This is a genomic window from Streptomyces sp. Ru72 (genome assembly GCF_002920635.1).
In the GTDB taxonomy this organism is placed as follows: Bacteria; Actinomycetota; Actinomycetes; order Streptomycetales; family Streptomycetaceae; genus Streptomyces.
Genome location: NZ_PQSR01000006.1, coordinates 1 through 115,343, shown reverse-complemented (window position 1 = coordinate 115,343; position 115,343 = coordinate 1). Strand labels below are relative to the sequence as shown.

Annotated in this window: 91 protein-coding genes, 4 pseudogenes and 1 riboswitch (1 of these 96 running past the window's edge); of the genes and pseudogenes, 32 read left to right on the top strand and 63 right to left on the bottom strand. The window is 71.1% G+C overall.

What is annotated here, in order from left to right; translation table 11 throughout:
- On the bottom strand, positions 1 to 78 hold the 5' portion of the coding sequence (locus tag C3488_RS04900) for an acyl-CoA carboxylase subunit beta (protein ID WP_103838055.1). Its footprint begins 1,515 nt before the window's first position; 78 of the gene's 1,593 nt are visible here — the first part of the coding sequence; it begins with the start codon at positions 76 to 78; its stop codon lies off the left edge, out of view.
- Between the two features lie 425 nt (positions 79 to 503).
- Here C3488_RS04900 and C3488_RS04895 point away from each other — a divergent pair, with 425 nt between their 5' ends.
- On the top strand, positions 504 to 1,106 hold the full coding sequence (locus tag C3488_RS04895; RefSeq protein ID WP_103838054.1) for a YceI family protein: 603 nt from the start codon (positions 504 to 506) through the stop codon (positions 1,104 to 1,106).
- A 106-nt stretch (positions 1,107 to 1,212) separates the two neighbouring features.
- Here C3488_RS04895 and C3488_RS04890 read toward each other — a convergent pair whose 3' ends face one another.
- Together C3488_RS04890 and C3488_RS04885 are read right to left on the bottom strand one after the other, a co-directional pair.
- Positions 1,213 to 2,580, bottom strand: a complete 1,368-nt coding sequence (locus C3488_RS04890; RefSeq protein ID WP_103838053.1) for a hypothetical protein — start codon at positions 2,578 to 2,580, stop codon at positions 1,213 to 1,215.
- Positions 2,581 to 2,663: 83 nt separating this feature from the next.
- A pseudogene (locus C3488_RS04885) lies at positions 2,664 to 5,677 on the bottom strand (glycoside hydrolase family 3 N-terminal domain-containing protein).
- Between the two features lie 449 nt (positions 5,678 to 6,126).
- On the opposite strand from C3488_RS04885, the pseudogene C3488_RS04880 reads away from it, so the two are divergent.
- Positions 6,127 to 6,441, top strand: a pseudogene (locus tag C3488_RS04880) (ricin-type beta-trefoil lectin domain protein); the annotation flags it as partial.
- 61 nt (positions 6,442 to 6,502) lie between these two features.
- Here the strand turns inward: C3488_RS04880 and cimA are convergent.
- The 9 genes from cimA to C3488_RS04830 all read right to left on the bottom strand — a co-directional run bounded on the left by cimA (position 6,503) and on the right by C3488_RS04830 (position 17,288).
- A complete protein-coding gene (cimA, locus tag C3488_RS04875) occupies positions 6,503 to 8,113 on the bottom strand; it encodes a citramalate synthase (RefSeq protein ID WP_103838052.1) in 1,611 nt (536 codons plus the stop codon).
- A gap of 282 nt (positions 8,114 to 8,395) precedes the next feature.
- Positions 8,396 to 9,703 carry an MFS transporter gene (locus tag C3488_RS04865; RefSeq protein ID WP_103838050.1) on the bottom strand — a complete coding sequence of 436 codons (1,308 nt, stop codon included), beginning with the start codon at positions 9,701 to 9,703 and terminating at the stop codon, positions 8,396 to 8,398.
- A gap of 166 nt (positions 9,704 to 9,869) precedes the next feature.
- Complete coding sequence (locus tag C3488_RS04860) at positions 9,870 to 10,958, bottom strand: branched-chain amino acid aminotransferase (protein ID WP_103838049.1); 1,089 nt, start codon at positions 10,956 to 10,958, stop codon at positions 9,870 to 9,872.
- A gap of 300 nt (positions 10,959 to 11,258) precedes the next feature.
- Positions 11,259 to 12,302: a 3-isopropylmalate dehydrogenase gene (locus C3488_RS04855; RefSeq protein WP_103838048.1), complete on the bottom strand. Its 1,044-nt coding sequence runs from the start codon at positions 12,300 to 12,302 to the stop codon at positions 11,259 to 11,261.
- Positions 12,303 to 12,528: 226 nt separating this feature from the next.
- A complete protein-coding gene (locus tag C3488_RS41325; protein ID WP_103838047.1) occupies positions 12,529 to 12,660 on the bottom strand; it encodes a hypothetical protein in 132 nt (43 codons plus the stop codon).
- Positions 12,661 to 12,917: 257 nt separating this feature from the next.
- The gene (locus C3488_RS04845) at positions 12,918 to 13,457 is read right to left on the bottom strand and encodes a GNAT family N-acetyltransferase (protein ID WP_103838046.1); all 540 of its coding nucleotides are present in this window, start codon (positions 13,455 to 13,457) and stop codon (positions 12,918 to 12,920) included.
- A 103-nt stretch (positions 13,458 to 13,560) separates the two neighbouring features.
- Positions 13,561 to 14,415 (bottom strand): alpha/beta fold hydrolase, encoded by an 855-nt coding sequence (locus C3488_RS04840; RefSeq protein WP_103838045.1) that lies wholly within the window; start codon positions 14,413 to 14,415, stop codon positions 13,561 to 13,563.
- A gap of 78 nt (positions 14,416 to 14,493) precedes the next feature.
- Positions 14,494 to 16,125: an L-glutamate gamma-semialdehyde dehydrogenase gene (gene pruA, locus C3488_RS04835; protein ID WP_103838044.1), complete on the bottom strand. Its 1,632-nt coding sequence runs from the start codon at positions 16,123 to 16,125 to the stop codon at positions 14,494 to 14,496.
- Between the two features lie 182 nt (positions 16,126 to 16,307).
- The gene (locus C3488_RS04830; RefSeq protein ID WP_103838043.1) at positions 16,308 to 17,288 is read right to left on the bottom strand and encodes a proline dehydrogenase family protein; all 981 of its coding nucleotides are present in this window, start codon (positions 17,286 to 17,288) and stop codon (positions 16,308 to 16,310) included.
- Positions 17,289 to 17,449: 161 nt separating this feature from the next.
- On the opposite strand from C3488_RS04830, the gene C3488_RS04825 reads away from it, so the two are divergent.
- Positions 17,450 to 18,655, top strand: coding sequence for a CdaR family transcriptional regulator (locus C3488_RS04825; RefSeq protein WP_258053291.1), 1,206 nt, complete (start codon positions 17,450 to 17,452; stop codon positions 18,653 to 18,655).
- A gap of 94 nt (positions 18,656 to 18,749) precedes the next feature.
- The gene (locus tag C3488_RS04820) at positions 18,750 to 19,775 is read left to right on the top strand and encodes an alcohol dehydrogenase (protein WP_103838041.1); all 1,026 of its coding nucleotides are present in this window, start codon (positions 18,750 to 18,752) and stop codon (positions 19,773 to 19,775) included.
- 8 nt (positions 19,776 to 19,783) lie between these two features.
- Here C3488_RS04820 and C3488_RS04815 read toward each other — a convergent pair whose 3' ends face one another.
- The gene (locus C3488_RS04815; protein ID WP_103838040.1) at positions 19,784 to 20,374 is read right to left on the bottom strand and encodes a TetR/AcrR family transcriptional regulator; all 591 of its coding nucleotides are present in this window, start codon (positions 20,372 to 20,374) and stop codon (positions 19,784 to 19,786) included.
- A 97-nt stretch (positions 20,375 to 20,471) separates the two neighbouring features.
- Between C3488_RS04815 and C3488_RS04810 the strand changes: the two genes are divergently transcribed.
- Complete coding sequence (locus C3488_RS04810; protein ID WP_103838039.1) at positions 20,472 to 22,016, top strand: MFS transporter; 1,545 nt, start codon at positions 20,472 to 20,474, stop codon at positions 22,014 to 22,016.
- Between the two features lie 70 nt (positions 22,017 to 22,086).
- Here the strand turns inward: C3488_RS04810 and serA are convergent, their stop codons facing one another.
- The 6 genes from serA to C3488_RS04780 all read right to left on the bottom strand — a co-directional run bounded on the left by serA (position 22,087) and on the right by C3488_RS04780 (position 32,318).
- On the bottom strand, positions 22,087 to 23,676 hold the full coding sequence (gene serA / locus C3488_RS04805; protein ID WP_103838038.1) for a phosphoglycerate dehydrogenase: 1,590 nt from the start codon (positions 23,674 to 23,676) through the stop codon (positions 22,087 to 22,089).
- Positions 23,677 to 23,917: 241 nt separating this feature from the next.
- Positions 23,918 to 24,916, bottom strand: a complete 999-nt coding sequence (ilvC, locus tag C3488_RS04800) for a ketol-acid reductoisomerase (RefSeq protein WP_103838037.1) — start codon at positions 24,914 to 24,916, stop codon at positions 23,918 to 23,920.
- Between the two features lie 118 nt (positions 24,917 to 25,034).
- Positions 25,035 to 25,562: an acetolactate synthase small subunit gene (gene ilvN, locus C3488_RS04795; RefSeq protein ID WP_103838036.1), complete on the bottom strand. Its 528-nt coding sequence runs from the start codon at positions 25,560 to 25,562 to the stop codon at positions 25,035 to 25,037.
- Between the two features lie 21 nt (positions 25,563 to 25,583).
- Entirely contained in the window at positions 25,584 to 27,431 is a 1,848-nt protein-coding gene (locus C3488_RS04790; protein ID WP_181138884.1) for an acetolactate synthase large subunit, read from the bottom strand.
- 341 nt (positions 27,432 to 27,772) lie between these two features.
- The gene (locus C3488_RS04785) at positions 27,773 to 30,829 is read right to left on the bottom strand and encodes an EAL domain-containing protein (RefSeq protein WP_181138883.1); all 3,057 of its coding nucleotides are present in this window, start codon (positions 30,827 to 30,829) and stop codon (positions 27,773 to 27,775) included.
- A gap of 547 nt (positions 30,830 to 31,376) precedes the next feature.
- Positions 31,377 to 32,318 carry a 2-hydroxyacid dehydrogenase gene (locus C3488_RS04780; RefSeq protein WP_103838033.1) on the bottom strand — a complete coding sequence of 314 codons (942 nt, stop codon included), beginning with the start codon at positions 32,316 to 32,318 and terminating at the stop codon, positions 31,377 to 31,379.
- Positions 32,319 to 32,392: 74 nt separating this feature from the next.
- Here C3488_RS04780 and C3488_RS04775 point away from each other — a divergent pair, with 74 nt between their 5' ends.
- Together C3488_RS04775 and C3488_RS04770 are read left to right on the top strand one after the other, a co-directional pair.
- Positions 32,393 to 33,391, top strand: a complete 999-nt coding sequence (locus C3488_RS04775) for an aldo/keto reductase (RefSeq protein ID WP_103838032.1) — start codon at positions 32,393 to 32,395, stop codon at positions 33,389 to 33,391.
- A 119-nt stretch (positions 33,392 to 33,510) separates the two neighbouring features.
- Complete coding sequence (locus C3488_RS04770) at positions 33,511 to 34,668, top strand: sorbosone dehydrogenase family protein (protein ID WP_103838031.1); 1,158 nt, start codon at positions 33,511 to 33,513, stop codon at positions 34,666 to 34,668.
- A 14-nt stretch (positions 34,669 to 34,682) separates the two neighbouring features.
- On the opposite strand, the gene C3488_RS04765 is transcribed toward C3488_RS04770, so the two are convergent.
- The 17 genes and pseudogenes from C3488_RS04765 to C3488_RS04695 form a co-directional block, all read right to left on the bottom strand.
- Positions 34,683 to 34,889, bottom strand: coding sequence for a DUF6191 domain-containing protein (locus C3488_RS04765; RefSeq protein ID WP_103838030.1), 207 nt, complete (start codon positions 34,887 to 34,889; stop codon positions 34,683 to 34,685).
- A 38-nt stretch (positions 34,890 to 34,927) separates the two neighbouring features.
- On the bottom strand, positions 34,928 to 37,972 hold the full coding sequence (locus C3488_RS04760; protein ID WP_103838029.1) for a helix-turn-helix transcriptional regulator: 3,045 nt from the start codon (positions 37,970 to 37,972) through the stop codon (positions 34,928 to 34,930).
- Between the two features lie 158 nt (positions 37,973 to 38,130).
- Positions 38,131 to 38,304, bottom strand: a complete 174-nt coding sequence (locus C3488_RS40390; RefSeq protein WP_181138882.1) for a hypothetical protein — start codon at positions 38,302 to 38,304, stop codon at positions 38,131 to 38,133.
- 190 nt (positions 38,305 to 38,494) lie between these two features.
- The gene (locus C3488_RS04755) at positions 38,495 to 39,052 is read right to left on the bottom strand and encodes a hypothetical protein (protein ID WP_103838028.1); all 558 of its coding nucleotides are present in this window, start codon (positions 39,050 to 39,052) and stop codon (positions 38,495 to 38,497) included.
- Positions 39,053 to 39,128: 76 nt separating this feature from the next.
- Positions 39,129 to 39,704 (bottom strand): GNAT family N-acetyltransferase, encoded by a 576-nt coding sequence (locus C3488_RS04750; protein WP_103838027.1) that lies wholly within the window; start codon positions 39,702 to 39,704, stop codon positions 39,129 to 39,131.
- A complete protein-coding gene (locus C3488_RS04745; protein WP_103838026.1) occupies positions 39,682 to 41,922 on the bottom strand; it encodes an MMPL family transporter in 2,241 nt (746 codons plus the stop codon). The genes C3488_RS04750 and C3488_RS04745 overlap by 23 nt, the downstream gene beginning before the upstream one ends.
- 272 nt (positions 41,923 to 42,194) lie before the next feature.
- On the bottom strand, positions 42,195 to 43,709 hold the full coding sequence (gatB, locus tag C3488_RS04740) for an Asp-tRNA(Asn)/Glu-tRNA(Gln) amidotransferase subunit GatB (protein ID WP_103838025.1): 1,515 nt from the start codon (positions 43,707 to 43,709) through the stop codon (positions 42,195 to 42,197).
- 16 nt (positions 43,710 to 43,725) lie between these two features.
- The gene (locus tag C3488_RS04735) at positions 43,726 to 43,968 is read right to left on the bottom strand and encodes a hypothetical protein (protein ID WP_103838024.1); all 243 of its coding nucleotides are present in this window, start codon (positions 43,966 to 43,968) and stop codon (positions 43,726 to 43,728) included.
- Positions 43,965 to 45,467, bottom strand: coding sequence for an Asp-tRNA(Asn)/Glu-tRNA(Gln) amidotransferase subunit GatA (gatA, locus tag C3488_RS04730; RefSeq protein WP_103838023.1), 1,503 nt, complete (start codon positions 45,465 to 45,467; stop codon positions 43,965 to 43,967). The genes C3488_RS04735 and gatA overlap by 4 nt, the downstream gene beginning before the upstream one ends.
- A gap of 6 nt (positions 45,468 to 45,473) precedes the next feature.
- Positions 45,474 to 45,770 carry an Asp-tRNA(Asn)/Glu-tRNA(Gln) amidotransferase subunit GatC gene (gene gatC / locus C3488_RS04725; RefSeq protein WP_004925108.1) on the bottom strand — a complete coding sequence of 99 codons (297 nt, stop codon included), beginning with the start codon at positions 45,768 to 45,770 and terminating at the stop codon, positions 45,474 to 45,476.
- A gap of 218 nt (positions 45,771 to 45,988) precedes the next feature.
- Positions 45,989 to 46,483 (bottom strand): cupin domain-containing protein, encoded by a 495-nt coding sequence (locus tag C3488_RS04720; protein ID WP_103838022.1) that lies wholly within the window; start codon positions 46,481 to 46,483, stop codon positions 45,989 to 45,991.
- A gap of 31 nt (positions 46,484 to 46,514) precedes the next feature.
- Positions 46,515 to 46,677, bottom strand: a pseudogene (locus C3488_RS41320) (DUF4267 domain-containing protein); the annotation flags it as partial.
- A gap of 80 nt (positions 46,678 to 46,757) precedes the next feature.
- Entirely contained in the window at positions 46,758 to 49,091 is a 2,334-nt protein-coding gene (locus tag C3488_RS04715) for a bifunctional diguanylate cyclase/phosphodiesterase (RefSeq protein WP_103838021.1), read from the bottom strand.
- Positions 49,092 to 49,316: 225 nt separating this feature from the next.
- The gene (gene ligA / locus C3488_RS04710; RefSeq protein ID WP_103838020.1) at positions 49,317 to 51,512 is read right to left on the bottom strand and encodes an NAD-dependent DNA ligase LigA; all 2,196 of its coding nucleotides are present in this window, start codon (positions 51,510 to 51,512) and stop codon (positions 49,317 to 49,319) included.
- 15 nt (positions 51,513 to 51,527) lie between these two features.
- Positions 51,528 to 52,535 carry a methionine synthase gene (locus tag C3488_RS04705; RefSeq protein WP_103838019.1) on the bottom strand — a complete coding sequence of 336 codons (1,008 nt, stop codon included), beginning with the start codon at positions 52,533 to 52,535 and terminating at the stop codon, positions 51,528 to 51,530.
- A gap of 30 nt (positions 52,536 to 52,565) precedes the next feature.
- A complete protein-coding gene (locus C3488_RS04700; protein WP_103838018.1) occupies positions 52,566 to 53,264 on the bottom strand; it encodes an SDR family oxidoreductase in 699 nt (232 codons plus the stop codon).
- A 15-nt stretch (positions 53,265 to 53,279) separates the two neighbouring features.
- Positions 53,280 to 53,819, bottom strand: a complete 540-nt coding sequence (locus tag C3488_RS04695) for a TIGR00730 family Rossman fold protein (protein WP_103838017.1) — start codon at positions 53,817 to 53,819, stop codon at positions 53,280 to 53,282.
- Between the two features lie 51 nt (positions 53,820 to 53,870).
- Between C3488_RS04695 and C3488_RS04690 the strand changes: the two genes are divergently transcribed.
- Positions 53,871 to 54,194, top strand: a complete 324-nt coding sequence (locus C3488_RS04690) for a DUF427 domain-containing protein (RefSeq protein ID WP_103838016.1) — start codon at positions 53,871 to 53,873, stop codon at positions 54,192 to 54,194.
- Between the two features lie 36 nt (positions 54,195 to 54,230).
- Positions 54,231 to 55,013, top strand: a complete 783-nt coding sequence (locus C3488_RS04685) for an alpha/beta fold hydrolase (RefSeq protein ID WP_103838015.1) — start codon at positions 54,231 to 54,233, stop codon at positions 55,011 to 55,013.
- Between the two features lie 23 nt (positions 55,014 to 55,036).
- On the opposite strand, the gene mnmA is transcribed toward C3488_RS04685, so the two are convergent.
- Positions 55,037 to 56,161, bottom strand: a complete 1,125-nt coding sequence (mnmA, locus tag C3488_RS04680) for a tRNA 2-thiouridine(34) synthase MnmA (RefSeq protein WP_103838014.1) — start codon at positions 56,159 to 56,161, stop codon at positions 55,037 to 55,039.
- A gap of 84 nt (positions 56,162 to 56,245) precedes the next feature.
- Here mnmA and C3488_RS04675 point away from each other — a divergent pair, with 84 nt between their 5' ends.
- Positions 56,246 to 56,902 carry an N-acetylmuramoyl-L-alanine amidase gene (locus C3488_RS04675; RefSeq protein WP_103838013.1) on the top strand — a complete coding sequence of 219 codons (657 nt, stop codon included), beginning with the start codon at positions 56,246 to 56,248 and terminating at the stop codon, positions 56,900 to 56,902.
- 34 nt (positions 56,903 to 56,936) lie between these two features.
- On the opposite strand, the gene C3488_RS04670 is transcribed toward C3488_RS04675, so the two are convergent.
- The 3 genes from C3488_RS04670 to C3488_RS04660 all read right to left on the bottom strand — a co-directional run bounded on the left by C3488_RS04670 (position 56,937) and on the right by C3488_RS04660 (position 58,702).
- The gene (locus tag C3488_RS04670) at positions 56,937 to 58,100 is read right to left on the bottom strand and encodes a cysteine desulfurase family protein (RefSeq protein ID WP_103838012.1); all 1,164 of its coding nucleotides are present in this window, start codon (positions 58,098 to 58,100) and stop codon (positions 56,937 to 56,939) included.
- Positions 58,101 to 58,186: 86 nt separating this feature from the next.
- The gene (locus C3488_RS04665) at positions 58,187 to 58,495 is read right to left on the bottom strand and encodes a DUF4190 domain-containing protein (protein ID WP_374955397.1); all 309 of its coding nucleotides are present in this window, start codon (positions 58,493 to 58,495) and stop codon (positions 58,187 to 58,189) included.
- Positions 58,496 to 58,534: 39 nt separating this feature from the next.
- Positions 58,535 to 58,702, bottom strand: a complete 168-nt coding sequence (locus tag C3488_RS04660) for a hypothetical protein (RefSeq protein ID WP_103838011.1) — start codon at positions 58,700 to 58,702, stop codon at positions 58,535 to 58,537.
- Positions 58,703 to 58,836: 134 nt separating this feature from the next.
- Between C3488_RS04660 and C3488_RS04655 the strand changes: the two genes are divergently transcribed.
- Positions 58,837 to 59,463: a TetR family transcriptional regulator gene (locus C3488_RS04655; RefSeq protein ID WP_103838010.1), complete on the top strand. Its 627-nt coding sequence runs from the start codon at positions 58,837 to 58,839 to the stop codon at positions 59,461 to 59,463.
- 196 nt (positions 59,464 to 59,659) lie between these two features.
- Here C3488_RS04655 and C3488_RS04650 read toward each other — a convergent pair whose 3' ends face one another.
- Entirely contained in the window at positions 59,660 to 60,625 is a 966-nt protein-coding gene (locus tag C3488_RS04650) for a YafY family protein (RefSeq protein ID WP_103838085.1), read from the bottom strand.
- 113 nt (positions 60,626 to 60,738) lie between these two features.
- Here C3488_RS04650 and C3488_RS04645 point away from each other — a divergent pair, with 113 nt between their 5' ends.
- The gene (locus tag C3488_RS04645) at positions 60,739 to 61,365 is read left to right on the top strand and encodes a TIGR03086 family metal-binding protein (protein ID WP_258053290.1); all 627 of its coding nucleotides are present in this window, start codon (positions 60,739 to 60,741) and stop codon (positions 61,363 to 61,365) included.
- Positions 61,366 to 61,523: 158 nt separating this feature from the next.
- Here the strand turns inward: C3488_RS04645 and C3488_RS04640 are convergent, their stop codons facing one another.
- On the bottom strand, positions 61,524 to 62,384 hold the full coding sequence (locus C3488_RS04640) for a thioesterase family protein (RefSeq protein WP_103838009.1): 861 nt from the start codon (positions 62,382 to 62,384) through the stop codon (positions 61,524 to 61,526).
- A gap of 220 nt (positions 62,385 to 62,604) precedes the next feature.
- On the opposite strand from C3488_RS04640, the pseudogene C3488_RS42335 reads away from it, so the two are divergent.
- Positions 62,605 to 63,405 (top strand): annotated as a pseudogene (locus C3488_RS42335) (alpha/beta hydrolase); the annotation flags it as partial.
- A 289-nt stretch (positions 63,406 to 63,694) separates the two neighbouring features.
- Here C3488_RS42335 and C3488_RS04630 read toward each other — a convergent pair.
- From C3488_RS04630 to C3488_RS04585, 10 genes are all read right to left on the bottom strand, one after another.
- A complete protein-coding gene (locus tag C3488_RS04630) occupies positions 63,695 to 64,393 on the bottom strand; it encodes a trimeric intracellular cation channel family protein (protein ID WP_103838008.1) in 699 nt (232 codons plus the stop codon).
- A gap of 68 nt (positions 64,394 to 64,461) precedes the next feature.
- Positions 64,462 to 65,862: a M1 family metallopeptidase gene (locus tag C3488_RS04625; RefSeq protein ID WP_103838007.1), complete on the bottom strand. Its 1,401-nt coding sequence runs from the start codon at positions 65,860 to 65,862 to the stop codon at positions 64,462 to 64,464.
- Between the two features lie 105 nt (positions 65,863 to 65,967).
- The gene (locus C3488_RS04620) at positions 65,968 to 67,419 is read right to left on the bottom strand and encodes a dipeptide ABC transporter ATP-binding protein (protein ID WP_103838083.1); all 1,452 of its coding nucleotides are present in this window, start codon (positions 67,417 to 67,419) and stop codon (positions 65,968 to 65,970) included.
- Positions 67,420 to 67,442: 23 nt separating this feature from the next.
- Positions 67,443 to 68,540, bottom strand: a complete 1,098-nt coding sequence (locus C3488_RS04615) for an ABC transporter ATP-binding protein (protein ID WP_103838006.1) — start codon at positions 68,538 to 68,540, stop codon at positions 67,443 to 67,445.
- On the bottom strand, positions 68,537 to 69,535 hold the full coding sequence (locus C3488_RS04610; protein ID WP_103838005.1) for an ABC transporter permease: 999 nt from the start codon (positions 69,533 to 69,535) through the stop codon (positions 68,537 to 68,539). The genes C3488_RS04615 and C3488_RS04610 overlap by 4 nt, the downstream gene beginning before the upstream one ends.
- Before the next feature lie 110 nt (positions 69,536 to 69,645).
- A complete protein-coding gene (locus tag C3488_RS04605; protein ID WP_103838004.1) occupies positions 69,646 to 71,439 on the bottom strand; it encodes an ABC transporter substrate-binding protein in 1,794 nt (597 codons plus the stop codon).
- 68 nt (positions 71,440 to 71,507) lie between these two features.
- Entirely contained in the window at positions 71,508 to 72,515 is a 1,008-nt protein-coding gene (locus C3488_RS04600) for an ABC transporter permease (RefSeq protein ID WP_103838003.1), read from the bottom strand.
- A gap of 318 nt (positions 72,516 to 72,833) precedes the next feature.
- Positions 72,834 to 73,628: an enhanced serine sensitivity protein SseB C-terminal domain-containing protein gene (locus C3488_RS04595; RefSeq protein WP_103838002.1), complete on the bottom strand. Its 795-nt coding sequence runs from the start codon at positions 73,626 to 73,628 to the stop codon at positions 72,834 to 72,836.
- A 238-nt stretch (positions 73,629 to 73,866) separates the two neighbouring features.
- On the bottom strand, positions 73,867 to 74,658 hold the full coding sequence (locus C3488_RS04590) for an enhanced serine sensitivity protein SseB (protein WP_103838001.1): 792 nt from the start codon (positions 74,656 to 74,658) through the stop codon (positions 73,867 to 73,869).
- A 66-nt stretch (positions 74,659 to 74,724) separates the two neighbouring features.
- Positions 74,725 to 75,417, bottom strand: coding sequence for an AAA family ATPase (locus C3488_RS04585; RefSeq protein ID WP_103838000.1), 693 nt, complete (start codon positions 75,415 to 75,417; stop codon positions 74,725 to 74,727).
- Positions 75,418 to 75,631: 214 nt separating this feature from the next.
- Positions 75,632 to 75,743, top strand: a riboswitch (glycine riboswitch).
- Positions 75,744 to 75,927: 184 nt separating this feature from the next.
- Here C3488_RS04585 and gcvT point away from each other — a divergent pair.
- From gcvT to C3488_RS04555, 6 genes are all read left to right on the top strand, one after another.
- A complete protein-coding gene (gene gcvT / locus C3488_RS04580; RefSeq protein ID WP_103837999.1) occupies positions 75,928 to 77,046 on the top strand; it encodes a glycine cleavage system aminomethyltransferase GcvT in 1,119 nt (372 codons plus the stop codon).
- A 109-nt stretch (positions 77,047 to 77,155) separates the two neighbouring features.
- On the top strand, positions 77,156 to 77,533 hold the full coding sequence (gene gcvH / locus C3488_RS04575) for a glycine cleavage system protein GcvH (protein ID WP_103837998.1): 378 nt from the start codon (positions 77,156 to 77,158) through the stop codon (positions 77,531 to 77,533).
- Positions 77,534 to 77,548: 15 nt separating this feature from the next.
- The gene (gene glyA, locus C3488_RS04570) at positions 77,549 to 78,811 is read left to right on the top strand and encodes a serine hydroxymethyltransferase (protein WP_103837997.1); all 1,263 of its coding nucleotides are present in this window, start codon (positions 77,549 to 77,551) and stop codon (positions 78,809 to 78,811) included.
- A gap of 119 nt (positions 78,812 to 78,930) precedes the next feature.
- Positions 78,931 to 80,298 (top strand): L-serine ammonia-lyase, encoded by a 1,368-nt coding sequence (locus C3488_RS04565; protein WP_103837996.1) that lies wholly within the window; start codon positions 78,931 to 78,933, stop codon positions 80,296 to 80,298.
- Positions 80,299 to 80,593: 295 nt separating this feature from the next.
- A complete protein-coding gene (locus tag C3488_RS04560) occupies positions 80,594 to 81,625 on the top strand; it encodes a phosphatidylinositol-specific phospholipase C domain-containing protein (protein ID WP_181138878.1) in 1,032 nt (343 codons plus the stop codon).
- 95 nt (positions 81,626 to 81,720) lie between these two features.
- Positions 81,721 to 82,278, top strand: coding sequence for a glycoside hydrolase family 25 protein (locus tag C3488_RS04555; protein ID WP_103837995.1), 558 nt, complete (start codon positions 81,721 to 81,723; stop codon positions 82,276 to 82,278).
- Positions 82,279 to 82,407: 129 nt separating this feature from the next.
- Here the strand turns inward: C3488_RS04555 and C3488_RS04550 are convergent, their stop codons facing one another.
- Both C3488_RS04550 and C3488_RS04545 read right to left on the bottom strand, forming a co-directional pair.
- Positions 82,408 to 83,070, bottom strand: coding sequence for an NADPH-dependent F420 reductase (locus C3488_RS04550; RefSeq protein WP_103837994.1), 663 nt, complete (start codon positions 83,068 to 83,070; stop codon positions 82,408 to 82,410).
- A 76-nt stretch (positions 83,071 to 83,146) separates the two neighbouring features.
- Complete coding sequence (locus C3488_RS04545; protein ID WP_103837993.1) at positions 83,147 to 83,896, bottom strand: FadR/GntR family transcriptional regulator; 750 nt, start codon at positions 83,894 to 83,896, stop codon at positions 83,147 to 83,149.
- Positions 83,897 to 84,095: 199 nt separating this feature from the next.
- On the opposite strand from C3488_RS04545, the gene leuA reads away from it, so the two are divergent.
- Both leuA and C3488_RS04535 read left to right on the top strand, forming a co-directional pair.
- The gene (gene leuA / locus C3488_RS04540) at positions 84,096 to 85,820 is read left to right on the top strand and encodes a 2-isopropylmalate synthase (RefSeq protein WP_103838081.1); all 1,725 of its coding nucleotides are present in this window, start codon (positions 84,096 to 84,098) and stop codon (positions 85,818 to 85,820) included.
- Complete coding sequence (locus C3488_RS04535) at positions 85,817 to 86,605, top strand: ABC transporter ATP-binding protein (protein ID WP_103837992.1); 789 nt, start codon at positions 85,817 to 85,819, stop codon at positions 86,603 to 86,605. The genes leuA and C3488_RS04535 overlap by 4 nt, the downstream gene beginning before the upstream one ends.
- A 45-nt stretch (positions 86,606 to 86,650) precedes the next feature.
- Here the strand turns inward: C3488_RS04535 and C3488_RS04530 are convergent, their stop codons facing one another.
- Positions 86,651 to 86,863: an EF-hand domain-containing protein gene (locus tag C3488_RS04530; protein WP_103837991.1), complete on the bottom strand. Its 213-nt coding sequence runs from the start codon at positions 86,861 to 86,863 to the stop codon at positions 86,651 to 86,653.
- Positions 86,864 to 86,922: 59 nt separating this feature from the next.
- Entirely contained in the window at positions 86,923 to 87,837 is a 915-nt protein-coding gene (locus tag C3488_RS04525; RefSeq protein WP_103837990.1) for a MerR family transcriptional regulator, read from the bottom strand.
- Positions 87,838 to 87,882: 45 nt separating this feature from the next.
- Here C3488_RS04525 and C3488_RS04520 point away from each other — a divergent pair, with 45 nt between their 5' ends.
- Positions 87,883 to 88,521: a GNAT family N-acetyltransferase gene (locus C3488_RS04520; protein ID WP_103837989.1), complete on the top strand. Its 639-nt coding sequence runs from the start codon at positions 87,883 to 87,885 to the stop codon at positions 88,519 to 88,521.
- A 4-nt stretch (positions 88,522 to 88,525) separates the two neighbouring features.
- Here the strand turns inward: C3488_RS04520 and C3488_RS04515 are convergent, their stop codons facing one another.
- The 6 genes from C3488_RS04515 to C3488_RS04490 all read right to left on the bottom strand — a co-directional run bounded on the left by C3488_RS04515 (position 88,526) and on the right by C3488_RS04490 (position 95,106).
- On the bottom strand, positions 88,526 to 89,701 hold the full coding sequence (locus tag C3488_RS04515) for a beta-propeller fold lactonase family protein (protein ID WP_103837988.1): 1,176 nt from the start codon (positions 89,699 to 89,701) through the stop codon (positions 88,526 to 88,528).
- A complete protein-coding gene (locus C3488_RS04510) occupies positions 89,701 to 90,576 on the bottom strand; it encodes a polysaccharide deacetylase family protein (protein ID WP_103837987.1) in 876 nt (291 codons plus the stop codon). Before C3488_RS04510 ends, C3488_RS04515 begins: the two co-directional genes overlap by 1 nt.
- 62 nt (positions 90,577 to 90,638) lie before the next feature.
- On the bottom strand, positions 90,639 to 91,142 hold the full coding sequence (locus C3488_RS04505) for an ATP-binding protein (RefSeq protein WP_103837986.1): 504 nt from the start codon (positions 91,140 to 91,142) through the stop codon (positions 90,639 to 90,641).
- Between the two features lie 314 nt (positions 91,143 to 91,456).
- The gene (locus C3488_RS04500; RefSeq protein ID WP_103837985.1) at positions 91,457 to 92,224 is read right to left on the bottom strand and encodes an enoyl-CoA hydratase/isomerase family protein; all 768 of its coding nucleotides are present in this window, start codon (positions 92,222 to 92,224) and stop codon (positions 91,457 to 91,459) included.
- A gap of 88 nt (positions 92,225 to 92,312) precedes the next feature.
- Complete coding sequence (locus tag C3488_RS04495) at positions 92,313 to 93,542, bottom strand: Ig-like domain-containing protein (protein WP_258053289.1); 1,230 nt, start codon at positions 93,540 to 93,542, stop codon at positions 92,313 to 92,315.
- A 349-nt stretch (positions 93,543 to 93,891) separates the two neighbouring features.
- Positions 93,892 to 95,106 (bottom strand): Ig-like domain-containing protein, encoded by a 1,215-nt coding sequence (locus tag C3488_RS04490; protein WP_103837983.1) that lies wholly within the window; start codon positions 95,104 to 95,106, stop codon positions 93,892 to 93,894.
- A gap of 151 nt (positions 95,107 to 95,257) precedes the next feature.
- On the opposite strand from C3488_RS04490, the gene glgX reads away from it, so the two are divergent.
- The 8 genes from glgX to C3488_RS04450 all read left to right on the top strand — a co-directional run bounded on the left by glgX (position 95,258) and on the right by C3488_RS04450 (position 110,149).
- A complete protein-coding gene (glgX, locus tag C3488_RS04485; protein ID WP_103837982.1) occupies positions 95,258 to 97,519 on the top strand; it encodes a glycogen debranching protein GlgX in 2,262 nt (753 codons plus the stop codon).
- Positions 97,520 to 97,801: 282 nt separating this feature from the next.
- The gene (locus C3488_RS04480; RefSeq protein WP_103838080.1) at positions 97,802 to 99,622 is read left to right on the top strand and encodes an ABC transporter ATP-binding protein; all 1,821 of its coding nucleotides are present in this window, start codon (positions 97,802 to 97,804) and stop codon (positions 99,620 to 99,622) included.
- Entirely contained in the window at positions 99,619 to 101,487 is a 1,869-nt protein-coding gene (locus tag C3488_RS04475; RefSeq protein ID WP_103837981.1) for an ABC transporter ATP-binding protein, read from the top strand. Before C3488_RS04480 ends, C3488_RS04475 begins: the two co-directional genes overlap by 4 nt.
- A 58-nt stretch (positions 101,488 to 101,545) precedes the next feature.
- A complete protein-coding gene (locus C3488_RS04470) occupies positions 101,546 to 103,276 on the top strand; it encodes an ABC transporter ATP-binding protein (protein ID WP_103837980.1) in 1,731 nt (576 codons plus the stop codon).
- A complete protein-coding gene (locus C3488_RS04465; protein ID WP_103837979.1) occupies positions 103,273 to 105,033 on the top strand; it encodes an ABC transporter ATP-binding protein in 1,761 nt (586 codons plus the stop codon). The genes C3488_RS04470 and C3488_RS04465 overlap by 4 nt, the downstream gene beginning before the upstream one ends.
- Positions 105,034 to 105,639: 606 nt before the next feature.
- Positions 105,640 to 107,679 (top strand): M4 family metallopeptidase, encoded by a 2,040-nt coding sequence (locus C3488_RS04460; RefSeq protein ID WP_103837978.1) that lies wholly within the window; start codon positions 105,640 to 105,642, stop codon positions 107,677 to 107,679.
- Positions 107,680 to 107,921: 242 nt separating this feature from the next.
- On the top strand, positions 107,922 to 109,580 hold the full coding sequence (locus tag C3488_RS04455; protein WP_103837977.1) for a M4 family metallopeptidase: 1,659 nt from the start codon (positions 107,922 to 107,924) through the stop codon (positions 109,578 to 109,580).
- 62 nt (positions 109,581 to 109,642) lie between these two features.
- The gene (locus tag C3488_RS04450) at positions 109,643 to 110,149 is read left to right on the top strand and encodes a DUF1990 family protein (RefSeq protein WP_103837976.1); all 507 of its coding nucleotides are present in this window, start codon (positions 109,643 to 109,645) and stop codon (positions 110,147 to 110,149) included.
- A 136-nt stretch (positions 110,150 to 110,285) separates the two neighbouring features.
- Here the strand turns inward: C3488_RS04450 and C3488_RS04445 are convergent, their stop codons facing one another.
- Positions 110,286 to 112,910 (bottom strand): glycosyltransferase family 1 protein, encoded by a 2,625-nt coding sequence (locus C3488_RS04445; RefSeq protein WP_103837975.1) that lies wholly within the window; start codon positions 112,908 to 112,910, stop codon positions 110,286 to 110,288.
- Between the two features lie 398 nt (positions 112,911 to 113,308).
- On the opposite strand from C3488_RS04445, the gene C3488_RS04440 reads away from it, so the two are divergent.
- Positions 113,309 to 114,511 (top strand): S8 family peptidase, encoded by a 1,203-nt coding sequence (locus C3488_RS04440; RefSeq protein WP_103837974.1) that lies wholly within the window; start codon positions 113,309 to 113,311, stop codon positions 114,509 to 114,511.
- A gap of 231 nt (positions 114,512 to 114,742) precedes the next feature.
- Positions 114,743 to 115,343, top strand: a 601-nt coding sequence (locus tag C3488_RS04435) for a maltotransferase domain-containing protein (protein ID WP_146067832.1), incomplete at its 3' end; no start/stop codon positions are given.

Genomic DNA, 115,343 nt, shown 5'->3' with positions numbered 1-115,343 from the left:
CTCGTGCAGTTCGGCGACCCGCCCGCGCGCATCCGCGGGCTCGCTCCCGGAATCCACAGCCTCGTCCAAAACGGTCATGTAGCGACCTTACGAAGTCCACCAAGGAAAGCTCGCCGTCGACTCCGTACAGTCTCAGGCCCGTTTTCCTGGTAACCCTGAACAGAACGCAGCCCGGATGCAGCCGTTCTGACTGCCCAGAGGGCCTCGGCGTTGTGAGGCTCCAACAAACTCGGAGAGGGAGAGTGATCACGTCTCGATGGTCGGCACAATGCCATCGACCGGGTGACGAGAGGCCCTCGAACGGCCGCAGGCGGCATGCCCACGGTACCGGTCGAACCGAAGCCCGCGCGCCGCGGCGACTCCGCGGGCGGCACACGCTCAATGATGTTGAAACTTGAACGGAATAAGTCTAAGGTCTCCTCCGTTGAGCTCGTTGAAGATTAAACAGCTTCGAGCCGCGGCCTCCCTCCGGGACCGCGATCCGTCCCCCAAAGGAGCACGTCATGAGCATCTTCAGCCGCAAGAACAGCACCGAGACCGCACCGGCCGCCGCTGTGAACCCGGACCTCGCCGCACTGACCGGCGAATACACGCTGGACCCGGCGCACAGCACCATCGGGTTCGTGGCCCGCCACGCGATGGTCACCAACGTCAAGGGCAGCTTCAAGGACTTCACCGGCACGCTGCACCTGGACGGCTCGGACCCGTCGAAGTCCACGGCCTCCATCGACGTGAAGATGGACAGCATCGAGACCGGCTCCGCCGACCGCGACAACCACCTCAAGAGCTCCGACTTCTTCAGGATCGACGAGCACCCGACGATGACGTTCCGCTCCACCCGCGCGGAGGCGCTCGGCGGCGACGAGTACCGGATCACCGGCGACCTCACGATCCTCGGCACGACCAAGCCGATCACCATCGACCTGGAGTTCAACGGCGCGGCCAAGGACCCGTTCGGCAACGAGCGCGTCGGCTTCGAGGGCAAGGCGCAGATCGTGCGCTCCGAGTGGGGCCTGACCTGGAACGCGGCCCTCGAGACGGGCGGTGTGCTGGTCTCCGACAAGATCAAGCTGGTCTTCGACATCTCGGCGATCAAGCAGGCGTGACCCCGCCGGAACCGCCGCGAGCGCCCGCCCTCCCGGATCAGGAGGGCGGGCGCTCGCGTCGTGTCCCGACCCTGTGCTCGGGCCGGCGCTCCCGCTCCGCAGACGGTCAGAACCCTCCGCTGAAGTCCCCGCCGCCTCCGCCGAAGTCCCCTCCCCCGCCGAAGTCCCCTCCGCCGCCGTCCCCGAAGCCGCCGCCGAAGTCCCCGGGGTCGAAGTCGGCGCCCGAGACGTCGCCGCCCTCGTACCCGCCGAAGTCGCCGTAGCCGGTGCCGTAGTCGGCCGCGTACGAGGGGGTGGCCATCATGCTGCCGAGCAGCGTGCCGACGAGCAGACCGGGCAGGATGCCGCCGCCGAAGTAGCCGCCCGCCCAGGGGCCGTAGGCGGGGCCGGCGTCCCAGTACGGGCGGCGGCCGTACTCCGTGTCCACCTCGCGGATCATGGGGTCGAGGCCGTCGGCCAGACGAGCCCGGTCGGCCGCGCAGACCGGGACCTCGCGCGGGGCCCCGCCAGGAGGCGTCCAGGCCGCGTCGGCGACGGACGGGCCGTGGCGCGGGTCGAAGAAGCAGGGCGCCCTGCGCTCCGGGAGCGGCCGGCCCTCGCGACGGGCGGCGAGCGTGGCCAGCGCGAACCGGCCGTCCTCCAGGGCCTGGGTCACGGCCTTCACGTCCTCCGGGCGCCGCGCCGCCACCATGGCCGACTTCGCCTCCTCGTACGCGTCCAGGGCGCGTGCGTAGTCCGCGCGCATCGCGTCGTCGGCGCCCGGCTCCCCCGGCCGGAAGTCCAGGCGGTCGAGTTCCTCGCCGAAGGCGGTGATGTCCTCGTCCACCACGACCCGCAGCTTCTCCAGCGCGGCCCGCTGCTCCTCCTCGCGCCGGCGCCGGCCGCGCCGTACGAGCATGTAGGCGCCGGTGCCGCCGAGGACCAGGACCACGGCGAGCGTGATCAGCGCGGTGGACGACACCTGGTGGCTGCCGCCGGAGGTGCCCCAGCTCGACGGGGCGTGGCCGCCGACGTTGGCGAGGGCACGGTCGGTGAAGTCGTTCAGCTGGGCCTTGGCGGTCTCGCCCTGAACGCTGGTGACCAGGTTCCGCACGGCGCTGTGCCCGAGGACCGAGGAGTCGGCGCGGGCGTCGAAGCGGTCGCCGAGGCGGACGCCGTACAGGCCGGTGATGCCGGTGGCCGTGCGCAGGTCGGCGAAGAGGTCCCGCGTCGGGTAGTCGGCGGGCAGGACCACGAGGAAGACCGGCTTGCCCGCGTCCTCGATCTTCTTGGCGAGCGCGTCGGCGTCCGCGACGGACAGCTGCCGGGAGGCGGCCGGATCGACGTAGACGGGACCGCTGCGGAGCGCCTGTGCGATGACGGAGACGTCCGTGGCGGCCTGCGCGCGGGCCGCTCCGGTGGACAGCACCGTGAGCGCGGCCACGAGCAGGGCGACCAGCGGAACGAGGAGTCCTCGACGGATCACGGCGTTCATACTTCGAACCTACCGGAAGCCGTCCGAACCGGGGCGTCGGTCCGGGTGGGCGGCACGCACCGCCCACCCGGATCGGGCTTCCGTCAGGCCGCCGCCCGGTAGGCCTCCGTCAACTTGGCCACGGCTGCCGCGTACCTGTGCGTCAGCAGCAGGTGGTCGGCGTCGGCGAACGGTTTCGCGACGGCCGCCGTCATCGTGGACCCCGCCTGCTGCTGGACGAGCAGTCGGGCCCTGGTGACGATCTCGCGTCCGGCCCGGTCGGAGCCCGTCCTGTCGGCCGCTGCGGCCGCGAGCGCGAGCGCCTTCAGGGTCGCAGTGCCTCCCTCGGGCACCCTGGTCAGCGTGCTGAGCCCCCACCCGTACGGGAACTGCGGGTCGTACGAGGCGTCGCCGACGTCGATCGGCAGCTGGTTCTCCGACCTCGGCCAGGTGACGGGGAGCTGCCCGGTGAACGGCCGCCTGCCGTAGAGGACGTCCGCCACGCCGTCGCCCTCGGTGCCGGGCAGCCAGGACGCCACGAGCGCGTCGATCTCGCCGAGCCGGTCGCCGATGATCTGCGGGCGCCCGGAGACGATCAGCACCGCGCACCTCATGGCCCCGCACACCTTGTCGACGGCGGCCTGGTCGGCTGCGGAGAGCCGCAGGCCGTGCCCGTTGCCGACGTCACCCACACCCTCGGCGTACGGGGTCTCGCCGACGACGACCACGCCGACGTCGTAGCCGGTCGTCGGGGCCGAGGCGTCCTTGGAGTAGGTGACGTCTCCCCCGGCGTTCTTCATGCCCTGGAGGATGGTCGTGCCCCGGGTGTGGGTGCCGGAGGCGCCCTGCCAGGTGATGGTCCAGCCGCCCGTCTGGTTGCCGAGGTCGTCGGCGTTGGAACCGGCGACGTACACCTTCTGGTTCTTCTTCAGCGGCAGCACACCGTGCGCGTTCTTCAGCAGCACCTGGGACTCGGCCGCCGCCTGCCGGGCCACGGCCCGGTGGGCCGCCGTGCCGATCCGCGCGGCACCGGTGGTGTCGGCGTAGGGGTGCTCGAAGAGACCCAGCCGGAATTTCTGCGTGAGGATGCGGGAGACGGCCTCGTCGATGCGTCGCTCGCTGATGCGACCGGCCCTCACCTCGTCGACGAGTGTCGTCCGGAAGTCCTTGTACGTGTACGGCACCTCATCATGTCCACGCCCGCGTCGACCGACGTGCGGACGTGGGCCGCGTAGTCGCCGGGGAGCTGGTCGATGGCGTTCCAGTCGCTGATGACGAAACCGTCGAAGCCCATGCGGCCCTTGAGCACACCGTTGATCATGTCGCCGCGCGCGTGCATCTTCACGGGGCCCTGCCCGTCGCCGACGATGTCGAGCGAGGAGTACGACGGCATGACCGAGCCGATGCCGCGCTGGACTGCCGTCCTGTACGGCGCCAGGTGGACGGCCTCCAGCTGCTGCCGGGTGACCGTGGTGACGCCCTGGTCGATGGTGTAGGAGCCGGTGGTGGAGGAGCCGTACGCGGTGCCGCCGTCGCCGACGAAGTGCTTGGCGGTGGCGAGCACCTTGTCGGCGCGACCGAGGTCGCGCCCGTCCGGCCGTCCTTGCAGGCCCTGGATGATCGTCTCCATGGACTGCACGAGCGCCGGGTCCTCGCCGAAGGACTCGTAGGAGCGGCCCCAGCGTTCGTCGCAGGTGACGCACAGGCAGGGCGCGAAGTCCCAGGGGACGCCGGTGGCGCGCACCTCGGAGGCGGTCACCGCCCCCGTTTTCTCGGCCAGTCGGGGATCCCTGGTCGCTCCGATGCCGATGTTGTGCGGCATGATCGTGGCGCCGGTGAGGTTGTTGTGGCCGTGCACCGCGTCCACGCCGTAGATCAGCGGGATCTGGAAGCGGGTGGCCTGCGCCTGGAGCTGGAAGCCGTCGATCATCTTCGCCCAGGCATCGGGGGTGTTGGGCGTGGGGGTGGAGCCGCCTCCCGACAGGAGTGAGCCGAGGGCATAGGTGGCGATGTCGCCCTGGTCGGTGAGCGCGGCGCGCTCGGCCTGGGTCATCTGGCCGGCCTTCTCCTGAAGGCTCATGCGGGAGAGGAGGTCCGCGACGCGCTTCCCGATGGGCAACCTTTTGTCCAGGTACGGCAGTCCGTGGGCGTCGACGACCACCTGTGGCGTCTCGGCCGGTGCCTTGGCTCCGGTGACGGTGAGCTTGACGGGGATGGTCTCGGCGGGCTCGGCGGACCCGTCCTTCAGGGTGGGGACCCGGATGGTCCGGGAGGCGCCGGAGGCGGTGCCCGCGGGGAAGGTGAGGGTGCCGGAGACCGGGGTGTAGTCCTTGCCGGGCTCGGCGCTGCCGCCGCCGGTCTCGTACCGCACGGTCACGGGCTCGTCGATCGGAGCGGAGCCGGTGGTGGCGACGGTGACCCTGACGGTCGCCGTTCCGCCCTCCTTCACCGGATGGACGGGGGCGTCGGTGGTCACGGAGGCGCGCAGCGACTGGTCGGCCCTGCCGTACAGCTCCACGTCGTCCATCGCGAAGTGGCCCTTGACGCCGACCGGCAGGGTGACGGCGTAGCCCCACATCTGCGTCAAGCCGAGGACGTGGTCGATTCCGCCGACCGGCTGGTAGTCCGTGCGATAAGTGAAGTCGGTGAAGGGGATCTCGATCTGTTTCCAGCCGGCGAAGTCGTCGGTGAAAGAGGTCGTCCACAGCTCCGACGCCTCGCCGTTCGCGCCGCCGTCCTTGACCTCGAAGGCGATCCTCCTGCCGTCGTCCTGGCCGTCCCACCAGAAGCGGATTCCCTTGTGGGAGGACCAGTCATGGGCCGGCCGGCCGGCGGCGAAGTCGTGGGTGAAGCCGCCGTAGCCGCTGATGTCGTAGGTGCCCGAGAGGACCTTGGCGCCCTCCGGGGCGTCGGCGCGGTCGGCCAGTCGGAGCGCGGGCGGGTCGTCGCTGTCGCCGCCCCAGGTGAAGATGCCCTCCGCCGGCTGCTGCGCGAAGGGCACCTCGCCTTCGAAGCGGTCGACGGGGACGGGTGCGGGGTCGTCGGCCGCGCGCGCCGACGCCAGGGGGAGCAGGGCGGTGAGCAGGGTGGCGGATGCGAGCAGGGCGGTTCTTCGCATGGACGGACCTTCCCTCGACCCATCAAGTCGTCATGCTTCACTCATGACTTAGATCAGGCCGTGAGTTAACTTCGCGGCCCGCAGAGTCGTCAAGACTTCACGTCAGAACCGGTGCGCGCACAACTCCCTGTTGGATACGGACCCTTGTCGCTTCAGATTCTGAACGCGCACCCCCTTGACGCGTATACGAGCCGTCATTTACTCACGCCTCGCACGCCCCCATCCCCCACCTCCAGAAGGGCGGCGCTCCATGAACAGACACCGGCGCACGGTCCGGTCGCTGCTCGCCGGGCTGCTCACCGCCGCCGGGTTCGCGGCGGCCACGCCGGCGCACGCGGCCGGTGAACAGGTCACCGCCTGGCTCACCACGACCGACGACTCGGGCGGGCGCCACGTGGTGCGGGGTCTGCAGCCGCAGACGCCGTTCGCCTTCCAGTCCGGAACCGGTGGCAGCGGCGAGAACGTCACCGTCGACGACGACGGCCGCGCAGCAGTGGACGGTGAAGGCCGACGGATCGATCCAGGCGCTGGGGAAGTGCCTGGATGTGACCTCCGGGTCGACGGCCGACGGGGCGAAGGTGCAGTTGTACGACTGCAACGGCACGGGAGCGCAGCAGTGGTCGTACAACTCGTCGACGGGCGACGTGGTGAACATCGCGGCGAACAAGTGCCTCGACGTGACGGACAACTCCTCGGCGAACGGGGCCCGGGCGCAGATCTGGTCGTGCACGGGTGCGGCGAACCAGAAGTGGCGGTTGCAGTAACCCGCCGATGCCGGGCCGAGGGCTGATGGCAGCCTCTGCCCGGCACCGACGGCCCCGGGTTCTACTCCGCCGGTTCCACACCGGCCCGCAGCAGGCCGTACGTGTACGCGTCCTCCAGGGCCTGCCACGACGCGGCGATCACGTTCTCCGCCACGCCCACCGTGGACCATTCGCCCTTGCCGTCCGACGTGGAGATCAGGACGCGGGTCGTGGACTGGGTGCCGTGCACGCCCTCCAGGATGCGGACCTTGTAGTCGACCAGGTCCAGGGCGGCCAGCTGCGGGTAGATCTTCTCCAGGGCCACGCGCAGGGCGCGGTCCAGGGCGTTGACCGGGCCGTTGCCCTCCGCCGTCGCCACGATCCGCTCGCTCTTCGCCCACAGCTTCACCGTGGCCTCGTTGGCGTGCGTGCCGTCCGGGCGGTCCTCGACGATCGCCCGCCAGGACTCGGTGCGGAAGTAGCGCAGCGGCCTGCCCGCCACCTCCTCGCGCAGGAGCAGTTCGAAGCTCGCGTCCGCCGCCTCGTACGTGTAGCCCTTGAGCTCCCGCTCCTTGACGCGCTCGACCACCCGGCCCACCAGCTCGCGGTCGCCGCCCAGGTCGATGCCCAGTTCCTTGCCCTTGAGCTCCACCGAGGCGCGGCCCGCCATGTCGGAGACCAGCATCCGCATGGTGTTGCCGACCAGTTCCGGGTCGATGTGCTGGTACAGGTCCGGGTCCACCTTGATGGCCGAGGCGTGCAGGCCCGCCTTGTGGGCGAAGGCCGAGACGCCCACGTACGGCTGGTGGGTGGAGGGGGTGAGGTTGACGACCTCCGCGATCGCGTGGCTGATGCGCGTCATCTCGCGCAGCCGGCCCTCCGGCAGCACCTTCTTGCCGTACTTCAGTTCCAGGGCCGCGACCACCGGGAACAGGTTGGCGTTGCCCACCCGCTCGCCGTACCCGTTCGCCGTGCACTGCACGTGCGTCGCGCCCGCGTCCACCGCCGCGAGGGTGTTCGCGACCGCGCAGCCCGTGTCGTCCTGGGCGTGGATGCCGAGCCGGGCACCCGTGTCCGCCAGTACCGTCGAGACCACCGCGTGGACCTGGGCCGGCAGCATGCCGCCGTTCGTGTCGCAGAGGATGACCACGTCCGCGCCCGCCTCGGCCGCCGTGCGCACCACCGACTTGGCGTACGCGGCGTTCGCCCGGTAGCCGTCGAAGAAGTGCTCGCAGTCGACGAAGACCCGACGGCCCTGCGCCCGCAGGTGGGACACCGTGTCGCGGATCATCTCCAGGTTCTCGTCGAGCGTCGTGCGCAGCGCCAGTTCGACATGGCGGTCGTGGGACTTGGCGACCAGCGTGATCACCGGCGCCCCCGAGTCCAGCAGCGCCTTGACCTGCGGGTCCTCCGCGGCCTTGCCGCCCGCGCGGCGAGTGGCGCCGAAGGCCACCAACTGGGCGTGCCGGAAGTCGATCTCCTGCTGGGCGCGCGCGAAGAACTCGGTGTCCCGCGGGTTCGCGCCGGGCCAGCCGCCCTCGATGAAGCCCACGCCGAAGTCGTCCAGGTGCCGTGCGATGGCCAGCTTGTCCGCGACCGTGAGGTTGATCCCCTCGCGCTGCGCACCGTCGCGCAGCGTTGTGTCGAAGACGTGGAACGAGTCGTCGAGCTCGCTGGTTGCCGTCTCGGTCATGGTCTCAAGGCTCCTGTTTTGGATCTCGGTCTTACCGGAATGACCGGTTCCACCGTCCCCCCATACTCCCTCGCGCTCCGCCCCCGGCTGAAGGTGGGCCAGGAAACGAAAAAACCTCTCGCGGGTGCGAGAGGTCTGCGCGCGGGTCGAGGACGACGGTGGCCACCCGTACCTGGTCGTACGTGGCGGTCACTGCGGACCGGCGCGCCTGCTGCCAATAATCATGGCGAACGAGAGCACGGGGGAAGTCTGGCACAGTCCGCCCCCGCGCTCACCGCCGTCTCAGGATGCGGTCGTCACGGAGGAGGACTGCCGGTCCTTCATCCGGGTGAGGTCCAGGTCCCTGGTCTCCCGCATGGTGACGTACACGACCAGCGAGACGGCCGCACAGGCCGCCACGTACCAGAAGAAGCCGGACTCGGCGCCCGCGTCCTTGAACCACAGGGCGACGTATTCCGCGGTTCCGCCGAACAGGGCGTTGGCCACGGCATAGGGAAGCGCCACGCCCAGCGCGCGGACGCCCGTCGGGAACAGCTCGGCCTTCACACAGGCGTTGATCGAGGTGTATCCGGTGACCACGACCAGGGCCAGCAGGGCCAGGCCGAGCGCCGGCCAGAAGCTGTCCGCGTGCTTCAGCAACGTCATGATCGGGACCGTCAGCAGGGTCGAGCCGACGGCGAAGGTGATCAGCAGCGGGCGGCGGCCGATCCGGTCGGAGAGCCGGCCGGCGAGCGGCTGGAGGCAGGCGAAGACGATCAGCGCGGTGAAGGAGACCAGGGTCGCGGTCTGCTTGGGCAGGCCCGCCGAGTTCGACAGGTACTTCGTCAGATACGTGGTGTACGTGTAGTACGCGACCGTGCCTCCCATGGTCAGCGCGACCACCAGGAACGCCTCACGCTTGTGCCGCCACAGCGCGCGCAGCGTGCCGCGTTCCTCGCCTTCGTTCTCGTCGGCCTCGGCCTCGTAGACGTCTGTCTCCAGCATGTTCCGGCGCAGGTAGAAGACCACCGCCGCACCGAGGGCGCCCAGCACGAACGGGATGCGCCAGCCGTAGTCGTGCAGCGCGTCGTCGGACATGGTGCGCTGGAGGACGATCTGCAGGCCGAGGCCGACGATCTGTCCCGCGGTCATCGACACGTACTGGAAGCTGGAGGCGAAGCCGCGCCTGCGCGGGTCGGACGCCTCGGTGAGATAGGTCGCGCTGGCCGCGTACTCGCCGCCCACCGACAGCCCCTGGAGCAGTCGGGCGACGAGCAGCACCGCGGCGCCGCCGTATCCGGCGACGGCGTACGTCGGCGCGACCGCGATGAGGATCGCGGAGGCGGACATCAGCGTGACCGTGAGGGTCAGCGCGGCCTTGCGGCCCCTGCGGTCACCGACCCGGCCGAGCAGCCAGCCGCCGACCGGGCGCATGAAGAAGCCGACCGCGAAGATGCCCGCCGTGTTCATGAGCTGGGCCGTGGGGTTGTCGTCGGGGAAGAACACCCCGGCGAAGTAGGTGGCGAAGCTCGCGTAGACGAACCAGTCGTACCACTCCACCATGTTGCCGGCCGAGCCGATCCAGATCTTCTTCCAGTGCTCTCGTCCCATGGGCCGTAACGTGCCGGGCGTTCGCGGGTGCGACAAGAGCGCCTCGGGTTTCGTTCATTGCGTTCACGGCGCGTCCCCGGGTCGGCCGCCTGCCCCGGTGGGCGAGAGCAGAGGGCCGCCCCGGAGGTGAAGTCCGAGGCGGCCCCTGAAGAGGTGCCGGTCGGCGTCAGCCCAGCTTGTGCATCCAGCCGTGCGTGTCCTCGCGCGTGCCCCGCTGGATGTCGAGCAAAGCCTCCCGGAGCTTCAGCGTGACCTCGCCCGGCTCGCCGCCCGACTGCTTCCACTCGGCGGTGGCGCGCTTGACCGTGCCGACCGGGGTGATGACCGCGGCGGTGCCGCAGGCGAAGACCTCGGTGAGGGTGCCGCTGACGGAGTCGGCCTGCCACTGCTCGATGGAGATCCGGCCTTCCTCGGCCTCGTAGCCGAGATCACGGGCGACCGTCAGCAGGGAGTCACGGGTGACGCCCTCCAGGATGGATCCGGTCAGCTTCGGGGTGACGATCTTGTTGCCGTACACGAAGTACAGGTTCATGCCGCCGAGCTCCTCGACCCACTTGTGCTCCACGGCGTCGAGGTAGCAGACCTGGTCGCAGCCCTTGGCGGCGGCCTCGGCCTGGGCGAGCAGGGAGGCCGCGTAGTTGCCGCCGGTCTTGGCGTCGCCCATGCCGCCGGGGACGGCGCGGACGCGGTCCTCGGACGCCCAGATGGAGACGGGCTTCACACCGCCCGGGAAGTACGCGCCGGCCGGGGAGGCGATGACCAGGAAGAGGTACTCGTTGGCGGGCTTGACCCCCAGGCCGACCTCGGTGGCGATCATGAAGGGGCGCAGGTAGAGGGACTCCTCACCGCCGTGCGCCGGCACCCACGCCTTGTCCTGCTGGACGAGGACGTCGCACGCCTCGATGAACGTCTCGACCGGCAGCTCGGGCATCGCGAGGCGCTTGGCGGAACGCTGGAAGCGCAGGGCGTTCATCTCCGGGCGGAAGGTGGCGACGGAGCCGTCGGGCTGGCGGTAGGCCTTGAGGCCCTCGAAGATCTCCTGCGCGTAGTGCAGGACGTTGGTGGCCGGGTCGAGGGAGATCGGCGCGTACGGGACGAGCTGGCCGTCGTGCCAGCCCCGCCCCTCGGTCCACCTGATCGTCACCATGTGGTCGGTGAAGTGGCGGCCGAACCCGGGGTTGGCCAGGATCGCCTCCCGCTCCGCGTCGGAGAGCGGGTTGGAGGAGGGCTTCAGCTCGATCGTGGGCGTCGTCATGTGTGGTTGTCCTTCACCGGTTGTCGTGACGGGCCGCGCTCGCTCCCCCACCGGCAGTGGCCGGTGCTAGGACGTCCGAGCATTCCCTCATCCGCGGCTCCGCGTTCGATTATGGCAAGCGGGTGAGGGATGGGGGCACCCCCACGCCTTTCGGGCTGTGGGGGAGAAACGGTGTGAATACGGCCCCAGGGGTAGCACAGGGGTGGGTCGATGGTGACACCCGGCGAGGGCATGGGAAAGCCGCCGGGTGCGGTTGCGACCCGGCGGCCTTGACTCAGGGGGTGTGAGCAGGGCGGCGGGTCAGCCGGCTACTCGTACGGCGAGCGCGTCGCCGATCTCGTCGGTCGTGCGGGCGGGCTTGCCCACGCGCTCCGCGAGGTCGGCCGAGACGGCCCCCTCGATGCGGGCGGCCTCGGCCTCGTAGCCGAGGTGACGCAGCAGGAGGGCGACCGACAGGACGGTGGCCGAGGGGTCGGCCTTGCCCTGACCCGCGATGTCGGGCGCCGAGCCGTGCACGGGCTCGAACATCGACGGGAACTCGCCGGACGGGTTGATGTTGCCGGAGGCGGCGACCCCGATGCCGCCGGAGATGGCGGCGGCGAGGTCGGTGATGATGTCGCCGAAGAGGTTGTCGGTGACGATCACGTCGAAGCGCTCGGGCTGGGTGACGAGGTAGATCGTCGCCGCGTCGACGTGCATGTACTCGGTGGTGACCTCGGGGAACTCCTCGGCCACCTTGTTGAAGATGTTCGTCCACAGGTGACCCGCGAACGTGAGCACGTTGTTCTTGTGGACCAGGGCCAGCTTCTTGCGCGGGCGTGCCTGGGCGCGGGCGAAGGCGTCCCGGACCACGCGCTCGACGCCGAAGGCGGTGTTCACGGACACCTCGGTGGCGACCTCGTGGGGGGTGCCCTTGCGGATGGTGCCGCCGTTGCCCGTGTACGGGCCCTCGGTGCCCTCGCGGACCACGACGAAGTCGATCTCGGGCTGACCCGCGAGCGGGGTCGCGACGCCCGGCAGCAGCTTGGAGGGCCGCAGGTTGACGTGGTGGTCGAAGGCGAAGCGGAGCTTGAGCAGGAAGCCGCGCTCCAGCACGCCCGACGGCACCGAGGGGTCGCCGATCGCGCCGAGCAGGATCGCGTCGTGCTGCTTGAGCTGCTCGAGGTCCGCGTCGGTGAGGGTCTCACCGGTGGCGTGGTAGCGCCGGGCGCCGAAGTCGTACTCCTTGGTCTCCAGCTTCACATCCTGCGGAAGGACGGCGGAGAGGACCTTCAGCCCCTGGGCCACGACCTCCTGGCCGATGCCGTCACCGGGAATCACTGCGAGATTGATGCTGCGAGACATGACGGCACCGTACTCCTTGTCCCACGCAATGACACGAGGCGTCCGCGATACGGACACCGGCCCGGCATCGAAACACCGGTCCGACACCGAGGTGCGGCGCGGCAGATGGCGCGGGACGCCCGGCCGCGCCGCACCTCGTGCGGGTGCGGCTCCCGGCTTATGGGTGCAGCCTCACGGGTGAGGGTGCGGGCCCGTACGAGTGAGGGCCTGGGGTGCGGGGCGCGGCTCAGTGGCCGGTCGCGCCGCCGTTGTCCCTGCGGTCGAGGGCGCGCTGGAGCGCCGCGGCGGCGTTCTTGCGGTCGGACTCGCTCGTACGGGAAACGTGACGGACTCGGCGGCGGGCGGTCGTCTCGGCCATGGGAAATCGACTCCTTCGACATCCGGGAGTGCGGAAAGGGGGTTACGAGACGCCGGCGAGGCGGGGAGCGGTGCCGCAGGGGTTGCCTGCACGGGGCCCGGCTCACGACCGCCATTCGCTTGATCGAGCGAGACGTTCGGCTTCTACAAAAGTAAGTGAGGACCGGGCGTCTGTCTCCACAATTACTCGGACTTCCTACTATCTGAGACGGCGCAGCGGGCCGTACGAGCGCGACCTGCGGAAACCGTCGCCGACGGTCAGAGGACGTCCCCATCGCGCCAGTCGAAGACCAGCTTGCGCTTGAAGTCGAGGTCGCCCGCGGCGGCGGGGCGTACATAGGTGCAGTCCTCGTCGTCGCGCAGGCGGACGACACCGCGGGGGCCGAGGCCGCCGAGACGGCCACGCCACAGGCGCCAGCCGCGGGCGGCGTAGAGGGGGGCGCCGTCGTCGCTGGCGGAGAGCGCGCCGAGGTCGTAGGCGCGGTCGACGATCCGCTCGATCTCGGCCATGACACGCCCGCCGAGCCCCTGGCGCCGCACGTCGGCGCGGACGCCCACGCCCTCGACGTACCCGACGCGCAGCCAGCGCTTGCGATACCGGGCGCGCCGCTGGATGACGGACCCGTGCGCGGCGAGCCCCTGCTCGTCGCTGACGAGCACGTGCATCCCGCCGAGCGCGTGCTCCCAGTCGTCATCGTCGTAGTCCCCGTCGAACGCGGCGTCGAGCAGCGCGCGCACGGCCCGGAGCTCGGCGGGGTCGAGGTCGGCGGTATGGGCGGTGCGGACTGCGACTGTCACGTGATCAGTATCGCTCGCTCCGTCGCGTTCTCCCCGCCCGACGCCACCTGCCGCCTGTACGCGGACCGTGTCAGCGCCGACCTCCCGCCGGGCCCCGGCCGGGTCACAGCACGCCCGCGACCGCCCGGCGGAACCCCTGCGGGTCCTCTGTCCACGGCATGTGCCCGGCAGCGGACAGGACCACCCGCCGCACCATCGGCAGCGCCCGTTCCAGGGAGTCGACCGCCGAACGCGGCCGGATGTCCCGTCCGCCGTCGACGATCAGCACGGGCACGTCGAGGGTGCGGCAGGCGGCGTTCAGCTCCGGGGTGCCCCAGATGCGCTTCCGCTCCTCGTTGAGGGCCCTGTTGCACTCGTCGTTGACGCCGAACCAGGGATCGGCCATGCGTCCGGCGTGCTCCGGGGCCCGCTCGCGGTCCTCGAACTCGATCGACCACTGCAGGACGGCCCGCTCCCGGTCCTCCTCACCGGTGCGCTCGGCGCGGTCGGTCAACTCCCGCCAGCGGTTCAGGCGTTCGGGCCGCTCACCAAGCCTGGCGAGGAAGTTCTCCCGGTACGCGGGGTGCCAGGTGTCGTCCGAGTCGATGCCCGTACCGGAGACATAGATCAGCGCGCTCACCCTCTCCGGACGCGCGAGCGCGTAGCTCAACGCCAGTTGCGCGCCCCAGGAATGGCCGAGCAGTGCCATGCGGTCGAGGCCGAACCGCCCTCGTACGGCGTCGAGATCGGCCACGAAGCGGGCACTCGTCCAGGGTCCGGCGCACCGCTGCGACCGCCCGCAGCCGCGCTGGTCCCAGCGGACCACCGTGGACCGGTCCGCGAGCAGTTCCGCCACGTCCTCGAACATGTCCCACAGGCCGGGCCCACCGTGGCACAGGATCAGCGGATCGCCCCGGCCCGACCGTGCCGCCCACAGGTGTACGCCGTCGTCGGCGGTCACCGTCCGCTCATCGATCATGCGATCAGTCTGCCCCGGGACGCACGCGAACGGGCCGGGTCCGCACAGGGACCCGGCCCGTTCCGGCCGTCGCGGACGTCAGCCCATGTGCGGGTACGTGTAGTCCGTCGGCGGGACCAGCGTCTCCTTGATCGCGCGGGTCAGGGTCCAGCGCAGCAGGTTCTGGGGAGCGCCCGCCTTGTCGTTCGTGCCGGAGGCCCGGCCGCCGCCGAAGGGCTGCTGGCCGACCACGGCGCCGGTCGACTTGTCGTTGATGTAGAAGTTGCCGGCCGCGTAGCGGAGCCTCTCGGCCGTGTACGCCGCCGCAGCGCGGTCGTTCGCGATGACCGAGCCCGTCAGGGCGTAGTCCGAGACCGACTCCATCTGGGTCAGCATCTCGTCGTACTTGTCGTCCTCGTAGACGTGGACCGCGAGGATCGGGCCGAAGTACTCGGTACGGAACACCTCGTTCTCCGGGTCGGTGCACTCGATGACGGTCGGGCGGACGAAGTAGCCCACCGAGTCGTCGTAGGAGCCGCCCGCGACGATCGTGCAGGCCGGGTCCTCCTTGGCGCGGTCGATCGCGGCCTTGTTCTTGGCGAAGGCGCGCTCGTCGATGACGGCGCCGATGAAGTTCGACAGGTCGGTGACGTCACCCATGCCGATGCCGTCGACCTCGGCCGCGAACTGCTCCTTGAAGCCGTCGTTCCAGATCGACGCCGGGATGTACGCGCGGGAGGTGGCGCTGCACTTCTGGCCCTGGTACTCGAACGCGCCCCGGGTGAGCGCCGTCTTCAGGACCGCACGGTCGGCCGACGGGTGGGCCACCACGAAGTCCTTGCCGCCGGTCTCGCCGACCAGGCGCGGGTAGGAGCGGTACTTCTCGATGTTGTTGCCGACCGTCTTCCACAGGTACTGGAAGGTCTTGGTGGAACCGGTGAAGTGGATGCCCGCGAGGTCCCGGTGCTCCAGGGCGACCTTGGAGACCTCGATGCCGTCACCGGTGAGGAGGTTGATGACGCCCTTCGGCAGGCCCGCCTCCTCCAGGAGCTGCATCAGCAGGACGGCGGCGTGGGTCTGGGTCGGGGACGGCTTCCAGACCACGACGTTGCCCATCAGCGCCGGGGCCGTCGGCAGGTTGCCCGCGATCGCGGAGAAGTTGAACGGGGTGATCGCGTAGACGAAGCCCTCGAGCGGGCGGTGGTCGAGGCGGTTCCACACGCCCGGGGAGTTGGCCGGGGGCTGCTCGGCCAGGATCTGGCGGGCGTAGTGCACGTTGAAGCGCCAGAAGTCGACCAGCTCGCACGGGGTGTCGATCTCGGCCTGCTGGGCGGTCTTGGACTGGCCGAGCATGGTGGAGGCGGCCAGCGTCTCGCGCCAGGGACCGGCCAGCAGCTCGGCGGCGCGCAGGATGATCGCGGCGCGGTCGTCGAAGGACATCGCGCGCCAGGCGGGCGCGGCGGCGAGCGCCGCGTCGATGGCGTCCTGCGCGTCCGCCTGCGTGGCGTTGCGATAGGTACCGAGGACGGCCTTGTGGTTGTGCGGCTGCACGACCTGGAATTCCTCGCCTCCGCCCATGCGCTTTTCGCCGCCGATGGTGCAGGGCAGGTCGATCGGGTTCTCGGCCAGCTCCTTGAGCTTGGCCTCCAGGCGGGCACGCTCGGGCGAGCCGGGGGCGTAGCCGTGCACCGGCTCGTTGACGGGGGTGGGGACCTGGGTCACAGCGTCCATGGGTTCCGGAACTCCTTGATGTGAGCGGTGTTGCGAGCGGGGTGCGGGCTCAGCCCTTGCTGACCATCGAGCGGACGAAGAAGCGCAGGTTCGCCGGTTTCTCCGCCAGGCGCCTCATGCTGTGTCTTCCCGGGGGACGACCCCCGGACCCCCGGCCGAAGACGCGGCACAGCCCTGTCTCCTCAGCCATGTGTGACCATGCTCCGAAGGAAGAAGCGCAGGTTCGCCGGCTTCTCCGCCAGGCGCCTCATGAAGTAGCCGTACCAGTCGGTGCCGTACGCCGTGTAGACGCGCATGCGGTGGCCCTCGGCAGCCAGGCGCAGGTGCTCCTCGCTGCGGATGCCGTACAGCATCTGGAACTCGTACTCGTCCGTCTTGCGCCCGGCGCGGTGGGCGAGTTCCTGGGCGATGGAGATCAGGCGCGGGTCGTGGGATCCGATCATCGGGTATCCCTCACCCTCCATGAGGGTCCTCAGGACGCGGACGTACGCCTTGTCGATCTCGTGCTTGTTCTGGTACGCGACCGACGCGGGCTCCTTGTACGCCCCCTTCACGATACGCACGCGGCTGCCGCTCGCGGCGAGGCGGCGGGCGTCGGCCTCGGTTCGGAAAAGGTACGCCTGGATGACGCAACCCGTCTGCGGGAAGTCCTTCCGCAGCTCCTCGTGGATGGCGAACATCGAGTCGAGGGTGGTGTGGTCCTCCGCGTCCAGCGTGACCGTCGTGCCGATCGCGGCGGCCGCCTCGACGACCGGCCGGACGTTCTTCAGGGCCAGCTCGTGGCCGTCCGGAAATGTAGGGGCGGGCCCGGAGGGCCCTCGGTTGAGGGCGGTGGTGGGCGACGGGAGGGACTGGCCGAACATCGACAGCTTCACCGACATCTCGGCGCGGGTGCCCAGCTCCAGGGGCTCCAGCCGGTCGATCAGCTCCAGGTAGGCGTCGCGCGCGGCCGCGGCCTGCTCGGGAGTCGTGATGTCCTCGCCGACGACGTCCATCGTCAGCTCCAGCCCCTTGCCGGTGAGGTCCTGGACGACCGGCACGATGTCGTCGACCGTCTCGCCGGGGATGAAGCGGTCGACGACCTGCTTGGTCACCGGGGCCGCCGAGATCAGGCGTCGCATCCGGTCGCTGCGCGACGCGGCGAGAATCACGGGACCCAGCACGGGGCACCTCCACAGAACGGGCAAGAGGCCGCGACCCGACCATTCGGGTACGGCACGGAGAACCACCGTGAAACCTAAGGATCCCTTCGATCGTCGGCCATCGACAGCTGTCACGCATCCGTGCCCTGGATCTCAGACAGATGTATGAGCGGGATGGGAAAATGCGGGAGAATGCCCGTGTGGCGGACGTTTTCAAGGCGGGGCGCGGCGAGTACCAGGAGCTCGTCGACGAGATCTCCGCGCTGCTCGGCGCTCCGGCGACGCTGGAGAACCGGGACTTCGAACTGATCGCCTTCGCCGCGTACGACAGCGAGGGCGACTTCGACGAGGCGTCCCTCGACCCCGTGCGCACCCGCTCGATCCTCACGCGCCGCTCCACGGCGGCGGTGCGGAAGTGGTTCGAGGGCTTCGGCATCGCCCGCGCCACCGGGCCGGTGCGGATTCCGCCCACTCCGGAGGCCGGCGTGTACCGGGGAAGGATCTGCCTGCCGGTACGCCATCGGGGTGTCGTCCTCGGCTATGTGTGGCTGCTGGCCGACGAGCCGGGCCCGTCCGAGGCGCAGTTGTCGGCCGCGATGGAGATCGCGGCGCGGATCGGCGACCTGCTCGCGGAGGAGGCGCAGGCGGGCGCGGAGGTGACGCGTGAGCTGCGCGCGGTGCTGACCGCGGAGCGCGGCTGGCCGCAGGACATGGCGGTGGCCGAACTGCGGACGGCGCTGGGCGCGCGCGGCGAGGGCCTGCACACGGTGGTCTGTGTCGCGCCCTGGCCCTCGGCCGACCCGGACGACGCGCCGTCGGCCCGGACGATCCCGGCGGCGACCGCGCTGTGCACGGTCCCCTGGGGCACAACCGGCCAGAGCCTGGCACTGCTGGTGCGGCTGCGCTCGGCGGACGTGCTGACCCCGGCGCTGACGGCGGCCACCCGGCTGCTGCGGGAGGCGGGAGTCCAAGGCACGGGCTCCGCGGCCGGGGTGGCAGGCTCCCGGCAGGGCCTCGCCGAGCTGGGCGCGGCCTGGCGGGAGGCCGCGGGGGCGGCCCGCGCGGTCCTGGCGGAGCCCCGGCTCGGCCCGATCGCCCAGTGGTCGGCCATCGGCCCGTACCGCCTGCTGACGTCGCTGCCGCCGCAGGCGGCCCACGACCCGGCCGTCAGCGCCCTGCTGACCCCCGCCCACCGCGAACTGGCCCGCACCGCCGAGGTGTTCCTGGACTGCGCGGGCCAGGCGGGCCGCACGGCCGCCGAACTGGGCGTCCACCGCCAGACCCTGTACTACCGCCTCTCCCGCGTCGAACAGCTCACGGGCCTGGACCTGGACGACGGGGAGGACCGCCTGCTGCTGCACATGGCGCTGAAGGGCGCGCGACTGTAGGACGTGTCCCCCATGGCCCTTCGGCGCGCGGGATCGGGCCGAAACTGGTCTGCTGGGTAGCGGGGGCAGCCGTACCCGTTCCCGGGGAGAGCCCATGAGTACGTATCGAGTCGCGCAGGTGGCCGCCGCCGGCGGTCCGTTCGAGGTCGTCGAGCGTGAGGTGCCGCAGCCTGGTCCCGGCCATGTGCGGGTGGCCGTGGAGGCGTGCGGGATCTGCCACAGCGACGCCTTCTTCGTGAACGCCGGGCTGCCGGGGGTCACCTTTCCGGTGGTGCCCGGGCATGAGATCGCCGGGCGCGTCGAGGAGCTCGGCGAGGGAGTGCGGGAGCGGGGCTGGCAGGTGGGCGACCGGGTGGCGGTGGGCTGGTTCGGTGGCAGCTGCGGCCACTGCACGCCGTGCCGGCAGGGCGACTTCGTCGTGTGCCAGAACCTGAAGGTGCCCGGATGGGCGTACGACGGTGGCTTCGCCGAGGCGGTGATCGCGCCGGCCGACGCCCTGGCCCGTATCCCCGACGCACTGGCGGCGACCGACGCCGGGCCCATGGCCTGCGCGGGGGTGACCACCTTCCACGGGCTGCGGCGCAGCTCCGCCCGGCCGGGCGACCTGGTGGCCGTGCTCGGCATCGGCGGGCTCGGCCATCTGGGGGTGCAGTACGCGGCCGCCATGGGCTTCGAGACGGTGGCGATCGCGCGCGGGGCCGAGAAGGCCGACCTCGCCAAGCGACTCGGCGCCCATCACTACGTCGACAGCACGGCGGACACCTCTGTCGCGGACGCGTTGCAGTCCCTCGGCGGCGCCAAGGTCGTCCTTGCCACCGCCGGCAACGCCGAGGCCATCACGGCGACCGTGGACGGGCTGTCGCACCGCGGCGAGCTGGTCGTCATCGGCGCGTCTCCCGATCCCATGGGGATCACCCCGGTCCAGCTGATCATGGGCGGCAGGGTCGTCCGCGGGCACCCGTCGGGCACCGCGCAGGACGTGCAGGACACGATGGCGTTCAGTGCCCTGCACGGGATCCGCCCGGTGGTCGAGACCGTACCCCTGGACCAGGCGGGCGAGGCGTACCAGAAGATGCTGTCCGGCGCCGCCCGCTTCCGGATGGTCCTGACCTCCCGCTGACGGACGCGTCAGCTCTGCGCGGCCCCCGCGATGACGCGGCGCAGCCCCTCGGTGAGCTGGTCGGCGTCGGTCGCCGTCTCCGGGTTGAAGAGCCACTGCACCATGAGCCCTTGGAGAAGGGTCTGGTAGAAGCGGCCCTCGGTTTCGACCGTCTCCTTGTCGAGATCCGCTTCCGGGATGTCGCTGAACAGCGGCAGGAGCCCGGAGCGGCCCTGTCCCTCCGCCTCGATCATCAGCCTGCGCACCTCGGGAAGCCGGTCGCCCTGGAGGATCAGCTCGAAGCTCAGCAGGAAGATGGCTCGTGACTCGGGCAGCGCGCGGATGATGTTCGCCCAGACCTTGTGGAAGCGCTCCAACGACCCGGGGGGCTCGGACATCGCCTGCTGCGCCTCCCCGCCGGGGTCGAACCGGTGCCCTGTCCCCTGGATCAGCGAGACATATGCCTCCACCAACAGCGCGTCCTTCGATCCGTAGTGGTAGCCGATCGACGCCAGGTTGGTCCCGGACTCCTTGACGATGTCGCGCGCCGTCGTGCGCAGGAAGCCCTTCTGAAGAAGGCAGCGCTTGGCGCCCTCGAGCAGATCCTCACGATGTCCCATGCCCACCGACCCTACCGCGATGCAGACAACCGTCCTAGACAAGCGATTTATACAGCCGTACTAGACATGCGTTTAAGACGCTCGTACAGTTCCTGGCATGACGAACCCGACGAGCACGACCACGACCGCACCGCCCGCCGGACCGCCCGCCGGACCGCGTGCCGGCCGCCGTGAATGGACCGCCCTGGGCGTCCTGATGCTTCCGCTGCTGCTGGTCTCGATGGACGTCTCGGTCCTCTACTTCGCGATCCCCGCGATCAGCGCGGACCTGGAGCCGAGCGCCGCCCAGCAGCTGTGGATCTTCGACATCTACGCCTTCGTGCTCGCCGGGCTGCTGATGACGATGGGCTCGCTCGGCGACCGCATCGGCCGCCGCAGGCTGCTGCTCCTCGGGGCCACCGCCTTCGGGGGCGCCTCACTGCTGGCGGCCTACGCCGACAGCGCCGAGACCCTGATCGCGGCCCGTGCCGTGCTCGGCATCGGCGGCGCCACCCTCATGCCGGCGACGATGGCCCTGATCCGCACGATGTTCACCGACCCCGGTCAGCGCGCGAAGGCGATCGGCCTGTGGTCCGGCGTCATGACGGCCGGCGTCGCGCTCGGCTCCGTGATGAGCGGCGTCCTCGTCGAGTACTTCTGGTGGGGCTCGGTCTTCCTGGTGAACCTTCCCGCGATGGTCCTGCTGCTCATCCTCGGTCCGTTCCTGCTCCCCGAGTCGAAGAACCCGGAGCCCGGCCGCTTCGACCTGCTCAGCGTGCCGCTGTCGATGGCGGCGGTCCTGCCGGTGATCTACGGCCTGAAGGAGATACCGGCCGAGGGATGGCACGTCCAGTACGTGCTGGCGGTGACGGTGGGCCTGCTGTTCGCGGCACTGTTCGTGCACCGTCAGCGCACCGCGGCCTCACCGATGATCTCCCCCGCCCTGTTCCGGGGCCGGGGCTTCGCTCCCGCGGTGGTCCTCAACCTGATCTCGTCCTTCGGGATGATGGGCTCGGCCTTCTTCACCACGCAGTACCTGCAGTCGGTGCTCGGCAAGAGCGCGATGGAGGCGGCGCTGTGGGCGCTGCTCCCCTCCGTGCCGATCGGCATGGCGGCGCCGATCGCCACCCGGCTGGTGCAGAAGGGCGTCAACCGCGCCTACGTCGTCACGACCGGGTTCACCATCGCCGCGGCCGGCTACGGAATGCTCGTCCTCGCCGGCACCGACTCCCTCTGGCTGGTGCTCGCGGCCTGCGGCGTCCTCGCCTCCGGGATCGTCATCGCCATCTCCCAGATGACGGATCTCGCGATGAGCGCGGCCCCGGTCGAGCGGGCGGGCTCCGCGTCCTCCCTCCTGGAGACCGGCGCGGAGTTCGGCGGCGCACTGGGGATGGCGGTCCTGGGCTCGATCGGTACGGCGGTCTACCGCCACGAGATCCCGGCCTCCGCCCCGTCCCCGGCCCGCGAAACGCTGGGCGGCGCGCTCGCGGTGGCCCACGGGATGCCGGGCCGGGCGGGAGCGGAACTGCTGGCCGCGGCGCGGGAGGCGTTCACCAGCGGGATGCACGGGGCCGCGATCGCCGGGGCGGTGGTCCTGGCGGGGGCGGCGGCACTGGCGACGACGAGCCTGCGCCGGATCCACGTGCGTGACACCGGGGAGTGACGGATCGGGAAACGAGCCGGGGCCCGGCCACCCTGAGGTGGCCGGGCCCCGGCTTTCGTGCGTACGGCTGTCAGACCAGGTTCACCGAGCGGGCGGACGTCGCGCCGATCTCCTCCGCGACCTCCGTCAGCACGTTCTGCGGCACCGTGTCGTCGACCGTGAGGACCGCGAGGGCCTCGCCGCCGGCGATGTCACGGGCCACCTGCATGCCCGCGATGTTGATGCCGGCCTCGCCGAGGATGCGGCCGACGGTGCCGACCACACCGGGACGGTCGGTGTAGCGGAGCACGATCATGTGGTCGGCGAGCGACAGGTCCACGTCGTAGTCGCCCACCGCCACGATCTTCTGGTGGTGCTTCGGGCCGGCCAGCGTGCCGGACACCGAGACCTCCTCGCCGTCGGCGAGCGTGCCGCGGACGGTGACCACGTTGCGGTGGTCAGTGGCCTCCGAGCTGGTGGTCAGGCGCACCTCGACACCGCGCTCCTGAGCGAACAGCGGGGCGTTCACGTACGACACCGTCTCGTCCACGACGTCCTCGAACACGCCCTTGAGCGCGGACAGTTCGAGCACCTTGACGTCGTGCTGGGTGATCTCGCCGTACACCTCGACGTCGAGCCGGACCGCGACCTCGCCCGCGAGCGCGGTGAAGATGCGGCCGAGCTTCTCGGCGAGCGGCAGACCCGGCTTGACGTCCTCGGCGATGACACCGCCCTGGACGTTCACCGCGTCCGGCACCAGCTCGCCGGCGAGCGCCAGGCGCACCGACCTGGCGACCGCGATGCCCGCCTTCTCCTGCGCCTCGTCGGTGGAGGCGCCGAGGTGCGGGGTGCAGACGACCTGGTCGAGCTCGAACAGCGGGGAGTCCGTGCACGGCTCCTTCGCGTACACGTCGAGGCCGGCACCGGCGACGCGGCCCTCCTTGAGCGCCGAGTACAGCGCCTCCTCGTCGACGATCCCGCCGCGCGCGGCGTTGATGACGCGCACACTCGGCTTGACCTTGTGCAGCGCCTCGGAGCCGATCAGGCCGAGCGTCTCGGGGGTCTTCGGCAGGTGGACGGTGATGAAGTCGGCGACCTCGAGCAGCTCGTCCAGGGACAGCACCTTCACGCCCATCTGCGCGGCCCGGGCAGGCTGGACGTAGGGGTCGTAGGCGACGACCTTCATGCCGAACGCGGACATGCGCTGGGCGACCAGCGCGCCGATGCGGCCGAGGCCGACGACGCCGAGGGTCTTCTCGGCGAGCTCGACGCCGGTGTACTTGCTGCGCTTCCACTCGCCGTTCTTCAGCGCCGCGTTGGCCTGCGGGATGTTGCGGGCGGTGGAAATGATCAGACCGCAGGCCAGTTCGGCCGCGGTCACGATGTTCGAGGTGGGGGCGTTGACGACCATCACGCCGGCCTTGGTGGCGGCGGAGACGTCCACGTTGTCCAGGCCGACGCCGGCCCGCGCGACGACCTTCAGCTTCTTCGCCGCGGCGATGGCCTCGGCGTCGACCTTCGTCGCGGAGCGGATCAGGATGGCGTCGACGTCGGCGATCGCGGGCAGCAGCTCCGCCCGGTCGGCGCCGTTGCAGTGGCGGATCTCGAAGTCGGGGCCGAGGGCGTCGACGGTCGCGGGCGACAGCTCTTCAGCGATGAGTACGACGGGTTTCGAGCTCACGTGAGTCCTCACATGTCCAATGCGGACGGCCGTCCCGACGGCCGCTGGCGGTGGAGGGGTGCTTGCCGCGTGGAAGACGCACGACGCTGTGGGCCTGACGCGATTGTTGTGCAGCAGTCTAGTGGCGCGGCGAGGGGCGTATTGCGCCTGCGCGGAAGGATCACCCGGACGTGGCTGGCCGGTGTGGACAACAAGAATAATGCGGCGGCGCCCCCGGCAAAGGGCACCGCCGCATCAGAGGTCACGCCTCCTCGTTCACCCACGACATGAGCTTGCGCAGCTGCTTGCCGGTGGTCTCCAGCAGGTGCTCGGAGTCCTGCTTCTTGTACTCGTTGTACTTCTTCAGACCGCCGTGGTACTCGTCCATCCAGGCCTGGGCGAAGGAGCCGTCCTGGATCTCGGCGAGGACCTTCTTCATCTCGGCCTTGGTGGCGTCGGTGATGATGCGCGGGCCGGTGACGTAGTCGCCCCACTCGGCGGTCTCGGAGATCGACCAGCGCATCTTCTCCAGGCCGCCCTCGTACATGAGGTCGACGATCAGCTTCAGCTCGTGCAGGCACTCGAAGTAGGCGATCTCCGGCTGGTAGCCCGCCTCGGTCAGCGTCTCGAAGCCCGCCTTCACCAGCGCCGCGGTGCCACCGCACAGGACGGCCTGCTCGCCGAACAGGTCGGTCTCGGTCTCCTCGGTGAAGGTCGTCTTGATGACGCCGGCGCGGGTGCCGCCGATGCCCTTGGCGTACGACAGGGCCAGCGCGAACGCGTTGCCCGAGGCGTCCTGCTCGACGGCCGCGATGCACGGAACGCCGCGGCCCTCCTCGTACTGGCGGCGCACCAGGTGACCCGGGCCCTTCGGGGCGACCATGCAGACGTCCACGCCGGCCGGGGGCTTGATGAAGCCGAAGCGGATGTTGAAGCCGTGGCCGAAGAACAGCGCGTCGCCGTCCTTCAGGTTCGGGGCGATGGACTCCTCGTAGACCTGGGCCTGGATCGGGTCCGGCACCAGGATCATGATGACGTCGGCCTCGGCGGCGGCCTCCGACGGGGTCACCACGCGCAGGCCCTGCTCCTCGGCCTTCGCCTTGGACTTCGAGCCCTCGTGCAGACCGACACGGACGTCGACACCCGAGTCACGCAGCGACAGCGCGTGGGCGTGGCCCTGGCTGCCGTAGCCGATGACCGCGACCTTGCGGCCCTGGATGATGGACAGGTCGGCGTCAGCGTCGTAGAACAGCTCGGCCACTTTGGGTTCTCTCCTTGAGTGCAGGTGTTGCGTCCCACCGTATGACGGCGGGCGGAAGGGAAGTTTCGGGGTCTCGGCATACGGGCGGCCGGTGTGCCCCGGCCGCCCGGACACCTTCTTACGCCGACCGGTCCAGGGCTCGCAGCGACCGGTCCGTGATCGAACGGGCGCCGCGGCCGATCGCGATCGTGCCGGACTGGACGAGCTCCTTGATGCCGTACGGCTCCAGCATCTTGAGCATCGCCGACAGCTTGTCGCTGGACCCGGTGGCCTCGATGGTGACGGCCTCCGGGGAGACGTCGACCGTCTTGGCGCGGAACAGCTGGACGATCTCGACGATCTGGGAGCGCGTCTCGTTGTCGGCGCGCACCTTCACCAGAACGAGTTCACGCTGAACGGCCTGCGACGGCTCCAGCTCGACGATCTTCAGCACGTTGACGAGCTTGTTGAGCTGCTTCGTCACCTGCTCCAGGGGCAGGTCCTCGACGTTCACCACGATGGTGATGCGGGAGATGTCGGGGTGCTCGGTGACACCGACCGCGAGGGAGTCGATGTTGAAGCCGCGGCGGGAGAACAGGGCGGCGATCCGGGCGAGGATGCCGGGGGTGTTCTCGACCAGGACGGAGAGGGTGTGCTTGGTGGACATGGTTCTCGACTCAGCTCTCTCTCAGTCGTCCTCGTTGTCGCCGAAGTCGGGGCGGACGTCCCGGGCGGCCATGATCTCGTCGTTGGAGGTGCCGGCGGCGACCATCGGCCACACCATCGCGTCCTCGTGGACGATGAAGTCGACGACGACGGGGCGGTCGTTGATGGAGTTCGCCTCTTCGATGACCTTGTCCAGGTCGTCCGGGGACTCGCAGCGGATGGCGTAGCAGCCCATGGCCTCCGACAGCTTCACGAAGTCGGGGACGCGGGTTCCCCTGGCCGCCGGGTCGACGTCCTCGGGGCCGGAGTGCAGCACCGTGTTGGAGTACCGCTGGTTGTAGAAGAGGGTCTGCCACTGGCGGACCATCCCGAGGGCGCCGTTGTTGATGATGGCGACCTTGATCGGGATGTTGTTCAGGGCGCAGGTGGTCAGCTCCTGATTGGTCATCTGGAAGCAGCCGTCGCCGTCGATCGCCCAGACCGTACGGTCCGGGGCGCCGGCCTTCGCGCCCATCGCGGCCGGGACGGCGTAGCCCATGGTTCCGGCGCCGCCGGAGTTCAGCCAGGTCGCGGGCTTCTCGTACTGGATGAAGTGCGCGGCCCACATCTGGTGCTGGCCGACGCCCGCGGCGAAGATCGTGCCCTGCGGCGCGAGCTGCCCGATGCGCTCGATGACCTGCTGCGGGGAGAGCGTGCCGTTCTCGGGCAGGTCGTAGCCGAGCGGGTAGGTCTCGCGCCAGCGGTTCAGGTCGTTCCACCAGGCGGTGTAGTCACCCTGGTGGCCCTCGCTGTGCTCCCTCTGCACGGCCTGGATCAGGTCGGCGATGACCTCACGTGCGTCCCCGACGATCGGCACGTCGGCGGCGCGGTTCTTGCCGATCTCGGCGGGGTCGATGTCCGCGTGGACGATCTTCGCGTACGGGGCGAAGCTGTCCAGCTTGCCGGTGACGCGGTCGTCGAAGCGGGCGCCGAGGGCGACGATCAGATCGGCCTTCTGCAGGGCGGTGACGGCGGCCACGGAACCGTGCATGCCGGGCATGCCCAGGTGCTGCGGGTGGCTGTCGGGGAACGCGCCGAGCGCCATCAAAGTGGTGGTGACGGGGGCCCCGGTCAGCTCCGCGAGGACCTTCAGTTCGGCGGTGGCCTGCGCCTTGAGGACGCCGCCGCCGACGTACAGGACGGGCCGCCTGGCGGAGGTGATCAGCTTGGCGGCCTCGCGGATCTGCTTGGCGTGCGGCTTGGTCACCGGGCGGTAGCCGGGCAGGTCCATCACCGGCGGCCAGGAGAAGGTGGTCCGCGCCTGGAGGGCGTCCTTGGCGATGTCGACCAGGACCGGGCCGGGGCGGCCGGTCGAGGCGATGTGGAACGCCTGCGCGATCACCCGCGGGATGTCCTCCGCCTTGGTGACCAGGAAGTTGTGCTTGGTGATCGGCATCGTGATGCCGACGATGTCCGCCTCCTGGAAGGCGTCGGTGCCGATCGCCTTGGAGGCGACCTGGCCGGTGATCGCGACCAGCGGCACCGAGTCCATGTGGGCGTCCGCGATCGGGGTCACCAGGTTGGTGGCCCCGGGTCCCGAGGTCGCCATGCAGACGCCGACCTTGCCGGTGGCCTGGGCGTAGCCGGTGGCCGCGTGGCCCGCGCCCTGCTCGTGCCGCACCAGCACGTGACGCACCCGCGTGGAGTCCATCAGCGGGTCGTACGCCGGAAGGATGGCACCACCCGGAATGCCGAATACCGTGTCGGCGCCGACCTCCTCGAGAGAGCGGATGAGGGACTGCGCACCCGTGACGTGCTCGGGCGCGGACTGCTGTCCTCCGGATCGGGGCCGCGGCTGCGGGTGAGGGGCCCCGGTGGCCTGCTCGGTCATCGGCATTCTCTTCTCGATGCTGAGGGTTTTGGCGAGGTTCGGGCGTTGTTCGGCTGGTGCCTGTGCAACAAAAAACCCCTCGTGCCATGAGGCAAGCGAGGGGAGCGCGCCGGGTGTGGTCGCTGGGTTTTCCGGTTCGTGCCCGGTGGGTCCCAGCTCAGCCGACGCGCTGTCCAAGTACGAGAATTCGGGTGCGCATGGCACAGACCCTCCCCCCGGCACGGCATCACTGTCAAGTGGGTGGGACGGGAGTCTCATTATGTGAGCGTAGGCCCGTCCCGCCTCCGGAAACGGCAGGCACGCCACTGGTGCACGCCCCCGCGACCCTCCCCATGGCCCGTTCACCCACGGGGCGCACCCGTGGGTGTCGGGGCCACGACCGTGCTCAGCCCTTCGGGCCTCCGCCCTCCCCCGCTCTCGGCTTCGCTCGAGCGGGGGGACCCCCATGCGCCGTCCACACCGACGCGCTCCTTCGGCTCTCTCACTCCGCCCGCGAAGGCCGGTTCCGCCGGGCCGAGCGGCACCGGGTAGTGGCCGGCGGTGAGCGCCCGGCGAAGCCGGTACTCGTCCAGTGCGCCCGAGAATGCCATGCCCTGACCGTGCGTGCAGCCCATGGCGCGCAGAGCGACGACCTGTTCGGGCAGGTCCACCCCGTCGGCTACGGAGGTGAGGCCCAGGTCGCCGGCGATGCGCAGCAGCCCACCCGTGATCTTGTGCAGCCGGGCGGACTCGACGACCCCCTCGACGAGGTTCCGGTCCAGCTTGAGGACGTCGAGGGGGAGCCGGCGCAGCGCCACGATGGCCGCATAGCCGCTGCCGAGGCCGTCCAGGGCGATACGGACGCCGATCCGCCGGAGGTTGCCGAGTCTGCGCTCCAGCTCCTCCAGCGAGATGCGGGGATCGATGCCGGAGAGCTCGATCATCAGAGCGCCGGACGCCAGACCGTGCCGGGTGAGCAGGGCCTCGATGGAACCGAGCGGCAGGGAGCGGTCGAGCAGCCGGCGGGCGCTCACCCGGACGGCGACGGGTACGGCGAGCCCGTCGGCGGCGCGCTCGGCGGCCTGCCGTACGGCCTCCTCGAGGATCCAGCGGCCCAGCTCGGCGGCCTTGTCGCTGTCCTCCGGGACGCGCAGGAACTCGTCGGGTGTGAAGAGCACGCCCTGGGAGGACCGCCAGCGTGCCCGGGCGCTGACGGACGCGATCCGGCCGTCCTCCAGCGACACCACGGGTTGGTGCAGCAGGGTGAACTCGCCGTCGTCGAGCGCGGCCCGCAGCCGGGTGGCCAGCTCGGCCTTGCGGACGACGTCCTGCTGCATCTGGGGCCTGTACAGCTCCACGCGGCCCTTGCCGGCGGCCTTGGCGCGGTACATGGCGAGGTCGGCGTTGCGCAGGAGCTCCCCGGCGCCGAGGCCCGGCTCGGCGAAGGCCACGCCGATGGAGGCGGCCACCCGGACATCGTTGCCGTCGATGTCGTACGGCTGGGAGAGGGTGACCCTGAGCCGGTCGGCGAGTTCGAGGATGTGCCTCTCGCGCGCTGTGCGGTCACGGGTGCCGTCGCCGACGATGAGGGCCGCGAACTCGTCGCCGCCGAGGCGCGCGGCGGTGTCGCCCTGCCGCACCGACTCCTGGAGCCTGCGGGCGGCCTGGACCAGGAGCTCGTCGCCCGCCTGGTGCCCGATGGTGTCGTTGACGGCCTTGAAGCCGTCGAGGTCGATGAACAGGACGGCGGTGCCGCGGTCGGAGGAGCGGCGGCCGGAGAGGGCCTGCTGGACCCGCTTGGTGAACAGGGCGCGGTTGGGCAGGTCGGTGAGCGGGTCGTGCTCGGCGCTGTGCTGCAGCTGTGCCTGCAGGCGCACCCGCTCGGTCACGTCCCGGCTGTTGAAGATGAGGCCGCCCTGGTGGCGGTTGACGGTGGACTCCACGTTGAGCCAGCCGCCGTCGCCGGAGCGGAAGCGGCACTCGATGCGAGTGGTCGGTTCCTGGGTGTGGCTGGCGGCGAGGAAACGCCGCACCTCGTGCACCACGCACCCCAGGTCGTCGGGGTGGATGAGCGCGGCGAGTTCCGTCCCGACGAGTTCCTCGGCGGGCCGGCCGTAGACGCCGGCGGCGGCCGGGGAGACGTACTCCAGGATGCCGTCGGGCGCGGCGATCATGATGACGTCGCTGGAGCCCTGCACCAGGGAGCGGAAGTGGTTCTCCTTCTGCGCCAGTTCCTGGGTGAGCGTGATGTTCTCGAGCAGCATGATGCCCTGGCGCACGACGAGCGCGAGGACGACCGCGCCCGCGGTGATGAGCACCACGCGGTCGACGCTGTGGCCGTTGAGGACGTTGTAGAGGATCCCCAGCGTGCAGACCGCGGCGGCCAGGTAGGGCGTGAGGGCGGCCAGCGATCCGGCGATCGGGCGCGTGGCCCGGTTCCGGTCGTGGTCGGCGTCCGGCGGAGGTGAGGCCGGGTACCGGTCGTGGGCCGGGCTCTGCGGGAGCCCGGGGGCCGGGTCGTGGCCCCGGCGCCCTTCCTCGTGGCCGGTGGCCCGGGGTTCGCTGTGCCGCTGCTCCGGGACGTGTTCGTGCACCACGCGCGCGTGCTTGTCGTCCGTTCGGCCGGGCCGGGCGCCGACCCAGGGGGCGTAGGCGAGGAGCAGCGAGCCGGAGAACCAGCCCGCGTCCAGCAACTGGCCCGAGTGGTAGCTGCTGTGCAGCAGCGGCGAGGTGAACAGGGCGTCGCACAGCACGGTCAGGGCGAGTGCGCCGATGGCGGTGTTGACCGCGGAGCGGTTCACCGCCGAGCGCCTGAGGTGCAGGGCGACCACCATGCTGATCAGGGCGATGTCCAGCAGCGGGTACGCGAGCGACAGCGCGGTGTGCGCCACGCTCGGTCCGTCGAACTTGGCCGCCTGCGCGAGCGCGAGGCTCCACGACAGCGTCAGCAACGAGCCGCCGATCAGCCACGCGTCGAGCGCCAGGCATACCCAACCCGCCTTGGTGACGGGCCTTTTGGCGAGCACGAGCAGTCCTACGATCGCGGGTGGAGCGAAGCAGAGGAAGAACAGGTCGGCACAGCTGGGCGAGGGGACGGGGCGGTCGAGAACGACCTCGTACCAGCCCCAGACCCCGTTGCCCAGCGCGGCCATGGCGGAGGAGAGGGCGAAGAGCAGCCAGGCCGGTCGAAAGCGGCTGCGGCGGCTGCGGGCGTACAGCAGGCAGGAGACCGACGCGGTGCCGGCCGCCGCGCTCAACCCGAAGTCGCCCATGATCAGCGCGAGGGTCCGGGAGCCCCAGTCGACGGCGGAACCGACGGCGTATCCCGCGCACACCAGGGCCAGGACGAGTTGCGGAGCCGGGTTCGCCCGGCCGCCCGGTGCCGGACGGCGGGCCGGCAGCCCTCCCCGGGACCTCACCGGTCCCTCCCGGTCCGTGGCGCCGGGTCCCGCCGGGCCCGTCGTGCCGGGCGGGCGTGCCTCTTGCGGCCGGCGTCCCCGGGGTGGTGACAGTGGCCGGCGTGGTGACGCCGGCTGCCGTGAGCGCTGTGACCGCGTCTGCGCGTCGCGGTCCGCCAGGGTCGTCGCCCGCGGCCGCGCCGCGTCGGGTCGTTCGTCCATAGGCCGTGCATCGCCCGTCGCCCCCCTCGTATGTCTGAAAGTTCCGTCCCCGGCGCCGAACGGTGCGCGGCGCAGCCCTGTCGGGGACGATACACCAGTCTCGTCACTCAGGGACATAGTCCCTCTACTCTCCGTGACGACCAGGGGGAATGCGGGTACGTAACGCGTTCGGGGGACTGCGGAGCGTACCGGAAGCGGACGGGAGGTGCGCCGGAAGCGGTGTGTGCGCCGGTGGTGCGACCACCGGCGGGCGTGTGCGCGGGTGACGGGGATGGCTCGAATCGTGCGCCGCGCCGGCCGTGCGCGGGGCCTGCCCGGCCCCGTCGCCCGCGCCTGCCTCGCCGGTTCAGCCGCCGGTCGTCAGCACGACGTGCTCGAGCGGTTCTCCCTGCGCGAAACGGTTCAGCTGAGAGCCGAGGAGACGCTTGGCCCGGGGCCAGAACGCCGAGGTGGGGCCGCCGACATGAGGGCTGATGAGCACCCCCGGCGCATGCCACAGGGGGTGCCCTGCGGGCAGCGGTTCGGGGTCGGTGACGTCCAGGGCGGCGGTGATGCGGCGGGACTCCAGCTCGGCCAGCAGGGCCTTGGTGTCGACGATCGGGCCACGCGCCACGTTGACGAGCAGCGCCCCGTCCTTCATGCGGGCCAGGAACTCCGCGTCGACCAGGCCTTTCGTCTCCTCGGTGAGCGGGGTGACCAGGACGACGACATCGGCGTCGGGAAGAAGTTCCGACAATCGGGAGAGAGGATGCACAAGGCCGCGCGCTGTGTTGCGCTCGCGGCGCGCGACGCGCGCCACCCGCGCGACTTCAAAGGGCGCGAGCCGGTCCTCGATGGCGGCACCGATCGCGCCGTAGCCGACGATGAGGACGGACTTGTCGGCGAGCGCCGGATGGAACCCGCTCTGCCAGCGCTCCTCCGCTTGAGCCCGTACGAAGCCGGGGATGCCGCGCAGCGAGGCGAGGATCAGGGCGAGCGCGAGTTCGGCCGTGCTCGCCTCGTGCACTCCGCGCGCGTTGCACAGCCGCACGCCCGGCACGATGGACGACAGGTGGGCGGTGATGTCGTCGACGCCTGCCGTCAGCGTCTGGACGACCTTCAGGTTCCGCATCTGCTTCAGGGGCCGGGCCTTGACGTCCTGGCGCTTCATGTACGGCACGGCGTAGAACACGCAGTCCGCGGGGTCGGCGGGGAAGTCCTGCCCGCCGTCCCAGTAGTGGTAGGTCAGGCCCTCGGGGAGGCCCTCTATCTCGTCGGTGCGGAACGGAAGCCAAACGTCGTCGGTCATGGTCAGGAGGCTATGCCAAGGATCCGGTGCCGCATTGGTTAGTTTGGGGTGCCAGCAAAGGAGGACACGGCCAGGTGGAGCGCAGGACGATCGGCGCGACGACGCTCGAAGTGGGGGCCGTGGGACTCGGGTGCATGCCGATGAGCTGGGGGTACTCCACCTCCCGGCAGCGGGGCGACGAGTCGCTGCGAACGGTCCACCGGGCGCTCGACCTGGGGGTGACACTGCTGGACACCGCCGACATGTACGGGCCGTTCACCAACGAGCTGCTGGTGGGCCGAGTGCTGAAGGAGCGGCGTGCCGAGGCCTTCGTGTCGACCAAGGTGGGGCTCCTGGTGGGCGAGCAGCACATCGTGGCCAACGGCCGCCCCGGGTATGTGAAGCGGGCCTGCGACGCGTCGCTGCGCCGTCTGCAGACGGACGTCATCGATCTCTACCAGTTGCACCGCGCGGACCCGGAGGTGCCCGTCGAGGAGACCTGGGGCGCGATGGCGGACCTGGTACGGGCGGGCAAGGTACGGGCACTGGGGCTGTGTGCGGTCGGGGTGCGCGACGGGCGGCGGACCGGGGCGCGGCGGTACGACGGAACGATCCGGCAGCTGGAGCGCGTGCAACAGGTGTTCCCGGTGAGCGCGGTGGAGGCGGAGCTGTCGGTGTGGTCGCCTCAGGCGCTGGACGCGCTGCTGCCGTGGTGCGCGGCGCGTGGCGTGGGCTTCCTGGCGGCGATGCCGCTCGGCAACGGCTTCCTGACCGGCACGCTGACCCCGGGCGAGGGTTTCGAGCCGGACGACCTGCGGGCCAGGCATCCCCGCTTCACCGCGGAGATGATGGCGGCGAACCAGCCGATCGTGGCGGGCCTGCGCCGGGTGGCGCACCGCCACGGCGACGCCGTCACCCCCGCCCAGGTGGCCCTGTCCTGGGTGCTGTCCCAGGGCTCCCACGTGATCCCGGTCCCGGGCGCCAAACAGCGGCGATGGGTGACGGAGAACGCGGCGGCCTCCGTGCTGCGGCTGACCCCCGAGGACCTGACGGAACTGGCGGGGCTGCCCGCGGCGCAGGGATCGTGGGACTGAACGGATCCCCTACCGGGTGGCCGGAAGGTGACGGTCGGTGGCGGGAGGACCGGCGGTGGGAACCCCAGAGGCGTCCGAGGCGTAGGTAAGGGAGGAAGGCCCGTGACGGAGGGACCCGGATGGTGCGACGTCGAGTGGTGACGGCCGTGGTGGCCGCGACCGCGCTGCTGGCGGTCGGCTGCTCCTCCGGTGGCGGAGGCACGCCGGGTGGTGGCGAGAGTTCCTCGGCCGGCTCCGCGGCGCCGTCGTCCCCCGGGCGGACCGCCGAAGAGACACCGCCTGCCAAGGGGTCGGTGCGGGTGGTGCGCACGGTCGCCGATCACCTCAAGACACCCTGGGGCCTGGCTCCGCTGCCCGGCGGCGGGCTCCTGGTCTCCTCCCGTGACGACGGGACGATCACCCGGGTCGACGACAGGACCGGCCGGAAGACCCTTCTGGGCACGGTGCCCGGCGTCGCCGCCGACGGTGAGGGCGGTCTGCTGGGCATCGCGCTCTCCCCGGACCACGCCTCGGACCACCTGGTCTACGCCTACCTGACGACCGACTCCGACAACCGCATCGTCCGCATGCTGTACGACCCGCGGAAGCCGGCCGGTGAGCAGCTCGGCGCACCGGACACCGTGTTCAAGGGCATCCCGAAGGGCTTCATCCACAACGGCGGCCGTATCGCGTTCGGCCCCGACGGCATGCTGTACGCGGGCACCGGCGAGTCGGGCGACCGGGGACTGGCCCAGGACCGGAACTCGCTCGGCGGCAAGATCCTGCGCATGACCCCCGAGGGCGAGCCCGCACCCGGCAACCCCTTCGGGAACTCGGTGGTGTACTCGTACGGACACCGCAACGTGCAGGGCCTGGCCTGGGACGACAAGCAGCGGCTGTACGCCTCCGAGTTCGGACAGGACACCTGGGACGAGCTGAACGCGATCAAGCCGGGCGGCAACTACGGCTGGCCGGACGCCGAGGGCAGGTCGAGCGACCCCCAGTACCAGAACCCGATCGCCCAGTGGCCCACCGACGTGGCCTCCCCCAGCGGCATCGCCTACGCCGAGGGCTCGATCTGGATGGCGGGGCTGCGCGGGCAGCGGCTGTGGCGCATCCCGCTGAAGGGCACGGAGACCTCGGCGCCCCCGCAGGCGTTCCTCACCGGCGCCCACGGCCGTCTGCGCACCGTGGTCGCGGCCGGCGGCGACAAGCTGTGGCTGACGACGAGCAACACGGACGGCCGGGGCAAGCCGTCGCCGTCCGACGACCGGATTCTCGAGGTGGAGGTCTCGTAGACCGGCGGTCCCGCTCAGTCCTCGTCGGGCTCGGGATCGGGATCGGGCTCGGCGGGAGCCGGTTTCGGCAGGCGTATGACCACCGTGCCCGACGCCAGGTCGATGGGACCACGGCCCGGATCGCCGTCCGTGACGTCCACCCGGGTCAGTTCCAGACGCTTCTGCTCATCGTGGGTGTGTTTGCGGCCCGGCGCGAACAGTTCCTCGAACATGTTGAACACGGCGCCTCCCTGGGGCCGGATTCCCGTCAGCGTAAGCCTCAGCCCGCGGCCTGGACAGGGGGCGCCTCGACCGGGAACAACCGCAACCGGTGGGCCACCGCCGCCGCCTCGCCCCGCCCCGCGACACCCAGCTTCGCCAGGATGTTGGAGACGTGGACGCTGGCGGTCTTCGGGGAGATGAACAGCTCCTCCGCTATCTGCCGGTTGCTGCGGCCGATCGCGACCAGGCGGAGCACGTCCCGCTCCCGGTTGGTCAGCCCCAGGGACTCGGCGGGATCGAGCGCGGCCGGTTCCGGGGCGCGGGTGAGGGTGAGGCGGGCGCGCCGGGCGAGGAGGGCGACCGAGTCGGCGAGCGGCCGGGCACCGAGGTGGTCGGCCACCGCCCCGGCCAGCCGCAGCAGCTCGGCGGCCCGCTCGCGCGCGTCCTCGTCGCCGCCCGGGGCCAGCAGGGACTCGGCGAGCCGGTGCCGGACCCGGGCCAGGTCGTAGGGGCGGTCCAGTGGCTCGAAGGCGGTCACGGCCTCCGCCCAGACGTCCGGTGCGCCACGGCCCTCGGCGCGCAGCAGTTCGGCGCGGACCCAGCATGCGTACGCCTGCCACACCGGCACGTTCGCGGCGAGTGTCTTCGCGGTGCCGCGGATCCGCTCGAGCGTCTCGGCGCGGCCGGGCTCGGCGGCGGGAAGCCCCAGTGCGTCGGCCTCGGCGGTGGCGGCGGCGAGCAGCAGCGGCCAGCCGTAGCGCTGGGTGCCGGGAGGAAAGCCCCTGCTCAGAGCGGTGGCGAGGGCGGCGCGGGCGTCGGTGAGGCGGCCCTCGCCGGCGGCGATCCCGATGGTGACGTGCTCCAGCCTCAGCTCGTGCTGCGGCATGCTGTCGTGCGTGCCCAAGTGTGCGCGGGCGGCGGCCAACTGCCGTCCCGCCTCGGCCAGGTCGCCGCGGGCGAGCGCCAGGTGCGCGTGGATCGTGGCCCGGAAGGCGCGGGGCTTGGCGCTCTGGCCGACCCGCTCGGAGTGGAGCCCGGCCTCGGCGGCCTCGTCCCAGCGGCCCAGGGAGTAGAGGGATTCGCCGAGGTTGGCCCACACCCAGGCCTCGGAATCCGTCAGCCCCAGCTTCCGGGTGATCTCCAGGCCTTCGCGGAGCACCTCGACAGCCTCCCGGGAACGGCCGATGCCTTCGAGGTGGGACGGCAGGTTCACATGCAGGCGGCCCCTGACATAGGCCTCGCCGAGGGCGGCCGCCTGCTCCTTGACCTCGTAGATCTCGGCGAGCCCGGTGTCGATGTCACCCGCGTCGACCAGGAGGCCGCCCAGGGTGAGGCGGGCGTTGAGCTCTATGTCACGGGCGCCGACCATGCGCGCGTACTCCACGGCGCGCTCGGCGGCGGAAAAAGCTTCCGGGCCGGGCTCGTGCACCATCGACCAGCCGGCGACCATGGCGAGCACCTCGGCGTGCACCTCCGAGGGCGGCAGACCCCGTACCAGCTCCTGGGCCGTGGCGAGTTCCTTCCATCCGTCGCCGCGGCCCGTGTTCTGCACCAGGCGGGAGCGCTGCACCCAGAACCAGGCGGCGCGAAGGGGGTCGGGATCCTCCTCCAGCAGGCGCAGGGCCCGTCTCGTGATCTTCAGGGCGCGCTCCCGCTCCCCGCACAGCCGGCCCGCCACGGCCGCCTCGGCCATCAGGTCGAGGTAGCGCAGGGGTGTGGTCGCCGGGTCGCAGCCGCAGGGAGGGTAGACCTCGGCGTGGTCCACGGGCCGCAGGGCCGCCCGCACGTCGTCGGGGGCGAGGTCCCACAGCTCCATCGCCCGCTCCAGGAGCCGCAGTTGTTCGGAGTGGGCGTGCCGGCGGCGGGCCTCCACCGCGGCGTCGAGGACGGCGGGCAGGGCCTTGGCGGCGTCGTGCGCGTGGTACCAGTAGCTGGCCAGGCGGGTGGCCCGCTGGTCGGCGGGGACGAGCGTGGGGTCGGCCTCCAGTGCCTCGGCGTAGCGCCGGTTGAGACGCGAGCGCTCGCCGGGGAGCAGGTCGTCGCTGACGGCCTCGCGGACCAGGGAGTGGCGGAAGCGGTAGCCGTCCCCGTCCGGGGTGGCGAGGAGGATGTTGGCGCCGACGGCGGCACGCAGGGCCTCGATGAGGTCGTCCTCGGCGAGTGAGGCGACGGCCGCGAGGAGGCGGTACTCGACGGTGGAGCCGCCCTCGGCGACGGCCCGGGCGACCCGCTGCGCGGTCTCTGGCAGCGCCTCGACACGGACCAGGAGGAGGTCGCGCAGGGAGTCGGTGAGGCCGGTGCAGCAGCCGTCCTGGGCGGCGACCGCCAGCTCCTCGACGAAGAACGCGTTGCCGTCGGAGCGGGCGAAGATGTCGTCGACCTGGGCCGGGTCGGGGTCGGCGGCCAGGATGCCCGCTATCTGGCGTTCGACCTCGGTGCGGTTGAACCGGTCCAGCTCGATGCGGCGGACGGTGCGCAGGCGGTCGAGTTCGGCGAGGAGGGGGCGCAGCGGGTGGCGGCGGTGGATGTCGTCGGAGCGGTAGGTGGCGACGACGACCAGACGGCCGCTGCGCAGCGTACGCAGGAGGTAGGCGAGCAGGTGGCGGGTGGAGGCGTCGGCCCAGTGCAGGTCCTCCAGGGCGAGGACGACGGTACGGCGGGCGGCGATCCGCTCGAGCAGGCGGGCGGTGAGCTCGAAGAGGCGGGCCATGCCCTCCTCGTCGTCCCGCGGCCCGCGGCGTGCCTCGCCGAGTTCGGGCAGCAGCCGGGCGAGCTCCTCCTCCTGGCCGGCGGCGGCCTCGGCGAGTTCCTCGGGCAGCTGTCGGCGCAGGGCGCGCAGGGCGGTGGAGAACGGCGCGAAGGGCAGCCCGTCGGCGCCGATCTCGACGCAGCCACCGAGTGCGACGACGGCGTCCCGGCGGGTCGCGGCCGCCGTGAACTCCTCCAGCAGCCGGGTCTTGCCGACGCCCGCCTCGCCCCCGACGAGCAGCGCCTGGGGCTCCCCGGCCGCGGCGCGGGCGAACGCGTCGTGCAACGCCCCCAACTCCTCGTCGCGGCCGACGAAAACGGGGCTGACGGACCTGGTCTCCACGCCCCCGAGCATGTCACGAGGCACTGACAGAGCGGCACCGATTATCCGCGCCGGTGACGGCGAAGCGGCCGCCCCCGGTGGTCCGGGGACGGCCGCCGCGGTGGGTCGGGCGAGGTCGGCGTGCGTCCGGAGCGCGGGGCCCGCGGAGCCGTGCCCCCACGGCCGCGTGTTCACGCCGCGCGGGTGAAGACGCTCCGGCCCCGGCGGGAACTATGGGACCGGGTCTGGCGGGCCGCGTGGTCGGCGGACCGGCGGCGGCGCTGGGCCGTGCGGACGAGGCGGTAGTCGTCGGCCTCGCGGATCAGCTGGGCGGAACGGATCTTGTGCAGCTCGTACGCGAACATGTGCGTCCCCCTCGGAAGGTGTGGTGCGCATCGCTTCTGCGCTGCCTCAACCTTCGTTTCCGAGGGGGGTCCGTCGCATCGGGAAAGTTACGCATCTTCCGGCTCGGTAGGGGCCTTAGATGCGAAGAGGGGGTCTTAGGGCCCCGGCGGGAGTGCCGGAGACGCCCCAAGACCCCTCATACCGCGTGCCTCAACTGGCGGACGGCAGCCCGAGCAGGATGTCCGTGTACTTCAGTACGGCCAGGAACAGGCCGACGACACCCAGCGCGATACCGCCCCACGCCACCGACTTGATCCACGCGGCCTGCGGCTTCCCGGGCGCCCCGAACCCCGGCCGGGCCAGCACCACGACGCCCACGATCAGCGCGGCGAGTGCGAACAGGCCGCCCCACAGCGCGGTGGCGTGCCATGCGTCGCCGTAGACCGCCTTGATCTGCTTGGCGACGCTCGCCTGGGACGAGGTCCGCAACTGGCCGATGAGCTGCTGGCGCGCTCCGGCCACGGTGCCGAGCCAGCTGCCGCTGAGCGAGACGAAGCCGAGCGCGGCCGAAACGACCGCCCCGGCGCCCTGGCCGATACCGGACGGTCCCTGCGGCGCGACCTCGCCGTCGGCCTCCGTGACCTCGGCGGCCTCCGTGGCCTCGGCCTCCCTCGCCTCGGCGGCCCTGGTGACCTCCGCCTTCTCCTCGTCGTTCGTCGCCTCGACGCCGCTCGCGGCCCTGGCCTCGTCCACTGTCTTGGTTCCCATGCCTCGCACCGTACGGACGCTGTCTGAGAGGTCTCTTAACGATCGACTCTTGTGATCGACACTTGGTGGTCGACTCTCAGCGGTCGTCGCGGTCGTCACGCGCGCGTGCCGCACGCCACTCGGGGGCGAGCACCGACCAGACCTCGATGTCCTGCCGCACGCCCCGGTGCGGGTACGCCTCGCGGAGCACCCCTTCCCGGGTCATGCCGAGCCGTCGCGCCACGTTGACGCTCGGTTCGTTGGCGGACGACGCGTACCACTCCACACGGTGCATGCCGCGCTCGTCAAACGCCCAGTCGACCAGCACCCGCGCCCCACGGGTGACAAGACCTCGCCCGGCCGCCGCGGGCTCCAGCCAGCAGCCGAGCTCACAGTTGCCGGCGGCGGTGTCGAAGACGCGGAACAGCAGTCCGCCGACCAGCTTGCCGTCCAGCCACAGCCCGTGCAGGAAGCCGCTGTCGGCGGCGCGCTTGTCGGCGTACCCCTTGAGGATCTCCCGGGCGGAGTCCACGTCGGTGGCGTTCTCCCCGAACCGGATGTGCCGGGTGATGAACTCCCGCCCGCGGTCGAGGTGCGCGAGGAACTCCTCGGCGTGCCAGGGCTCCAGGGGCCGCAGCTCGGCTCCGTCGTCACCCAGGGATATCGCGTACATCCTGCTCCCGCTCCTTCAGCAGCACGTCGACCAGGGCGTCCTCCTCGGGACGCCGCCCAGGGATCGTCGCACGGCACTCGGGCGGTTCGATGCTGATCCGCGGCAGCCGGCGCTCCAGCCAGGAGGGCAGCCACCAGTTGGCGGCGCCGAGGAGGTGCATCAGGGCGGGGACGAGCAGCGTGCGCAGCACGAAGGCATCGAGGGCGACGGCGGAGGCGAGCGCGATGCCGAACATGGCGATCACGCGGTCGCCGCCGAGCACGAAGGACAGGAAGACGGAGATCATGATGACCGCCGCCGAGTTGATCACCCGGCTGGTCTCGGCGAGCCCGATGCGCACGGCGCGGCGGTTGTCGCCGGTCTCCAGCCACTCCTCGTACATGCGGCTGACCAGGAACACCTGGTAGTCCATGGACAGCCCGAAGAGCACGGAGACCATGATCACGGGGAGGAAGGGCTCGATCGGGCCGGCGCTGCCGAGGCCCAGCAGCTCACTCCCCCAGCCCCACTGGAAGATCGCGACGACCACGCCGAAGGCGGCGGCGACGGCGGCGAGGTTCATCGCGGCGGCCTTCAGCGGGATGCCGAAGGACCGGAAGGCCAGCAGGAGCAGCACGCAGCCCAGGCCGATCACCACGCTCACGAACAGCGGCAGCTTGCCGACGATCACGCTCGCGAAGTCGTCGTAGCCGGCCGTCACCCCGCCCACGTACAGGTCGAGGGTGGTGCCCTTCTCGGCGCGCGGCAGCACGTCGGAGCGCAGCCGCTTCACCAGGTCGCTGGTCTGCTGGGACTGCGGGGCGGAGTCGGGTACGACGGTGAGGTACGCCGTGGTGCCGCTGCCGTCGTACGTCACCGGCGTCACGGCGGCGACGCCCTTGGTCGCGGCGAGCGTGGAGTCGAGGTTGTCGAGGGCGAGCTTGTCCTCGGCGCCGCCGACCTTGCCGACCAGGGTGAGCGGGCCGTTGACGCCGGGGCCGAAGCCCTCGGCGAGGAGGTCGTACGCCTGCCGGGTGGTCGACGACTTCGGGTCGTTGCCCTGGTCGGAGGTGCCCAGGTGGAGGGAGAGCGTGGGCAGCGCGAGCAGCGCCATGACGGCCAGGGCGACGGCGCCGAGCTTCTTGGGGTGGCGCTCGACGAACGCGGACCAGCGGGCAGCGAGCCCGGTCGGCATCTCGGGTTCGGGTCCGTGCTCGTAGAGCCTGCGCCGCTCGCGCCTGCTCAGGGCGCGCGGGCCGATGAAGGACAGCAGGGCGGGCAGCAGGGTCACCGAGGCCGCGACGGTGAGCAGCACGGTCAGGCAGGCCGCGACCGCGACGCCGTTGAGGAAGCCGAGCCTGAGGATCAGCATGCCGAGCAGCGCGATGCACACGGTGGCGCCCGCGAAGACGACGGCCCGTCCGGTGGTGTGTACGGCGTTCACGGCGGCCTCGGCCACGGGGACGCCGCGCTTGAGGCTGCGGCGGTGCCTGGTCACGATGAACAGCGCGTAGTCGATGCCGACGCCGAGCCCGATCAGCAGGCCGAGCATGGGCGCGAAGTCGGCGACCGTCATCGCGTGCCCGAGCAGGTCGATGCCGAAATAGGCGGTGCCCACACCGATCAGCGCGGTCCCGATGGGCAGCAGGGAGGCGGCGAGGGAGCCGAAGGCGAGGAAGAGGACCACGGCGGCGACGGCCACGCCGATGGCCTCGGCGACGTGCCCGCCCTGCGCCTCGGTGAGCGAGACGGCGCTGCCGCCGAGCTCCACCTGGAGCCCGCGGGTCTCGGCGGCCTTGGCGGCGCTGACGACGGCCTGGGCCTCGCCCTTCTTGATGTTCTGGGCCTCGTGGGCGAAGGTGACCGTCGCGTACGCGGTGTGGCCGTCGCGGCTGATGGCGTCGCTGCGGTTGCCCTCGTAGGGGTTGGTGACGGAGGCGACGCCGGGAAGGTCTTCGATGCGGTCCAGGGTGCGGGTCATGGCCTGCTGGACGTCGGTGGCGCGCACGCTGCCGTCGGCGGTGTGCCAGACGACGGTGTCGCTGTCGCCGCTCAGGTGCGGGAAGCTCTTCTGGATCAACCGGTAGGCGCGGTCGGACTCGGTGCCGGGGGCGCCGTAGTTGTTCGAGTACGCGGAGCCCGTGACGGCCGCCGCGGAGGTGACGCCGGCGAAGGCGATCAGCCACAGCAGGACGGTGAGAAGGCGGTGGCGGACACACCAACGTGCAAGGGCTGCCACAGATCGTGCTCCCTGGGGTATTTCGTGGATCTTTGCCTCGGGGACAGCCGCTGGGGGAACTGAACAGCCCGCAAAGAACGCATGAGCAATCCACAACACTTTCGCAGCCGGAAAAGATCGTTTGTCACTTTCGTGGCGTTACTCACGGGAATGGGACCCACGTCACAGGACAATCCCAGCAACTCTGTCGCCACTTAAGGTTTTTGTAAGCGAACGAGGGGCAGTACACCGGATTCGGTGTACTGCCCCTCGGGAGCGTTCCGCGATCCGCGTCAGCCTTCGCTGACGCCGAGCTTCTGAAGGATCAGCTCCTTGACGCGGGCCGCGTCGGCCTGACCGCGGGTGGCCTTCATGACGGCGCCGACCAGGGCGCCGGCCGCGGCCACCTTGCCGCCGCGGATCTTGTCCGCGATGGCCGGGTTGCCGGCGATGGCCTCGTCGACGGCGGCGGTCAGCGCGCCCTCGTCGGAGACGACCTTCAGACCGCGCTTCTCGACGACCTCGTCCGGGGTGCCCTCGCCCGCGAGGACGCCCTCGATGACCTGGCGGGCCAGCTTGTCGTTGAGGTCGCCCGACTCCACGAGCTTGGTCACGCGGGCGACCTGCTCCGGCGTGATCGGCAGCTCGTCCAGGGCCTTGCCCGACTCGTTGGCGTTGCGAGCCAGCTCGCCCATCCACCACTTGCGCGCGGCGGCCGCGTCGGCGCCCGCGTCGATGGTGGCGACGATCAGGTCCAGGGCACCGGCGTTGAGGATCGCCTGCATGTCGGTGGCGGAGACGCCCCACTCCTCGCGCAGCCGGTTGCGGCGCACCAGCGGCAGCTCGGGCAGCGAGGTGCGCAGCTCCTCGACCCACTCGCGCGGGGGCGCCACCGGGACGAGGTCCGGCTCGGGGAAGTACCGGTAGTCCTCGGCCTCCTCCTTGGTCCGGCCCGAGGTGGTCGTGCCGGTGTCCTCGTGGAAGTGGCGGGTCTCCTGGGTCACCGTGCCGCCGCTGTCGAGCACTGCGGCGTGGCGCTGGATCTCGTAGCGGCAGGCGCGCTCGACGGAGCGCAGCGAGTTGACGTTCTTGGTCTCGCTGCGGGTGCCGAACTTCTCCGAGCCCTTGGGCATCAGCGACAGGTTCACATCACAGCGCATCTGGCCCATCTCCATGCGGGCCTCGGAGACGCCGAGCGCCCGGATGAGCTCGCGCAGCTCGCGGACGTACGCCTTCGCCACCTCCGGCGCGCGCTCGCCGGCGCCGACGATCGGCTTGGTGACGATCTCGATCAGCGGGATGCCGGCACGGTTGTAGTCCAGCAGCGAGTGCTGGGCGCCGTGGATACGGCCGGTGGCGCCGCCGACGTGCGTCGACTTGCCGGTGTCCTCCTCCATGTGGGCGCGCTCGATCTCCACGCGGAAGGTGGTGCCGTCCTCCAGCTGCACGTCGAGGTAGCCGTTGAAGGCGATCGGCTCGTCGTACTGGGAGGTCTGGAAGTTCTTCGGCATGTCCGGATAGAAGTAGTTCTTCCGGGCGAAGCGGCACCACTCGGCGATCTCGCAGTTCAGCGCGAGACCGATCCTGATCGCGGACTCCACGCCGGTCGCGTTGACGACGGGGAGGGAGCCGGGCAGGCCGAGGCAGGTGGGGCAGGTCTGGGTGTTCGGCTCGGCGCCGAGCGCCGTGGAACAGCCGCAGAACATCTTGGTCCTGGTGCCGAGTTCGACATGGACCTCGAGGCCCATGACGGGGTCGTACGACGCCAGCGCGTCCTCGTACGACACCAGGTCGGTCGTGGTGGTCACGGTGAAACTTTCCCTCTCAGCCCAGCAGGACGTCGTCGTCGCCCAGGCGCTTCAGCTCCCGCACGAGCAGGGCGAGGCCGGTGACGATGGCGGCGGCGGACACGGCGGCGTCGATCAGGCGCAGCGTGTCGTGTTCGAGGCGGGCCTTCTTGACCTGCTTCGCGACACTGATCGCGCCGAACGCGGTGGTGGCCATGGACAGGTACGTACCGGACTTGGACTTCTTGAAGCCCTTGGCCTTGGACAGCGCCTTACTCACAGCGACGGAGCCTCCTCGAGAAGCGGGTGCCCCCACTTTTCCACGAAGGCGGCCTCGACGGCGGCGCCGACCTTGTAGAGGCGGTCGTCCTTCATCGCCGGGGCGATGATCTGCAGGCCGACGGGGAGGTTGTCCTCGGGCGCCAGACCGCAGGGCAGCGACATGGCGGCGTTGCCGGCCAGGTTGACCGGGATGGTGCACAGGTCGGCCAGGTACATCGCCATCGGGTCGTCTGCGCGCTCACCGATCGGGAAGGCGGTGGTGGGGGTCGTGGGCGACACGATCACGTCCACCTTCTCGAACGACTTCTCGAAGTCGCGGGTGATGAGCGTACGGACCTTCTGGGCGGAGCCGTAGTACGCGTCGTAGTAGCCGCTGGACAGCGCGTAGGTGCCGAGGATGATGCGGCGCTTGACCTCGGGGCCGAAGCCCTCGGCACGGGTGAGAGAGGTGACCTCCTCGGCGGAGTGCGTGCCGTCGTCACCGCTGCGCAGGCCGTAGCGCAGGCCGTCGAAGCGGGCGAGGTTGCTGGAGCACTCGCTCGGGGCGATCAGGTAGTACGCGGCCAGCGCCAGGTCGAAGGACGGGCAGTCCAGCTCGACGATCTCCGCGCCCAGCTCCTTCAGCAGCGCGACGGACTCGTCGAAGCGCTGCAGGACGCCGGCCTGGTAGCCCTCGCCGCGGAACTGCTTGACGACACCGACGCGCATGCCCGCCACGGAGCCGTTCCGGGCGGCCTCGACGACCGGCGGGACCGGGGCGTCGATGGAGGTGGAGTCCAGCGGGTCGTGCCCGGCGATGACCTCGTGCAGCAGGGCCGCGTCCAGGACCGTACGGGCGCAGGGACCGCCCTGGTCGAGGGAGCTGGAGAAGGCGACCATGCCGTAGCGGGAGACACCGCCGTAGGTCGGCTTGACGCCGACCGTGCCGGTGACGGCCGCGGGCTGGCGGATGGAGCCGCCGGTGTCGGTGCCGACGGCGAGCGGCGCCTGGAAGGAGGCGAGCGCGGCGCTCGACCCACCGCCGGAACCGCCGGGGATACGGGTGAGGTCCCACGGGTTGCCGGTCGGCCCGAACGCGCTGTTCTCCGTCGACGACCCCATGGCGAACTCGTCCATGTTGGTCTTGCCGAGGATGACGACGTCCGCGTCCTTCAGCTTCTTGGTGAGGGTCGCGTCGTACGGCGGGATCCAGCCCTCGAGGATCTTGGAGCCGACCGTGGTCGGGATCCCCTTGGTGGTGAAGATGTCCTTCAGCGCGAGCGGCACACCGGCGAGCGGGCCGAGCTTCTCGCCGCGCTCCCGCTTCTCGTCGACGGCACGGGCCTGGGCGAGCGCGCCCTCGCGGTCGACGTGCAGGAAGGCGTGCACCTTCTCGTCGACGGCCTCGATCCGGTCGAGGTGGGCCTCGGCGACCTCGACGGCGGTCAGCTCGCCGGAGGCGATCTTCGCGGCCGTCTCGGCTGCGGTGAGCCGGATGATGCTGTTCTTGTCCGTCATGGTGGGCTACTCCTCCCCCAGGATCTGCGGCACCTTGAAACGCTGCTGCTCCTGGGCCGGGGCGCCGGACAGCGCCTGCTCGGGGGTGAGCGACGGACGGACCTCGTCCGGGCGCATGACGTTCGTCAGCGGCAGCGGGTGAGAGGTCGGCGGTACGTCTTGGTCGGCGACCTCGCTGACGCGGGCTACCGCGCCGATGATGTCGTCGAGCTGGCCGGCGAAGTGGTCGAGCTCTTCGGGCTTCAGCTCCAGACGCGCCAGCCGGGCGAGGTGGGCGACCTCCTCGCGCGTGATGCCAGGCATGCAGCGATCCTCTGGGGTGAGTGTGTGTGGTTTGGGCCTAGGGCCTGTCGGCACAGTCCCGTCGTCCGCCCGAAGGGCGGGCCGTGCGTGCCAGACGCCGCACGGCAGGCGGGAATGTGTCGACAGGTCCTAATCCTATGGGGCGGGGCGGCGTCCCCGTGAAACGGTTTGCCGGGCCCCGCCCCTCAGCCTCGGCGCCCGGGGAGGGCGCCCGCCCCTCAGCCTCGGCGCCCTTCCCACGCCTCGCTGCGCAGAAAGTGGTTGTCGTACAGGTCCTGCACCTCCAGCAGGCTCTCCCGGGTGGCCTCACCGAGGGCGATGCGCCGGAGGTGACGGAAGTACTCGAAGCGCTCGACACCCGGGGTGATGACGATGAGCAGGTCGGCGTCCGCACCGGGTACGGCGGCGAAGGCGTGCGGCTTGCCGGGCGGAACGATGACGAGGTCGCCCGGCCCGGCGGTGACGATGTCCTCCCCGGAGAGGATGTCGGCGGCGCCGTCGAGCAGGAAGAACATCTCGGCGGAGTTGTCGTGCCAGTGCGGCTTGGCACCGTCGGCACCGGCCGTGAGGGTGACGCGCTGGGTGGACAGCGCCCCACCTGTCCGGCTGCTGTCGGCCAGCAGCCGGATCGTGGCCGGGGCACGGCCGACCACCTCGGCCTCCGCCTCCCGGACGATCACCGACTCGTCGAACTTCGGTACGAACAGCGACATGTGCGACTCCCTGGTGTCGGTACGGGCGTGATCAGACGGCGAAGAGCAGACCGGCGCCGATGAGGACAACGACCGCGGTGGCGACGTGGCCCGAAGGCCACGGCCTTCGTGCCGCCGTGACGCAGGACCATCAGCATGTCGAAGAACGGCACGGGCGCCACGGCGAGCAGGAACCAGGCCTCGGCACGGGTGCCGACGAGGCCCATGAACGCCGGCTCGCCCTGCTGGTCGGGCACTTCGCGGCGGGGACGAGCTGATCACGGCGGCTGCCGGGTCAGCCGAGCCGCCCGGGGTCGTCCGCGGCGGCCGCGGGGAGCGCGGCCCTGGGGCGCTGCCACCCCCGTACTCCTCGGGCCCGCAGCCACGTCGTCATCTCCTCCGCGGGCATCGCCGCGGCGACCAGCCATCCCTGCACCGCGTCGCAGCCCAGGTCCCGCAGCCGCTCCCATGTCTCGTCGTCCTCGACCCCCTCCGCGACGACGAGCAGTCCCAGCGAATGCGCGAGGTCCACCGTGCAGCGCACGATCTCGGCGTCCTCCGCGTCCACCGCGAGCCGCGCCACGAACGACCGGTCGATCTTCAGCTCGCTCACCGGCAGCCGCCGCAGATGCACGAGCGACGAGTAGCCCGTACCGAAGTCGTCCAGCGACATCTTCACGCCGTGCCCGGCCAGCCCCGCCAGCGTGTCCGCGGCCCGCTGGGGGTCCTCCAGGAGCACGTGTTCCGTGATCTCCAGCTGGAGCGCCCCCGCCGGCACCCCGTGCCGCGCCAGCCGCGCCGCGACCGACCCGGCGAACCCCGGCGTGTGGACGTCGCGCGGCGAGACGTTCACCGCGACCGGCACCGTGAGCCCCTGCGCCCGCCACCGCGCCACCTGCTCGAGCGCCGTCTCCAGCACGTACTCCGTCAGGTGCGGCATCAGCCCGGACGACTCCGCGATCGCGATGAACTCGTCCGGCGGCACCTTCCCGCGCTCGGGATGCACCCACCGCACGAGCGCCTCGAGCCCGGCGACCTGCCCGTCGAAGCGCACCTTCGGCTGGTAGTGCAACTGCACCTCGTGCGCGTCCAGCGCCCGCCGCAGATCACCCAGCAGCCCGAGCCGGTCGGGCGTGTTCGAGTCCCGCTTGGACTCGTACACCTCCACCCCGGTGCGGTCCCGCTTCGCCTGGTACATCGCGACGTCCGCCCGCCGCAGCAGCCCCTCCGCGTCCAGCGCGTGGTCGGGGAAGACGGCGACCCCGGCGCTGGCCTCCAGGACGAGCGTGAGCCCGTCCAGATCGAGCGGCGAGCTGAGTGCGGCGACCAGGCTGCGGGCCGCCCTCGACGCGGACGTCGTGGAGTCCGCGACCGGCAGTAAGACCGCGAACTCGTCGCCCCCGAGCCGCGCGGCCTCCGCCCCGCGCGGCAGGGCCAGCCGCAGCCGCTCGGCTATCTGCAGCAGCAGCCGGTCGCCCGCGAGATGGCCGAGCGTGTCGTTCACGGATCGGAAGCGGTCGAGGTCGATGAGCATCAGGGCGGCCCGTGCCCCGATCCGCTCGGCGTCGTCGAGGGCCGTCCAGGTGCGCTCCAGCAGCCACTGCCGGTTGGGCAACCCGGTCAGCCGGTCGCGCAGCTGCTCCTCGGCGCGGGCACGGGCTATCCACAAGGTGGAGTCCAGGGCGATGAGCGGGATGGAGAACAGCGGCAGCAGGACCGGCACCGCGACGGCGACGACGCAGACCAGGGGGGCGATGCCGAGCAGCGCGACGGCGAGGAGTCCGTGCCGCACCAGGGCGGTGCGGGCGACGGTGGGCAGGCCGCCGGCGCGCGGCGCGTGCAGGTACCACAGGAGCAGCCGGGTCACGGCGAGGTACGCGGTGGCGACGAGGACGACCTGGGGGGCGGCGTAGAGGGTCCAGGCGGCCGGGTCCCAGGGCGTCTCGACGGTCGGCACCCGCCCGAAGGCGGCCAGTACGAGGGCTCCGGCGCCGATGCCGAGGAGGTCGACCGCGCCGTGCAGTACGCCCTGCCGCCAGCGGCCCAGCCGGGCTGTGCCGACCAGGACGACGACGGTGAGGCTGACCATCACGGCGGGCACCCAGCCGTACAGCAGCAGGACGGCGAGGGTGAGGGCGGCTCCCGAGCCCGTGCCGCCCCACCAGCGGGAGCGGCCGAGCATGACCAGGTGACCGACGATGATGCCGGTGAGCACGGCCAGGGACCAGCCGACGGCGCCGGACGGGAAGAGCGCGTGCTGTTCGCCGAACGCCCGGTAGAACCCGGCGCCGAGGACGAACCCGGCGGCCGCGACCACCACCGCGGGCAGCGCGGGCCAAGACATGTGCCGCTCCCCGTCCTGGCCGGGCAGCGCGGAGGAGCTCCCGTCGGCGAGCGCGCCGCTGCCGGGCGGCAGGGCCGGTAGCGAGGCCGTGCCCTGGGTGCTTCCCGCCGCGACTCCGGCGCCGGGGTCGGGGGGTGCCCCCGGAAGAGCCCGTGGCACGGTACGCGGGCCGCCCGTACCCGCGTGCCCCGACGGTCGCACGATCCGGCGCCCTGCCCGCCAGGCGCCGGAAACCCGGCGCAGGCGCAGCCGTGAGTCCGGGGCGGCGCTCTTGGTCGGTTCCATTCCCGTCCCTCTCACAGCCGGTGCCCTCGCCACGCGGCCCGATTGCCCGACGAACCGTCAACGGCACCGCGACTGAAAACCCACCACGCGTCCGGGCACGGCAGGCGCACAGCTCAACAGTAGGCCGCACAAGGCTTTCCCGGGCAGCGGTCGTCGACGGTTGCCCGAATGCGCCCCGGCCACCCGTATGCATCTGGTATGCGCCGAACGGGTGACCTTCAACCGCTACTCCCCGGTGGGAAGCGCGACTTCCGCGGCTGCTTCCGGCCCTCGTTCCAACAGGACGTCGAAACCGTCCTCATCCAGCACGGGGACCTTCAGCTGCATGGCCTTGTCGTACTTCGATCCAGGATTCTCGCCCACCACGACGAAGGACGTCTTCTTGGAGACAGAACCGGTCACCTTCGCGCCACGGCTCTGCAAAGCCTCCTTCGCGCCGTCCCGTGTGTACTGCCCGAGCGTTCCGGTGACGACCACCGTGAGGCCCTCCAGCGGACGCGGCCCCTCGTCCTCGCCGGAGCCTTCCTCCTCCATACGGACGCCCGCGGCCTTCCACTTGCGGATGATGTCGCGGTGCCAGTCCTCGGTGAACCACTGCTTGAGGGAGGCGGCGATGATGGGCCCGACCCCGTCGGTGGCGGCCAGCTCCGCTTCGCTCGCCTGGTCGATCCGTTCGATCGACCGGAACTCGCGAGCCAGCGCCTCGGCCGCCACGGGGCCGACGTGACGGATCGACAGGCCGGTGAGGATGCGGGCGAGCGGACGCTCCTTGGCGGCCGCGATGTTCTCCAGCATCGCGAGCGCGTTCTTCTTCGGCTCGCCCTGCTGGTTGGCGAAGACCGTGACGATCTTCTCCTCGCCGGTCTTCGGGTCCCGCTTGGGCAGGCCGCTGTCCTGGTCGAGGACGTACGCCTTGATGGGCAGCAGCTGTTCGACGGTGAGGTCGAACAGGTCGCCCTCGTCCTTCAGCGGCGGTTCGGCGGGCTCCAGGGGCTGGGTGAGGGCGGCGGCGGCGACGTATCCGAAGTGCTCGATGTCCAGCGCCTTGCGGCCCGCGAGGTAGAACAGGCGCTCGCGCAGCTGGGCGGGGCAGGAACGAGCGTTCGGGCAACGCAGATCGACGTCGCCCTCCTTCATGGGCCGCAGCGGTGTGCCGCACTCGGGGCACTCGGACGGCATCACGAACTCCTGCTCCGTGCCGTCGCGCAGGTCGACGACCGGGCCGAGGATCTCCGGGATGACGTCACCGGCCTTGCGCAGCACCACCGTGTCGCCGATGAGCACGCCCTTGGCCTTGACCACGTCCTGGTTGTGCAGGGTGGCGAACTCGACCTCCGAGCCGGCCACGGTGACCGGCTCGACCTGGGCGTACGGGGTGACCCGGCCGGTACGGCCCACGCCCACGCGGATGTTGATGAGCTTGGTGTTGACCTCCTCCGGCGCGTACTTGTACGCGATCGCCCAGCGCGGGGCGCGGGAGGTGGAGCCGAGGCGGCCCTGGAGCGGGATCTCGTCGAGCTTGACGACGACTCCGTCGATCTCGTGCTCCACGGAGTGGCGGTTCTCCCCGAAGTAGGCGATGAACTGCCGTACGCCGTCGAGGTCGTCGACCACCTTGTTGTGCCGGGCGGTGGGCAGGCCCCAGGACTTCAGCAGGTCGTACGCCTCGGAGAGGCGGGTGAGGCCGTCCTTGAACCCCTTCAGGGCGCCGATGCCGTGGACCACCATGTGCAGCGGACGGGTGGCGGTGATGCGCGGGTCCTTCTGGCGCAGGGAACCGGCCGCCGCGTTGCGGGGGTTGGCGAAGGGCTTGTCGCCGCCCGCCACCAGCCGGGCGTTGAGCTCCTCGAACTTCTCCATGGGGAAGTAGACCTCGCCGCGGATCTCCACGAGGTCGGGGACGTGGTCGCCCTTGAGACGGTCCGGGATCTCCGCGATCGTACGGACGTTGGGGGTGATGTCCTCGCCGGTGCGGCCGTCGCCACGGGTCGCCGCGCGCGTGAGGCGGCCGTGCTCATAGGTGAGGTTGACGGCGAGGCCGTCCACCTTCAGCTCGCACAGGAAGTGGTACGCGGAGGTGCCGACCTCCTTGGCGACGCGGTCGGCCCAGGCGGCGAGCTCCTCGTCGTCGAACGCGTTGTCCAGCGAGAGCATGCGTTCGCGGTGCTGGACGGCCGTGAACTCCGTCTCGTAGGCCCCCGCGACCTTCTGGGTGGGCGAGTTGGGGGTGCGCAGCTCCGGGTACTGCTCCTCGAGCGCTTCGAGGGAGCGCAGAAGCTGGTCGAACTCCGCGTCGCTGATGACGGGAGCGTCCTTCACATAGTACCGGAAGCGGTGCTCCTCGATCTGCTCGGCGAGCTGCGCGTGCTGCTCCCGGGCCTCGGCGGGCACCGTCGTCTCCGCTTGCTTTTCGCCGGCCACCGTGTTGTCCTCCCGTTACTCTGGGTTGTCCGCGAGGGATCTCGCCGCCCGGACGCAGTGGGCGAGCGCCCTGCGCGCGTAGTCCGGGGAGGCGCCCGCGAGCCCGCACGTCGGCGTGACCGTGACCGCCTCCGCGAGAAGCCCCGGATTCAGCCCCAGCCTGCGCCACAGCGTCCTGACACCCATGACGCTACCGGCAGGGTCTGACAATGGGCCGTCCACGGACGGTACGACCCCGGCGAGCAGCCGTGTACCCCCCTCCACGGCCTCCCCGATCGCCTCGTCGTCACGCTCGGTGAGCAGGGAGAAGTCGAACGAGACCCCGTCGGCGCCCGCCCTGCGGAGGAGGGCGAACGGGACGTCCGGGGCGCAGGAGTGGACGACGACCGGGCCGTCCGTGTGCACGCCGATCACCTCCCGCAAGGTGGCCTCGACGATCTGCCGGTCCACGGCCCGGTGGGTGCGGTAGCCGCTCGCGGTCCTCACCCGGCCGCGCAGTACGGCGGTGAGGGAGGGTTCGTCGAGCTGGAGGACGAGCCGGGCGCCGGGGACGCGGCGCCGCACCTCGTCGAGATGGATCCGAAGGCCCTCGGCGAGCGAGCCCGCGAGGTCCCGGCATGCGCCGGGGTCGGACAGTGCCGCCTCGCCGTTCTTCAGCTCCAGCGCGGCGGCGAGCGTCCACGGGCCCACCGCCTGCACTTTCAGCGCTCCCTCGTACTCCTGCGTGAACTCCTCGAGCGCGTCGAGGTCCTCGCCGAGCCAGGCGCGCGCCCGCCGGGTGTCCCGCCCCGGCCGGTCCCCGAACCGCCAGCCGCTCGGCTCCACGCGCGCGTACAGGTCGACGAGCATCCCCGCGGTCCGCCCGATCATGTCCGCACCGGGCCCCCGCGCGGGCAGCTCGGCAAGAAAGGGAAAGTCCTCGAAGCTCCCGGTGACGGTCTTGGCCGCCTCCCGGGCGTCCCCACCGGGCATGGACCCCACGCCGGTGGCGGCCCCGAAGGCGAACTGGCTGTTCTCACTCACCCCGGCAGCCTATGCAATCGGCCGGTACGCTCACCGCCCCGGCCGCACCGTCACGTCGTTGACCTCCGCGTCCCTCGGCAGGTCCAGGCACATCAGGACCGTCGTCGCCACCGACTCGGGGTCGATCCACCGGGACGGGTCGTACTGCTTGCCCTCCTGCTGGTGGACCTTGGCCTGCATCGGGCTCGCCGTGCGGCCGGGGTAGACCGAGGTGACCCGGACGCCGTTCGCGCGCTCCTCCTCCCGTAGGGAGTCCGCGAGGGCCTTCAGGCCGTGCTTGGAGGCCGCGTACGCCGACCACTCCGCGTGGGCGTTCAGGCCCGCCCCCGAGTTCACGAAGACCACCTGGCCGCGTGCGGCGCGCAGCTGCGGCAGGAAGAGGCGGGTCAGCTCGGCGGGCGCGACCAGGTTGACGTTCAGCTGGTGGTGCCAGGACTTCGGGGTCAGCTCGCCCACCCGTCCCAGGTCGACCACGCCCGCGATGTGCAGCAGGGAGTCCACCCGGTCCGGCAGGCTCTGGTGCGAGAGGGCCCAGGACAGCCTGTCGGGCTCCGCGAGGTCGCCCACCAGCGTCCGCGCCCCGGGAAACTCCGCCGCGAGCTCCTTCGCCCGCCCCGCGTCGCGCGCGTGCAGCACCAGGTCGTCCCCGCGCGCGTGCAGGCGGCGGGCGACGGACGCGCCGATGCCGGAGCCCGCACCGGTGATCACATGAGTAGCCATGCCCGCCATGCTCGCACCACCGCGTCACTGGATTCCCAGCGACTCCTCCAGGTACGCCAGCGCCCCGACCGGCTCCTCGGCGAAGAACACCAGCTCCGCGAGGGGCCTGGGCAGGAAGCCCTCGTCCTCCATGCGCCGGAACTGCTCCTTCAGGCCGTCGTAGAAACCCGCGGTGTTCAGCAGGACCACCGGCTTGTCGGTGTGCCCGTGCTTCTTCAGTTCCAGGATCTCGGTCGCCTCGTCCAGGGTCCCGGTGCCACCCACCATGATCACGACCGCGTCGGCCTTCTCCAGGAGCAGCTTCTTGCGCTCGGCGAGGTCCCTGGCGACCACCATCTCGTCGACGCCCTCCCTCGCCTTGTGCGAGAGGAACTCGACGGAAACACCCGTCAGCCGGCCGCCGGCCTCGTGCACCCCGTCCGCGACCACCTTCATCAGCCCGACGTCGGAGCCGCCCCACACCAGGGTGTGCCCGCCCTTGCCGAGCAGTTCGGCGAACTCGCGGGCGGGCCGCGTGTAGGTCTCGGAGAGGTCGGCGGCGGAGAGGAAGACGCAAATGTTCATGCCGACCACCGTACGCGGGAAGAACCGGGTCCCCGCGAGCGCTTTTCCGGTATGACCGAAGGACACACGATCACCATCGAGCAGGGCGACCGGCACGTGCGCGTGGTGCACGGTGGCCAGATCCTGGCGGACAGCGACCGCCCCCTGGTACTGCGCGAGACAGGCTGTCCCGTGCGGTACTACATCCCCGTCGAGGACGTCCGGACGGACCTCCTGACACCCTCGGACACCCACACGGTCTGCCCCTTCAAGGGAACGGCGTCGTACTGGTCCCTGCCGGACGCGCCGGACCTCGTCTGGGCGTATCCGGATCCCAAGCCGGACGTCGCCCGGATCAAGGACCACCTCTGCTTCTACGAAGTCGAGGTGTCTTGACCGATTGGCGGCGTGGTCTGCGGCAGTCTCTCAGTCATGGACAAGCAGACCATCTCGCGCGACGGCACCCCCATCGCCTACGAACGCACCGGTAAGGGCCCGGCGGTCGTCCTCGTGAGCGGCGCGATGTCCACGGGCGCCACAATGGCGCCCCTGGCCGCGCGCCTCTCGGACCGCTTCAGCGTCACCGTGTACGACCGCCGGGGCCGCGGCGCGAGCGGCGACAGCGCGCCGTACGCCGTGGACCGCGAGGTCGAGGACCTGGCGGCGCTCATCGAGGCCGCGGGCGGCGAGGCATCGCTGTACGGCGTCTCGTCGGGCGGCGCGCTCGTGCTGCGGGCGGCTGCGGGCGGGCTGCCGGTTCGTCAGGTCGCGGTGTACGAGGTGCCGTTCGCCGACTACGGGGAGGGTGGCGCCGAGGAGCGCGCGCAGTACACGCGGAATCTGACCGAGGCGCTCGCGGCCGGTCGGCGCGGCGACGCGGTGGAGCTGTTCCTGAGGCTCACCGGCCTGGCCGAGGCGGTGATCGCGACCGCCCGCCAGTCCCCCATGTGGGCGGACATGGAGGCGATCGCGCACACCCTCGCCTACGACGACGCCGTGATGGGCGACGGCCTGGTGCCCCGGGATCGGCTGGCCTCGATCACGGTCCCGGTCCTGGCCGTCTCGGGCGACGAGAGCCCTCCGTGGCTGCGCAGGGCGGCCGAGGCGATCGCCCGAGCGGCGTCCCGAGGCTCACACCGCGCGCTGGAGGGCCAGACCCACGTGGTGGATCCCGCGGTGCTGGCACCGGTGCTGGCGGACTTCTTCGACCGGTAGCCCCTGGGACCGGTGGCCGCGGGCTACGCCACCCCGGCCGTCGCCCGCACCGTGGAGGCGATCGTCGCGGAGCCCACCACGCGCGTGCCGTCGTACAGCACGATGGCCTGGCCGGGGGCCACACCGCGGACCGGCTCGGTGAAGCGGACCCTCAGCTCGCCGTCGACCGGTTCGGCGGTCACCTCGGTCTCGCCGCCGTGGGCGCGGAGCTGGGCCGTGTAGGTGCCGGGGCCGTCCGGGGCCGTTCCGCACCAGCGGGGCTTGATCGCCGTCAGGGCACAGACGTCCAGGGAGGACGCGGGGCCGACGGTGACCGTGTTCGTCACCGGGGAGATGTCCAGGACGTAGCGCGGCTTGCCGTCCGGGGCCGGCGTGCCGATCCTGAGGCCCTTGCGCTGGCCGATCGTGAAGCCGTACGCGCCGTCGTGCGTGCCCAGCCTGGCGCCGGACTCGTCGACGATGTCGCCCTCGGCCTTGCCGAGCCGGCGGGCGAGGAAGCCCTGGGTGTCGCCGTCGGCGATGAAGCAGATGTCGTGCGAGTCGGGCTTCTTGGCGACCGCGAGGCCGCGGCGCTCGGCCTCCGCGCGGATCTCGTCCTTGGTGGTGAGCGTGTCGCCGAGCGGGAACATGGCGTGTGCGAGCTGCTTGTCGTCGAGCACGCCGAGCACGTACGACTGGTCCTTCGCCATGTCGGAGGCGCGGTGCAGCTCGCGGGAGCCGTCGGGCAACGTCACGATCTTCGCGTAGTGGCCGGTGCAGACCGCGTCGAAGCCCAGCGCCAGCGCCTTGTCGAGCAGCGCCGCGAACTTGATCTTCTCGTTGCAGCGCAGGCACGGGTTCGGGGTGCGTCCGGCCTCGTACTCGGCGACGAAGTCCTCGACCACGTCCTCGCGGAACCTGTCGGCGAGGTCCCAGACGTAGAAGGGGATGCCGATGACGTCCGCGGCGCGGCGGGCGTCGCGCGAGTCCTCGATGGTGCAACAGCCGCGCGCGCCCGTGCGGAACGACTGCGGGTTCGCGGACAGCGCGAGGTGGACGCCGGTCACGTCGTGGCCCGACTCGGCGGCGCGGGCGGCGGCGACGGCGGAGTCGACCCCGCCGGACATGGCGGCGAGGACGCGGAGGGGGCGCTGCGGGGTGTCAGTCATAGCCCTTCAAGGGTACGGGGCCGCGGGAACCGGTGTCGGGGAGTATCCGTTGACGATCACAGCGGGGATCACATGGGGGATCACATGGCGGACAGGGACGGCGACCGGCGGCTCGGGCGGCGCGCGCTGATCCTCGGCGGCACGGCGGCCGCCGTGGGCACGGCCGTGCTGGCGCGGCGGGAGCTGGCGCATGTGTGGTGGCGGCTGCCCGGTGTCGAGAAGCCGCGGGTGCAGGGCGCGGTCGACTTCCCCGGTGCCCTGTGGCTGGCCGCGTCGCCGGCGAACCTGCGGCGCGCGGACCGGCCGGACGACTACGGAATAGACCGTGTGATCATCCATGTCACCCAGGGCGGCTACAGCAGCGCGGTGAAGGTGTTCCAGGACCCCGGGCACGGTGCGGCGGCCCACTACATCGTGCGCCGGGACGGCCGGGTCACCCAGATGATCCGCGAGCTGGACGTGGCGTTCCACGCGGGCAACCGGGAGTACAACGAGCGCAGCGTCGGCATCGAGCACGAGGGGTTCGTGGAGCGGGCGTCGTCCTTCACCGACGCGATGTACGCGGCGTCGGCGCGGCTCACAGCGGCGGTCTGCGGGCGGTACGGGATACCCGTCGACCGGGAGCACATCATCGGGCACGCCCAGGTGCCGGGGACGGACCACACGGACCCGGGGCCGCACTGGGACTGGGAGCGGTACATCGGGCTCGTACGGCGGGAGCGGGCGGCGCGGGCCCGGTAGGGCCCGGAGGCCCGCCAGGGCTCGGAGGCCGGTGTCAGGTCAGTCCCGCCGTGCGCGCGCGCTCCACCGCGGGGCCGATCGCCTTCGCGACCGCCGCCACGTCGGCCTCCGTGGACGTGTGGCCCAGGGAGAAGCGCAGGGTGCCGCGGGCGAGGTCCGGGTCGGAGCCGGTGGCGAGCAGGACATGGCTCGGCTGGGCCACCCCCGCCGTGCAGGCGGAGCCCGTGGAGCACTCGATGCCCTGTGCGTCCAGCAGCAGGAGCAGGGAGTCGCCCTCGCAGCCGGGGAACGTGAAGTGGGCGTTGGCCGGGAGCCGGTCCACCGGGTCACCGCCCAGGATCGCGTCCGGGACCGCCTTGCGGACCTCCTCGATCAGGTCGTCGCGCAGGGCGCCGATCTCGCGGGCGAACCACTCGCGCTGCTCGGCGGCGAGCCGTCCGGCGACCGCGAAGGAGGCGATGGCGGGCACGTCCAGGGTGCCGGAGCGCACATGGCGTTCCTGGCCGCCGCCGTGCAGCACCGGGACGGGGCTGTACTGGCGGCCGAGGACGAGCGCGCCGATGCCGTACGGGCCGCCGATCTTGTGGCCGGAGACCGTCATCGCGGCGAGGCCCGAGGACTCGAAGTCGACGGGGACCTGGCCGAATGCCTGGACGGCGTCCGCGTGCAGCGGGACGTCGAACTCGCCTGCGGTCTCGGCCAGTTCGCGGACCGGCATGACGGTGCCGATCTCGTTGTTCGCCCACATCACGGTCACGAGGGCGACGTCGTCGGGGTCGCGGGCGATGGCCTCGCGCAGGGCCTCGGGGTGGACGCGGCCGTAGGCGTCGACGGGCAGGTACTCGACGGTGGCGCCCTCGTGTTCGCCGAGCCAGTGGACGGCGTCCAGGACGGCGTGGTGTTCCACGGGGCTGGCGAGGACGCGGGTGCGGGCCGGGTCGGCGGCGCGGCGGGCCCAGAACAGGCCCTTCACGGCGAGGTTGTCGGCCTCGGTGCCGCCGGAGGTGAAGACCACCTCACTGGGGCGGGCGCCGAGGGCTTCCGCGAGGGTTTCGCGGGCCTCTTCGACGGTTCGCCTGGCGCGGCGGCCCGATGCGTGCAGCGAGGAGGCGTTGCCCGTGATGCCGAGGTACGCGGTCAGGGCCTCTGCCGCCTCGGGGAGCATCGGGGTGGTCGCGGCGTGGTCGAGGTATGCCATGGTGACGCCAATTCTAGGCCCCACCCGTTCGGTGGCCGGTGTGGCCGGGCGTCGGCGCAACCTCACCCGCTTCCTGGTGGCGGCGGTCAGAAGCTCCAGGACACCGTGTGGTCCAGCTGCATGAACGTCACCAGGAGCACCAGGTCCGCCACGCCCAGGCCGAGGCCGAGCAGGGCGCGGCCCCGGCGGGCCGTGCCGCGCCACAGGGCCACCGCGGCCAGGGCGATGGCGATCGGGCCCAGCACGAGGTTGAGGACGAGCAGGCCGAGCAGGCCGAGGATGAAGGACGCGACGGCCATGCCGTTCGCGTCGCGCACGCCGGTGCGGCCGGCCGGAGCGGCGGTCGCCTTGCCGCGTGCGGCGGTGTCCTTGGTTCGTACGGCGGTGAGTTGCATGACGGTCAGCTCCCGAGAGTCGAAGGACGTACGGCGGTCTTAGTGGGCCGACGTGTGCCGACGGCGCCCGTGCCGCTCGCGGACCGCGAAGACCACGAGCCAGACGGCGATGACGGCCGCGGCGACGAGGGTGAAGGAGAGCGGGGCGTGGGCCACGGTGCCCAGGACGGTGCCCAGCAGCAGGAGCGCGGCGACGAGGAACAGCATGGGACGAGATCCCCCTCCGGGATGCCTCTCGTGACGTTTCGGTGAACGGTTGTAGTTACACTTGTTCACTGACTTCCCAGTCTAGCGTGTCCCATGGCTTTCCAATTACAGAGAACAGTTGTTAACTGCATGGCATGAGTCACACCCTCGGCATCCGGCAGGCCCAGAAGCAGAAGACCCGGCAGGCGCTGCTGGACGCGGCGCTCGGTCTGCTGGAGGAGCAGAGCCTGAGCAGCCTGGGTCTGCGCGAGGTCACCCGGGCGGTCGGCGTCGCACCCACCGCCTTCTACCGGCATTTCCGGTCGACCGCGGATCTCGGCGTGGAGCTGGTCGAGGAGGCCCTCGGCAGCCTCCATCCGATGATCGAGTCCACGGTCTCCGCGACCGGCGACAGCGACGACCGCATCGAGCGCGCCGTCGGCCTGATCGCCCGTCATGTGGACGCGTACCCCGCACACGTACGGTTCATCGCCCGCGAACGGCACGGCGGCGTCCAGCCGGTGCGGGAGGCGATACGCCGGCAACTCGCCCGGTTCGCCGAGGAGGTGAAGGTCGCGCTGGCCGAGCACCCCGAGTCCGCCGGGTGGAGCGAGGAGGACCTGCTGATGCTCGCCGGTCTGTACGTCGACCAGATGCTGGTGACCGCCTCCCAGTTCCTGGAGGCCATGGAGGGCGCCGCCGAGGACCGGGAGCGGGTGGCCCGGCTCGCCGTCCAGCGGATGCGGCTGATCAGCATCGGCCGCCACCACTGGAAGGAGTGACGGGCGGGAGGCCAGCCCTGGGCCTGCTGCCCGGAGTCGCCGTTGCCCGCCGACGACGAGCCGCCCGCACCGCAGGCCGTCAGGACCAGGGGCGAGAGCCGCTTGGGGCTTGACCCGGGGCGTCCGGTGACGCGACCGCGCGGCGGACAAGAGGGACGCCAAGTCACGTTGCCGGCCTGCGCGTTCGCCCCGGGACTCAGTCCTCGCGCCGGTACAGTTCCGCGACGGAGGCCGCCGCCCGCGCCAGTTCCTCGCGAGCCTCGGGCGGTGCCAGCACCTGCAGCCGGTCGGTGAACATCAGCAGTTGGCGCACCTCGCGGACGGACCCGTAGGACAGCCGGGCGGTCACCCAGGGGCTCTCGCCGTCGTCCTCCGGCAGGGCGACGAGCGCGGACGCTGCCAGCCGCTGGAACATGTCCAGGATGCCGCGGCGCACCCGGACCGTCACCTCGAAGCCGTCCGGCCGCTCCTCCACCTGTCGGCGCAGCACCTCCCAGACGTCGGCGAGTTCGACACCGGGACGCCGCCGCACCGGGTCCGGCAGCAGAGTCGCCGAGCGCACCCGGTCCGCGCGGAACAGCCGGGGAGCGCCTCGGCGGTCGGCGACCAGGTACCAGACGCCGGCCTTCGAGACCAGCCCGTACGGGTCCACGGTGTACGTGCGCGGGGCGGTGGCCCCGCTGTGCCGGTAGCGCAGCCTGAGGCGGCGGTCGGCGAACACCGCGTCCTGGAGGGTGTCCAGGTCGACGGCGGACTGCGGGCCGCTCTTCCAGCGTGTGGCGTCGACCAGGATGCGGCGGCTGGTGGCCTCGGCGGCCGGGCGGTGGGGGGCGGGCAGCGCGGCCATCACCTTGCGCAGCGCGGAGCCGAGGGCGGCGTCGAGGCCGAGCGCGGCGTGCGCGCCCTGGGCGGCCAGGATGAACAGGGCGCGGGACTCGTCGGCGGTCAGACCCGTGACGTCCGTACGGAACCCGGCGAGCAGCTCGATGCCGCCGTGCCGACCGCGCTCCGCGTAGACCGGGACGCCGGAGGCCGAGAGGGCCTCGATGTCGCGGTAGATGGTGCGCACCGACACCTCCAGCCGCTCGGCGAGCTCGTGGGCGGGGACGCGGCCGCGGGTCTGGAGCAGCAGGAGGATCGACAGCAGGCGGTCGGACTTCACGGCCACAGGATCGCGGGCACGGGGTCGGCGCGCAAATGTTGACGGAAACTGTCAGGTTATGGCGCGACCCTCCGGATGTCCCTCGCGGACCGAACAGAACGGAGAGAACCGCCATGACCGACGTCGCCACGACCACCGACACCGCCACGACCACCGACGCCATGACCGACCCGCGCCCCGTGTACGCCCGCGCCGCCGAGCAGGCCGCCGCACTGATCGAGACCGTACGGCCCGGGCAGCTCGCGGGCCCGACGCCGTGTTCGGAGTTCGACGTGCGGACCCTCCTGTCACACATCGTCGGCGGCACCCTGCGGATCGCCCGGGTCGGCGCGGGCGGCGACGGGATGGCCGTGCGTCCGTTCGTGGACGGCGTCCCGGACGACGGCTGGGCCGCCGCGTACGAGGAGGCCAGGTCCGCTGTGCGACGGGGCTGGGCGGACGACGGCCGGCTGGACGCGGCGGTGCGCGTGCCGTGGGGAGAGGCGCCGGGGCGCAACGCGCTGTCCGGGTATGTGATGGAGTGCGTGGCCCACACCTGGGATCTCTGGCAGGCCCTGGGCCGGCCCGGCGACCTGGACCCCGAACTGGCGGAGTTCGCGCTCGCGGTGGCCCGCCTCGTCCTGCCGGAAGGGGAACGGGGCGACGACCTGCCGTTCGCGTCGGCGGTTCCGGTCCCCGAGGCGGCGGACGCCTACGCGCGCCTGGCGGCGTGGCTCGGCCGCCGGCCGCTGGACCGGTAGGGCGGAAGGTGTGCGACGGGGGCTGCGGGGACGCGTTGCGCCCCTGCCGCCCTTATCCGTTCCCGTCCCCCAGGGGCCCGGCCCCTTCGACCCGCCGGGGCCCCGCCCCTGGGAGCCCGGCGGGGCTCCGCCTGCGGCATGCCTCCCGACTGTCCGGGTCAGGTCAGTTTGACGCGGGCCAGTTGGCGGGACTGGGCGACCAGGCGGTCCTCGGCGTCCCAGACCTCCGCGTCCTCCTCCAGGAAGCCACCGGCGAGGTTGCGCGTGGTGATCGAGACGCGCAGGGGGCCCGGAGCCGGGCGGGAGCGTACGTGCACGGTCAGTTCGATCGTCGGTACCCAGCCGGAGATTCCCAGCTCGAAGGCTGTGGGCGGCAGTGCGTCCACCGCGAGCAGCAGGGACAGGGGGTCGGCGTCCCGTCCGTCGGCGAGGCCGAACCAGGCCCGCATCTCACCCTTCCCCGAGGGCGCGCCGAGCGCCCAGCCCAGGGTCGCGGGGTCCAGCTTGAGCATCAGCCGGTCGGTGATGGCCGAGCTGCCGGGGATCGGCGCCGGACCGTCCTCGGGGCCGAAGCACTGATCCAGGGGCGGCATCGCGGGCGGCCGCGCGCTCGTGCGGACGTCGTCGGGGAGCGAGTCCAGGTCGCCGTAGGAGGCGAGGACACGGATGCGCTCCACCTCGTGGCCCTCCTCGTCGTACTGGAAGAGGGACGCCTGGCCCGTGGAGAGGGTACGGCCGGTGCGCACCACGTCCGTGCGCACGACGGCCGGCCCCGGCTGGGAGGCGGTCAGGTAGTGCGCCGAGACGGTGAACGGGTCGGGGTGCGGCAGGGCGTCCGCGAGGGCGCGGCCCAGGACGGCCAGCAGATAGCCGCCGTTGACGGCGTTGATGATCGTCCAGCCGGCGGAGAGGTCGATGTCGTAGACGCCGGTTTTCCGTCGCGTGACCGCGGTGTCGCGGTCGAACTCGCTGTCGCCGATCGTGGCCCGCCCGGCCGGTGCGGTAGCTGCTTCTGGCATGCCAGAACCGTACAACAGGAAATTACTAAGCAGTAGCTTTGAGGCCGGTCGAGTGAGTGACGTCGCGCCGGACCTCAGGACGAATTTCGGCCGTTCTTCAGTGAGGTTTTGGCAATTTCTCGGTAAGTGTCCCCACTCGTCCGTGACCGACGGCCCGCTGTCTCCCTCTCAGAAGACGTACAGCCTGTTCCGCCCGTTCACAGGAAGAGCCGCATAGCCGATGAGCCTGACCGGGACGCCGTTCCTCATCACGTCGATCGTCCTCTTGGCGATCGCCCTCATCCTGCCTCTGCTCCTGTGGTCGCGGCTGCGCGGCCCGATGGTGCTGCGCCAGGCCGTCCGAGTGCTCATGCTCGTGTTCGCCCAGGCCACGGCGGTCACCCTCGTCTTCGTCCTGGTGAACAACGCCAACAGCCTCTACGACAACTGGTCCGACCTGTTCGGCACGGGCGACCACGTGCAGCAGGCCGCCGACCTCGGCAAGGACGGCACCGGCGGCATCCAGATCAAGGCCCTGCCCAAGGTCAAACAGACATTCACCCCGGCCGACGGCCCGAACATGCACGCGGCCGGCGGGGTGGAGGTCACCCAGCTCAAGGGCCGGGTCTCCGGCGTCGACGCCGAGGTCTACGTGTGGCTGCCGCCGCAGTACAACGACCCCGCCTACAAGGACAAGAAGTTCCCGGTGGTGGAGCTGCTGTCCGGCTACCCGGGCTCGGCCAAGGCGTGGTTCGGCTCACTGAAGGTGCACGAGCAGCTGCTGCCGCTGATGGAGAGCGGGCAGGTGCAGCCGTTCATCCTGGTGTCGCCGCGCACCAACCTCATCGCCAAGGTGGACACCGGCTGCGCGAACGTCCCGGGCGTGGTGAACGCCGACTCCTGGCTCAGCGTCGACGTGCCCAAGATGATCATGGACAACTTCCGCGCCCAGCCCGCCCCGGACGGGTGGGCGGCCGCCGGGTACTCCGCGGGGGCTCACTGTGCCGCGAAGCTCGCAGTCGCGCACCCCGACCGCTACCGGGCCGCGATCAGCCTGTCCGGCTACAACGACCCGATCGGCGAGCGCAACTCGCTGGCCGCGCGGAGCGTCGAGCTGCGCCGGCAGAACAACCCGTACTTCATCCTGAAGGGCTACCGCACCCCGCCCCGGATCTCGCTGTACCTGTCGGGCCAGATGGGCGACGGCTACCAGGCGGCCGCCGCGCTGCAGGCGATCGCGAAGCCGCCCACGGTGGTGCGCGCGGTGCTGATCCCGCACAGCGCGGGCGGGCACAGCATGGCCCTGTGGCGCCCGCAGATCCCGACGGTGTTCACCTGGCTGAGCCAGCAGATGACCGGCCAGGCCACGGGGAGTCTTCCTCAGCCACATTGGACCGGCGGTTCCAAGCGCGCGGAGCTCGCCAGTGGTACCTCATCGCCATCAGGCGTAGTACGAAAGCGGTGACGACCGCGAGCCCCGAGGTGAGCGGGGTCAGCGCGTCGAAACGTATGCAGAGCGCGACCATGGTGGCCCCGACGATCGCCGGGACCGCGTAGAGGTCGCGGTCCCAGCGCAGCAGCGAGGGCACCTCGTTGGCGAGGACGTCGCGCAGGACACCGCCGCCCACGGCCGTCGCGAGGCCGAGGGCGGCGGACGCGGTCAGGCCGAGTCCGTAGTCGTACGCCTTCGTCGTCCCCGCGACGCAGAACAGCCCGAGGCCGGCCGCGTCGAAGACGTTGACGGCGACCTGGATGCGCTCCACCTGCGGATGGAGGAAGACCACCAGCAGGGCGGCGAACAGCGGGGTCAGGAAGTACCCCAGATCCGTGAACGCCGCCGGCGGCACGGCGCCGATGACCACGTCGCGGAACAGCCCCCCGCCCAGCGCGGTGACCTCGGCGAGCACGGCGATGCCGAAGACGTCGAAGTTCTTGCGGACGGCCAGCAGGGCGCCGGAGATCGCGAAGACGAAGATGCCGACGACATCCAGGGTGTGCTGGACGGAGGGGCTGAACAATTGCTGGAGCACCCTTACATTCTCACTCATCCACGAGGGTGCACCTTACAAAGCAAGGACAACTCCGGATTGCGCCGAAGTTACAGAGCCGGCTTGCCCGTAGTGAAGATCCACTTCTGGAACAGGTCGTCGAGTCGCTGCCCCGAGATCCTCTCCGCGAGCCGGATGAAGTCGCCGGTGTTCGCGTTGCCGTAGCGGTGGAGCCTGGTCCAGGCGGGCAGCAGCTCGAAGAACGCCGTGTCGCCGATGCGCTCGCGCAGCGCCTGGAGCGTCATCGCCCCGCGCTGGTAGACCGCGGAGGCGAACATGGTGTCGCGCTGCGGGTCCGCCACCTTGACCTGCCAGAACGCGTTGTCGGCGGGACGGGCGTCGTACGCCGCGACGAAGGAGTCGTGCGCCGAGCGGGTGCCCTTGTGCTCGGCCCACAGCCACTGGGCGTAGGTCGCGAAGCCCTCGTTGAGCCAGATGTCCTTCCAGTGCGCCACCGAGACCGAGTCGCCGAACCACTGGTGGGCCAGCTCGTGCACGATCGTCGTCTCGTTGCGGACGGCCGAGTACGCGGGCTTCGACTGCACCTCCAGGGAGAAGCCCGCCTCGGGCATGTCGTCGACGATGGCCCCGGTCTCCTCGAAGGGGTACGGGCCGAAGACCTTCGACCAGTAGTCGGTGGCCTCGGCGGTGACGGCGTACACGTCGACGCTGTTGCTGTTCTTCAGCACGGGGTCGATGGCGACGTAGATCGGGATGCCGGACGGCGTCTTCCCCGTCCGCACATCGAACTTGCCGATGGTCGCCGTCGCCAGGTAGGTGGCCATCGGCTTGGACTCCCGCCAGTGGGTGACGGTCTGGTCCCCCTTGTCGTACGTCGATATGAGCCGTCCGTTGGAGACCGCGGTCAGGCCCTTGGGCGCCTTGATGCGGATGTCGTAGGTGGCCTTGTCGGAGGGGTGGTCGCTGGACGGGAACCAGGTGGAGGCGGCGTTGGGCTCGCAGGCGACGAAGACGCCGTCGGCGGTCTTCATCCACCCGTACTTGGATCCGAACACGATGGGACCGCCGAGGGGCTGCGGGACGCCGCCGTAGGTGACGGCCACCGTGAAGTCCCGGCCCCCCGGCAGAACGCCGCGCGGGGTGATGCGGATCTCGTCGCCCTGGCGCGTGAACCGGGCGGGTCTGCCGTTCACCTCGACCTTCGTGACCTGAAGCTGCTGCAGGTCCAGGTCGAATGAGGTCAGGCTCTGGGTGGCACGGGCCGTGATCGTCGTACGGCCGTCGAGGCGGCCGGTGCCCGGGGCGTACGCCACGTCGAGGGCGTAGTGGCGGGCGTCGAAGCCGCCGTTGCCGAGCTGCGGGAAGTAGGAGTCGCCGATGCCGTCGGAGCCCGGGGCCGGGGCGGAGGACGCCGCGACGGCGAGGAAGGAGGCCGCCGCGGTGGCCAGAACCCCTAAGCGCGCCGAACGTGCCGAACGGGAGAGTGCCATGGAGTCATCCCTTCGAGCGTGCGCCGATCAGTCGATCGGGCGGTCACGCCAGACTCTGCACTCCCCCGTTCGGTCATGTGCATGACTTTGCCAAGTTGTCATGCCTTACTTGTCGGTTGACTCCTGACGGTCCGCCGCCGCGGGCTTCTCGGGAGCGGGCTCCTTCGAGGGTGCCTCGCCCCCGTCGGGTTCGTCCGAAGGTGCCTCGCCGGCAGGCTCCTCCGAGTCCGCCTCGCCGGAGGGCTCGTCCGAGGGCGTCTCTTCGGCGGTCTCCTCCGCGGACTCCTCTTCCGCGGATGCGGGGGTCTCCTCCGCAGCAGGTGCTTCCGTGTCCTCCGAGTCGCCGGATGCCTCGGAGGGCTCCTCGGTCGCAGCCGGTGCACCGGAGGCCTCGGCCTCCGCCTCGACCTCCGCGGCCACCGCCGCCGACGTCTCCGCGGACTCCGCCAGCACCTCGTCGGCGACCAGCTTCGCCGCCTCCTTGGCGTCGGAGAGCAGCACCGTGTCCTGTGGGGCCTGGTCCTCGAAGTTCTCCGGATGGTGGCAGGCCACCCGCTGTCCCGGCTTCAGCTCCAGCAGCTGGGGCTCGGTGGTCCGGCAGATCTCCGTCGCCTTCCAGCACCGGGTGTGGAATCGGCAGCCGCTCGGCGGCGCGATCGGCGAGGGGACGTCGCCCTTGAGCAGGATGCGCTCGCTCTTGGCGTTCTTCCGCTTCGGGTCCGGGATCGGCACCGCCGACATCAGCGCCTTGGTGTACGGGTGCATCGGCGCCTTGTACAGCGAGTCGCGGTCGGCCAGCTCGACGATCTTGCCGAGGTACATCACCGCGATCCGGTCCGAGACGTGCCGGACGACCGACAGGTCGTGCGCGATGATCACATACGTCAGGCCCAGCTCCTGCTGGAGGTCGTCGAGCAGATTGACGACCTGCGCCTGGATCGACACGTCGAGCGCGGACACCGGCTCGTCGGCCACGACCAGCTTCGGGTTGAGCGCGAGAGCGCGGGCGATGCCGATGCGCTGGCGCTGACCGCCGGAGAACTCGTGCGGATAGCGGTTGTAGTGCTCGGGGTTGAGACCCACGACCGACAGCAGCCGCTGCACTTCCTTCTTGATGCCGCCCTCGGGCGTGACGCCCTGGAGCCGGAAGGGCGCGCCGACGATGGTGCCGATGGTGTGGCGCGGGTTCAGCGACGAGTACGGGTCCTGGAAGATCATCTGCACATCGCGGCGCAGCGGGCGCATCCCGCTCACGCCGAGGTGCGTGATGTCCTTGCCCTCGAACTCGACGGTGCCCTCGGTCGGCTCCAGCAGCCTGGTGATCAGCCGGCCCATGGTGGACTTGCCGCATCCGGACTCGCCGACGACGCCGAGGGTCTCACCGGCCCTGACCTCGAAGTCGAGGCCGTCGACCGCGCGCACGGCGCCGACCTGCCGCTGGAGCAGGCCCTTGCGGATGGGGAAGTGCTTCTTGAGGCCGGTCACCTTCAGCAGGGTCTCGCCGGGTGCGGCGTCCTTGGTGAGGGTGGCACCGTCGCTCTGCGCAGGAATCGTCACTGCCGCGTCCTTGGAGTTCTCGCTCACAGCTTCGGCGCAATCTCTTCGGTCCAGATACGCTCCCGCTGCTCCTGCGACATGTGGCAGGCGGCCCAATGCCGGCTGCCGACCTCGGTCAGCTCGGGCCGGACGGTGCGGGTGACGTTGTCCTTCGGGACGTCGGCGTACGGGCAGCGGGGGTTGAAGGCGCAGCCGGACGGGACGTTGATCAGGGAGGGCGGTGAGCCCTTGACCGGGATGAGGCGCTCCTGCTGCTCGCGGTCCAGGCGCGGCATCGAGCCGAGCAGGCCCCAGGTGTAGGGGTGGCGGGGCTCGTAGAACACCTTCTCGGCCGGCCCGCGTTCCACGCAGCGGCCGCCGTACATCACCAGGATGTCGTCGGCCAGTTCGGCGACGACGCCCAGGTCGTGGGTGATGATGATGACGGCGGAGCCGAACTCCTTCTGCAGATCGCGCATGAGGTCGAGGATCTGCGCCTGGACGGTCACGTCCAGGGCGGTGGTCGGCTCGTCCGCGATGAGCAGTTCGGGGTTGTTGACCAGCGACATCGCGATCATCGCGCGCTGGCGCATACCGCCGGAGAACTCGTGCGGGTAGTTGTCGACGCGCTTGTCGGGCTGCGGGATGCCCACCCGGTCGAGCATCTCGATCGCCCGCTTGCGGGCGGTCTTCTTGTCGACGTCGTGGTGGATCCGGTACGCCTCCACGATCTGCTGGCCGATCGTGTAGTACGGGTGCAGCGCGGACAGCGGGTCCTGGAAGATCATCGCCATCTCGCGACCGCGCATCTTGCGCACCTGGTCGGGGTCGGCGGACAGCAGCTCGGTGCCGTTCAGCCAGATCTCGCCGGAGATCTGCGCCCTGCGCTTGCCGTACTGGCCCGTGGTGTGCAGGCCCATGATGCCGAGTGAGGTGACGGACTTGCCGGAGCCCGACTCGCCCACGATGCCGAGGGTCTTGCCCTTCTCCAGCTGGAAGCTGAGCCCGTCGACGGACTTCACCAGGCCGTCGTCGGTCGGGAAGTGCACCTTGAGGTCGCGCACCTCGAGGAAGGCGGTCGGCGCGGGCGAGGAACTCGTGGGTTCGCTCACGGCTGCTCCGGTCTTGCTGAGTTCGCTCATGAGAGCCTCACTCGGGGGTCGATCACGGCGTACAGAACGTCCACCACGAGGTTGGCGATGAGCACCGCGAGGGAAGTGATCAGGGTGACGCCCAGGATGATGGGCAGATCCTGGTTCCTGATGGCGTCGAGCACGGCACGGCCGAGGCCCGGCAGGTTGAACGTGGACTCGGTCAGGATGGCACCGCCGATGAGCGCGCCGAGGTCCATGCCGAGCATGGTCAGGATGGGCGTCATCGTCGAGCGCATGGCGTGCTTGCCGATGACGGTCTGTTCGCGCAGGCCCTTTGCGCGGGCGGTGCGGATGTAGTCCTCGCCGAGGATCTCCAGCATGGTGGCGCGGGTGATCCGGGCGTACATCGCCGCGTACAGGAACGCGAGGGTGATCCACGGCAGGATCATGCCGCCGAACCAGCCGCCGACGCTCTGGTCGAGGGGCACGTACTGCGCGTCGATCCACTTCAGGCCGAAGGCGAAGATCGCCAGGCTGAGCAGGCCGGTGAAGTAGATGGGGAGGGACACACCCGCCAGGGCGACGACCATCGCGCCACGGTCCCAGATGCTGCCCCGCTTGAGCGCGGAGAGCACACCCGCCGCGATGCCGAAGATCAGCCACAGCACCGCGGCACCGAGCGCGAGGCCCAGGGTCACCGGGAAGCGGTCCGTCAGCACCGGCCAGACGGCCTGTTCACTGCGGAAGGAGTAGCCGAAGCACGGTGCGGCGCAGTGGGTGACGTCACCGCCGGCCGCGTATGTGCGGCCCGCGAAGATGCCCTTGAAGAACTCCCAGACCTGGACGTAGATCGGGTCGCCGAGGCCCAGCTTCTCGCGCACCGCCTCCACGGCGGCCGGGTCGGCCTGCTTGCCCACGAAACTCGCGGCGATGTCGACGCCCGCCCACTTGGGGACGAGGAAGAAGATGCCGAAGACCACCATGACGATGACCACAAGCATCACTGCGGCGGCGAAGAGCCGCCTGATGAGGTAAGCGAGCACAGCTAACGGCCCGCCGCGGACCGCGGGCCACCGGAGGTCGTCCGGTGGCCCGCGGTCACGCCGCGCCGGCCTTCACCTGCCTTTCGTGCCGTACGGCGGGTGTGCCGGGTTTACTTCGCGGACTTCAGGCCCAGGTTGACGAAGTCGTACTGACCGCTGTACGCGTCGGTCGTGTACACGTTCGCCAGCCGGTTCGAACGCCAGTTGATGAACTTCTCGAAGACGAAGGGCAGGTAGTAGCCGCCCTCCATGACCTTGTGGTTGATCTGCGTGGCGATCTGGGTCTTCTGCGCGGCGTCGAGCGTGTTCACGTACTGGTCGAACAGGCCGTCGATCGCCTTGTCCTTGATCAGGGCGTAGTTGTTGTTGCCGCTCTGCAGGATGTACTTGCTGTCCCACAGCGGCAGACCGAAGCCCTGGACGGTCGGGAAGTCCGGACCCCAGCCCATGATGATGATGCCGTAGCCCTTCTTCTTCACGTTGTCGGGGCTACCGATGATGCCGGTGGTCTGCGAACCGTCGTACTGGTCGATCTGGGCGTTGATGCCGATCTTCTTCAGCGACGCCTGCAGGGACTGGGCGGTGGCCACCTCGACCGGCTTGTTGTTGCGGACGGCGATGGTGGTGCTGAAGCCGTTGGGCTGGCCGCAGGCCTTCAGCTCTTCCTTGGCCTTGGCGGCGTTGCCGTTCTTGTTCGCACCGGCGAGCTCGTACGGGTCGTACTTCTGGCCTTCGGCGCCCGGGACGGACGGCGGCAGCATGTTGGTGCCGATGTCACCACCGGCGACCGGGCCACCGCGCGCGGTCTGCAGGGAGACGTGGTCGGCGCCGTAGATGACGGCCTTGCGGCAGTGCTCGTTGTCGAACGGCTTCACGCTCTGCGGGAAGACCGCGTAACGGATGTAGCCCGAGACCGGGTTGTCCAGGTTGGCCTTGTGCTCCTTCAGGGCGGTGGTGCGGCCCTGGGGCGACATGCCGGTCTGGTTGATGTCCAGATCGATGTCACCGTTGAGCAGACGCTGGTCCAGCTGGTTGGCGTCGGAGAAGAACTGGACGGTGATCTTGTCCGGGTACGCCTTGCGGATCGGGTCCGAGGACTGCTTCCAGTTGGTGTTGCGGACCAGGGTGAGGTCCTTGCCCGGGTTGTACGACTGGAACTTGTACGGGCCCGAGGAGAACGGGTGCAGCGCGTACTTGGACTTGGTGTCCTTGTCCTGGCGGACCGGGGACGCCGAGGTCAGCGCGAGCACTTCCTCGAAGTCGGCGTTCGCCTTGGGCAGGTGGAAGACGATCGTCTTGTCGTCGGGCGTGTCGATCGCCTTCAGACCGAGGTGGTCCGGGGACGTGTCCTTGTACGGGCCCTGGTACTTGCCGTCCGGGTCCAGGAAGTCCTTCAGGTAGGTCGGGCCGCCGGACAGCACGTCCTGCGCCCACACGCGCTCGATGCCGTACTTGACGTCCTTGGACGTGATCGGCTTGCCGTCCTCCCAGGTGATCCCGTCACGCAGCGTGTACGTGTACGTCTTGCCGTCGTCGGAGATCTTGGCGAGCCCGGTGGCGAGGTCCGGGGTCAGCTTGGCGCCTTCCTTACCGGGCTCCGTCTTGTTCGTGACGAGCTGGCGGCTGTAGTAGCGCATGAAGTTCCAGGCGAAGCCGTAGTAGCCGCGCGTGGTGTCCCACGAGTCGGCGTCCTGGGCCCCACCGAACTTGAGCGTGCCGCCCTTCTTGGCCAGGGATGCCTGGGCGACCTTGTTGTTCGCCGCGTCGAAGCCGGCCGCACCGTTCTTCGAACCGCTGTTGTCGTCGTTGCCGCCGCCGCACGCCGCCGTGGTCAGCAGCGCGGCGACCACGGCGGCAGCGGCCATGGCCTGCTTGCGCCGCCCTGAGGTGCGTTGGGTAGTCACGATCTCGGATCCTCCGGATTTGATGAGAGACCCCGTGCAGGTGCCACGGGAAGCTGGGGTACGGCAGTTCAGCGGGAGCCCTTCGGGTCCAGCGCATCGCGCACGCCGTCGCCGAAGAGGTTGAACGCAAGAACGGTGATGAAGATCGCCACGCCCGGGACCACCATGTACATGGGATCCGAGTCGTAGTAGTCGATCGCGCTCGAAAGCATCTGTCCCCAGGAGGCCGTGGGGGGCTTGACGCCCACGCCCAGGAAGCTGAGTGCCGCCTCGGTGAGGATGTTGGTGGGGATCATCATCGTCGTGTACACGATGATCGGCGCGACGAGGTTGGGCAGCAGCTCCTTGAAGAGGATGTAGAGGCGCCCGGCGCCGAGCGAGCGGGCCGCCTCCACGTACTCGCGCTCACGCAGCGAGAGCGTCTGGCCGCGAACCACGCGTCCGATGTAGGGCCAGCCGAAGAAGCCGATGACCAGGATCATCACGAACACGCGCACGCTGGAGCCGGTCAGCCCCAGCATGTTGTTCGGCATGACGGAGACCAGCGCGATGGTGAACAGCAGCTGCGGGAAGGCGAGCAGACCGTCCATGACGCGGCTGACGACCGAGTCGACCCAGCCGCCGAAGAAGCCGGCCAGGACACCCAGGACGGTGCCGAGGATGACGGCGACCATGGCGGACAGGAAGCCGACCAGCAGCGAGACCCGCGCGCCGTAGAGGATGCGGGCGAAGATGTCACGGCCGTTGACCGGCTCGACACCCAGCAGGTGATCGCCGCTGATGCCGCCCAGGGACCCCTTGGGCGTGCCGAAGAGCGGGTCGATCAGGCTCTCGTGGTAGGCGTCGGGATCCTGCCCCACCAGGTTGGAGATCACGGGAGCGAGCAGGGCGACCGCGATGAGCACGAGCACGACGATGCCGCCCGTGAGGGCGAGCTTGTCCTGCTTGAGACGCTCCCAGGCGATCCGTCCCAGGGAGCGGCCCTGAACGGCTTTCGCGTCGGTGGCGGCAGCTGCTGCTTCCTCGGCCGCCCCCGGGGCCGCTTCCGCAGTCGGCTCGTGCAATGGTGCCGTCATCTGGCAGGGACCCCTCTCAACCGGCGGTGGCCGGCCCGCACTTGCCGCGGTGGCGGCATGAATCAGTCCGTCGTACACAGGGGCGAACCCCTTGAAGCGGGAGTCTTCAACGCTTCGGTGATCAGTGGCCAGACTTGACGATGAAAGGATGCATAAACGTGATGCGGACTGGGGAGATCCGTTATCCGGACACCTGGTAACGCGGTGCGGACGCAAGCAAATTGGGACACTTCATACGAGAGACGTACCATCCCCCCTCATCTACGCGCGAAGAAGGGCTCCGGGTACCGAACCCGGCCCTCCGTCCGGCAGACGACGTCAGTACGCGCCGCGCGCAGGTGGATAGCCGTAGCCGCCCGCCGCGGGGGCCGGTGCCGGGGCGTGGGCCTCGCGGTCGTAGAACGGGCGTGAGTTGACGCGCAGCCACATCGCCACCGGGTCGTCCTCGTCGGACAACGCGACCGTCGACACCGGCAGGCCCTCCGGGACGGCCGTGACGGACTGCTGCATCATCGCCCGCACCGAGTCGACGGCGGGCGGTGAGGTGTCGTAGACGTCCAGGCCGATCGCCAGGTACGGCGCGCCGAGGGCGGGTTGCACCCAGGCGCGGCGCAAGGAGCGCACGGCGGGCGTGCGGTGGGCGTTCTGGGTGAGCAGGGCGTAGAACTGCGGGATCTCGATGGCCGGTTCGGACAGCCTGAGGGGGCCCGCGGGCTGGTGCTCCAGGCCGGCGGCGATGCGGCGCAGGTCCAGCCAGGGGATGCCGACGCCACCGCCGGGCGCGTGCGGGTTCAGCCACAGGCCGTAGTGGCCGGGGTAGAGGGCGCGGGCCGCGTCGGCGCCGTCGATCACCTCGTAGGAGCGGGTCCAGCCGCTGGCCGAGAGTTCCTGTGCGGAGGTGACGCAGGGCGCGTAGCCGTGGCCGCCGACTTCCATGGTGGCGTACTGGGCGTCGGGCGAGCCGGCCTGGCCGTGCCACAGCAGCATCCAGACCCTGCCGGTGGACGGGGTCGCGAGCGCGCGCAGGAGCGCCTCGTAGGCGTCGTAACGCCCGGGCGTCACCTGGCGCAGCATGTGTTCGACCTGGCCGGCCGTGGTGCCGCTCGCGCTCACCCCGCTCACCCTTTACCGCCCCTTCGCTGACGATGTGCTCCGCATATGAAACCAGGTTAGGCGGGTCCGCTGACAGCCGGTGCGGGGTGGCTGCCGCCGGTCGCGGGTGCCCGAGAGCTCGGGGTCTGCCGCCGGCCGGCGGGTGCGGCTCGTCCGTGGCTGGGCGCGCCCACGCGGCGGAGCCGTATATCGACACAGCCCCGCGCCCTGAGGGGGAGCCCCTGGCGGAGCGCCGTGTTCAGTACCCCTGTTGGTAGAACGGCCGGACCTTCTCCTTCATCCAGTCGGCCACCGGGTCCTGGGCGACGTCCAGGAGGACCAGGTTGACCGGCCACTTGACCGCGACCTCGGCCAGGGCGCGGCCCAGGGCGTCCAGGGGGAGGGTGCGGAGGTCGCCCTCCCACTGGGAGAGTTCCACGCCGATGAACAGGACCGGGTCCGCCGTCTCGATCGCGGCGAGGCAGCGGCGTGCCGTGAGGACCACCCCGGTCGCCGTGAACTCGGCGGACGCGGCGGCGAGGAAGTCGACCGGGTCGTCCTGCCAGTCCGGTTCGAAGAGGCGGACGCGGCCACCGGTCGTCGGGCCGTCCAGCGGCGTGCGTCCCACGCGGCACAGCTCGGCCACCGCCTCGGGAGGCAGGGGTATGCCGACCACGCCGCCGGGGTTCACCGCGATGCCGACCTGCGGGGGCAGCCCGCGGGCGAACTCGGCGGCGGGCGCGACGGTGTACGACATGTGGCCGCCCGCAGCGTGGCGGAACTGCTCCTCCGAGCTGAACACCGGGACGTACGCCTGGCCCTCGAGCTCCAGCGTGGGCAGGTCGAGGGGGCCGCTGTGCGGGCCGCCGCCGTTGGGCAGCGGCACCCACAGGAAGCTGCGGCCGAGCACCTCGACGATCCGGCCGCCCGCCGAGGGGATGCCGAGCGAGGCGGAGAGCACCTCCTCCAGCTCGTTGCCCGGCCATCCGCCGTGCGGATGGGGGTGCGCCTGTGCCGGGAAGTCCGCGGGAAGGTCCGCCGGGATGTCCATCTGCCTACCGCCTGCCGAGTACCACTGGTGTGGCGAAAAGGCTAACGGGTGCGCGGGCACCGCGATTCATTCCGTTTCTTCCGCCCGGTCCGCGAAGTCGATCCGGCGCAGTACGTCCGCCGCGTCCCGGTCGAGCAGCACCGCCGAGCCGCAGCCCTCCGGGAGCCGGCCCCGCTCGACGGCGCGCAGCAGACGGCGGTTGGCACGGCGGTGGCGCAGGAAGGCGTACCGGGAGACGCCCCGGCCCCTCTCGCGCTGGCCGTCCAGGGCCGCGTCGGGGGTGACGTCGAGCAGGAGCAGATGGAGCGTGCCGCCACGGCGCCGGGCCTCACGGGCCAGCCAGGTGCGCACCCAGGTCTGGGTGCCGCAGTCGTGCACGACGACTCCGCTGCCGGTGCGCAGGACCCGGCGCAGGCCCGCGTAGTGCGCGAGGCGGACCAGGGGGCGGTAGACCCCGTACGGCAGGAAGCGGGCCAGGCGGGCGTCCCAGCGGTCGCGGGTGTCCTGGGAGTCGACGCGGGCGCCCGGCACCGTGCGCCGCATGAGCGTGGACTTGCCGCTGCCGGGCAGGCCGGTGACCACGACGAGGTCGCGGGCGCCGAAGGTGAGCCCGTACGGGCTGCGGCCCCCTCGGTCGCGCAGGTCGCGGACCACCGGCGCCGGCACCGGCGCGCCGGCCTCCCGGACCGGGACTCCGGGCTGCCGGGGTACCGCGATGCCCGTGCTCATGGCGTACGCCGTCGTCCTGTTCACCGTGATCGTCCTCCCTTGCGGTCAGGAAGCCCCATCCCCGCCGAGCGTAAAGAGAAGGTAATGGACGGTTCTCCCGATGGCGTTCGCGTACTGCCACAAGCCGGTCACAGATGCGTCCGGGAGCCGGTCGTGGAGGCGGGCCCGAGCCGGTCGACCACGCGGCCTGCCACGATCGGGCGAGGCGTGCAATGATGTGCGCGCCAACTGCATACCGGCCGCTTGAATCCGCGCGGGAGAGTTCCGGGGACGTACGGGGTACGTACGTGAGCCCGGGCGCCGAAGGAGCAAGTCCCTCCCTTGAATCTCTCAGGCCCCGATACCGCGCGGGCGAGGCACATCTGGAAAGCGGGCCGCTTCTCGGTGGCTCCACCCAAGGTGCAAGCCGTGACGACCCGCCGTGCGGGCGTTCATGGCGAACCTCTCAGGTTCCGATGACAGATGGGGAGGACCGACCTCGCCCTCCCCCACGCTCGAATTCGCTCGCGCGGGGGGACCCACGCCCTGGGAGCACAACCGATGAGCAGTAGCCCCCTGCGCCGCACCGCGCTCGATGCCCTGCATCGTTCGCTCGGCGCGACGATGACCGACTTCGCCGGCTGGGACATGCCCCTCAGGTACGGCTCCGAGCGCGACGAGCACGTCGCCGTCCGTAGCAAGGCGGGGCTGTTCGACCTCTCGCACATGGGTGAGATCACGGTGACCGGGCCCGAGGCGGACCGGTTCCTCAACCACGCGCTGGTCGGCGACATCGCCTCCGTCCGCGTGGGCCGCGCCCGCTACACCATGATCTGCCAGGAGGACGGCGGCATCCTGGACGACCTGATCGTCTACCGGCTGGCCGACGCCGAGTACATGATCGTCGCCAACGCCTCCAACGCCCAGGTGGTCCTCGACGCGCTGACCGAGCGTGCCGCGGGCTTCGCCGCCGCGGTCCGCGACGACCGGGACGCGTATGCACTGATCGCCGTGCAGGGTCCCGAGGCCCCCGGCATCCTGAAGTCACTTACCGACGCCGACCTCGACGGCCTGAGGTACTACGCCGGCCTGCCCGGCACGGTCGCGGGTGTTCCCGCCCTCATCGCGCGCACCGGCTACACCGGCGAGGACGGCTTCGAGCTGTTCGTCGCGCCCGAGCACGCCGAGAAGCTGTGGCAGGCGCTGACCGAAGTGGGCGCCCCCGTCGGCCTGGTCCCCTGTGGGCTCTCGTGCCGGGACACGCTGCGCCTGGAGGCGGGCATGCCGCTGTACGGGCACGAGCTGAGCACCTCGCTGACGCCCTTCGACGCCGGGCTCGGCCGGGTGGTGAAGTTCGAGAAGGAGGGCGACTTCGTGGGGCGTGCCGCGCTGGAGGAGGCCGCGTCCCGGGCGCAGGAGAACCCGCCGCGCGTCCTCGTCGGCCTGGTCGCCGAGGGCCGTCGCGTGCCGCGGGCCGGGTACCCGGTCGTCGCGGGCGGCGAGGTGATCGGCGAGGTCACCTCCGGGGCGCCCTCGCCCACGCTGGGCAGGCCGATCGCGATGGCGTACGTCGACGCCGCGCACTCCGCGCCGGGCACGCCCGGGGTCGGGGTGGACATCCGGGGCAGCCACGAGCCGCACGAGGTCGTGGCACTGCCGTTCTACAAGCGCCAGAAGTAGGCACTCGGCGGACAGGTGACGTGATCCCGCGCACCTCCGCCGTGCTCACGCACGTCTCCAGCAGTACTCCCTTCACCACCACTCCCCCGCGTACAGGAGAATTCAGGCCATGAGCAACCCCCAGCAGCTGCGCTACAGCAAGGAGCACGAGTGGCTGTCGGACGCCGAGGACGGCGTCGCGACGGTCGGCATCACGGAGCACGCGGCGAACGCGCTCGGCGATGTCGTCTTCGTCCAGCTCCCGGAGGTCGGTGACACGGTGACCGCGGGCGAGACCTGCGGCGAGCTGGAGTCGACCAAGTCGGTCAGCGACCTGTACTCCCCGGTCACCGGCGAGATCACGGAGGTCAACGAGGACGTGGTCAACGATCCGTCGCTGGTGAACTCCGAGCCCTTCGAGGGCGGCTGGCTCTTCAAGGTGCGCGTGTCCGAGGAGCCGGCCGACCTGCTGTCCGCCGACGAGTACGACGCCCACATCGCCGGCTGAGGAGCGCACCCGCAGATGACCGTTCTGAACACGTCCCTGCACGACCTGGACCCGGAGGTCGCCGCGGCGGTCGACGCCGAGCTGCACCGCCAGCAGTCCACCCTCGAGATGATCGCCTCCGAGAACTTCGCCCCGCTGGCGGTCATGGAGGCCCAGGGCTCGGTCCTCACCAACAAGTACGCCGAGGGCTACCCCGGCCGCCGCTACTACGGCGGCTGCGAGCACGTCGACGTCACCGAGCAGATCGCCATCGACCGGATCAAGGAGCTGTTCGGCGCGGAGTACGCCAATGTGCAGCCCCACTCCGGCGCCTCCGCCAACCAGGCCGCCCTGTTCGCGCTGGCCCAGCCCGGCGACACCATCCTCGGCCTGGACCTGGCGCACGGCGGCCACCTGACCCACGGGATGCGGCTGAACTTCTCGGGCAAGCAGTTCGACGTGGTCGCCTACCACGTGGACGAGTCGGGCCTGGTCGACATGGCCGAGGTCGAGCGGCTCGCCAAGGAGCACCGCCCGAAGGTGATCATCGCCGGCTGGTCGGCGTACCCGCGGCAGCTGGACTTCGCCGAGTTCCGCCGGATCGCGGACGAGGTCGAGGCGTACCTGTGGGTGGACATGGCCCACTTCGCCGGTCTGGTCGCGGCGGGCCTGCACCCCAACCCGGTGCAGTACGCCGATGTCGTCACCTCCACCACCCACAAGACGCTGGGCGGCCCCCGCGGCGGCATCATCCTCGCGAAGAAGGACTTCGCGAAGAAGCTGAACTCGTCCGTCTTCCCGGGCTTCCAGGGCGGCCCCCTGGAGCACGTGATCGCGGCCAAGGCGGTGTCCTTCAAGGTCGCCGCGTCGGAGGAGTTCCGCGAGCGCCAGCGCCGCACGGTCGAGGGCGCGAAGATCCTCGCCGAGCGGCTGACGGCCGCCGACGCGCGCGAGGCCGGCGTGAACGTCCTGACCGGCGGCACGGACGTGCACCTGGTCCTGGTCGACCTGCGCGACTCCGAGCTGGACGGGCAGCAGGCCGAGGACCGTCTGCACGAGGTCGGCATCACGGTCAACCGCAACGCGGTGCCGAACGACCCGCGCCCGCCGATGGTCACCTCGGGCCTGCGCATCGGCACGCCGGCCCTGGCGACCCGGGGCTTCACGGCCGAGGACTTCGCGGAGGTCGCGGACGTCATCGCCGAGACGCTGAAGCCGTCCTACGACGCGGAGGGGCTCAGGGCCCGGGTCAAGGCCCTGGCCGAGAAGCACCCGCTGTACCCGGGTCTGAACAAGTAAGTCACCTTCTGCGGGGCACCGCGCACACTGGGAGTACCGGCGTGCGCGGTGCCCGCACCCCTGTACCGCCCCTTCTGCACCACCCCTTTTTGCACCACCCCCGTAGTGAGGAGTCATCCGTGGCCGTCTCGGTCTTCGACCTTTTCTCGATCGGCATCGGCCCGTCCAGCTCCCACACGGTCGGCCCGATGCGCGCGGCCCGCATGTTCGCCCGCCGACTGGGCAACGAGGACCTGCTGGCCTCGGTGGCGTCCCTGCGCTGCGAGCTGTACGGCTCCCTCGGCGCGACCGGCCACGGTCACGGCACCCCCAAGGCGGTCCTGCTCGGCCTGGAGGGCGCCTCCCCGCGCACGGTGGAGGTCGAGACGGCGGACGAGCGGGTCGAGGCGATCAAGGCGGAGGGCCGTCTGAAGCTGCTCGGCGAGCACGAGATCCCGTTCTCCTTCCACGACGACCTGATCCTGCACCGCCGCAAGGCGCTGCCGTACCACGCCAACGGCATGACGGTGTGGGCGTACGACGCCGAGGGCGAGGAGCTGCTCTCCAAGACGTACTACTCGGTCGGCGGCGGCTTCGTCGTGGACGAGGACGCGGTGGGCGCCGACCGCATCAAGCTCGACGACACGGTCCTGAAGTATCCCTTCCGCACGGGCGACGAACTGCTGCGGCTGACGAAGGAGACGGGCCTGTCGATCTCCTCGCTGATGCTGGAGAACGAGCGGGCGTGGCGTTCGGAGGAGGAGATCCGCTCCGGACTGCTGGACATCTGGCGGGTCATGCAGGGGTGCGTGGCGCGGGGCATGTCCCGGGAGGGCATCCTGCCCGGCGGCCTGAAGGTGCGCCGCCGGGCGGCCGTCACCGCACGCCAGCTGCGCGCCGAGGGCGACGCCACGGCCCGCGCGATGGAGTGGATCACGCTCTACGCGATGGCGGTGAACGAGGAGAACGCGGCCGGCGGCCGGGTCGTGACCGCGCCCACGAACGGCGCCGCGGGCATCATCCCGGCGGTCCTGCACTACTACATCAACTTCGTGCCCGGCGCGGACGAGGACGGGGTCGTGCGCTTCCTGCTCGCCGCGGGAGCGATCGGCATGCTCTTCAAGGAGAACGCGTCCATCTCCGGCGCGGAGGTCGGCTGCCAGGGCGAGGTCGGCTCGGCCTGCTCCATGGCGGCGGGCGCGCTGGCGGAGGTGCTGGGCGGCACCCCCGAGCAGGTGGAGAACGCCGCCGAGATCGGTATGGAGCACAACCTCGGCCTGACCTGCGACCCGGTCGGCGGCCTCGTCCAGATCCCGTGCATCGAACGCAACGGCATGGCCGCGGTGAAGGCCGTCACGGCGGCCCGGATGGCGATGCGCGGCGACGGCTCGCACAAGGTCTCCCTCGACAAGGTCATCAAGACGATGAAGGAGACCGGCGCGGACATGAGCGTCAAGTACAAGGAGACGGCGCGGGGCGGGCTGGCCGTCAACATCATCGAGTGCTGAGGGAACCGGCCCCGACCTGGCACGTCGCGGCTGCCGGGACCGGCCCTCGGTCCTGACGGGACACCCGAGCCACCGCGCCACGCGGTGGTCGGTCGCCCGGCCGCGTCTCAGTGCGGGAAGGCTGCCGGCCGAGTGCTCCTGATGCCCAGTGGCCGACCCGGACCGCTGTCGTGGAACCACGTTCTGCTGAAACGTGCCGCCGGCGCGCTCCTGCGCTTCGTCCGGGGGCTACCGCACGGTAACCACTCTCTCCTACGCTGCCGCCAACTCGGTGACAACGAAGGGGAGTTGGCTCATGCGTGTGGTGAGACGGCTGGCGGCGCCGCTGGGTGCCGCCGCGATGCTGACGGTCGTGCCGGGGAACGCCCACGCGGCGTCGCCCACGTTCGCGGACGCGACCACGATCGGGACGCACAACGCGTACGACAAGGCCAAGTACACCTACTTCGCCCAGGCCCTCGACTCGGGGGCCTCACTTCTGGAACTGGACGTCTACACCGACAGCATCAGCAAGCGCTGGCGGGTCAGTCACAGCAATCCGTTCGGCGACGACAACAACTGCGAGGCCGCGAAGACTCCGAGCGAGCTGTACAGCAAGAGCCGCAACCAGGACCTCGGCAGCTGCCTCGACAACATCGCGGCCTGGCACCAGCTGCACCCCGACCACCGGCCGATCGTCTTCAAGGTGGAGATGAAGAACGGCTTCAACAACAACCGCGGCCTGGGGCCCGACGAGTTCGACGCACTGGTGCAACAGAAGCTCGGCAGCATCGTCTACAAGCCGTCCGACCTGCTCGGCTCCTCCTACTCCACGCTCGACGAAGCCGCGAAGGCGAACGCCTGGCCCTCCCGGGACTCCCTCAAGGGCAAGGTCCTCCTCGAACTCATCCCCGGCACGGTCGAGATGAACAACCCGTTCGACCACTACTGGACCGACCGGGAGTACGGCGACCACCTGCGCGACCTGTACGCCGCCGGGAACATCTCCAAGGCTCAGGCCTTCCCCGCGGTTCTCGGCGCGGCCACCGGCGACCCGCGCGCCGGCCGCTACGACGCCTCCATCCGCCCGTGGTTCGTGTTCTTCGACGGGGACGCGGCGACGTACGTCGACAAGGGCTACGACACGTCCTGGTACGACACCGACCACTACATCCTGGTGATGACGGACGCGGCCGGCGTCGCTCCGGCGATCTCGTCCACCGACCCGACGGACGCCGAGGTCGCGGCACGCCTGTCGCTGCTCGCCCACGACCATGCCAGTGTGATCACCTCCGACTGGGCGGCGAAGTCGGCGTCGGTCCTCAGTTCGGCGGCCGACCGGGGCTGACGTCCGAACGCAGGGGGCATACCACCCGTACAAAGGTGACAACAGGCATCGATCCTGCCGATACCTGTTCCCCCCACCACCTTCAGGGAGCCCCCATGCTGCGAGGCATCGACGTCAGCGCCTACCAGTCCTCCGCATACGACACGGTGGGCCTCTCCTTCGTCTTCATCAAGGCGACGGAGGGGCGTTCGTATGTGAACCCGAAACTCTCCGCCCAGACGAAGACCGCCCGGGACGCCGGTTGCGTGGTCGGCTTCTACCACTTCCTGTGGCCGGGTGACATCACCGCCCAGGCCGAGTACTTCGTCGGGAAGGCTCCGGAGAGGGCGGGCGACCTGCTCGCCGTGGACTGGGAGACGACCGGCGACGGGACGCATGCGAGCAACGCGGAGAAGGACGCCTTCATCCGCAAGGTGAAGCAGCTCCGCCCGGACCACCGCGTGCTCCTGTACACCAGCCGCCACTTCTGGCTGACCGTCGACACCACGTCCTACGCCGGGGACGGCCTGTGGATCGCCGACTACATCACCGAGGGCCAGCCCCGGATCAAGGCCCGGTGGCGCTTCCACCAGTACACGTCGGACCCGGTGGACCGGAACGTGGCGAACTTCTCCAGCAAGGCGGCGCTCAAGGAGTGGGCCGGGGACGCGTGATGGACGCCCGCCGCCGCTCGGCGGGCCGCCCTCAGGGCGTCGCGCTCGCCGGCTCCGTCGCCGAGGTCCGGTACGGCTCACGTCCGGCGGCCCCCGCGGGGCGCCGGACGCGCTTCGACGAGGCGACGCCTACGCGCGGAACTCCGCGGAGCGCCCGGGCGACGCCTGCTCCAGCGCCTTGGTGACCTCCTCGACGCCGGCGCGCAGGCCGTACACCGGGGTACCGGGCTGCTGGCGCCAGGAGTCGTCGACGCCGCCCGCGTCCACCGTGTCGAAGCCGAGCTCATCGATCAGGTCCCGGACCTTCGCCTTCGCCGACTCGTCGTCGCCCGCCACCGGGAGCGCCATGCGGTCGGCGGCGCCGGCCGGGCGGGGTCGCTCCAGGATGTCCTGCGCGTAGGTGCCGTTGAAGGCCTTGATCACGGGGTGGTCGATCTGCCGTTCGGTCCAGCGGCTCTCGGTGAGGCCCTCGTCCTCGATCGCCGCGATCCTCCCGTCCCGCTGCTGCGGGTAGTAGTTGCCGGTGTCGATCACGGCGACCCCCTCCGCCGCGCCGTCCAGCAGCCCGGAGGGCAGGTCGGGTACCGCCTTCACCGGGATCGTGATCACGACGACCTCTGCGCCGCGGGCCGCCTCGCCGACGCTGACGGGAGTCGCGCCCGTCTCCTCCGCCAGTGCGGTGAGCGTGTGCGGGCCTCGGGAGTTGGCGACGGAGACGTCGTGGCCGAGGGCGGTGAGCCGCCGGGTCAGGTTGCCGCCGATGTTGCCCGCGCCGATGATGCCGATCTTCATGACTGGCCTCGCCCTTCCGGGGGTCGGTGTTCTTCACAGCCTCTGTGGGCAGGACCAACCCCGGGGCACGGCCGGGCTATTCCGTTCTGTGGCGAACGGGTGACGTCCCTGCGGCATACCGCCGACGGGATTCCCGGGTCTGCCCCCGCAACAGGGCGAGCGTCCCCTCCAACTCCTCGCACAGTACGGCGCCGGCGGCCTCCGCGTCCCCGTCCGCCACGGCCCGTACGAGGGCCGCGTGGGTGTCGTCTCCCGTGTTCGCGTCCTGGTCGCGCAGGCCGGTCAGGGACAGCAGGGTGACGAGGCCCTCCCTGAGGGCGGGGGTGAACTCGGCGAAGAGGTCGGCGAGTACCGGGTTGTGCGCGGCCGCGACCACCGCCCTGTGCAGGGCGATGTCGGCGTCGACGAACGCGGCGTCGTCGGCCGCCGAGGCCGTGCGCCGGTCCTCCAGCGCCGCCCGGATCGCCGCGATGTCGTCGGACGTGCGACGGTGCGCGGCCAGGCGGGCCGCGTGGACCTCGACCGCCATGCGGACCTCGTAGACGTCCGTCACCGCCGCCCGCCGCAGCCGGGTGGGCCAGTCCTCGGCGGGCTCGGTCGCGGTGACGAAGACGCCGGAGCCGTGACGCGGCTGCACCAGTCCCGCGCCGGCGAGCGCGCGCAGTGCCTCCCGGACCGTGGAGCGGCCCACGCCGAGCTCCTTGGCGAGCGTGGTCTCCCCGGGCAGCCGGGTGCCGATCGGCCAGTGGCCGCCGGTGATCTGCGCGCGCAGCCGGTCCGCGGCCTGTTCTACCAGCGGGCTGGGGCGGACGGCGTCGAGCGGCATGATGGGATCACCAACTTGTCTGAGGAGTAGAGCGGTTCGTACTTGTCTGAGGAGCTGAGCAGTCGATAGCGTACCGGCATGACGCTCCGCGGTCTCCTTCTCCTCGGCTGCCGCGGCGGGGTTTGACGCGACCGGCGCCCCGCCGCGGGACGCCGTGCTGCCGGTCACCGTCCGACCGAGCCGAAGGCAGCAGCAGACGATGACCACCACCCACGAGACGCCGGTGTGGAATCCCCAGCGTCCCGGCCCCATGCCGTACCACCGATACCGCCCCTTCCACGAGCGCGTGCACGTCCCCGCCGAGGACCGGAGCTGGCCCTCCGCCCGCCTCGAGCGCGCCCCCCTGTGGGTCCCCGTCGACCTTCGGGACGGCAACCAGGCGCTGGCCGAGCCCATGGACACGCCCCGCAAGCGCCGCCTCTTCGACCTGCTGGTCGCCACCGGGTTCAAGGAGATCGAGGTCGGCTACCCATCGGCGAGCCGTACCGACTTCGACTTCGTACGCCATCTGGTGACCACCGGTGCCGTCCCGGACGACGTCACGCCCGTCGTGTTCACGCCTGCGCGCCCCGATCTGATCGACACGACGTTCGACGCGATCGAGGGCCTGCCGAGGGCCGTCGTGCACCTGTACATCGCGACCTCACCGGTGTGGCGCGAGGTCGTGCTCGGGCGGGACCGGGCCGGGGTGTGGCGGACCGTACGGGAGGCGGCGACCCGCATGGCGCGGCGCGCGGAGGGGATGCCGTCCTCGTACGTCCGCTTTCAGTTCTCGCCCGAGACCTTCAACCTCACCGAGCCCGACTTCGTTCTGGAACTGTGCGACGCACTGTCCGAGTTGTGGGACGCGAGCCCCGACCGGCCGGTCACCCACAACCTTCCCGCAACGGTGGAGATCGCCACCCCCAACGTCTACGCCGACCAGATCGAGTACATGCACCGGCACCTCGCCCGCCGGAACGCGGTGATCCTGTCCGTGCACCCGCACAACGACCGCGGCACGGGCGTCGCCTGTGCCGAACTCGCCGTCCTCGCCGGAGCGCAGCGCGTGGAGGGCTGCCTCTTCGGCAACGGAGAGCGCACCGGGAACGTCGACCTGGTGACCCTCGCCCTCAACCTCTACGCACAAGGGGTCGATCCGATGCTCGACTTCCGGGACCTCGACGCGGTCCGGGCGACGGTCGAGCACTGCAACCGGCTGCCGGTCCACCCGCGCCACCCGTACGCCGGCGACCTGGTCCACACCGCGTTCTCCGGCACGCATCAGGACGCGATCAGCAAGGGACTCGACCATCACGCGCGCGCGGCGGCCGAGTCGGGGGTGGCCGACAGGGAGGCCCCGTGGGCGGTGCCGTATCTGCCGATCGACCCGGCCGACGTGGGGCGCTCGTACGAGGCGGTGATCCGGGTCAACTCGCAGTCCGGCAAGGGCGGTGTGGCGTACCTGCTGCGTATGCACGCGGGCATCGACCTGCCGGCCCGCATGCGCCCCGACTTCTCGCGGGTCGTCCAGGAGACGACGGACGACAGCGGGAGGGAGGCGACGCCCAAAGAGGTGTCCGAGCTGTTCCGGGCGGCGTATCTGGAGGAGGGCCAGGTGCGGCTGGCCGCCTGGGAGACGCACCTGGACGCCTCCGGCAGACACCGTTTCGTCTGCACGCTTCAGACCGACGACCGCACCGGGGACCACGAGGGCACGGGCACCGGCCCGCTGACCGCCTTCGCCGACGCCCTCGCCGGCGCCGGGCACACCGTTCAGGTGCTGGATTTCGCGGAGCAGGCGGGCGTGGACGGGGATGTGGTCGCCTACGCCGAGTGCCGGGTCGACGGGACGACCGTCTGGGGAGCGGGCCGGGACAGCTCGTCCGTCTCGGCGTCGGTCCGGGCCGTGCTCTCCGCGGTGAACCGGGCGGCGACCCGATGACGGAGGTGCTGCGGGCGGAGGACGTCGACGTCGTGCGGAACGGGCGGCCGATCCTGCAGGAGGTGTCCCTCACCGTCCGGGCCGGCGAGCACTGGGCCCTGCTCGGCGCGAACGGCGCGGGCAAGTCCACCCTGCTGGGCCTGCTCGGTGCCCTGATCCACCCCACCCGGGGCACCGTTGAGGTCCTCGGGCGCCGTCTGGGGCGCGTCGACCTGCGGGAGCTCAGGTCCTCGGTGGGTCATGTCGACCCGCGTCATCCGCTGAGCTCGCCGCTGCGGGTGCGGGACGTGGTCCTGACCGGGCTGACCAACTCCGTCGAGCCGGTCCCCCGGTCGCAGCCGGCACCGGAACAGGAGGAACGGGCTGGGGAGCTCATCCGGACCCTCGGACTCGCCGACCACCGCGAGGCGCGCTGGCCCACGCTCTCCCAGGGCCAGCGCGGCCGGACCCTGATCGCCCGCGCGCTCATGCCGCAGCCCCGGCTCCTGCTGCTGGACGAACCGGCCACCGGCCTCGACCTGCCGGGCCGGGAACAGCTGATCGGCGCGCTGGAGGAGCTGCGCCTGGCGCATCCGCGTCTGGCGACGGTCCTGGTCACGCACCACCTGGAGGAGCTGCCACCGGGCACCACGCACGCCGTGCTGCTGCGCGAGGGCCGGGTGCTGGCCCTGGGCCCGGTCGCCGAGGTGCTGACCGGCGACCAGGTCGGCAAGTGCTTCGATCTGCCGCTCACGCTGGAGCGGCGGGACGGGCGCTGGACCGTCCGGATCGGCCGCCGCGCATGACGAAGGGGGCGCCGGCCCGCAAGGACCGGCGCCCCCCCTGTCGCGTCACTTGCTCAGGTGCGCCCAGAACTCGTCGAAGGACAGCACCTTGTCGCCGTTGAGGTCACGGGACTTGATGATGGCCTCGGCCACCGCCTCGGTGACGTTCCAGTCGCCCTCCTGAGCCAGGGCGGTCTTGAACTCCGCGGCGGTGATGAAACCGTCACCGTCCGCGTCGATCCGCGCGAAGTGCTTGCGTGCTTCCTCGATGTCCGGCACCGGTCCGCCCCTTTGTGTCGCGTTTCTTCTGTCTTGCTGTCGTACTGACGCAGGTCAGATTAACGGGCCACGCGGGCCCTCAGTGCCGCGACCACCCAGGCGAACTCTTCGTCGGGCGACGGCAGCGGCTCGAGACCGTTCACGACGGCGGTCAACTCGCGGTAGCGGGCGAGTCGGACGTTCGAGACCGCCGTCAGACGCTCCAGTACGGCGGCTCGGTCCCCGTCACCGAGCAGCTCGCGCAACACGTCCTCGGCCTCCGGCGCCTCAGGGGCGATGCCCTGCCGCAGCGCCTGGCCCGCCAACTGCACCAGGCGGCTCATGAACCACAGGGACGTTCCCGCCGGGACGTCCGGCCCCCGGTCCGCAGCGTTGAACTCGACCATCCTGCGCATGTGTGCGCGGAAGTCCGGGTCCTGGATCAGCTCCGCGAGCTCCACCCAGGCGTCGACCTGCTCGGGCGTGGGGTCGTCGGGCAGGTTCGCCGCGGCGAACCTGAGCCGCTTGCGGATGTCGGGGTCCACCGTGTCGAGACCCTCGAAGATCTCCGCCATGAAGTCATCGATGATCCGTTTCCGTTCCGCCGCCGACAGCCGCGCCAGTTTGTTCATCAGAGTCATCTCCTCCGCACTCGAACCCCGTCGCGCCACCGTCGACAGCACCGCCCTGGTCACCTTCAGAGCCCGGATCTGCGCGTCCAGGGCCGCCACGTGCGCGGCCGCCACCTCCGCGACCGTCCGCTCGCCCGCCAGCACTCCGCGCACGTCTGCCAGGCCGAGGCCCAGCTCGCGCAGGGTGCGGATCAGCTCCAGGCGCGCCACGGAGGCTGCGTCGTACAGCCGGTAGCCGCCCGTGGAGCGGGCCACCGGAGGCAGGACGCCCTCGTCCGACCAGTAGCGGATGGTGCGCACGGTCAGTCCGGTGGCGCCGGCCAGGTCGCCGATGGTGAAAAGGCCGGTGCCGTCGTCGATCACGTCTGCGAGTCTGGGCCTTCCAGTGGGTGGAGACTCAAGGAGCGGATGGTGGCCGGGACACTGCGGGACATTCTCGACGCGGCGGCCAGGGATGTCTTTCCGCCACCGGACGGCCGTACGACCGTCGTACCGCAGGCCTCGCACCGGGACGCGGGGGTCCTCTCCTTCACCGCGCACTCCGTCGTGTTCACGGACGAGGACCCGAGATGGGTACGGGAGGCGGTGCGGCGCACCGACTGCGACGCTCTCGCCGCGACCATGAACGCCCGGTTCCTCACGGCCTTCATGGAGCGGACCGGGCGCAGGAGCGAATCCGTCGACGCCCTCCTCGTCGGCTCCCCCCTGCCGGGCGAGCCGTCGCTCGCACTGGAGGAGATCAAGGAGCCCGACCATCCCCGGGTCGTCTACGCCCGCCGGCGGCGCGACGAGGTGCGCGCCTGGGCGGCGGACGGCGGCGTGCTCGTGCTGGGGCGCGGGGTCGCCGGGCGGCTGGAGGTCTCGGTCGAGGTGGACGAGGGGGCACGGCAGAGGGGGCTCGGGCGGCGGCTGGTGGGTGCGGCCCGGCAGTTGGCCGCCGAGCCGGTGTGGGCGCAGATCGCGCCGGGGAACGCCCGCAGCATGCGGGCGTTCCAGGCGGCGGGCTACCTGCCGGTCGGCGCGGAGGCGCTGCTCCTCCTGCCGTGAGGCGTCAGCGGAAGACGCCCGTGTGGCCGAGCGAGTAGCGGCCCGGCTGTGGGTAGACGGCGAGGCCGTGGGGGCCGCTGCCCACCCTGATCCGGGCCAGCTGCCGGCCGGTCTCCGTGTCGATGGCGTAGACCTCGGAGTTGTAGCGGCCGGACAGCCACAGCACCTTGCCGTCCGCCGAGACACCGCCCATGTCGGGGCTGCCGCCGCCCGGCAGGCGCCACTTCTTGGTCAGCCGGTTCTCCTTGAAGTCGAAGACGGAGATGGTGCCCTCGCCCCGGTTGGAGATGTACATCTCGCGGGAGTCGCGGCTGACGTAGAGCCCGTGCGTGCCCTTGCCGGTGGGCAGGAAGGACGGCTCGGCGAAGGTGTCGCCGTCCAGGATCCACATGCCGTCGGCGACCATGTCGGCGATGTAGAACCTCTTGCCGTCCGGGGAGATCTTGACGTCCTGCGGCATGGCGCCGCGGTGGCGCAGCTTCTGCTGGCCGATCACCTTCATCTTCTCGGTGTCGACCTTGAGCAGTTCGCCGCTGAACTCGCAGGAGACGACGAAGTAGCGGCCGTCGAGTGAGAAGTCGGCGTGGTTGACGCCGTAACAGCTCACGGGGACGGCCTTCTTCACCTTCATCGTGTGCGCGTCGCGGAAGACCAGCTGGCGGTCCTTGGAGGCCATCACCACGGCGTACTTGCCGTCCGGTGTGAAGTACAGGTTGTAGGGGTCGTGCACGGCGACCGGCTTGCCCGCCTCGCCGGTCCTCGGGTCGATGGGGGTGAGGGAGTTGCCGAGGTCGTTGTTGACCCACAGCGTCTTCAGGTCCCAGGAGGGCACCACGTGCTGGGGCTGGCGGCCGACCCGGATCGTCTCGATGACCTTGTAGGTCTTCGGGTCGATGACGGAGACCGTGTCGGAGTTGGTGTTGGGTACGTAGACCCGGGACCGGAAGCCCTTGACCACCGGGGAGAGCTGCCCCGGGCGGTCGGCGGCGTAGACGTCCTTGGGGTCGAGCACGGGCGGCATGCCCGGCAGTCCCTGGGGGGCCTGCGGCTGGGCGCGTCGGACGGGCGTCCTGGAGGCGGTGTCCTCGTCCTTCTTGTGGGGGGATCCGCTGCTGCAGCCGGCCAGCACGGCGAGGGCGGCGCCGGCGATCAGTGCGCGCGTGACGTTCGAGGGATGCATCAGCTCAGCAGCTCCGTGGTGGTCACCGCGGCGAGGCCGCGGTCTTTGAGTGCGTGCAGGATGTCGGGGACGGCGGCGACCGTGTCCGGGTACCCGAAGTGCAGGCTCACCACCGATCCGTTGCGGATGTCGTCGGTGACCTTGCGGGTGACGGCGGCGGCCCCCGGTGAGGTGTAGTCGAGCGAGTCGACGTCGTAGGACAGGATGTGCGGGTAGCCGGCGCGGCGGGCCAGGCGTTCGACGAGCGGGGTGGCGCGTTGCGCCTGGGACGGGCGGAACCATGCGCCGATGCCTCCGGTGAGGTGCCGCAGCCGCTCGGCGCATCCCTTGATCTCGGCGAACGCCTGCTGCTCGGACATGGTGTTGATGTTGAGGTGGCGCAGGGTGTGGTTGCCGAGGTCGTGACCGCCCTCGAGGATGCGGCGGGCGACCTCGGGGTGCTCGTCGAGCCAGGTGCCGACCGCGAGGACGGTGACCTTGGCGCCCGCCTTCTCGGCCGCCTCGAGGATCGCCGTGGCGTAGGAGGGGTCGCCCTGGCCGTGGAAGGTGAGCGCGACCCGGGGGCGGTTGCGTGGACCGTTCGCGATCTGGGTGGGCCGCCCCGGGAGGGAACGCGGGACGGGTGCGGCGACCGGGACCCGCGATCCGGTGGCGGAGCGCGAGGTTCCGGTGGGGCGGGAAGGGAGGGCCCGGTGGACGACGGTGTCGCCGGGGGAACAGCCGGCGGCGAGGGCACCGGCGGCGAGCCCCGCGCCCACGCGCAGAGCCGCGCGGCGGCCGGGCGCCGTGCGCGCGGTGTCCGTCTCGCGGTCGGGCCCACGGTCGGTCTCACGGTTGGACGAGGAGGGAGGGACGGGGGTGGTCACTCTCCCCATTTAAGGACGGGTTGATGCCGAAATCGACGATTTGACCCTTTCCTGGAAGAGGCGGGTCGCGGTCACCGCTCGGCGACCCGCATCTCGAACCAGGTGGTCTTGCCGCGCGGCAGCAGGTCGACGCCCCAGCGGTCGGCGAGTTTGTCGACGAGGAACAGGCCACGGCCGCTGAGGTCCAGTTCCTGTACGGGCATCAGGCACGGCAGTCCGCGGGAGGGGTCGCGGACCTCGATGCGGATCCAGCCGCGGCGCCGCAGCATCCGTAATCCGAAGACACGCGCGCCGGTGTGGCGTACGGCGTTCCCGACGAGTTCGGAGACGAGCAGGACGGCGTCCTCGGTCATGCGGGGACCCAGGCCCCACTGCCGCAGGATCACGACCTGGGCGAGCCTGCGCGCGGTGGCGGCGGATTCCGGCCGGGACGGCAGCGGAACATCGGCCTCGGCGGGGTTCCCGTACAACTCCAGCGCCTTGAGCGCCTGTTCGTCCTCGACCGCAGGCGACCAGCGTGCCGCGGTGGCACTCCCGTGCTGCCGCGACGGCTCCATACCCTCCAGCCCCGCCATGGACCCATCATGGCCGTCCGGAGGGGGGCTCGGGGTCGTTACGACGGAATACGCCCCCCGGAAGCACACATTCCTCACCATTCGACTGGCATATGCCAGTCGCAATCCGGGGGTTGCCGGACCCCAACTGGCCTGCGGAAACGGGCCAGTTGGGGGCAATCGCCGACTGAGGTCGGCACGACAGCCTTAAGGTTGCCTTAAGGCTTCCATAATCCGCCCCATCGGGGGACACGCAACCGGACGCCGCGTCAACTACGAGTGGATCAGCGGGACTTGCTGAACAATGCTCAGGTTATGGCCCTGTGGGCCGGTCCTCAGACGAACTTCGCCTTGCCCGGCCCCTCCTCCACGAAGCTGCGCATCCCGCGCTCGCGGTCCTCCGTCGCGAACAGGCCCGCGAACCAGGTGCGTTCGACCGCGAGACCGGTCTCGATGTCCGTCTCAAGACCCGTGTCGATCGACTCCTTGGCGGCGCGCAGCGCGATCGCCGGACCCTGGGCGAGCTTCGCGGCCCAGGCGTGCGCCTCGGCGTACACCTGCTCGGCGGGGACGACCCGGTCGACCAGGCCCAGCGTCAGCGCCTCGTCCGCCTTCACCTGGCGCCCCGTGAAGATCAGGTCCTTGGCCCTGGACGGGCCGATCAGCCGGGCCAGCCGCTGCGTGCCGCCCGCGCCCGGGATGAGGCCGAGCAGGATCTCCGGCTGTCCCAGCTTGGCGTTCTCGCCTGCGATGCGATAGTCGGCGCAGAGCGCCAGCTCGCAGCCGCCGCCCAGGGCGTAGCCGGTGACGGCGGCGACGACGGGCTTGGGGATGCGGGCGACGGCGGTGAAGGAGTCCTGCAGGGCGCGGGAGCGCAGGACCATCGCGGTGTGGTCCATGCCCTGCATCTCCTTGATGTCCGCGCCCGCGGCGAACACCTTCTCCCCGCCGTAGAGGACCACGGCGCGCACGTCGTCGCGGCGCGTGACCTCCTCGGCGAGCTCCTTGAGCCGGTCCTGGGTGGCGACGTCCAGCGCGTTCATCGGCGGGCGGTCCAGGCGGACGGTGCCCACGCCCTCGGCGACTTCGAGATGCACAGTCATGGGAGGAGGTTAACGGGGACTAACGGCACCGGGCCCGGTGTGCTCGCTCACAGCGGCACACGGGGCCCGGTCAGGTGCGGATCGGCCGTTACTTGATCCACTGGTCCCAGGGCATGTTCCAGCCGTTGAGCCCGTTGTCGGGCGCGACCGTGGCGTCGTGGGAGTTCTTCACGATGACGACGTCACCGATCATCGAGTGGTTGTAGAACCAGGCGGCCGCCACCGAGCTGTCGTAGCCGCCCTTCACGTCGCGCAGGCCGACGCAGCCGTGGCTGGCGTTGTAGTTGCCGAAGGCGTCGCCGCCCCAGTAGTTGCCGTGGATGAAGGTGCCGGAGTCGGTCAGGCGCTGGGCGTGCGGCACGTCCTTGATGTCGTACTCGCCGCCGTAGCCGACCGTTTCGCCGTTCATCCGGGTCACCACCTGGCGCTCGCTGATGACCATCTGGCCGTTCCAGGTGTCGTAGCCGGGCTTGCCCGTGGTGACCGCCAGGGTCTTGACGACCTTGCCGTCCTGCTTGACGACCATCGTGTGCGCCTTGGCGTCCACGGTGGAGACCTGGCTGCGGCCGATGGTGAAGCTCACCGTCCTGGCCTGCTCGCCGTAGACGCCGGGGCGGCCCTGGACGCCGTCGAGGTTCAGGTTCACGGTGACCTTGGTGCCGGGCTTCCAGTAGTCCTTGGGCCGGAAGTCGAGGCGGTCGTTGCCGAACCAGTGGCCGCGGACCTCGACGGCGGGCTCGGTCTTGATGGTGATGGCCTTCTCGACGTCGGCCGGGTGGGTGATGCCCCGGCTGAACCGGACCGAGAACGGCATGCCCACGCCGACGGTGGAGCCGTTGTCGGGCGTGTAGACGCCCACGAAGGTCTGCTTCGGAGTGAGCGTGGTGAACGAGGAGTCCGCGGCGGAGGTCAGGCCCGAGGCGTCCTTGGCGACCGCGTGCACCTTGTACGTGGTGGCCGCGGCGAGGTGGGTCGACGGGGTCCAGGAGGCACCCCCGCCGGTGATGGTCCCGGCGATCTCGCGGCCCTTGGGGTCCTCGACCCTGACCTGGGTGAGTCTGCCCTTGGCGGCGGTCACCTTGAGGGCGCCGCCGGTGTCCACGCCCTTGGCGCCGTCCTTCGGGGCTATGGTGACGACGGCCTGCGACTGCTTGGCCGCCGCCTTGCCGGAGTCCTTGTCCTTCGCGTCACCGCTCGCCCCTCCCCCGCCGCACGCGGTGGCGGTCAGCAGGAGGGCACCGAGTATCAGCGCCGAGAAACTCTTGCCACCACGTCCCCGCGCACCGGTCGACGCGCCCGATATGGGTCGCCCGTTCACGTTCCCTCTCCCCTCGCACGGCCTGATCGCCTCAGGCCCCCCACTGCACGCATCCCCGACGCGCATTGCGCAAATCAATCACACGCCACGGCCCGATGACTCCCCGTCGCTGTCACTGTTCAGTCCCAACTCGGGACCGCGCGAAGGGGCACCGTCGACTGCCGGATGCGCCCCCCTGACGTGCCGACGAGCCGGCCTGTCACCTATCAGGTGATCGCGGGCGGCATCTTCGTTCCACAGCACTTGATGCTTGGCACCGGCCCGAGGTTGCACGGCGGTGGTCGGCGGCGTGGGCGAAAGTCCGTTTCGATGCCCGACACGCCGAATGCTCCCGCTGACGCACGTCCGTTCAGGGGTGGTCGACGGCCCCGCCCGCTGTCCAGTCGCTCCAGCTCATGTTCCACCCGCCGAGCCCGTTGTCGGGAGCGACCTGCCTGTCGTCGCTGTGCACGACCTCGATGACGTCGCCGACGAGGCTGCGGTCGAAGAACCAGCCTGCCGGGGTCTCGGAGCCGCCGCCCTTGACGTCCTTCAGGCCCACGCAGCCGTGGCTGACGTTGCTGTGCCCGGGGGCGTCCGGAGCCCAGTAGTTGCCGTGGACGAAGGTGCCGGACTCGGTCAGGCGCATGGCGTGCGGGACGTCCGGGATGTCGTACTCGCCGCCGAAACCGACCGTGCGGCTGTTCATGCGGGTGACCGGGAGCATCTCCATCACCACCATCTTCCCGTTGTACGTCGTCGTCTTCGGGGCGCCCGCGGTGATCGGCACGGTGGCGAGCAGCCGGCCGTCGCGGCGGACCCGCATGGTGTGCCGGGCCGCGTCCACGAGAGAGACCTGGCTGCGGCCGATGGTGAAGACGACGGTCCGGTACTGCTGTCCGTAGACACCGGGCGCGCCCTCGACGTCGCGCAGCCGCAGGGTGACGGTGACGTGGGTGCCCGGCTTCCAGTAGTCCCTGGGTCGGAAGTCCAGGCGGTCCCTGCCGAACCAGTGCGGGCGGATCTCGACGGCGGGCCTGGCGGTCACACGGATCGCGCGCTCGACGGCGGCCCTGTTCTCGATCTGCCGGTTGAACTGAAGAGACACGATCATTCCCGTGCCGACGGTGGAGTGGTCCTCCGGGATGACGTACCCGATGAACCGCTGCTCGGGGACGAACGTGGTGAACGACGCGTGACGGGCCGAGCGGCGACCGTGGCCGTCGCGGGCCACCGCGTCGACCGTGTACCGGGCGGCGAGGGCGAGGCGGGGGTCGTCCGGCTCCCAGACGGTGCCGTCCGCCGAGAGACGGCCGGGGACCGGGGACTGCCGGGCGTCCTGGGACCTGACGACGGTCACCGACTCCAGGCGGCCGCTCGCCACCCGCACCCGCAGCCGCCGGCCGGCCGGCACGGCCCTGCTGCCGTCGCCGGGGGAGATCCGGATGAGGTCCGCGGGCGCGGGATTCTTTCCGAAGACGCCGTCGAGTCCCTGGCCGGTGCAGCCGGCCAGGAGGGCCGCCCAGGTCAGCGCCGCGGCCAGTGCGGCGCCCGCGCGCCGCGCGCGCGTGTATACCTCCGTCACGACTTGTCTCAACGACCCAGCCGCTCCCGGGAAACGTGAGTGCGAGCCGCGCAATGGGCAGAACAGGGGGGAGGACGACGGGACGAGGGCGGGCGGCCGGGACGCCGTGCACCCGTTTCCCGTCGTTCCGCGAGCCGCGGGAGGCGTGTAGGTGTCCAGCGCAGCCGAGCAGGAGGCAGTGCAGGAGGAGCGGGCGGGCGAGGGACGGTCCGCCCGCTCTGCCGCCGTGCTGAACGGCAGGCGGCGCCCGGTGCCCGCGGTGCCCGTGTGGCCGGGTGCGCCCACCCCGCTCGGGGCGCGCTTCCGGACCGGCCCGGACGGGGTCGCGGGCACCAACTTCGCGCTGTGGGCCGGGGGCGCGGAGGCGGTCGAGCTGTGCCTGTTCGACGGGCCGGGTCCGCAGAGTCGGGAGACCCGGGTCCGGCTGACCGAACTGACGCACGAGATATGGCACGGTTTCGTCCCGGGCGTGATGCCGGGACAGCGGTACGGCTACCGGGTGCACGGCCGCTGGGACCCGTGGACCGGCGCCCGCTGGAACCCGGCGAAGCTGCTCCTCGACCCGTACGCGCGCGCGGTGGACGGCGAGTTCTCCCTGCCGCCCGAGGTGTACGGGCATGTGCGGGACTGGCCCGACCAGCACGTCGCCGACACCGTGCGCGACGAGAGGGACTCCGCTCCGTACGTCCCCAAGGGCGTCGTGGTGCACGATGACGACGACTGGGCGGACGACCACCGCCCGAAGACGCCGTGGGCGGACTCGGTGATCTACGAGCTGCACGTGCGCGGCTTCACCCGGCTGCACCCGGACATCCCCGAGGAGCTGCGCGGCACCTACGCGGGCCTCGCGCACCCGGCGGCGGTCGAGCACCTGGTGGAGCTGGGCGTGACCGCCGTCGAACTGCTGCCCGTGCACCAGTTCGCGCACGAGGACCACCTGCTGGGCCGCGGCCTGAGGAACTACTGGGGCTACAACTCGATCGGCTACTTCGCCCCGCACGCCGCCTACGCCTCCACCGGCACGGCCGGCCAGCAGGTCGGCGAGTTCAAGCGCATGGTGAAGGCGTTGCACGCGGCCGGGATCGAGGTGATCCTCGACGTGGTCTACAACCACACCGCGGAGGCGGGCGAGCTGGGCCCGACGCTGTCGCTGAAGGGCATCGACAACCGCGGCTACTACCGGCTGCAGTCCGACGCGCGCCGCTACGCGGACTACACCGGCTGCGGCAACACCCTGCACGTGGTGCAGCCGCAGGTGCTGCGCCTGATCACCGACTCGCTGCGCTACTGGGTGACGGAGATGGGCGTGGACGGCTTCCGCTTCGACCTCGCGGCGGCGCTCGCGCGGTCCATGCACGACGTCGACATGCTCTCCCCGTTCCTCGCGGTCATCGCCCAGGACCCCGTGCTGCGCCGGGTGAAACTGATCGCGGAACCGTGGGACGTGGGTTCGGGCGGCTACCAGGTCGGGGCGTTCCCCCCGCTGTGGACGGAGTGGAACGACCGCTACCGGGGTGCCGTACGGGACTTCTGGCGGGGCGCGCTGCCGGACGTGCGGGATCTGGGGTACCGCCTGTCGGGGTCCAGCGACCTGTACGCGTGGGGCGGCCGCCGCCCGTACGCGTCGGTCAACTTCGTCACCGCGCACGACGGTTTCACCCTGCGCGACCTGGTGTCGTACGAACGCAAGCACAACGAGGCCAACGGCGAGGGCAACCGCGACGGCTCCGACGACAACCGCTCATGGAACTGCGGGGCGGAGGGCGAGACCGACGACGAGCGGATACGGGCGCTCAGGCGCCGGCAGCTGCGGAACCTCCTGACGACCCTCCTGCTGTCGACGGGCGTGCCGATGCTGGTCGCGGGCGACGAGATGGGCCGCACCCAGCGCGGCAACAACAACGCCTACTGCCAGGACAACGAGATCGGCTGGGTGGACTGGGGGCTGCGCGCCGACCCCGGCTGGCGGGCGCTGTTCGACCTGACGTCCCGTCTGATCGCGCTGCGCCACCGCCATCCGGTGCTGCGCCGCCGGGCGTTCTTCTCCGGGCGACCGCAGGCGGCGGACGGCTTGAGGGACCTGGCGTGGTTCACCCCCCGGGGGGCGGAGATGACCGAACGCGATTGGTACGCTCCCGCCGCGACCCTCGGCATGTATCTGTCCGGCCGGGACATACAGGGCAGGGATGCCCGGGGGGCACCCGTGGTGGACGACAGCTTTCTCGCGGTGCTGCACGCCGGGGAGGGCCCGGTGAGCTTCGTACTGCCGGGGCCGCCGTGGGCCGAGCGCTACGAACTGGTCGTGGACACCTCCCGCGAGGAACAGGCGGAGGCCCCGGGGTCGGAGTACCGGGCGGGGACCACGGTGACGGTGCCGGCCCGTGCGGTGCTGCTGCTGAAGGTCGCGGCCTGACCCGGGCCCTGCCGCTGTCGGCCCAGGATCGCCCGGCCGTGGGCCACCGCCACCGCCGCCGCGCGGTCGTCGACGCCTCGCCGTTCTCGCCCTCCTCGACGGTGAAGCAGATCGGCCGTCCCCGCTCAAAGCACATCAACCGATCGGCTGACAGGGTGATACGACCGTGTGTCCGCCGGATCGTACGGTCCCTCGAACACGCAGGTCGTAGGACCAGCGGTGGATCTCGACCGGGCCGAAACTCGGTGGGCAGTGTCAGTGCCGGTCCGTAGGCTCGCACTGATGCCGACGACACGTGCAACCACCAGCGACCGTTCCGCCGTCCGCACCCTGCTGCGCCTGTGGCCTTATGTGCGCCCGGTGCGGCTGCGGCTGTTCACCGCGGCGTTCGTCGCGATCCTCGCCTCCTGCGTGGGACTCGTGATCCCGCTCGTCCTGAAGTGGATGGTGGACGGCCCCGTCACCGACCGGGACCCGGCGGGGGTCTGGCTCGGCGCGCTGTACCTGCTGCTGCTCGGGATCGCCGAGGCCGGGCTGTTCGGGGTGCGGCGGTGGCTGGTGGCGCGGCCGCTGTCGCACGTCGAGGCGGAGATGCGGGCGGATCTGTACCGGCATCTGCAACGGCTGCCGGTCGCCTTCCACGACCGGTGGGCGTCCGGGCAGTTGCTGTCCCGGGGCACGACGGATCTGATGCTGCTGCGTCAGTTCCTGGCGTTCCCCCTGACGTTCCTGCTGGTGAACGGCGTGACGATCCTGGTGGGTGTGGTCATCATGCTGCTCCAGGACTGGACCCTCGGACTGGTCGTCCTGGGGCCGGGCATCCCGGTCGTGGTGATGTGCTGGGTGTTCGAGCGGCGGTACGCGCTGGTGGCGCGGCGGGCACAGGACCAGGTGGGCGACCTGACGACCGTGGTCGAGGAGAGCGTGCTCGGCATCCGCATCATCAAGGGGTTCGGGCGGCACCGCAGCCAGGCGCGGGCGTTCCGGGAGCTGTCGCGGACGCTGCGCGGAACGGAGCTGGCGAAGGCGCGGCTGCTGGCGGCGATCTGGGCGGTCATCGTGACGCTGCCGGAGGTGGCCCTCGGGGCGGCTCTGGTCGTCGGGGCGGTGCAGGTCGCGAACGACGGGTTGTCGGCGGGAACGCTGGTGGCCTTTCTCTCCACGGCTCTCGCACTGCGGTGGCCGGTGGAGTCCATCGGCTTCCTGCTGGCGATGAGCCAGGAGGCGGCGACGGCCACGGAGCGGTACTTCGAAGTCATGGACGAGGAGCCGGAGGCGCCTCGTACCGCACAGTCGCGGGCCGAACCCCCGGCCGGCACCGGCACTGGCACCGAGCAACCCGACGGCCTCCGGTTCGACAACGTTTCCTTCCGCTACCCCGACGCCCCGGCCGACTCCCGGCCGATCCTCGACGGCATCGACCTCCACATCCGCCCCGGCGAGACCATGGCCCTGGTGGGAGCCACCGGCAGCGGCAAGACCACCCTCACCGCGCTCATCCCCCGCCTGCACGAGGTGACCTCGGGACACATCACCCTCGACGGAGTCGACATCACCGCCATGCCCCGGGAAGAGCTCCGCTCCCAGGTGGCCGTCGCCTTCGAGGAACCCACCCTCTTCTCCGCCACCGTCGCCGCCAACGTCCTCATGGGCGCCCCCGACACCGCCGGCGAGAAGGAGCTGGAGCGCGCCCTCGCCGTCGCCCAGGCCGACTTCGCCCACGCCCTCCCCCAGGGCACCCGGACCCAGGTCGGCGAGCAGGGCCTCAGCCTCTCCGGAGGCCAGCGGCAGCGCCTCGCGCTGGCCCGCGCCGTCGTCGGCACCCCCCGCTTCCTCGTCCTCGACGATCCGCTCTCCGCCCTCGACGTGCACACCGAGGCCGCGGTGGAGGCCGCCCTGCGCCGGGTGCTCGAGGGCACGACCGCCCTCGTCGTCGCGCACCGCCCGTCCACCGTCCTGCTCGCCGACCGCGTCGCCCTGCTCTCCGGCGGCCGCATCGCCGCCGTCGGCACCCACCAGGAACTGCTGCGCACCAACGCCGAGTACGCCCATCTGATGTCCGGAGACCCCGCACACTCCCAGGACGGCGAGGAGGTCCTATGACGGCGCCCACGACGACCGCGCCGAACGACGAGGAACAGGACCCGGAGGGACCCGCCCCGGACCCCGCCGCCTCCGGCGACCCCTTCGACCGCGACGCCCTCCCCACACCTCCGGGAGCCACCGCCGCGCTGCTGCGCTCGCTGCTCGCCCCCCTCAAGGCCCGAACGGTCCTGACCTGCGTCCTGCTGCTGCTCCAGCAGGCGGCGGTGCAGGTGGGCCCGCTGCTGGTGGCGTACGCCATCGACCGCGCCGTACCGGCGTTCCGTCGCGGCGACCACGGCCCGCTGACTGCGGTGGCGGTCGGCTACCTGCTGTCCGCCGCGGCCTCCGGCGTCCTGCAGTACGCGTTCACGATCGCCTCCGCCCGCGTCAACCAGGACGTGCTGCTCGATCTGCGCGGCCGCATCTTCCGCCACGCGCAGGCGCTGAGCGTCGACTTCCACGAGCGCTACACCTCGGGCAGGCTGATCTCGCGGTCCACGACGGATGTCGAGTCGCTGCGCGAACTGCTCAGCGAGGGCCTTCAGGAACTGGTCACGGTCATCCTGTCGTTCGTCTACATCTCGGCCATGCTGCTCTGGCTCGACGTGGGCCTCGGCGCGGTCGCGGTGGCCTCCCTGGTACCGCTGTACGGGCTGGTGCGGCTCTACCGGCGCCGGGCGGGACGGGTCTTCCGCAGGCGGTCGACCGCGATCGCCGCGGTGATCGTGAAGTTCGCGGAGACCATGAACGGCATCCGCCCGGTGCGCGCGTTCCGCCGGGAGGAGGCCAACGACGCCGACTTCCGCGTCCTGAACCGGCGGCACGAGCGGACCAACGGCGACGCGCTCCTGGAGATGGCCCGCTATGTCACCGGCTCCCGCCTAGTGGCCAACACGGCGGTGGCCGGAATCGTGCTGTGGGGCGCGTACCGGGTTGCGGAGGGCTCCCTCGCGCTGGGTGTCCTGGCGGCGGCGGTGCTGTACCTGCGCCGGCTGTACGACCCGATCGACCGGCTCGGCATGTTCCTGAACTCCTACCAGTCGGCCGCGGCCTCGCTGGAGAAGATCGCGGGGCTGCTGGCGCAGACGCCGTCCGTGCCCGAGCCGGTCCACCCCGCCGAGCTGCCGCCGCTGAAGGGCGACCGGCCGGGCCGCGAGGTGGTCTTCGAGGAGGTCCGGTTCGCGTACCGCACGGGCGGCGAGGTGCTGCCGCGCTTCTCGCTCACCCTGCCGGCCGGGCAGACGGTCGCGGTGGTCGGCGCGACCGGAGCGGGCAAGTCGACGCTCGCCAAGCTGCTGGCCCGTTTCTACGACCCCACCGACGGCCGCGTCCTGCTGGACGGCGTGGACCTGCGCGACCTGGCACTGCCCGACCTCAGGCGCGGGGTGGTCATGGTGACCCAGGAGGCGTTCCTGTTCTCCGGGACGGTCGCCGAGAACATCGCGATCGGCCGTCCGGACGCCACCCGCGAGGAGATGGAGCAGGCGGCGAAGGCGATCGGCGCGCACGACTTCATCGCCGCACTTCCGGAGGGCTACGACACCGACGTCCGCAAACGCGGCGGCCGGATCTCGGCCGGGCAGCGGCAACTCGTCGCGTTCGCCCGGGCGTTGCTCGCCGACCCGGCGGTGCTGATCCTCGACGAGGCGACCAGCTCCCTCGACGTCCCCGGCGAACGGGCCGTGCAGCGGGCGATGGAGACGGTGCTGCGGGGTCGTACGGCCGTGGTGATCGCGCACCGGCTGTCGACGGTGGAGATCGCCGACCGGGTGCTCGTGATGGAGGGCGGCCGCATCGTCGAGGACGGCAGCCCGGCGGAACTGATCGCGGGGACGGGCCGGTTCGCGGATCTGCACCGTGCCTGGCGGGACAGCCTGGCGTGAGCGCCTACCGAGGCGAACGGCGAGACGGCGAGACGGGAAGACGGGGAGACGGGGACGGATGATCGACACCTACGAGGATCCCGGCGAGCCCGACTGCCGTGGCGGCTGGCGGTATCTGTGGTGGCTGGTGACCCGGCAGCCGGGGCGGTCCGTCGCGGGGGCGCTGCTCGGCAGCGTCTGGATGGTGCTGCTGGCGGCGACGCCGTATCTGATGGCCCGCGCGGTGGACGACGGTCTTCGGCCGGGCGACATGGGCGCTCTCGCCGGATGGTCCACGGCGTTGTTCGCGGTCGGGGCGTTCAACGCCTGGCTGAGCATCATGCGGCACCGTGTGATGACCCGGGTGCGGATGGACGCCAACTTCCGCACCGTGAAGGTGGTCGTGGGGCACGCGGTCCGGCTGGGGGCCGCGCTGCCGCGGCGGGCCGGGGCCGGCGAGGTGGTCACGATCGGCGTGGGCGACGTGCAGACGATCGCCGGCGCCCTGACGGTCGTGGGCCCCGGTGTCGGCGCCGTCGTCGCGTACCTGGTGGTCGCCGGGCTGCTGCTGTCGGTCTCCGTGCGGCTCGCCGCTGTGGTGCTGCTCGGCGTCCCGGTGATCGCCCTGATCGTCGGACCGCTCATGGGACGGTTGCAGGGCACGGAGGCGGAGTACCGGGAGCGGCAGGGCGTGCTGACCGCCCGGATCGGCGACCTCGCGGGCGGGCTGCGGGTCCTCAACGGCCTCGGTGGCAAGGGGCTGTTCGCGGACGCCTTCCGCCGGGACTCCCAGCGGCTGCGGGAGCAGGGGTACCGGGTCGGGTCGGTGACCAGTTGGATGCAGGCGCTCGGGGTCGGGCTGCCGACGCTGTTCCTCGCCGTCGTGACCTGGCTCGCGGCGCGTCAGGCCGCCCGGGGGGACATCAGCGTGGGTGAGCTGGTGGCGGTGTACGGGTATGTCGCCGTGATCGTGCGTCCGGTGGCGTTCTTCCTGGAGTGCGGCTACCAGCTCAGCCGTGGCGTGGTGGCCGCCCGGCGCGTCGTAGGGCTGCTGCGGCTGGAACCGGAGCCGGACGACGGCACGTGCGACGCTCCCCCGGAGCCGTCCGTGCTGCACGATCCGGAGTCCGGGGTGCGGGTGCCGCCGGGTCGGCTGACCGCCCTGGCCGGGGCGCGGCCCGCGGACACCGCGGCGGTCGTCGACCGCCTGGGCCGGTACGTTCCGTCGGAGGCGACCTGGGGCGGGGTGCGCCTGGACGGCATCCCGCTGTCACAGGTGCGGGAGCGGATCCTGGTCGCCGACAACGAGGCCGACCTGTTCGCCGGGACGCTGCGCGGGCTGGTCGCGGGCGCCCGGGAGGCGGAGGACGTCGACGACACGGCGATCGGGCGGGCGGTGCACGCCGCTGTGGCCGACGACATCGTGCAGGGCCTGCCGGACGGGCTCGGCTCGGCGATCGACGCGCAGGGACGCAACCTGTCCGGCGGCCAGCGGCAGCGCGTCCGGCTCGTGCGGGCGCTGCTCGCCGACCCGGAGGTGCTGCTGGCCGTCGAGCCCACGTCGGCGCTGGACGCGCACACCGAGGCGACGGTCGCGGAGCGGCTGCGGGAGGCGCGTGAGGGCCGTACGACCGTGGTGACCACCACCTCCCCGCTGGTCCTGGACCGCGCGGACACCGTCCACTACCTGGTCGACGGCAAGGTGGCGGCCACCGGGAGCCACCGGCGGCTGCTCGAGGCGGAGCCGGGCTACCGGGCGCTGGTGGCGCGGGACACCGACACCGCCGATGCCGAGGAGGTCGTGGCGTGAGCCGGGGACAGCTGCCCGTGGCCGAACCGGTCGACGTGCGGCGGGCCGCCGTGCGGCTGGTGCGGGCCGACGGGCGGGCCTTCGCCGCCGTACTGGCCCTGAACGCGGCGGCTTCCGGAGCCGGGCTGGCCGGTCCGTGGCTGCTCGGGCGGATCGTCGACGAGGTCAGGTCCGGGGGCGGCGTCGGTGCGGTGGACCGCCTGGCGCTCGGCATCCTGCTGTGCTCCCTGGCGCAGCTGCTGCTGTCGCGCTGGGCCCGGTACGTGGGGCACCGCTTCGGGGAGCGGACCCTGGCCCGCGTGCGCGAGGAGTTCGTCGACCGGGTCCTCGCGCTGCCCGCGTCCGTGGTGGAGCGGGCCGGCACCGGGGACCTGACCGCGCGCGGCACGGCCGACGTGGCGACCGTGGGCACCACGTTGCGCGACGCCGGCCCCGAGCTGCTCATCAACACCGTGCAGGCGTTGTTCCTGCTGGGCGCGGTCTTCGCGCTCGACCCGCTGCTCGGCGCGATCGGCGTGTTCGCGCTGATGCCCATCTGGTGCGTGCTGCGCTGGTATCTGCGCCGGGCCAGGGACGGCTACCTCGCCGAGGGCGAGGCGAACTCCCAGGTCGCGGAGATCCTGGCGGCGACGGCCTCCGGGGCGCGCACGGTGGAGGCGTTCCGGTTGCAGGAGCGGCGGGTCGCGACGAGCCGGGACGCGCTGGACGTCTCCCGGCGCCGGCGCCTGTACACGCTGTCCCTGCGGTCCGTGTTCTTCCCGGTGGTGGAGGTCTCCTATGTCCTGCCGGTGGCCGGGGTGCTGCTGGCCGGCGGGGTGCTGCACGCGCACGGGGTGATGAGCCTGGGGTCGGTGGTGGCCGCCGCGGTGTATCTGCAGCAGTTCAGCTCACCGCTGGACGAGATCCTGATGCGCATCGAGCAGTTGCAGAGCAGCGGCGCGTCCTTCGCCCGGGTGGAGGGGCTCGCCCGGGCCCCGCAGGCCGGCCCGGAGGGCACGCCGGCCGTCCCGGCCGACGACCGGATCGACGTGACGGGGGTGCGCTACGCCTACGACCGCGGAGGCGAGGTGCTGCGTGGGGTGGACCTGACCGTGCGGCCGGGTGAACGGCTGGCGGTGGTCGGCCCCTCCGGCGCCGGCAAGACCACCCTGAGCCGGCTGCTGGCCGGCATCGACGCGCCGACCGAGGGCTCGGTGACGGTGGGCGGTGTGCCGGTCGCGGACCTGGGGCCGGAGCGGCTGCGCCGCCAGGTCGTCCTCGTCACCCAGGAACACCATGTCTTCCTCGGCACGGTCCGCGACAACCTGCGGGTCGCCGAACCGTCCGCGAGGGACGAGCAGCTGTGGGCGGCGCTCGCCGCGGTGGGCGCCGACGACTGGGTGCGGGAGCTGCCGGACGGCCTGGACACCGAGCTCGGGCCGGACGGTTGCCGCACCGACGGCTCACAGGCCCAGCAACTGGCGCTGGCCCGGGTGGTGCTGGCCGACCCGCACACACTGATCCTCGACGAGGCCACGGCCCTGCTGGACCCGGCGACGGCCCGCCACACAGAGCGCGCCCTGGCCGCGGTACTCAAGGGCCGCACGGTCATCGCGATCGCCCACCGCCTCCACACGGCCCACGACGCGGACCGGGTGGCGGTGATGGAGAACGGCCTGCTGACGGAACTGGGCACGCACGACGACCTGGTGACGGCACAGGGGGCGTACGCGGCGTTGTGGCGGACGTGGCACGGGGGTGAACGCGGGCGAGGGTGAGTGCCGGCGCCCCGCCCAGCGTGAACCGGAACAGGTCCGTGCTCTCCGCCAGCGCCGTCCGCAGGGTGTCCACCGTTGCGATCAGGCGGGGAGATCCCGGGCTCGCGTCAGTCATCCGGCCGGCCCACCGTGCGTCCGTCCCGCACGCGAGCCTCCCCCTTCGCTGCGCCTTCGCCATTCGCACCATTGTCCGACATTCAGGCGGTAGCCGGGAGTCGGGGTGTTCGACGCCGAGAAGGTCGGCGAGACACTCGCGGTGGACCGATGACATCGCCCGCACGCCGACCGTGGACAAGACCGTCACGGCCGTGCGGATCCCGGGCAGCTCGTTGAACAGTCCGCATACCGAACATGACCACCCGGCCAACGAACGATTTCCAGCCAACCTATTGATGCGCTCCTGACAATTCCATCGCCCTCTGCCACGCTTCCCACGGCCCCTCCACAGCAACCCCACAGCTTCGACCGCTGTGCCGGGCCGAGACACCCTCACGCACTGCGCACCCGCACCTGGTTCCGCGTTCCGCCCTGTTCTGCCCGGACGGCCCACCCTCCGTCCGGTCTCCCCTGGCCGCGCGATCCGCGGCCACGCAGAAGGAGTCAGTGTTGAGAAGCAGTTCCTCTCGCAGACGCACCTCCCACACCCCCTCCCGCCGTGCCGCCGCCGTCGCCCTCGTCGGCGTCTCGGCCCTGCTCGCCGCCGCCGTCCAGTCGGGCGCCGCGAGCGCCGCCCCGGCCGGCCCCGCCGCCGGGAAGTTCGACCCCGCCCACGCGGCCCTGAAGCTCACCCCCTCGCAGCGCGCCGAGCTGATCCGCGACGCCGACGCGGCGAAGGCGGACACCGCCAGGGAGATCGGCCTCGGCGCCCAGGAGAAGCTGGTCGTCAAGGACGTCGTCAAGGACGGTGACGGCACGCTCCACACCCGCTACGAGCGCACCTACGCCGGCCTTCCCGTCCTCGGCGGCGACCTGGTCGTCGACACGAGCAAGTCGGGGAGGACGCAGAAGGTCGTCAAGGCCACGCAGGCCACCCTCAAGGTCGCCTCGCTGACCCCCGCGATCGCCCCCGCGAAGGCGGAGAAGCAGGCGTTGTCCGCGGCCCGGGCGGCGGGCTCGAGCAGGACCGGCGCGGACCAGGCGCCCCGCAAGGTGATCTGGGCCGGCTCGGGCAAGCCCGTCCTCGCCTACGAGACGATCGTCGGCGGCCTCCAGGACGACGGCACCCCGAACCAGCTCCACGTCATCACCGACGCGGCCACCGGCAAGGAGCTCTACCGCTACCAGGGCGTCGAGACCGGCATCGGCAACACCCAGTACAGCGGCCAGGTCACCCTGACCACCACGCAGTCCGGGTCGACGTACACGCTGAACGACGGCTCGCGCGGCGGGCACAAGACGTACAACCTCAACCGCGGCACCTCCGGCACCGGCACGCTGTTCTCACAGTCGAACGACACCTGGGGCAACGGCACCACGTCCAACGCCGCGACCGCAGGCGCCGACGCGCACTACGGCGCAGCGGTCACGTGGGACTTCTACAAGAACACCTTCGGCCGCAGCGGCATCAAGAACGACGGCAAGGCGGCCTACTCCCGCGTCCACTACGGCAACGCCTACGTCAACGCCTTCTGGGACGACAGCTGCTTCTGCATGACCTACGGCGACGGCTCCGGCAACGCCGACCCGCTGACCTCGCTGGACGTGGCGGGCCACGAGATGAGCCACGGCGTCACCTCCAACACGGCCGGCCTGAACTACAGCGGCGAGTCCGGCGGCCTGAACGAGGCGACCAGCGACATCTTCGGCACCGGCGTGGAGTTCTACGCCAACAACGCCTCCGACCCCGGTGACTACCTCATCGGCGAGAAGATCGACATCAACGGCGACGGCACCCCGCTGCGCTACATGGACAAGCCCAGCAAGGACGGCGGCTCCGCCGACAGCTGGTACTCGGGGGTCGGCAACCTCGACGTGCACTACTCGTCGGGCGTGGCGAACCACTTCTTCTACCTGCTGTCGGAGGGCAGCGGCGCCAAGGTGATCAACGGCGTGAGCTACAACTCGCCGACGGCGGACGGTCTTCCGGTCACCGGCATCGGCCGGGACAAGGCGCTGCAGATCTGGTACCGGGCGCTGACCACGAAGTTCACCTCGACCACCAACTACGCCGGCGCCCGCACCGGCACGCTCGCCGCGGCGGGTGAGCTGTACGGCACCTCCAGCGCCGAGTACAAGGCGGTGCAGGACGCCTGGGCGGCCGTCGCGGTCGGGTCGCGCTCTGGCGGGGGCAGCGGGGGCACGTCGTACGAGAACACGACCCCGGTCTCCATACCGGACAACGGACCCGCCATCACATCGTCGATCACCGTCTCCGGCAGGACCGGAAACGCGCCAAGCAACCTCCAGGTGACCGTCGACATCACGCACACCTGGCGCGGCGACCTCGTGATCGATCTGGTCGGCCCCTCGGGCACCTCCTACCGCCTGAAGAGCTTCAGTTCCTCCGACTCGGCGGACAACGTCAAGGCGACCTACACGGTCAACGCCTCCTCCGAAACCGCCAACGGCACATGGAAGTTGAAGGTCCAGGACCAGGCTGCCCAGGACGTCGGCACCCTCAACAGCTGGAAGCTGACCTTCCCGTAGACCGCGCCCCGAGCAGCGCGGACAGGGCACCGTCCCCGAGGTGGGCCACCTCGGGGACGCACCCGTTCACCTGCCCGCAACGTTCACCTGCGAGTCGTCTTTCGGCCAACATCACTTCGAAGCCCTGACATGTACGCGACCGCATGTCACGCTTCCACCGCTGCCGCACATGCACCGCAACTTCACAACCGATCCGGCCGGTAACCCCACGCCGACCGGAATCCCCCACAGAAGGAGCTTGTGTGACTCCCCGCTACGCGCGTCACCAGCGCACCACGCTGGCCATCGCCACCGCCGTCGCCGCCGGAGCCCTGCTCACCACGGGCCTGACCGCGAACGCCTCGGCCCAGACCCAGGCCGCCTCCGCCGGCAAGGCGCCCCTCGCCGCCGCCCCGACCTACCTGACCACCGCGGCCCGTACCTCGCTCATCGCGAAGGCCGAGGAGAACGTCGCCGAGACGGCCCGGCAGATAGGCCTCGGGACGAAGGAGAAGCTGGTCGTCAAGGACGTCGTCAAGGACGTCGACGGCACGGTCCACACCCGCTACGAGCGTACCTACGCGGGCCTTCCGGTCCTCGGCGGCGACCTCGTCGTCCACTCCAAGTCCGGCAGGACCGAGGGCGTGACCAGAGCGAACGGCGCGGCCATCAAGGTGGCCTCGCTCAAGCCGCAGATCGCCGCCGCCCAGGCGGAGAAGGCGGCGGTGTCCGCCGCCCGGACGCTCGGCTCCGCCAAGAGCACCGCGGACGGCGCCCGCAAGGTGATCTGGGCCGGCTCGGGCAAGCCCGTCCTCGCCTACGAGACGATCGTCGGCGGCCTCCAGGACGACGGCACCCCGAACCAGCTCCACGTCATCACCGACGCCGCGACCGGCAAGAAGCTCTTCCAGTACCAGGGCATCGAGAACGCGACCGGCACGGGCAAGAGCCTGTACTCCGGCACCGTCAGCCTGACCACCAGCCTGTCGGGGTCGACGTACCAGCTGTACGACACCACGCGGGGCGGGCACAAGACCTACAACCTGGCCCACAGGACGTCCGGCACCGGCACCCTGTTCACCGACGCGGACAACGTCTGGGGCACGGGTGCGGCCTCCAGTTCCTCCACCGACCAGACGGCCGCCGTGGACGCCGCCTACGGCGCCCAGGTCACCTGGGACTTCTACAAGAACACCTTCGGCCGCAGCGGCATCAAGAACGACGGCAAGGCGGCCTACTCCCGCGTCCACTACGGCAACGCCTACGTCAACGCCTTCTGGGACGACAGCTGCTTCTGCATGACCTACGGCGACGGCTCCGGGAGCACCCACCCGCTGACCTCGCTGGACGTGGCGGGCCACGAGATGAGCCACGGCGTCACCTCCAACACGGCCGGCCTGAACTACAGCGGCGAGTCCGGCGGCCTGAACGAGGCGACCAGCGACATCTTCGGCACCGGCGTGGAGTTCTACGCCAACAACGCCTCCGACCCCGGTGACTACCTCATCGGCGAGAAGATCGACATCAACGGCGACGGCACCCCGCTGCGCTACATGGACAAGCCCAGCAAGGACGGCGGCTCCGCCGACTACTGGTCCTCCAGCGTCGGCAGCAAGGACGTGCACTACTCGTCCGGTGTCGCCAACCACTTCTTCTACCTCCTGTCGGAGGGCAGCGGCGCCAAGACGATCAACGGCGTCAGCTACAACTCGCCGACCTACAACGGCTCCACGGTCACCGGCATCGGTCGCGCCAAGGCGCTCCAGATCTGGTACAAGGCGCTGACGACGTACATGACGTCGACGACGAACTACAAGGGCGCCCGCACGGCGACCCTGAACGCGGCGTCCGCCCTGTACGGCTCCGGCAGCACCGAGTACAACGCGGTGGCGGCGGCCTGGTCCGCGGTCAACGTGAACTAGCACGCCGACACGGCGGCCCCCGGCGGGAAGGTCACGCCGGGGGCCGCCCTAGGCTGGGACACATGTCCTTCACCTACGAGGATGTCGGCGCCACCCGCGAGCCCGGCCACTGCCCCGAGGGCTTCCGCCCGCTGCACGTACGCGCCCGCATCGGCGAGGGCGAACAGGTTTTCCGCCGTGCCACCGAGGCGCTCCTGACCTGGGAGCTGCACCGGGCGATGGGCGTCGGCGTCTCGACCACCGGGGACAGGGCGGCCCCCGGGGTGGACGTCACCATCACCCTGGCCGGCATGATCAAGGCCCCGTGCCGCGTGGTCTGGACGCTCGAGGAGCCCCGCCGCACCGGCTGGGCGTACGGCACGCTGCCGGGGCATCCGGAGTGCGGTGAGGAGTCCTTCGTGGTGGACCGCACGGGCGACGGCACGGTCTGGCTGACGATCGCGGCCTTCAGCCGGCCCGCCAGGTGGTACACAAGGGCGGGCGGGCCGGCCGCGCGGGGGTTCCAGCACGCGTACGCACGGCGGTGCGGGGCGGTGCTGCGGAGGCTGTGCACGGAGCCGGACGGCTGAACCGGGGTGCCGTGTCCCGGGGAGCCGCCGGCGACCTCGACGCACGAGCCGCCCCGCCCTCACCGGCCCCATTCGCCCCCTCGCGACGGGCCCGCTCGATCAGCTGCTCGGCCGGACCTCGCGCTGCGGTGGACCCCTACCGCATCAGCACCCCCGCCGCCCCCACCCTCTCCTCCGACGGCACCGTCACCAGCCCGAGTTCCGCGCTGGAGGCCAGCAGCCGATGCGACGGCAGGATGCGGACCGTGTACCCGAACGGGCCCGTGCGGTCCAGGGACAGGGGCCCCTCGTACAGCCAGCGGCCCTCCGTGTCCGGGCCGCCCGCCGGTTTCAGCGGTACCGGCGTCGCGTCCTCCAGGCGGTCCTCCATGTCCACGCGGCCCGCCACCGCCTGCACCTCCACGTCGTCCGGCCCCAGTTCGCCGAGGCCGACCCGGACGCGGAGCGCCAGCGTGGTGCCCAGTTCCGCCGTCTGAGTCATGGCCGACGTCTCGACGTGGTCGACCGTGACCGACGGCCAGGCGGAGCGCACCCGCGCCTTCCAGCCCGCCAGCTCCCGCGCCGCCTGAGGTGTCATCGACCGGTGCGCGTGGGCCGCCGGGGTGTACAGGCGCTCCACGTACTCCCGGACCATCCGGCCCGCCAGCACCTTGGGGCCCAGGTGCATGAGGGTCTGGCGGACCATCTCGATCCAGCGGTCCGGCAGCCCGCCCTGGCCCCGCTCGTAGAAGCGCGGCGCCACCCGCTGCTCCAGCAGTTCGTACAGCGCCGCGGCCTCGAGGTCGTCGCGCCTGTCCTCGTCCGTCCCCGTACCGTCGGCGGTGGGGATCGCCCAGCCGAAGTCCGGCTGGAACCACTCGTCCCACCAGCCGTCGAGCACCGACAGGTTGAGGCAGCCGTTGAGCGCCGCCTTCATCCCGCTCGTCCCGCACGCCTCCAGCGGGCGCAGCGGGTTGTTCAGCCACACGTCGCAGCCGGGGTAGAGCTTCTGCGCCATCGCCATGCCGTAGTCGGGGAGGAACACGATGCGGTGGCGTACGCGTGGATCGTCCGCGAACCGGACCAGCTCCTGGATCAGGCGCTTTCCGCCGTCGTCGGCGGGGTGTGCCTTTCCGGCCACCACGATCTGGATCGGGTGTTCGGGGTGCAGCAGCAGTTCCATCAGGCGGTCGGGGTCGCGCAGCATCAGCGTCAGACGCTTGTACGACGGAACGCGGCGCGCGAAGCCGATCGTCAGGACGTCCGGGTCGAGGACGCCGTCGATCCAGCCCAGCTCCGCCGTTCCGGCACCACGCTGCCGCCAGGACGCGTACAGCCGCTGCCGGACCTCGAGGACCAGCTGCTCGCGCAGCACCCTGCGCAGGTCCCAGATGTCCTGGTCCGGGATCTCCGCGATCGCGTCCCAGCGCTCGCGTCCGCCCTCCGTCATGGCGTCCTCGGTTCGCTCGGCACCGATCTGCCGCGCGCCCAGCCGGAACACCTCCGGTGCCACCCAGGTCGGCGCGTGCACCCCGTTCGTCACGGAGGTGATCGGCACCTCGTCGGCGTCGAAGCCGGGCCACAGGCCCGAGAACATCTCCCGGCTGACGTTGCCGTGGAGGAGGGACACCCCGTTGGCGCGCTGGCCGAGGCGCAGGCCCATCACGGCCATGTTGAAGAGGTTGGGTTCGCCGCCCGGGTAGGTCTCCATGCCGAGCTGCAGAATCCGTTCCACGTCGATGCCCGGCAGCTCGGCGTCCGGGCCGAAGTGGCGCGCCACCAGCTCCCGGTCGAAGCGGTCGATGCCGGCCGGCACGGGGGTGTGGGTGGTGAAGACCGTGCCGGCGCGCACGGCTTCCAGGGCGGAGTCGAAGTCGAGCCCGCCCTCGCACAGTTCCGCGATCCGCTCCAGGCCGAGGAAGCCGGCGTGCCCCTCGTTGGTGTGGAACACCTCTGGCTCGGGGTGCCCGGTCAGCCGGCAGTACGTGCGCACGGCGCGCACCCCGCCGATGCCGAGCAGCATCTCCTGGAGCAGCCGGTGCTCGCTGCCGCCGCCGTACAGCCGGTCGGTGACGCCCCGCTCGCCGAGGTCGTTCTCCTCCACGTCCGAGTCGAGCATCAGCAGCGGCACCCGGCCCACCTGCGCGAGCCAGACACGGGCTTTCAGGCGGCGGCCTCCGGGCAGACCGAGACAGACCTGGGCGGGGGTGCCGTCGAGCTCGCTCAGCGGTGTGAGCGGCAGCTCGTTCGGGTCGAGCACCGGATAGTGCTCCTGCTGCCAGCCGTCGCGGGAGAGCGTCTGCCGGAAGTAGCCGTGCCGGTACAGCAGGCCCACGCCGATCAGCGGGACGCCGAGGTCGCTGGCCGCCTTCAGATGGTCCCCGGCGAGGATGCCGAGCCCGCCCGAGTACTGGGGCAGCGCGGCCGTGATGCCGAACTCGGGCGAGAAGTAGGCGATGGCGGCGGGCAGGCCGGAGGACCGGTCCTCGGACTGGTACCAGCGCTCGCCGGTGACGTAGTCGTGCAGATCGTCGGCGGCCGCGGCGAGACGGCGCAGGAAGCGGCGGTCCTCGGTCAGCTCGGCGAGCCGGGCGGGAGGCACGCTCCCCAGCAGCCGCACCGGGTCGCCGCCCGAGGCGGCCCACCGCTCGGGGTCGACGGACTGGAAGAGGTCTCGGGTCTCCGCATGCCACGACCAGCGCAGATTGCGCGCCAGGTCGCTCAGCGACTGGAGGGCTTCGGGGAGGACGGGACGTACGGTGAACCTGCGGATGGCCTTCACGAATTCCACCTTCACGGAGGACGTACGTAGCGTCTTCGACGGTACGCTGCCTGGTCCCCTCGCCGCCGGGTTTGTAGGCACCCCGGGACGCGGCGACCCGCTTCGGGCCTCAGCGCGCACCAGATCCCCGAAGACCCCCGAACGACCTGAACGGCCTCCTCCTCGAAGGGCGGACAGGCTGGTCGTGCCCGAACCCGGCCGTGATGCGAGCGCCGTCACCCTCGGTCCGAGCCGACCGAAAAAGAACGCAACTTTTACACATCCGCCATCATCCGATATGGCCGATTCCCCACGCATAGGCGACCTTGTGGCGCTTCGCGCCCGCACGAGAGGCTTCAGGCGGCGCACCGGTCGCGAACTGCGGCCGGGCCGCATCGAGTTGGGAGGGGACTCGAGTCATGGCACGGATGAGAGAGGCGCGTCTGCGCTGGGCCGGCGGTCTGACCACCATCGCCACGGTCGCGGCGCTCGCGGCCGTCGCACAGCCCGCGCAGGCCGCCCCGGAAGGAACCGTACTCGGCGCCGGTGCTCCCGGCGCCGTCAGCGGCAGCTACATCGTGACACTCAAGGGGGGAACTCAGGCCCTGTCGGCGGCCGGCAAGGGCATCGCCGAGAAGTACGGGGCGAGAATCAGCCACACCTACGGCAGCGCGCTCAACGGCTACGCGGTGACCGTCAACGAGCGGCAGGCCCGGCGTCTCGCGGCCGACTCCCGCGTGGCCTCGGTCGTCCAGGACACCCGGGTGGCGCTCGACCACTACCAGAAGAACCCGCCGTCCTGGGCACTGGACCGGATCGACCAGCCGAACCTGCCGCTCGACAAGGGCTACACCTGGCCCGAACCTGCGGGAGCGGGCGTGACGGCGTACGTCATCGACACCGGCATCCGCATCTCGCACAAGGACTTCGGCGGCCGGGCGAGCTACGGCTGGGACTTCGTCGACAACGACGCGACCGCCCAGGACGGCAACGGACACGGCACGCACGTGGCCGGCACCATCGCGGGCGCCACGTACGGCGTGGCCAAGCAGGCCGAGGTCGTCGCCGTGCGCGTCCTCGACGACAACGGCTCCGGTACCACCGCGCAGGTCATCGCGGGCATCGACTGGGTGACCAAGCACGCGAGGAAGCCCGCGGTGGCCAACCTGAGCCTGGGCGGCTACGCGAACGCCCAGCTGGACGCGGCCGTGCGCAACTCCATCGCCTCCGGCGTCACCTACGCGGTCGCCGCCGGCAACGACGGGCTCCCGGCCGGCCTGTACTCCCCGGCCCGGGTCGATCAGGCCATCACGGTCGGCGCCAGCGACCGGAAGGACGCCCGGGCGAGCTTCTCCAACTGGGGTTCCAGCCTGGACCTGTTCGCCCCAGGCGTGGCGATCACCTCGGACTCGAACGCGAGCGACACCGGCACCGCCACGCTCTCCGGCACGTCGATGGCGGCACCGCACGTCGCGGGCGCCGCCGCCCTCTATCTGGCCCGCCATCCCAAGGCCACCCCGGCGCAGGTGAGCCGGGCCCTCGTACGTCGGGCGGTCTCCGGAAAGATCAAGGGCGCGGGGATCGGGTCGCCCAACAAGCTGCTCCAGGTCGACAATCCTTGACCGCCGGTTAACCGGACACGCGTACTCTGACCGGCCTCGCCCCTTGTCACGGGCGGGGCCGGTCCTCTTGGCTGTACTGAATGCGGCCGGTCTTGAACGTAGACATACGCGTGAGTAGTTAACAAAGTGCCGGAATGCCCACCCGTCCTGCGGGAAGGCTCATCCGGTAACCGCCGGCCCACCTTCCGACACCCCATCCGCCCGGACATGTTGACGCGGACAGGAGCGGTCATGCCCCCGACGCACCACTCGCCGGCACCCCCGGCACCTGGCACCATCCCCGCACGACACACCGACGCGGGTCCCCCCGCCCAGCGGACTCCCGCCTCGGACGCGGGGCCGGACCCGGCGCCGGACACCGGTCCGACCCTCGGACGCATCCCCGTCCTCGACGTACGCCCCGTCGTCCTCGGCGGCCGGCGCCCGGCCAAGGCGGTGGTCGGCGAGGAGTTCGAGATCTCTGCGACGGTCTTCCGCGAGGGCCACGACGCCGTCGCCGCGAACGTCGTCCTCGCCGACGCCGAAGGCCGCCGAGGACCCTGGACACCGATGCGTGAACTGGCCCCCGGCACCGACCGCTGGGGCGCCACCGTCTCCCTGCCGAGCGAAGGCCGCTGGACCTACGCCGTGGAGGCGTGGAGCGATCCGGTCAGCACATGGCGCCACCACGCGGGGATCAAGATCCCGGCGGGAATGGACACCGAGCTCGTCCTGGAGGAGGGCGCACGGCTGTACGAGCGCGCGGCCACCGGCGTCCCCGAAGGGGAGGACGGGCAGGACGTGCTGCTGGCCGCGGCCTCGGCCCTGCGCGACACCGGCCGCCCGGCCGCCT

Bases quoted from the DNA above. Each gene is read 5' to 3' on its own strand.
- C3488_RS04895 (WP_103838054.1), top strand. From the start codon at position 504: ATGAGCATCTTCAGCCGCAAGAACAGCACCGAGACCGCACCGGCCGCC.
- C3488_RS04890 (WP_103838053.1), bottom strand. From the start codon at position 2,580: ATGAACGCCGTGATCCGTCGAGGACTCCTCGTTCCGCTGGTCGCCCTG.
- cimA (WP_103838052.1), bottom strand. From the start codon at position 8,113: ATGACCGAGACGGCAACCAGCGAGCTCGACGACTCGTTCCACGTCTTC.
- C3488_RS04865 (WP_103838050.1), bottom strand. From the start codon at position 9,703: ATGGGACGAGAGCACTGGAAGAAGATCTGGATCGGCTCGGCCGGCAAC.
- C3488_RS04860 (WP_103838049.1), bottom strand. From the start codon at position 10,958: ATGACGACGCCCACGATCGAGCTGAAGCCCTCCTCCAACCCGCTCTCC.
- C3488_RS04855 (WP_103838048.1), bottom strand. From the start codon at position 12,302: ATGTCTCGCAGCATCAATCTCGCAGTGATTCCCGGTGACGGCATCGGC.
- C3488_RS41325 (WP_103838047.1), bottom strand. From the start codon at position 12,660: ATGGCCGAGACGACCGCCCGCCGCCGAGTCCGTCACGTTTCCCGTACG.
- C3488_RS04840 (WP_103838045.1), bottom strand. From the start codon at position 14,415: ATGATCGATGAGCGGACGGTGACCGCCGACGACGGCGTACACCTGTGG.
- pruA (WP_103838044.1), bottom strand. From the start codon at position 16,125: ATGGACGCTGTGACCCAGGTCCCCACCCCCGTCAACGAGCCGGTGCAC.
- C3488_RS04825 (WP_258053291.1), top strand. From the start codon at position 17,450: ATGCGGGAGAATGCCCGTGTGGCGGACGTTTTCAAGGCGGGGCGCGGC.
- C3488_RS04820 (WP_103838041.1), top strand. From the start codon at position 18,750: ATGAGTACGTATCGAGTCGCGCAGGTGGCCGCCGCCGGCGGTCCGTTC.
- C3488_RS04815 (WP_103838040.1), bottom strand. From the start codon at position 20,374: ATGGGACATCGTGAGGATCTGCTCGAGGGCGCCAAGCGCTGCCTTCTT.
- C3488_RS04810 (WP_103838039.1), top strand. From the start codon at position 20,472: ATGACGAACCCGACGAGCACGACCACGACCGCACCGCCCGCCGGACCG.
- ilvN (WP_103838036.1), bottom strand. From the start codon at position 25,562: ATGTCCACCAAGCACACCCTCTCCGTCCTGGTCGAGAACACCCCCGGC.
- C3488_RS04790 (WP_181138884.1), bottom strand. From the start codon at position 27,431: ATGACCGAGCAGGCCACCGGGGCCCCTCACCCGCAGCCGCGGCCCCGA.
- C3488_RS04780 (WP_103838033.1), bottom strand. From the start codon at position 32,318: ATGACCGACGACGTTTGGCTTCCGTTCCGCACCGACGAGATAGAGGGC.
- C3488_RS04770 (WP_103838031.1), top strand. From the start codon at position 33,511: ATGGTGCGACGTCGAGTGGTGACGGCCGTGGTGGCCGCGACCGCGCTG.
- C3488_RS04760 (WP_103838029.1), bottom strand. From the start codon at position 37,972: ATGCTCGGGGGCGTGGAGACCAGGTCCGTCAGCCCCGTTTTCGTCGGC.
- C3488_RS40390 (WP_181138882.1), bottom strand. From the start codon at position 38,304: ATGTTCGCGTACGAGCTGCACAAGATCCGTTCCGCCCAGCTGATCCGC.
- C3488_RS04755 (WP_103838028.1), bottom strand. From the start codon at position 39,052: ATGGGAACCAAGACAGTGGACGAGGCCAGGGCCGCGAGCGGCGTCGAG.
- C3488_RS04750 (WP_103838027.1), bottom strand. From the start codon at position 39,704: ATGTACGCGATATCCCTGGGTGACGACGGAGCCGAGCTGCGGCCCCTG.
- gatA (WP_103838023.1), bottom strand. From the start codon at position 45,467: ATGACGGACAAGAACAGCATCATCCGGCTCACCGCAGCCGAGACGGCC.
- gatC (WP_004925108.1), bottom strand. From the start codon at position 45,770: ATGCCTGGCATCACGCGCGAGGAGGTCGCCCACCTCGCCCGGCTGGCG.
- C3488_RS04720 (WP_103838022.1), bottom strand. From the start codon at position 46,483: ATGTCGCTGTTCGTACCGAAGTTCGACGAGTCGGTGATCGTCCGGGAG.
- C3488_RS04715 (WP_103838021.1), bottom strand. From the start codon at position 49,091: ATGGAACCGACCAAGAGCGCCGCCCCGGACTCACGGCTGCGCCTGCGC.
- C3488_RS04700 (WP_103838018.1), bottom strand. From the start codon at position 53,264: ATGGCGGGCATGGCTACTCATGTGATCACCGGTGCGGGCTCCGGCATC.
- C3488_RS04695 (WP_103838017.1), bottom strand. From the start codon at position 53,819: ATGAACATTTGCGTCTTCCTCTCCGCCGCCGACCTCTCCGAGACCTAC.
- C3488_RS04690 (WP_103838016.1), top strand. From the start codon at position 53,871: ATGACCGAAGGACACACGATCACCATCGAGCAGGGCGACCGGCACGTG.
- C3488_RS04685 (WP_103838015.1), top strand. From the start codon at position 54,231: ATGGACAAGCAGACCATCTCGCGCGACGGCACCCCCATCGCCTACGAA.
- mnmA (WP_103838014.1), bottom strand. From the start codon at position 56,161: ATGACTGACACCCCGCAGCGCCCCCTCCGCGTCCTCGCCGCCATGTCC.
- C3488_RS04675 (WP_103838013.1), top strand. From the start codon at position 56,246: ATGGCGGACAGGGACGGCGACCGGCGGCTCGGGCGGCGCGCGCTGATC.
- C3488_RS04670 (WP_103838012.1), bottom strand. From the start codon at position 58,100: ATGGCATACCTCGACCACGCCGCGACCACCCCGATGCTCCCCGAGGCG.
- C3488_RS04665 (WP_374955397.1), bottom strand. From the start codon at position 58,495: ATGCAACTCACCGCCGTACGAACCAAGGACACCGCCGCACGCGGCAAG.
- C3488_RS04660 (WP_103838011.1), bottom strand. From the start codon at position 58,702: ATGCTGTTCCTCGTCGCCGCGCTCCTGCTGCTGGGCACCGTCCTGGGC.
- C3488_RS04655 (WP_103838010.1), top strand. From the start codon at position 58,837: ATGAGTCACACCCTCGGCATCCGGCAGGCCCAGAAGCAGAAGACCCGG.
- C3488_RS04645 (WP_258053290.1), top strand. From the start codon at position 60,739: ATGACCGACGTCGCCACGACCACCGACACCGCCACGACCACCGACGCC.
- C3488_RS04640 (WP_103838009.1), bottom strand. From the start codon at position 62,384: ATGCCAGAAGCAGCTACCGCACCGGCCGGGCGGGCCACGATCGGCGAC.
- C3488_RS04625 (WP_103838007.1), bottom strand. From the start codon at position 65,862: ATGGCACTCTCCCGTTCGGCACGTTCGGCGCGCTTAGGGGTTCTGGCC.
- C3488_RS04615 (WP_103838006.1), bottom strand. From the start codon at position 68,540: ATGAGCGAACTCAGCAAGACCGGAGCAGCCGTGAGCGAACCCACGAGT.
- C3488_RS04600 (WP_103838003.1), bottom strand. From the start codon at position 72,515: ATGACGGCACCATTGCACGAGCCGACTGCGGAAGCGGCCCCGGGGGCG.
- C3488_RS04590 (WP_103838001.1), bottom strand. From the start codon at position 74,658: ATGGACATCCCGGCGGACCTTCCCGCGGACTTCCCGGCACAGGCGCAC.
- gcvT (WP_103837999.1), top strand. From the start codon at position 75,928: ATGAGCAGTAGCCCCCTGCGCCGCACCGCGCTCGATGCCCTGCATCGT.
- gcvH (WP_103837998.1), top strand. From the start codon at position 77,156: ATGAGCAACCCCCAGCAGCTGCGCTACAGCAAGGAGCACGAGTGGCTG.
- glyA (WP_103837997.1), top strand. From the start codon at position 77,549: ATGACCGTTCTGAACACGTCCCTGCACGACCTGGACCCGGAGGTCGCC.
- C3488_RS04560 (WP_181138878.1), top strand. From the start codon at position 80,594: ATGCGTGTGGTGAGACGGCTGGCGGCGCCGCTGGGTGCCGCCGCGATG.
- C3488_RS04555 (WP_103837995.1), top strand. From the start codon at position 81,721: ATGCTGCGAGGCATCGACGTCAGCGCCTACCAGTCCTCCGCATACGAC.
- C3488_RS04550 (WP_103837994.1), bottom strand. From the start codon at position 83,070: ATGAAGATCGGCATCATCGGCGCGGGCAACATCGGCGGCAACCTGACC.
- C3488_RS04545 (WP_103837993.1), bottom strand. From the start codon at position 83,896: ATGCCGCTCGACGCCGTCCGCCCCAGCCCGCTGGTAGAACAGGCCGCG.
- leuA (WP_103838081.1), top strand. From the start codon at position 84,096: ATGACCACCACCCACGAGACGCCGGTGTGGAATCCCCAGCGTCCCGGC.
- C3488_RS04535 (WP_103837992.1), top strand. From the start codon at position 85,817: ATGACGGAGGTGCTGCGGGCGGAGGACGTCGACGTCGTGCGGAACGGG.
- C3488_RS04520 (WP_103837989.1), top strand. From the start codon at position 87,883: ATGGTGGCCGGGACACTGCGGGACATTCTCGACGCGGCGGCCAGGGAT.
- C3488_RS04515 (WP_103837988.1), bottom strand. From the start codon at position 89,701: ATGCATCCCTCGAACGTCACGCGCGCACTGATCGCCGGCGCCGCCCTC.
- C3488_RS04510 (WP_103837987.1), bottom strand. From the start codon at position 90,576: ATGGGGAGAGTGACCACCCCCGTCCCTCCCTCCTCGTCCAACCGTGAG.
- C3488_RS04505 (WP_103837986.1), bottom strand. From the start codon at position 91,142: ATGGCGGGGCTGGAGGGTATGGAGCCGTCGCGGCAGCACGGGAGTGCC.
- C3488_RS04500 (WP_103837985.1), bottom strand. From the start codon at position 92,224: ATGACTGTGCATCTCGAAGTCGCCGAGGGCGTGGGCACCGTCCGCCTG.
- C3488_RS04480 (WP_103838080.1), top strand. From the start codon at position 97,802: ATGCCGACGACACGTGCAACCACCAGCGACCGTTCCGCCGTCCGCACC.
- C3488_RS04475 (WP_103837981.1), top strand. From the start codon at position 99,619: ATGACGGCGCCCACGACGACCGCGCCGAACGACGAGGAACAGGACCCG.
- C3488_RS04470 (WP_103837980.1), top strand. From the start codon at position 101,546: ATGATCGACACCTACGAGGATCCCGGCGAGCCCGACTGCCGTGGCGGC.
- C3488_RS04450 (WP_103837976.1), top strand. From the start codon at position 109,643: ATGTCCTTCACCTACGAGGATGTCGGCGCCACCCGCGAGCCCGGCCAC.
- C3488_RS04440 (WP_103837974.1), top strand. From the start codon at position 113,309: ATGGCACGGATGAGAGAGGCGCGTCTGCGCTGGGCCGGCGGTCTGACC.